The 112952-nt window shown below is 71.3% G+C and carries 103 protein-coding genes and 1 pseudogene (1 of these 104 running past the window's edge); 45 read left to right on the forward strand and 59 right to left on the reverse strand.

Features of this window, described 5'->3' with window-relative positions; translation table 11 throughout:
* Positions 1 to 73: 73 nt before the first annotated feature.
* Positions 74 to 706 (reverse strand): AAA family ATPase, encoded by a 633-nt coding sequence (locus ACFVHO_RS26455; RefSeq protein ID WP_385719422.1) that lies wholly within the window; start codon positions 704 to 706, stop codon positions 74 to 76.
* Between the two features lie 190 nt (positions 707 to 896).
* Between ACFVHO_RS26455 and ACFVHO_RS26460 the strand changes: the two genes are divergently transcribed.
* A complete protein-coding gene (locus ACFVHO_RS26460) occupies positions 897 to 1364 on the forward strand; it encodes a hypothetical protein (RefSeq protein WP_385719425.1) in 468 nt (155 codons plus the stop codon).
* 171 nt (positions 1365 to 1535) lie between these two features.
* Positions 1536 to 1865, forward strand: coding sequence for a hypothetical protein (locus ACFVHO_RS26465; RefSeq protein ID WP_385719427.1), 330 nt, complete (start codon positions 1536 to 1538; stop codon positions 1863 to 1865).
* Positions 1866 to 1929: 64 nt separating this feature from the next.
* Here ACFVHO_RS26465 and ACFVHO_RS26470 read toward each other — a convergent pair whose 3' ends face one another.
* From ACFVHO_RS26470 to ACFVHO_RS26495, 6 genes are all read right to left on the reverse strand, one after another.
* Positions 1930 to 2538, reverse strand: coding sequence for a hypothetical protein (locus ACFVHO_RS26470; RefSeq protein WP_385719430.1), 609 nt, complete (start codon positions 2536 to 2538; stop codon positions 1930 to 1932).
* A 72-nt stretch (positions 2539 to 2610) separates the two neighbouring features.
* On the reverse strand, positions 2611 to 3906 hold the full coding sequence (locus ACFVHO_RS26475; RefSeq protein WP_385719433.1) for a PE-PGRS family protein: 1296 nt from the start codon (positions 3904 to 3906) through the stop codon (positions 2611 to 2613).
* A 36-nt stretch (positions 3907 to 3942) separates the two neighbouring features.
* Positions 3943 to 4791, reverse strand: coding sequence for a hypothetical protein (locus tag ACFVHO_RS26480; RefSeq protein WP_385719435.1), 849 nt, complete (start codon positions 4789 to 4791; stop codon positions 3943 to 3945).
* Positions 4792 to 4914: 123 nt separating this feature from the next.
* Positions 4915 to 5511, reverse strand: a complete 597-nt coding sequence (locus ACFVHO_RS26485) for a hypothetical protein (RefSeq protein WP_385719438.1) — start codon at positions 5509 to 5511, stop codon at positions 4915 to 4917.
* Positions 5512 to 5588: 77 nt separating this feature from the next.
* A complete protein-coding gene (locus ACFVHO_RS26490) occupies positions 5589 to 6809 on the reverse strand; it encodes a mucin-2 (protein WP_385719440.1) in 1221 nt (406 codons plus the stop codon).
* Between the two features lie 109 nt (positions 6810 to 6918).
* Positions 6919 to 7731, reverse strand: coding sequence for a hypothetical protein (locus tag ACFVHO_RS26495; protein WP_385719442.1), 813 nt, complete (start codon positions 7729 to 7731; stop codon positions 6919 to 6921).
* 899 nt (positions 7732 to 8630) lie between these two features.
* Between ACFVHO_RS26495 and ACFVHO_RS26500 the strand changes: the two genes are divergently transcribed.
* Positions 8631 to 8897, forward strand: a complete 267-nt coding sequence (locus tag ACFVHO_RS26500; protein ID WP_030363296.1) for a hypothetical protein — start codon at positions 8631 to 8633, stop codon at positions 8895 to 8897.
* A 136-nt stretch (positions 8898 to 9033) separates the two neighbouring features.
* Positions 9034 to 13485 carry an FtsK/SpoIIIE domain-containing protein gene (locus tag ACFVHO_RS26505; protein ID WP_385719446.1) on the forward strand — a complete coding sequence of 1484 codons (4452 nt, stop codon included), beginning with the start codon at positions 9034 to 9036 and terminating at the stop codon, positions 13483 to 13485.
* 130 nt (positions 13486 to 13615) lie between these two features.
* Here ACFVHO_RS26505 and ACFVHO_RS26510 read toward each other — a convergent pair whose 3' ends face one another.
* Both ACFVHO_RS26510 and ACFVHO_RS26515 read right to left on the reverse strand, forming a co-directional pair.
* Positions 13616 to 13894: a WXG100 family type VII secretion target gene (locus tag ACFVHO_RS26510; RefSeq protein ID WP_051811534.1), complete on the reverse strand. Its 279-nt coding sequence runs from the start codon at positions 13892 to 13894 to the stop codon at positions 13616 to 13618.
* A gap of 159 nt (positions 13895 to 14053) precedes the next feature.
* Complete coding sequence (locus ACFVHO_RS26515; protein ID WP_385719679.1) at positions 14054 to 15952, reverse strand: serine/threonine-protein kinase; 1899 nt, start codon at positions 15950 to 15952, stop codon at positions 14054 to 14056.
* Between the two features lie 247 nt (positions 15953 to 16199).
* Here ACFVHO_RS26515 and ACFVHO_RS26520 point away from each other — a divergent pair, with 247 nt between their 5' ends.
* Positions 16200 to 17216: an alpha/beta hydrolase gene (locus ACFVHO_RS26520; protein WP_385719449.1), complete on the forward strand. Its 1017-nt coding sequence runs from the start codon at positions 16200 to 16202 to the stop codon at positions 17214 to 17216.
* A 92-nt stretch (positions 17217 to 17308) separates the two neighbouring features.
* Here the strand turns inward: ACFVHO_RS26520 and ACFVHO_RS26525 are convergent, their stop codons facing one another.
* Positions 17309 to 18121 carry a menaquinone biosynthetic enzyme MqnA/MqnD family protein gene (locus ACFVHO_RS26525; RefSeq protein ID WP_385719682.1) on the reverse strand — a complete coding sequence of 271 codons (813 nt, stop codon included), beginning with the start codon at positions 18119 to 18121 and terminating at the stop codon, positions 17309 to 17311.
* Between the two features lie 376 nt (positions 18122 to 18497).
* Between ACFVHO_RS26525 and ACFVHO_RS26530 the strand changes: the two genes are divergently transcribed.
* The gene (locus tag ACFVHO_RS26530; RefSeq protein WP_016645643.1) at positions 18498 to 18701 is read left to right on the forward strand and encodes a cold-shock protein; all 204 of its coding nucleotides are present in this window, start codon (positions 18498 to 18500) and stop codon (positions 18699 to 18701) included.
* A 441-nt stretch (positions 18702 to 19142) separates the two neighbouring features.
* Here the strand turns inward: ACFVHO_RS26530 and ACFVHO_RS26535 are convergent, their stop codons facing one another.
* The 6 genes from ACFVHO_RS26535 to ACFVHO_RS26560 form a co-directional block, all read right to left on the reverse strand.
* Complete coding sequence (locus tag ACFVHO_RS26535) at positions 19143 to 19958, reverse strand: ABC transporter ATP-binding protein (protein WP_385719452.1); 816 nt, start codon at positions 19956 to 19958, stop codon at positions 19143 to 19145.
* Complete coding sequence (locus tag ACFVHO_RS26540; RefSeq protein WP_385719685.1) at positions 19955 to 20959, reverse strand: ABC transporter ATP-binding protein; 1005 nt, start codon at positions 20957 to 20959, stop codon at positions 19955 to 19957. Before ACFVHO_RS26540 ends, ACFVHO_RS26535 begins: the two co-directional genes overlap by 4 nt.
* 278 nt (positions 20960 to 21237) lie before the next feature.
* Positions 21238 to 22134, reverse strand: coding sequence for an ABC transporter permease (locus ACFVHO_RS26545; protein ID WP_385719455.1), 897 nt, complete (start codon positions 22132 to 22134; stop codon positions 21238 to 21240).
* On the reverse strand, positions 22131 to 23090 hold the full coding sequence (locus ACFVHO_RS26550; RefSeq protein ID WP_385719458.1) for an ABC transporter permease: 960 nt from the start codon (positions 23088 to 23090) through the stop codon (positions 22131 to 22133). The genes ACFVHO_RS26545 and ACFVHO_RS26550 overlap by 4 nt, the downstream gene beginning before the upstream one ends.
* Before the next feature lie 5 nt (positions 23091 to 23095).
* Positions 23096 to 24781 (reverse strand): ABC transporter substrate-binding protein, encoded by a 1686-nt coding sequence (locus ACFVHO_RS26555; RefSeq protein WP_385719461.1) that lies wholly within the window; start codon positions 24779 to 24781, stop codon positions 23096 to 23098.
* Positions 24778 to 26025, reverse strand: a complete 1248-nt coding sequence (locus ACFVHO_RS26560; RefSeq protein WP_385719464.1) for a C45 family autoproteolytic acyltransferase/hydolase — start codon at positions 26023 to 26025, stop codon at positions 24778 to 24780. Before ACFVHO_RS26560 ends, ACFVHO_RS26555 begins: the two co-directional genes overlap by 4 nt.
* A 139-nt stretch (positions 26026 to 26164) precedes the next feature.
* Between ACFVHO_RS26560 and ACFVHO_RS26565 the strand changes: the two genes are divergently transcribed.
* Positions 26165 to 27088 carry a MurR/RpiR family transcriptional regulator gene (locus tag ACFVHO_RS26565; RefSeq protein WP_385719467.1) on the forward strand — a complete coding sequence of 308 codons (924 nt, stop codon included), beginning with the start codon at positions 26165 to 26167 and terminating at the stop codon, positions 27086 to 27088.
* Between the two features lie 20 nt (positions 27089 to 27108).
* Here ACFVHO_RS26565 and ACFVHO_RS26570 read toward each other — a convergent pair whose 3' ends face one another.
* A complete protein-coding gene (locus tag ACFVHO_RS26570; RefSeq protein WP_385719470.1) occupies positions 27109 to 27321 on the reverse strand; it encodes a hypothetical protein in 213 nt (70 codons plus the stop codon).
* Complete coding sequence (locus ACFVHO_RS26575) at positions 27318 to 27839, reverse strand: hypothetical protein (RefSeq protein ID WP_385719473.1); 522 nt, start codon at positions 27837 to 27839, stop codon at positions 27318 to 27320. Before ACFVHO_RS26575 ends, ACFVHO_RS26570 begins: the two co-directional genes overlap by 4 nt.
* 227 nt (positions 27840 to 28066) lie before the next feature.
* Here ACFVHO_RS26575 and ACFVHO_RS26580 point away from each other — a divergent pair, with 227 nt between their 5' ends.
* The 4 genes from ACFVHO_RS26580 (at position 28067) to ACFVHO_RS26595 (ending at position 31757) form a co-directional block, all read left to right on the forward strand.
* Positions 28067 to 28324, forward strand: a complete 258-nt coding sequence (locus ACFVHO_RS26580) for a hypothetical protein (protein WP_385719476.1) — start codon at positions 28067 to 28069, stop codon at positions 28322 to 28324.
* On the forward strand, positions 28299 to 28832 hold the full coding sequence (locus tag ACFVHO_RS26585; RefSeq protein ID WP_385719478.1) for a DUF6879 family protein: 534 nt from the start codon (positions 28299 to 28301) through the stop codon (positions 28830 to 28832). The genes ACFVHO_RS26580 and ACFVHO_RS26585 overlap by 26 nt, the downstream gene beginning before the upstream one ends.
* Positions 28833 to 28856: 24 nt before the next feature.
* Positions 28857 to 29708, forward strand: a complete 852-nt coding sequence (locus tag ACFVHO_RS26590) for a helix-turn-helix domain-containing protein (RefSeq protein ID WP_385719480.1) — start codon at positions 28857 to 28859, stop codon at positions 29706 to 29708.
* A 108-nt stretch (positions 29709 to 29816) separates the two neighbouring features.
* Positions 29817 to 31757, forward strand: a complete 1941-nt coding sequence (locus ACFVHO_RS26595; protein WP_385719483.1) for an AMP-dependent synthetase/ligase — start codon at positions 29817 to 29819, stop codon at positions 31755 to 31757.
* A 45-nt stretch (positions 31758 to 31802) separates the two neighbouring features.
* Here the strand turns inward: ACFVHO_RS26595 and ACFVHO_RS26600 are convergent, their stop codons facing one another.
* A complete protein-coding gene (locus tag ACFVHO_RS26600; protein WP_385719486.1) occupies positions 31803 to 32117 on the reverse strand; it encodes an AzlD domain-containing protein in 315 nt (104 codons plus the stop codon).
* Between the two features lie 173 nt (positions 32118 to 32290).
* Positions 32291 to 33013: pseudogene (locus ACFVHO_RS26605) on the reverse strand (AzlC family ABC transporter permease); the annotation flags it as partial.
* Between the two features lie 164 nt (positions 33014 to 33177).
* Between ACFVHO_RS26605 and ACFVHO_RS26610 the strand changes: the two are divergent.
* From ACFVHO_RS26610 to ACFVHO_RS26620, 3 genes are all read left to right on the forward strand, one after another.
* Entirely contained in the window at positions 33178 to 33759 is a 582-nt protein-coding gene (locus ACFVHO_RS26610) for a helix-turn-helix domain-containing protein (protein WP_385719489.1), read from the forward strand.
* Positions 33760 to 33920: 161 nt separating this feature from the next.
* Positions 33921 to 35027, forward strand: coding sequence for an AraC family transcriptional regulator ligand-binding domain-containing protein (locus ACFVHO_RS26615; protein ID WP_385719492.1), 1107 nt, complete (start codon positions 33921 to 33923; stop codon positions 35025 to 35027).
* Positions 35028 to 35144: 117 nt separating this feature from the next.
* Entirely contained in the window at positions 35145 to 36329 is a 1185-nt protein-coding gene (locus tag ACFVHO_RS26620; RefSeq protein ID WP_385719494.1) for a lipase family protein, read from the forward strand.
* On the opposite strand, the gene ACFVHO_RS26625 is transcribed toward ACFVHO_RS26620, so the two are convergent.
* Positions 36326 to 37915, reverse strand: a complete 1590-nt coding sequence (locus tag ACFVHO_RS26625) for an MFS transporter (RefSeq protein WP_385719496.1) — start codon at positions 37913 to 37915, stop codon at positions 36326 to 36328. The genes ACFVHO_RS26620 and ACFVHO_RS26625 overlap by 4 nt on opposite strands.
* 187 nt (positions 37916 to 38102) lie before the next feature.
* Here ACFVHO_RS26625 and ACFVHO_RS26630 point away from each other — a divergent pair, with 187 nt between their 5' ends.
* Entirely contained in the window at positions 38103 to 38984 is an 882-nt protein-coding gene (locus ACFVHO_RS26630; protein WP_385719499.1) for a helix-turn-helix domain-containing protein, read from the forward strand.
* A 33-nt stretch (positions 38985 to 39017) separates the two neighbouring features.
* Here the strand turns inward: ACFVHO_RS26630 and ACFVHO_RS26635 are convergent, their stop codons facing one another.
* Positions 39018 to 40553, reverse strand: coding sequence for an alpha/beta hydrolase (locus tag ACFVHO_RS26635; RefSeq protein WP_385719502.1), 1536 nt, complete (start codon positions 40551 to 40553; stop codon positions 39018 to 39020).
* A gap of 248 nt (positions 40554 to 40801) precedes the next feature.
* Between ACFVHO_RS26635 and ACFVHO_RS26640 the strand changes: the two genes are divergently transcribed.
* Entirely contained in the window at positions 40802 to 42235 is a 1434-nt protein-coding gene (locus ACFVHO_RS26640) for a 3-oxoacyl-ACP reductase (protein WP_385719505.1), read from the forward strand.
* 92 nt (positions 42236 to 42327) lie between these two features.
* A complete protein-coding gene (locus tag ACFVHO_RS26645) occupies positions 42328 to 43353 on the forward strand; it encodes a MaoC family dehydratase (RefSeq protein ID WP_385719508.1) in 1026 nt (341 codons plus the stop codon).
* On the opposite strand, the gene ACFVHO_RS26650 is transcribed toward ACFVHO_RS26645, so the two are convergent.
* The 5 genes from ACFVHO_RS26650 to ACFVHO_RS26670 all read right to left on the reverse strand — a co-directional run bounded on the left by ACFVHO_RS26650 (position 43244) and on the right by ACFVHO_RS26670 (position 47923).
* Entirely contained in the window at positions 43244 to 43861 is a 618-nt protein-coding gene (locus ACFVHO_RS26650; RefSeq protein ID WP_385719688.1) for a TetR/AcrR family transcriptional regulator, read from the reverse strand. The genes ACFVHO_RS26645 and ACFVHO_RS26650 overlap by 110 nt on opposite strands.
* A gap of 265 nt (positions 43862 to 44126) precedes the next feature.
* Positions 44127 to 45461, reverse strand: a complete 1335-nt coding sequence (locus ACFVHO_RS26655; protein WP_385719510.1) for a dicarboxylate/amino acid:cation symporter — start codon at positions 45459 to 45461, stop codon at positions 44127 to 44129.
* A 373-nt stretch (positions 45462 to 45834) separates the two neighbouring features.
* On the reverse strand, positions 45835 to 46128 hold the full coding sequence (locus ACFVHO_RS26660; protein ID WP_289947256.1) for a DUF4229 domain-containing protein: 294 nt from the start codon (positions 46126 to 46128) through the stop codon (positions 45835 to 45837).
* A 113-nt stretch (positions 46129 to 46241) separates the two neighbouring features.
* A complete protein-coding gene (gene mqnE, locus ACFVHO_RS26665; protein ID WP_385719513.1) occupies positions 46242 to 47405 on the reverse strand; it encodes an aminofutalosine synthase MqnE in 1164 nt (387 codons plus the stop codon).
* 62 nt (positions 47406 to 47467) lie between these two features.
* Positions 47468 to 47923: an Lrp/AsnC family transcriptional regulator gene (locus ACFVHO_RS26670; protein WP_031192748.1), complete on the reverse strand. Its 456-nt coding sequence runs from the start codon at positions 47921 to 47923 to the stop codon at positions 47468 to 47470.
* Between the two features lie 140 nt (positions 47924 to 48063).
* On the opposite strand from ACFVHO_RS26670, the gene ACFVHO_RS26675 reads away from it, so the two are divergent.
* A complete protein-coding gene (locus ACFVHO_RS26675) occupies positions 48064 to 48195 on the forward strand; it encodes a hypothetical protein (RefSeq protein WP_267885485.1) in 132 nt (43 codons plus the stop codon).
* Here ACFVHO_RS26675 and ACFVHO_RS26680 read toward each other — a convergent pair.
* From ACFVHO_RS26680 to ACFVHO_RS26690, 3 genes are read right to left on the reverse strand one after another with little or no spacing between them, the layout of a single operon-like run.
* Positions 48192 to 48920 carry a UbiX family flavin prenyltransferase gene (locus ACFVHO_RS26680; RefSeq protein WP_385719516.1) on the reverse strand — a complete coding sequence of 243 codons (729 nt, stop codon included), beginning with the start codon at positions 48918 to 48920 and terminating at the stop codon, positions 48192 to 48194. The two genes, ACFVHO_RS26675 and ACFVHO_RS26680, sit on opposite strands and share 4 nt — an antisense overlap.
* Positions 48921 to 48946: 26 nt before the next feature.
* On the reverse strand, positions 48947 to 49852 hold the full coding sequence (gene mqnP / locus ACFVHO_RS26685) for a menaquinone biosynthesis prenyltransferase MqnP (RefSeq protein ID WP_385719519.1): 906 nt from the start codon (positions 49850 to 49852) through the stop codon (positions 48947 to 48949).
* Positions 49849 to 51300, reverse strand: coding sequence for a menaquinone biosynthesis decarboxylase (locus ACFVHO_RS26690; RefSeq protein WP_385719521.1), 1452 nt, complete (start codon positions 51298 to 51300; stop codon positions 49849 to 49851). The genes mqnP and ACFVHO_RS26690 overlap by 4 nt, the downstream gene beginning before the upstream one ends.
* A gap of 88 nt (positions 51301 to 51388) precedes the next feature.
* Between ACFVHO_RS26690 and ACFVHO_RS26695 the strand changes: the two genes are divergently transcribed.
* Complete coding sequence (locus tag ACFVHO_RS26695) at positions 51389 to 51694, forward strand: PLDc N-terminal domain-containing protein (RefSeq protein ID WP_385719524.1); 306 nt, start codon at positions 51389 to 51391, stop codon at positions 51692 to 51694.
* 258 nt (positions 51695 to 51952) lie between these two features.
* Entirely contained in the window at positions 51953 to 52885 is a 933-nt protein-coding gene (locus tag ACFVHO_RS26700; protein WP_385719527.1) for an isopenicillin N synthase family dioxygenase, read from the forward strand.
* A 46-nt stretch (positions 52886 to 52931) separates the two neighbouring features.
* Here the strand turns inward: ACFVHO_RS26700 and ACFVHO_RS26705 are convergent, their stop codons facing one another.
* Positions 52932 to 53291, reverse strand: coding sequence for an ArsR/SmtB family transcription factor (locus ACFVHO_RS26705; RefSeq protein ID WP_385719691.1), 360 nt, complete (start codon positions 53289 to 53291; stop codon positions 52932 to 52934).
* 144 nt (positions 53292 to 53435) lie between these two features.
* On the opposite strand from ACFVHO_RS26705, the gene ACFVHO_RS26710 reads away from it, so the two are divergent.
* Entirely contained in the window at positions 53436 to 54485 is a 1050-nt protein-coding gene (locus ACFVHO_RS26710; protein WP_385719530.1) for a zinc-binding alcohol dehydrogenase family protein, read from the forward strand.
* Here the strand turns inward: ACFVHO_RS26710 and ACFVHO_RS26715 are convergent.
* From ACFVHO_RS26715 to hemL, 10 genes are all read right to left on the reverse strand, one after another.
* The gene (locus ACFVHO_RS26715) at positions 54482 to 55036 is read right to left on the reverse strand and encodes an SRPBCC domain-containing protein (RefSeq protein WP_385719533.1); all 555 of its coding nucleotides are present in this window, start codon (positions 55034 to 55036) and stop codon (positions 54482 to 54484) included. The two genes, ACFVHO_RS26710 and ACFVHO_RS26715, sit on opposite strands and share 4 nt — an antisense overlap.
* Positions 55037 to 55089: 53 nt before the next feature.
* Positions 55090 to 56043: a CU044_5270 family protein gene (locus ACFVHO_RS26720; protein ID WP_385719536.1), complete on the reverse strand. Its 954-nt coding sequence runs from the start codon at positions 56041 to 56043 to the stop codon at positions 55090 to 55092.
* Positions 56040 to 56675, reverse strand: coding sequence for an RNA polymerase sigma factor (locus tag ACFVHO_RS26725; protein WP_385719539.1), 636 nt, complete (start codon positions 56673 to 56675; stop codon positions 56040 to 56042). Before ACFVHO_RS26725 ends, ACFVHO_RS26720 begins: the two co-directional genes overlap by 4 nt.
* A gap of 78 nt (positions 56676 to 56753) precedes the next feature.
* Positions 56754 to 57890: a c-type cytochrome biogenesis protein CcsB gene (ccsB, locus tag ACFVHO_RS26730; protein WP_385719542.1), complete on the reverse strand. Its 1137-nt coding sequence runs from the start codon at positions 57888 to 57890 to the stop codon at positions 56754 to 56756.
* Positions 57887 to 59680: a cytochrome c biogenesis protein ResB gene (locus ACFVHO_RS26735; RefSeq protein ID WP_385719545.1), complete on the reverse strand. Its 1794-nt coding sequence runs from the start codon at positions 59678 to 59680 to the stop codon at positions 57887 to 57889. The genes ccsB and ACFVHO_RS26735 overlap by 4 nt, the downstream gene beginning before the upstream one ends.
* Before the next feature lie 3 nt (positions 59681 to 59683).
* Entirely contained in the window at positions 59684 to 60421 is a 738-nt protein-coding gene (locus tag ACFVHO_RS26740) for a cytochrome c biogenesis CcdA family protein (protein WP_385719693.1), read from the reverse strand.
* A 53-nt stretch (positions 60422 to 60474) separates the two neighbouring features.
* Entirely contained in the window at positions 60475 to 61119 is a 645-nt protein-coding gene (locus ACFVHO_RS26745) for a TlpA family protein disulfide reductase (RefSeq protein WP_385719548.1), read from the reverse strand.
* 66 nt (positions 61120 to 61185) lie between these two features.
* Positions 61186 to 62472, reverse strand: a complete 1287-nt coding sequence (locus tag ACFVHO_RS26750; protein WP_385719551.1) for a hypothetical protein — start codon at positions 62470 to 62472, stop codon at positions 61186 to 61188.
* A 390-nt stretch (positions 62473 to 62862) separates the two neighbouring features.
* On the reverse strand, positions 62863 to 63561 hold the full coding sequence (locus ACFVHO_RS26755; protein WP_385719554.1) for a histidine phosphatase family protein: 699 nt from the start codon (positions 63559 to 63561) through the stop codon (positions 62863 to 62865).
* On the reverse strand, positions 63558 to 64892 hold the full coding sequence (gene hemL, locus ACFVHO_RS26760; RefSeq protein WP_385719557.1) for a glutamate-1-semialdehyde 2,1-aminomutase: 1335 nt from the start codon (positions 64890 to 64892) through the stop codon (positions 63558 to 63560). The genes ACFVHO_RS26755 and hemL overlap by 4 nt, the downstream gene beginning before the upstream one ends.
* Before the next feature lie 208 nt (positions 64893 to 65100).
* Between hemL and ACFVHO_RS26765 the strand changes: the two genes are divergently transcribed.
* Positions 65101 to 65697, forward strand: a complete 597-nt coding sequence (locus ACFVHO_RS26765; protein ID WP_385719560.1) for a hypothetical protein — start codon at positions 65101 to 65103, stop codon at positions 65695 to 65697.
* Here ACFVHO_RS26765 and ACFVHO_RS26770 read toward each other — a convergent pair.
* Positions 65606 to 66859, reverse strand: coding sequence for a LuxR C-terminal-related transcriptional regulator (locus tag ACFVHO_RS26770; protein WP_385719563.1), 1254 nt, complete (start codon positions 66857 to 66859; stop codon positions 65606 to 65608). The genes ACFVHO_RS26765 and ACFVHO_RS26770 overlap by 92 nt on opposite strands.
* A 191-nt stretch (positions 66860 to 67050) precedes the next feature.
* Between ACFVHO_RS26770 and ACFVHO_RS26775 the strand changes: the two genes are divergently transcribed.
* On the forward strand, positions 67051 to 68529 hold the full coding sequence (locus ACFVHO_RS26775) for an FAD/NAD(P)-binding protein (RefSeq protein ID WP_385719566.1): 1479 nt from the start codon (positions 67051 to 67053) through the stop codon (positions 68527 to 68529).
* A 15-nt stretch (positions 68530 to 68544) separates the two neighbouring features.
* On the opposite strand, the gene ACFVHO_RS26780 is transcribed toward ACFVHO_RS26775, so the two are convergent.
* Positions 68545 to 70020 (reverse strand): peptidoglycan D,D-transpeptidase FtsI family protein, encoded by a 1476-nt coding sequence (locus ACFVHO_RS26780; RefSeq protein ID WP_385719569.1) that lies wholly within the window; start codon positions 70018 to 70020, stop codon positions 68545 to 68547.
* A gap of 47 nt (positions 70021 to 70067) precedes the next feature.
* Complete coding sequence (locus tag ACFVHO_RS26785) at positions 70068 to 71117, reverse strand: alpha/beta hydrolase family esterase (RefSeq protein WP_385719571.1); 1050 nt, start codon at positions 71115 to 71117, stop codon at positions 70068 to 70070.
* Between the two features lie 85 nt (positions 71118 to 71202).
* On the opposite strand from ACFVHO_RS26785, the gene ACFVHO_RS26790 reads away from it, so the two are divergent.
* Together ACFVHO_RS26790 and ACFVHO_RS26795 are read left to right on the forward strand one after the other, a co-directional pair.
* The gene (locus tag ACFVHO_RS26790; RefSeq protein ID WP_385719574.1) at positions 71203 to 72171 is read left to right on the forward strand and encodes a LysR family transcriptional regulator; all 969 of its coding nucleotides are present in this window, start codon (positions 71203 to 71205) and stop codon (positions 72169 to 72171) included.
* A complete protein-coding gene (locus ACFVHO_RS26795) occupies positions 72168 to 73049 on the forward strand; it encodes a serine hydrolase (RefSeq protein WP_385719577.1) in 882 nt (293 codons plus the stop codon). Before ACFVHO_RS26790 ends, ACFVHO_RS26795 begins: the two co-directional genes overlap by 4 nt.
* Before the next feature lie 19 nt (positions 73050 to 73068).
* Here ACFVHO_RS26795 and ACFVHO_RS26800 read toward each other — a convergent pair whose 3' ends face one another.
* Entirely contained in the window at positions 73069 to 73668 is a 600-nt protein-coding gene (locus tag ACFVHO_RS26800) for a TIGR03086 family metal-binding protein (protein ID WP_385719580.1), read from the reverse strand.
* 104 nt (positions 73669 to 73772) lie between these two features.
* On the opposite strand from ACFVHO_RS26800, the gene ACFVHO_RS26805 reads away from it, so the two are divergent.
* On the forward strand, positions 73773 to 74684 hold the full coding sequence (locus ACFVHO_RS26805; RefSeq protein ID WP_385719583.1) for a DUF6597 domain-containing transcriptional factor: 912 nt from the start codon (positions 73773 to 73775) through the stop codon (positions 74682 to 74684).
* 84 nt (positions 74685 to 74768) lie between these two features.
* A complete protein-coding gene (locus tag ACFVHO_RS26810) occupies positions 74769 to 75317 on the forward strand; it encodes a GNAT family N-acetyltransferase (RefSeq protein ID WP_385719586.1) in 549 nt (182 codons plus the stop codon).
* Here the strand turns inward: ACFVHO_RS26810 and ACFVHO_RS26815 are convergent.
* A complete protein-coding gene (locus tag ACFVHO_RS26815) occupies positions 75308 to 75787 on the reverse strand; it encodes a hypothetical protein (RefSeq protein ID WP_385719589.1) in 480 nt (159 codons plus the stop codon). The genes ACFVHO_RS26810 and ACFVHO_RS26815 overlap by 10 nt on opposite strands.
* Positions 75788 to 76091: 304 nt before the next feature.
* On the opposite strand from ACFVHO_RS26815, the gene ACFVHO_RS26820 reads away from it, so the two are divergent.
* The 3 genes from ACFVHO_RS26820 to ACFVHO_RS26830 all read left to right on the forward strand — a co-directional run bounded on the left by ACFVHO_RS26820 (position 76092) and on the right by ACFVHO_RS26830 (position 78094).
* Positions 76092 to 76868, forward strand: a complete 777-nt coding sequence (locus tag ACFVHO_RS26820) for an SDR family NAD(P)-dependent oxidoreductase (RefSeq protein ID WP_385719591.1) — start codon at positions 76092 to 76094, stop codon at positions 76866 to 76868.
* The gene (locus ACFVHO_RS26825) at positions 76868 to 77077 is read left to right on the forward strand and encodes a hypothetical protein (protein WP_385719594.1); all 210 of its coding nucleotides are present in this window, start codon (positions 76868 to 76870) and stop codon (positions 77075 to 77077) included. The genes ACFVHO_RS26820 and ACFVHO_RS26825 overlap by 1 nt, the downstream gene beginning before the upstream one ends.
* Positions 77078 to 77395: 318 nt before the next feature.
* Positions 77396 to 78094 (forward strand): LAGLIDADG family homing endonuclease, encoded by a 699-nt coding sequence (locus tag ACFVHO_RS26830; RefSeq protein WP_385719597.1) that lies wholly within the window; start codon positions 77396 to 77398, stop codon positions 78092 to 78094.
* A 46-nt stretch (positions 78095 to 78140) separates the two neighbouring features.
* Here the strand turns inward: ACFVHO_RS26830 and ACFVHO_RS26835 are convergent, their stop codons facing one another.
* On the reverse strand, positions 78141 to 79334 hold the full coding sequence (locus ACFVHO_RS26835; RefSeq protein WP_385719696.1) for an RtcB family protein: 1194 nt from the start codon (positions 79332 to 79334) through the stop codon (positions 78141 to 78143).
* 223 nt (positions 79335 to 79557) lie between these two features.
* Between ACFVHO_RS26835 and ACFVHO_RS26840 the strand changes: the two genes are divergently transcribed.
* From ACFVHO_RS26840 to ACFVHO_RS26870, 7 genes are all read left to right on the forward strand, one after another.
* Positions 79558 to 80517 carry a DUF3558 domain-containing protein gene (locus ACFVHO_RS26840; RefSeq protein WP_385719600.1) on the forward strand — a complete coding sequence of 320 codons (960 nt, stop codon included), beginning with the start codon at positions 79558 to 79560 and terminating at the stop codon, positions 80515 to 80517.
* A 124-nt stretch (positions 80518 to 80641) separates the two neighbouring features.
* Positions 80642 to 81511, forward strand: a complete 870-nt coding sequence (locus ACFVHO_RS26845) for a DUF3558 domain-containing protein (RefSeq protein WP_385719603.1) — start codon at positions 80642 to 80644, stop codon at positions 81509 to 81511.
* 475 nt (positions 81512 to 81986) lie between these two features.
* The gene (locus tag ACFVHO_RS26850) at positions 81987 to 82481 is read left to right on the forward strand and encodes a hypothetical protein (RefSeq protein ID WP_385719606.1); all 495 of its coding nucleotides are present in this window, start codon (positions 81987 to 81989) and stop codon (positions 82479 to 82481) included.
* On the forward strand, positions 82478 to 83395 hold the full coding sequence (locus ACFVHO_RS26855; protein WP_385719609.1) for a hypothetical protein: 918 nt from the start codon (positions 82478 to 82480) through the stop codon (positions 83393 to 83395). The genes ACFVHO_RS26850 and ACFVHO_RS26855 overlap by 4 nt, the downstream gene beginning before the upstream one ends.
* A 54-nt stretch (positions 83396 to 83449) precedes the next feature.
* Complete coding sequence (locus ACFVHO_RS26860; protein WP_385719612.1) at positions 83450 to 87469, forward strand: SGNH/GDSL hydrolase family protein; 4020 nt, start codon at positions 83450 to 83452, stop codon at positions 87467 to 87469.
* Between the two features lie 77 nt (positions 87470 to 87546).
* Positions 87547 to 87858, forward strand: a complete 312-nt coding sequence (locus tag ACFVHO_RS26865) for a hypothetical protein (RefSeq protein WP_385719615.1) — start codon at positions 87547 to 87549, stop codon at positions 87856 to 87858.
* Positions 87859 to 87981: 123 nt separating this feature from the next.
* On the forward strand, positions 87982 to 89589 hold the full coding sequence (locus tag ACFVHO_RS26870) for a DUF2637 domain-containing protein (RefSeq protein ID WP_385719617.1): 1608 nt from the start codon (positions 87982 to 87984) through the stop codon (positions 89587 to 89589).
* A gap of 10 nt (positions 89590 to 89599) precedes the next feature.
* Here the strand turns inward: ACFVHO_RS26870 and ACFVHO_RS26875 are convergent, their stop codons facing one another.
* The gene (locus tag ACFVHO_RS26875) at positions 89600 to 91435 is read right to left on the reverse strand and encodes a trypsin-like serine peptidase (RefSeq protein ID WP_385719620.1); all 1836 of its coding nucleotides are present in this window, start codon (positions 91433 to 91435) and stop codon (positions 89600 to 89602) included.
* Positions 91436 to 91612: 177 nt separating this feature from the next.
* Here ACFVHO_RS26875 and ACFVHO_RS26880 point away from each other — a divergent pair, with 177 nt between their 5' ends.
* Complete coding sequence (locus ACFVHO_RS26880; RefSeq protein WP_385719623.1) at positions 91613 to 92122, forward strand: hypothetical protein; 510 nt, start codon at positions 91613 to 91615, stop codon at positions 92120 to 92122.
* Between the two features lie 335 nt (positions 92123 to 92457).
* The gene (locus tag ACFVHO_RS26885; protein WP_385719626.1) at positions 92458 to 93426 is read left to right on the forward strand and encodes a hypothetical protein; all 969 of its coding nucleotides are present in this window, start codon (positions 92458 to 92460) and stop codon (positions 93424 to 93426) included.
* A gap of 53 nt (positions 93427 to 93479) precedes the next feature.
* Here the strand turns inward: ACFVHO_RS26885 and ACFVHO_RS26890 are convergent, their stop codons facing one another.
* Together ACFVHO_RS26890 and lysS are read right to left on the reverse strand one after the other, a co-directional pair.
* Positions 93480 to 93683 (reverse strand): hypothetical protein, encoded by a 204-nt coding sequence (locus ACFVHO_RS26890; protein ID WP_385719629.1) that lies wholly within the window; start codon positions 93681 to 93683, stop codon positions 93480 to 93482.
* 157 nt (positions 93684 to 93840) lie between these two features.
* Positions 93841 to 95589 (reverse strand): lysine--tRNA ligase, encoded by a 1749-nt coding sequence (lysS, locus tag ACFVHO_RS26895; protein ID WP_385719632.1) that lies wholly within the window; start codon positions 95587 to 95589, stop codon positions 93841 to 93843.
* A 205-nt stretch (positions 95590 to 95794) separates the two neighbouring features.
* Between lysS and argS the strand changes: the two genes are divergently transcribed.
* Positions 95795 to 97558 (forward strand): arginine--tRNA ligase, encoded by a 1764-nt coding sequence (argS, locus tag ACFVHO_RS26900; RefSeq protein ID WP_385719635.1) that lies wholly within the window; start codon positions 95795 to 95797, stop codon positions 97556 to 97558.
* Between the two features lie 98 nt (positions 97559 to 97656).
* Here argS and ACFVHO_RS26905 read toward each other — a convergent pair whose 3' ends face one another.
* Positions 97657 to 98859: a PLP-dependent aminotransferase family protein gene (locus ACFVHO_RS26905; RefSeq protein WP_385719637.1), complete on the reverse strand. Its 1203-nt coding sequence runs from the start codon at positions 98857 to 98859 to the stop codon at positions 97657 to 97659.
* 149 nt (positions 98860 to 99008) lie between these two features.
* A complete protein-coding gene (locus ACFVHO_RS26910; RefSeq protein WP_385719640.1) occupies positions 99009 to 100484 on the reverse strand; it encodes a helix-turn-helix domain-containing protein in 1476 nt (491 codons plus the stop codon).
* A 223-nt stretch (positions 100485 to 100707) separates the two neighbouring features.
* On the opposite strand from ACFVHO_RS26910, the gene ACFVHO_RS26915 reads away from it, so the two are divergent.
* The 3 genes from ACFVHO_RS26915 to ACFVHO_RS26925 all read left to right on the forward strand — a co-directional run bounded on the left by ACFVHO_RS26915 (position 100708) and on the right by ACFVHO_RS26925 (position 103144).
* Positions 100708 to 101433, forward strand: a complete 726-nt coding sequence (locus tag ACFVHO_RS26915) for a DUF4232 domain-containing protein (RefSeq protein ID WP_385719643.1) — start codon at positions 100708 to 100710, stop codon at positions 101431 to 101433.
* 85 nt (positions 101434 to 101518) lie between these two features.
* On the forward strand, positions 101519 to 102055 hold the full coding sequence (locus tag ACFVHO_RS26920) for a DUF4232 domain-containing protein (RefSeq protein ID WP_385719646.1): 537 nt from the start codon (positions 101519 to 101521) through the stop codon (positions 102053 to 102055).
* A gap of 180 nt (positions 102056 to 102235) precedes the next feature.
* Positions 102236 to 103144 carry an NAD(P)-dependent oxidoreductase gene (locus ACFVHO_RS26925; protein WP_385719649.1) on the forward strand — a complete coding sequence of 303 codons (909 nt, stop codon included), beginning with the start codon at positions 102236 to 102238 and terminating at the stop codon, positions 103142 to 103144.
* A gap of 28 nt (positions 103145 to 103172) precedes the next feature.
* Here ACFVHO_RS26925 and ACFVHO_RS26930 read toward each other — a convergent pair whose 3' ends face one another.
* The 7 genes from ACFVHO_RS26930 to ACFVHO_RS26960 form a co-directional block, all read right to left on the reverse strand.
* On the reverse strand, positions 103173 to 104165 hold the full coding sequence (locus tag ACFVHO_RS26930; protein WP_385719651.1) for a zinc-binding dehydrogenase: 993 nt from the start codon (positions 104163 to 104165) through the stop codon (positions 103173 to 103175).
* Between the two features lie 103 nt (positions 104166 to 104268).
* Complete coding sequence (gene hemB / locus ACFVHO_RS26935; protein ID WP_385719654.1) at positions 104269 to 105258, reverse strand: porphobilinogen synthase; 990 nt, start codon at positions 105256 to 105258, stop codon at positions 104269 to 104271.
* Between the two features lie 163 nt (positions 105259 to 105421).
* The gene (locus ACFVHO_RS26940; RefSeq protein ID WP_385719656.1) at positions 105422 to 107083 is read right to left on the reverse strand and encodes a uroporphyrinogen-III synthase; all 1662 of its coding nucleotides are present in this window, start codon (positions 107081 to 107083) and stop codon (positions 105422 to 105424) included.
* A complete protein-coding gene (hemC, locus tag ACFVHO_RS26945) occupies positions 107080 to 108054 on the reverse strand; it encodes a hydroxymethylbilane synthase (RefSeq protein WP_385719659.1) in 975 nt (324 codons plus the stop codon). The genes ACFVHO_RS26940 and hemC overlap by 4 nt, the downstream gene beginning before the upstream one ends.
* On the reverse strand, positions 108051 to 109694 hold the full coding sequence (locus ACFVHO_RS26950) for a glutamyl-tRNA reductase (protein ID WP_385719662.1): 1644 nt from the start codon (positions 109692 to 109694) through the stop codon (positions 108051 to 108053). Before ACFVHO_RS26950 ends, hemC begins: the two co-directional genes overlap by 4 nt.
* Positions 109691 to 110458, reverse strand: coding sequence for a redox-sensing transcriptional repressor Rex (locus ACFVHO_RS26955; RefSeq protein WP_385719665.1), 768 nt, complete (start codon positions 110456 to 110458; stop codon positions 109691 to 109693). The genes ACFVHO_RS26950 and ACFVHO_RS26955 overlap by 4 nt, the downstream gene beginning before the upstream one ends.
* 332 nt (positions 110459 to 110790) lie before the next feature.
* Positions 110791 to 111078, reverse strand: coding sequence for a glutaredoxin family protein (locus tag ACFVHO_RS26960; protein WP_385719668.1), 288 nt, complete (start codon positions 111076 to 111078; stop codon positions 110791 to 110793).
* Between the two features lie 142 nt (positions 111079 to 111220).
* Here ACFVHO_RS26960 and ACFVHO_RS26965 point away from each other — a divergent pair, with 142 nt between their 5' ends.
* On the forward strand, positions 111221 to 112186 hold the full coding sequence (locus ACFVHO_RS26965) for an HAD family hydrolase (protein ID WP_385719671.1): 966 nt from the start codon (positions 111221 to 111223) through the stop codon (positions 112184 to 112186).
* Positions 112187 to 112582: 396 nt separating this feature from the next.
* Positions 112583 to 112952, forward strand: the 5' end (the start) of a protein-coding gene (locus ACFVHO_RS26970; protein WP_385719674.1) for an ECF subfamily RNA polymerase sigma factor, BldN family. Its footprint extends 407 nt past the window's final position; 370 of the gene's 777 nt are visible here — the first part of the coding sequence; it begins with the start codon at positions 112583 to 112585; its stop codon lies off the right edge, out of view.

Consider the following 112952-nt stretch of genomic DNA (forward strand, 5'->3'; position numbering starts at 1 on the left):
GGCTCGTCCTGCCTGAGCCGGGCGGGCCGGGTCCGGGCACTTCGAGGCGAGAGTGTCGTACTGGAACCGCCGCTCAGTCGAACCGCATGTGCTTGACCCCGGTCCACACCCGCCGGATCCGCCCCCGCGCAGCGCTGTCCGTGTTCGGCGCGAGGGTGAGCCCCGCGGACGCGGCGATCCGGTCGGCGCTCCGTGCGACGGAGACATGGTCCGTCCACATCTGCTCGGCGAACTCCGGCTCCCGCAGCCGCTCCAGGCACAGGTCGAGCTTCGAGACGGCGAAGCTCTCGCGCCGCAGCGGGGCGTCACGGCCGCCGACGACCCGCACGACGTGCCCGAGCCCGCGCTCGCGCAGCCTCTTCAGGACGGTGCGCCGATCCGCGAGCAGCGCGAAGTGCCTGACGTCATGCCCGCGTTCACGCAGCCGCCCGACGGTCTCCTGGAAGTACGCGGGCTCGACGACCGTCATCGGAACGATCACGGTCCCCTCGTGCTTGGCCAGCGCCAGATCCAGCACGTCGTACACCGCCTGCCGCCACACCGGCAGATCCTGGAAGTCACCGCGCAACGCGGACGGCATCATCCGGTGCAGCCCGAACCCGACGTGCTCCGGGTCGCACACCACACTCCCGGGCAGCCGCCGCTGGATCTCGAACGCGGTCTGCGTCTTGCCGCCACCGAAGGGGCCGTTGAGCCAGAGAAGCATGGGGGTGACGGTACGCCCACGTCGGCGTCCGGGGTTGGTGCCCAGGGTCGGCGTCGGGCCGACCGTCGCCTCGCGTTCACGCCGTTCACGCCGTTCACGCCGTTCGCTCTGGCGAAACCGCAGGCCGTTTGAGTAGCGTCGGATCGCCGTGGCGCATTATCTCCAAGCCGGACCCGACAAGGAATGAAACGTGACGTACGTCGAGAAATCCCCCAAGACCTGGTCCGGTGTGTGCATCGGTGTGTATCTGGCTGGAATTGGCTACATGGGGGTGCAAACTCTTCCCGATGACTTCGGTGTCTGGCTCGGCGTTTCCGGGCTGTTCCTCCTGTTGCTGCTGCCGTGCCTCGCCGTACCGATATCGAAGCGGATCTACCACCGCATCGAGATCGACGCCGCCACCCTGCGCGTCGGCCGCGAGCGGCTGCCGCTGACGGACATCGACCCCGCGTCGGTCCGCGCCGCAGCCCAGGGCCAGCTCCCCAGCGCCAACCCCCGGCTCATGGGCGGCGCCTGGGGCGTGCCGATGGGCATGGACACCGTGGTCATCGCCACCCGGCGCGGGGAATTCCTCACCGTCGCCACCCGCGACCGCGCCGCATTCCTGCACGCCCTGTCCGCACCGCTGCACCCGGTCACTCTGCCCCCGCAGTACTGATATCACCGGCAGTCGAGAACCAGCCCGGAGAGCGATTCAGGGAAGGACTCGGGGAGCGGCCCAAGCGTGGCGGAAACCGGCCAGTAGAGTCGGGCGGTGCCAAGTCCGGTGCGCTGCCGTGGATGCCCCTTCCCTGGAAGGGGCGGGCGGCGGCCCGGGACCCGTTCATTGATGGGAGACATCGAGTTGCGCACGCTTTCGCTCGCAAAGCGGTCCATAGCCGTCGGGGCCACCAGCCTCGCCGTGCTCGCCATGACCGGCACGGCCCACGCCGCACCGGCCCAGGCGCGCGCCGCCGCCCCCTCGTGCGTCAAGGTCAAGGTCGACAAGGGGATCATCTCGCAGACCGCGTACGTCACGAACAAGTGCTCGTCGACGAAGCGGGTCAAGGTCCGCTGGTCCTTCGCCCCCGACTCCGGCTGCAACACCCTCAAGCCCGGGCAGAAGTTCAAGACCAAGCGGGGGCTGGCGGCGCAGTTCGACGGGCTGCCGTTGTGCTGAGGCCGCCGGGGTGAGGCCACGAGTCCAGCTGCCGGCCGGTTCCGGCTCCCGGGCCGGGCACCGGCTAGTGGCTGGACTCCTCGGGTCGCGGGTCGAGCACCTTGCCGACCAGCCCGAACACCCGGTCCGACGCCGTGAGTTCACGCGTCTCGATGTGCTCGAAGACGATCGCGAGCGCCAGGTCCAGCGCGTCCGCGTCCGCCTCGCCCGTCACGGTGCCGAAGCTGCCGTGTCCCTTGCCCCGCGGGTTCTTGCCGCGGGTCATGGTGATCTCCACCCCGGGGCGGCTCAGCACCGCCCCACGCTCGAAGCCCGTCACCACGTACGCGTACGACCGCCCCTGGCACGTCATCCGCAGCGCCCGCGCCTTGTTCCGGAGCGCCTTCGCGTTGAATTCGAGCGGTACGCGCTCACCCGCCACGTCGAACCGGGCGTTCCGCAGGTTCGGCCTGGCGGGGCCCACGGTCCGGAACACCACGTCGGGCATCCGCTCCCCGTGCAGCCGCGTCTCGTACTGCCGGTGACCGCCCTTGAGGCCGGGCTTGCGCCATTCGACCTCCACGGTGACGTCCCCGAAGGAGCCCACCGTCCCGGTCAGCCCGTGCACCTTCGCGGCGTGGCCGGGCAGCTTCTTGCCCCGGTACCACTCCAGCTCAAATTGAAATTCCGACATGATTCCTCATTGTGAAGCACTGAGTGGAGCACGTGCTCGCCGCCGCTCGCGCGGTCCGGTTCACTCTCGCGGCTACCAGTTCATGGGATTCAACTTCGACTTCGCCACGCTCTTCCCGAAGTCCTTCGCCTTGTCCCCGACCCAGTCCTTGGCCTTGCCCGCACCTTCCTTGATGTCGTCCCAGTGCTCGACGACCTTCGCCCCGCCGTAGACAACGCCGGTGACCACCGTGGCCCCGATGGTGAACGGGTTGGGCGCGACCATCGCCGCCGTCAGGGACGCGTTGAAGCCGACCTCCGCCACATCCGCGACATATCCGGCACCCTTCTTCTTGAACGCCTCGACGGGATTCCCCTGCGCCCAGACGTTGGCCGCGCTGACGCCGGTGGATATGGCGCTGGCACCGACCCCGGCGACGCGCAGGAAGCCGCCCGCCTTGCTCGCCGTGCTGAGGCCCTTGAGGAACGGGGAGGCCGTCTTGCCCGCCGCGATGATCGAAGGGCGGGCGTTGTTGAGCCGCTGGAAGTACGCGGCTGAGCGCCCGATGCGCAGCAGGCTGGCCTGACCGGAGCGCGCCACCAACGCCCCGGAGTGCGTCGCGCCGCCGTACCGGGCCGCAAGCGCGTCGGAGCCGACCAGGAAGTTGATGCCCCGGGTGACGAGCGGTGAGCGCACCCCCGGCAGGGCGCGGAACGCGTCCCAGCCCCGCCCAAGGAGGTCCGCCCGCAGCCCCGCCGTGAACGGGACCCGGCTGGCCTGCTGATAGAGCCTGCTGCGCGTGAAGAAGTTGCCCAGCTGCCCCGGCAGCCAGCTGCCCGGGGCGGCGAGGGATCGCAGCTCGCCGGCGGGGATGCGGAGCAGACCGCGCTGCATCATGGCGCGGAAGGTCCCGGGGCGGCTCATCCAGGAGGACTCGACGGCCGCCCGCAGCAGGCCCTGCTTCCAGGAGTTCTTGAGGAAGACGTTCGCCATGCCGAGGCTCGCGGCCAGCGTCAGGCCGCCGATCTTGACGGCCCCGGTGACCTCCATGGTCGTCTTGATGAACTTCTCGATGTCCTTCTCGCCGAGGTCCTTCAGACCGGGCACCTTGGCGAGGTAGTACGCCTCGATCCGCGCCAGCCAGTCGCTGTACGTCTCCCGGTGGCCGCGTTCGAAGAGCTGCTCGCCGCGGACGAGCGTCGCGCGCTTGCGCAGGTCGGGCGGGGTCGTGGTGACCCAGGTCCGCATCGGCTTGATGGGGCCCAGCTTGTCGGTGACACCGAGCGTCGAGGCGCGCGTGAAGGCCTCGTCCAGTTTGTCCGCCAGACCGCCCTTGCCGTCCATGAGCTTGGCGAGCTGGTCCAGGTCGTCCGGATTGACGTTTCGCATTTCTCATCCCCCTGAGTGCGAGCGCGACTACGAGTACTAGGCCGACGCCCCGGCCCCGACCAGCTCCGCCTTGTCCGGCAGCAGGTCGGCGAGCTTGTCCCAGACCTCACCGGCGCTGGAGCGGACGAGCCGCAGCGTGCTCTCGGGGCCCACCTGCCCCTCCTGGACGGGCTCCGCCGGCTCCACCCGCAGCCAGTGCCCGTGCGCGCCGCAGTCCCACACGGCGATGCTGCGCACCGACTCGCCAGCCGCCTGCGTGCGCTCGTCGCCCCAGGCCGTGGTCACGCGCCACGTCGCGTCCAGGGAGAGGGTGAGCTCGACGAGGGCGGTCAGCTCGGGGTCGGTGAGGTCGCTCGCCGCGGCAAGGGCGGAGACGGCCGTGGCCTTCGCCGCGTCCACGTCGTCGCTCCCGCCGCTCTCCAGCGCGGCGAACACCGCGTCGAGCGCGCCCATCGTCGTGGTGATCTCGGTGACGCCCGCGAACTCCGACTCGTCCTGCTCTCCCCGGCGCAGCTTCACCTTCCGGGCCAGCTCCCACACCAGGGTCTTCGGCTCGATCGGTACGTACTCCGACTCCTCCTCGCCGGGCCACGCGTCGTGGGAGTACACGGCGTCCTGCCCCACGACCAGACCGTGCACGAGGGTGCCGTGCTGACCGGTCACCTCGGCCTGGATCATCACAAGGGGCCGGGCGAGGGTGGTGAGGAACTCCAGGAGCAGCGGGGAGAGTTCGCCCTCTGCGCCCACAAGACCGATTTGCTGAAGCTCACCGAGGGAGTGGCGCAGCTCGGCGGGCGGGGTCTCCTTCTCCAGGAGGTGGGCGAAGACGGCGATGTGGCGGTCGGCGAACTTGAAGCGGCCGCGGGAGCTGTCGAGTGAAGGCATGCCCCTCAGTCTCGCTTGCGCGGGTCCCGTCCCTGATGGCGGGGTGGGTGCGGCGTCCGGGGGCGAGACGGAGCATGGGCCGACCGGGGTGCGGGCGGCCCTTGTCAGGCCGGGCGGGCGCGCTCAGGAACCGACGCGGGAGAAGATCCTTCCGGGAGCGGAGATCATCGCTCCGCCCAGTGACAAGTTGCGGGTGTAGACGCCCTCGAGGAGGATCGCCAGGCTCAGGTCCACCGAGTCCGTCGCCCCGGCGGTGGTGCCGGAGATGGTCTTCGGGTTCTTCCAGCCGGAGCGCGTCATCGCAACGGAGGCACCGGCGCGCTCCAGCGTGTGATGCCTCTTGTCGCTCTCCTCGCGGTACGTGTACTCCCGCCCGAGCGCCGCGATCCGCAGGGCCCGGCCCCGTCTGTCGGTGCTCCACGCGCTGCGCGAGTACGTCGCGGTCTGGCCCGCGACGGTCAGCACACCGCGGGCCAGGCGTGGCTGCACGGTGTAGCCGAGGCCCTGGAAGGTGGACGGCGGAATGCTGTCGCCGCGTACGGCCGTGCCGACGTACTGCCCCTGGTCGGCCACGGGCACCACCTCGCGGGCCGGGTAGGCCAGCTCGACGCCTCCCAGGTTGCCGACCTCGCCGGTCCACCAGTAGACCCGGTCGCGGAGCCTGACCTGGCCCGTCGGCTCACCGCGCCGCAGCTCGAAGGAGAACCCGCCACTCACCATTCCGACCTTCCCCACTTCCCTGTGCCGCGGCCGCTCGACACCGGGCCACGTCATCGCACCGCGGCCGGGTGACCGCGTTAACCGAACGGATTGAGCGACTTCAAAAGTTTCTTGCCGCCCTCCTTGACCTTGTTCACCCCTTCGCCGACCTTGTTCTTCGCCCACGTCCCGGCCTCGGCGACCTTGCCCGGGAACTGTTTGACCTTGTCCCAGTTGTCGATCACGGACGAGACGCCGTACACGACGCCCGTGACCGCGGCGGCGCCGATGGTCACCGGGTTGGGCGCGATCATGGCGGCGGTGAGGGAGGCGTTGAAGGCCACGCCGGAGACGTCCGATATGTATCCGGCCTTGTCCCTCTTGAAGGCCTCGATGGGGTTGCCCTGCTGGACGAGGTCGAAGGCGCCGATACCGGTGGCGGCGATGCTGCCGGCGATGCCGGTGGCGCGCCACCAGCCGGAGGTCTTCGCCGCCGCGCTCGCACCGGACGCGAAGGCCGCGAGGCGGCTGCCACCCGTGGCCGTCTTCAGAGCTGCCGCGTTCTTGCCGACCTTGAGGAGGCTGGCTTCCCATGCCCACTGCTTGCCGGCGAGGGCGGCGTAGTTGTCCGCTCCCGTCAGGACGTTGAGGATGGCCGACGGTGTCCTGGCGCCGATCGCGGCGCCCTGCCGGGCGATGCCGGACGGAATGTAGCTCGGCGCCTTGCCCTTCAGGATCTGCGCCAGCGTCGTTCCGGGCGCCTTCAGGAACTCGCCCTTCTTGAAGTACTTGTAGAGGCCCAGCGTGCCGGCGGCCGCCACCTTGAAGGCCCCGGGGACCGTGGAGGCGAACGCCGTCAACTCGATGTAGTCGCTGACGACTTCACCCAGGTTCTCGTTGCCCGTGACCTTCGCGACGGCCTCGCCCTTGATGCGGGTGACCCAGTCACTGAGGGTCTCGTGCTCGCCCTTCTTCAGCCAACTGGGGTCGAACTTCCCGCCGTTGGCCACCGAGGCGTTCGCGATGAGCATGATGTCCGGCGGCAGGTTCGCGTCCTTCAGCTGCTCCGGCGTGAAGCCCGCGTACAGGGCGGCGGCGAGCGGGTCGCCGTCCCCCGCCCGGATGATGGCCGCGCGCCTGCGCAGGTCGGGGGCCGTCTTCGTCACCCAGGACGTCATCGGGTTGATCGGGGCGAGCTTGTCCCGTACGCCGAGCGTCGAGGCGCGCGTGAAGGCCTCGTCCAGGCGGTCCTGCAAGTTGCCCTTGCCGTCGATCAGCTTCGCCAGCTGTTCGAGATCCGCCGGCTTGGCCAAGCGCATGGAGCTGTCCGTCACTTGTCCCCCTGAGTCCAACCTGACTGCATCGCGTTTGCTGGTGCGGCTTCCCTACGGGTGACCGCTTCGGCTTGCATTCGGACGACCGCCGGGCCTACGCGGCCGGGTCGACGAGGAGCTGGTCCTGATCGGGCAGGAGGTCCGTGATCCGCTCCCAGATCTCCTTCGCGGTGACGCGGCGCACCTTCAGCTCGCTGCTCTCGTCCACCTGCCCCTCGCGGACCGGCTCGGCCGGTGCCTCCCGGACCCAGTAGCCCTCCAGGCCGCAGTCCCACACGGCGAGCGCGGAGACGCCGAGGCCGTCGGGGACGTCCTCGCCGCCGGGCCAGGCCACGGTCATCCGCCACATGCAGTTCAGATGCGACAGGACCTCGGCCAGGCGGGCCGGGGCACCCACCGCCTCGGCGATGGCCTCGTGCTCCTCGTGCCCCTCGGACTCCATCCGGTCGAGTACGGCGTCGAGGACGCCCATCGTCGAGACGATCTCTTCGCCGCCCTCGGCGTCGTCCGTGATGTCGGCGGGTCCCTTGTGCAGATCGACCATCCGCGACAGCGCGAAGACGAGCATCTCCGGCTCCACCGGTACGTACTCCGACTCCTCCTCGCCCGGCCAGCCCTCGTGCGCGAAGACGAAGTCGTTGCCGACCACCGCGCCGCTGGTCGACACGCCCTGCGGTCCCGTCATCTCCACCCGGGCGATGACGTGCGGCTCCATCAGCGTCGACACCAGCGGATACAGCTCCGCCGAGATCTTCTCGTCCGCGTCCAGGATCCCCGCGTCCCGCAACTCCGCCCGCGCCTGCGCCAGCTCGTCCGGAACCTCACCCTCCTCCACCAGGAGTCCCAGCACACTGATGTGCGCGTCCGCGAGACGCAGTCGCCGTCGGGCCGGATCCATCGCAGGCATTCTCTACTCCTCTGAACCTCGGTACTGCTGAACCTCAGGCATACGGTTTTCGGACTCGTCCGACGGATTGACGCTATCCACAGGGGTCACAGTTCCGCCAACGGCGATATCAGGTCAAGCCCACCAAAGCAGGCAACACATCGGTATCGGTTCAGCCCAGAAGGCGGTCCGTGACCCTGCCCGGACCAGAAATCAATGCTCCGCCCAGCGAGAGATTTCGCGTATAGACACCTTCGAGAAGAATGGCAAGACTCAGGTCAATGGAGTCCGACGCTCCATATGTCGCCCCGCAGATGCTCTGCGGCTTCGCCCAACCGGACCGCGAGCACGGCCATGCCTGCTTCGCGCCCACGGGTTCCTGGAGAAGTCCGCCACCTGCCCGGCGACGGTCAACGTTCCCCTCGCCAAGCGCGGCCGCCCAATGGCCCCGTACGCCATGCCTTTGTAACTGGACGGGGGGATGCTGTCACCGCGGACCGCCGCCCCCCATCAGGCCCTGGCAATCGTCCCGTGTCAGGACTTCCCTCGCCGGATGGGCAAGTTCCACGGCACCCAGCCCGCCGACGTCCCCGATCCACCAGTAGACCCGGTCGCGAAATCTGAGCTCGGCCGCGGGCTCCACACGTGGAAGATCAAAAGAGAGCCCGGCATCCGTCATTCATTTCTCCCATGCGTCACAGCACCCTTGGCGGCTTCAGGTTCGACAACGCCCGGACGTAAAGCGGCAAATGCCGCAAAGAAGTCGTGCACCCACGCGTTCTGCGCGCCCGCTCTTCGACACCGTCGAGGCCCCCTGAGTACTCTCGTACCAGGTTTCACTTCGGTCCCGGGTGATCCGGGGGGTGCCCCCGCCTCGCCCGGCAGGCCGGTATCGGCAGTCCAACGGGGAGGTAGTCGCGGTGGCGGATCCAGAGCTGCAGGAACAGGCCAAAAGGGCTGGGCAGTTGCGTAGCCTCGCGGATCATATCGAGGATCTCCCGAAGGCCACGCGTGACTTCTCGACGAAGCAGATGAAGCAGTGGGCCGGGCCGCACGCGGACGATGTGCGCGGCGACTTGGGGGGCTGGAAGACCAAATGCGAGAACGTCGCCGAGGCGCTGCGTGAAGTGGCCCGGCAATGCGACCAGGCCGTCAAGGACGCCAAGGATCCCAAGAAGGACAAGTAAGGGCGAGTGCGGGCGAGCAAGGGCGAGCAGGGATAAGCAAGGGTAAGCAGGGGCGAGTCAGGGCGCGCGGGATTTCGCGCGTCGCTCTGTCGCGTTTGTGGTGAGTGTGGGCTGAGGCCGAGAGGAATTTGTCGGTATGCGGGTAATGGTGACCGTCGTGCGGGAGGGCGCGGCGGCGCAGGACGTGTTCCTGGCCGTCGAGGAGGACGCGACGGTCGCCGACGCCGCGGCCTGCCTCACGGTCGCGGCCGACTCCAGCAATGTGGTCACGGGACGCTTCCCCGGGACGCTCGGAGTCGCCCCCGGCGCGCCCAAGGCGCCGGGGGCGGGGCGCACCCCGAGCCTGTGGGTGGACGGGACACAGCACGACCCCGCGGCCCCCGCGTCCTCCGCACTGCGCGACGGCGTGCGCGTCACCACGGACGACTCCATCGGGCCGTTCCTGCGGGCGGGCGAGCCCGCGGGACGGTACGAGCTGCGGGTGTGCGGCGGCCCGGACACCGGCCGCATCACCCGCGTCCAGGCGGGCACGGTGAGCGTCGGCTCCGCCCCCACCTGCACGCTCCCCGTGGCCGACCCGTCCGTCCCCGCCCTCGCGCTGCGCCTGTCGGTGAACGTCGGCGGCGAGGTGACGCTGCATCCGCAGGACGGTGTACCCCTCGTCCTCGACGACTCACCCGTCGCCACCGACTGCCCCTGGCCCGTGGGCCAGCTCATCCGCGTCGGCGACACCCGGCTCGTCCTGGCCGAGGCCGAGGCGCCGGACGCGCACCTGGCGCCGACGGACGACGGCGGCTACGCCTACAACCGCCCGCCCCGCTTCTCGCCGCTGCGGCACCGCCCCCGGCTCGCCGTGCCCGCCGAGCCCGTCAAGGGCGAGGGTCCGCGGCTGCAGTTGATCACTTCCTTCATCCCCGCCCTGTTCGGTCTGACGATGTACTTCATGACCAGGCAGGTCTACACACTGCTCTTCTGCGCCATGAGCCCGCTGATGATGCTCGGCTACTGGTTCAGCGAGGCCCGCCACACGCGCAAGAAGTACAAGCAGGAAGTGAAGGAGTACCAGCGCGCGCTCGTCGAGTTCGACGCGCAGGTGATCGAGCTCGGCAAGGCCGACCAGCGGGCCCGCCGCGCCGCGCACCCCGACCCGGCGGAACTCCTCCTGTACGCGACCGGCCCCCGCCGCCGCCTGTGGGAGCGGCGCCTCGTCGACCCCGACGTGCTGCAGCTGCGGGTCGGCCTCGCCGAACAGCCCGCCGAGATCGAGCTGCGGGCCGCCAAGGGCAGCAGCTTCGACGACCCGCCGGAGCCGCCCCTCATCGCCGACGTCCCCGTGGTCCTGCCGCTCCCCGAGCTCGGCGTGATCGGCGTGGCCGGTGAGCGCCGCCTCGGCCTCGCCGTCGCCCGCTGGCTGCTCGCCCAGGCCACCGGCCTGCACAGCCCGCGCGACCTCTCCCTCGTCGTGCTCTCCGCCGCCCCCGATGCCAAGGACGCCTGGGACTGGGCGCACTGGCTGCCGCACACGGCGCCCCAGAGCGGCCAGGACTGTCTGTCCCTGGTCGGCGCGGAGCCCGAGCTGGTCGGCCGCCGCATCCACGAACTGCAGGCCGAGCTGGAGCGCCGCAAGGCCAGCTCGTCCGACTTCGGGGCCTCCAACCGGCTGCGCCCTGACCCGTTCACGCTGGTCGTCCTGGACGGGGCCCGGCTGCTGCGGCGGATGCCCGGTGTGCCGCAGCTGCTCCAGGAGGGCCCGCAGCACGGCATCTTCGCGATCTGCGTCGACGAGGACGACCGGCTGCTTCCGGAGGAGTGCAAGGCGGCCGTCATCGGGCTGCCGGACCGGCCGAGCCACGTACGGATCAGCGGCGGCGGCCTGGAGGACATCGGTGACGTCCTGGCCGACCAGGTGTCCGGCGCGTGGTGCGAGCTGGTGACGCGGTCCCTGGCACCGGTGCGCGACGTGAGCCAGGACGACGCCGACGCCGCCCTGCCGACGGCGGCGCGCCTGCTCTCGCTGCTCGGCATGCCGGACCCGGCGGGCGCGGACGTCGCCAAGATCTGGCGGCAGGGCGGCTCCACCACCTCGGTGCCCATCGGCATCGCCGCCGACGGCGTCTTCACCCTGGACATCCGCAAGGACGGGCCGCACGCCCTGGTCGCGGGCACCACCGGCGCGGGCAAGTCCGAACTCCTGCAGACGATCATCGCCTCGCTCGCGCTCGCCAACCGCCCCGACGCCCTGAACTTCGTCCTCATCGACTACAAGGGCGGCAGCGCCTTCCAGGACTGCGCCCAACTGCCGCACACCGTCGGCATGGTCAGCGACCTCGACGCCCACCTCACCGAGCGCGCCCTCGCCTCGCTCGCCGCCGAGCTGAAGCGGCGCGAGGAGATCCTCTTCGACACGGGCACCAAGGACCTCGAGGACTACAACGACACCCGCAAGATCCGACCCGAACTGGAGCCGATGCCCCGGCTCGTCCTGATCATCGACGAGTTCGCGTCCCTCGTCGCCGAGCTCCCCGACTTCATCGCGGGCCTCGTCGACATCGCCCGCCGCGGCCGCTCCCTCGGCGTCCACCTCATCCTGGCCACCCAGCGGCCCGCCGGTGTGGTGAGCGCCGACATCCGCGCCAACACCAACCTCCGCATCGCCCTGCGCGTGACCGACGGCGGCGAGTCCTCCGACGTGATCGACGCGCCGGACGCGGGCGCCATCGCCAAGTCCACACCAGGACGCGCCTACGTACGGTCCGGGGCGCAGTCCCTGGTGGCCGTGCAGTCGGCGCGCATCGGTGGCCGCAGGCCCAGCAACGACTCCGACCGGCCGAAGGCGACCGCGTTCCCCGTGGACTGGGCCGCGTTCGGCCGCCCGGCGCCCCGGCTCGCCACGAACGACGACGACGGCACGCTGGTCACGGACCTGAGCGTGCTGGTCGGCGCCATCCGCGAGGGCGCCGAACTCATGGGCTTCGGCGAGCAGCGCAGCCCGTGGCTGCCCCCGCTGCCCGACCTGCTGTGGCTGGGCGACCTGCCGGACGCGCCGGAAGAGCAGCCGCGCGCGGCCGACGAGGTGGCGCCCATCCGCATCGGCCTCACCGACCTGCCCTCGCAGCAGCGCCGCACGCCCCTCGCGCTCGACCTGGTGCACGGCGAGCACATCATGCTGGCCGGTGGCGCGCGCTCGGGCCGGTCCACGGCGCTGCGCAGCCTCGCCGGTTCCCTGGCCCGCGACACCTCGCCCGCCGACGTGCACATGTACGGCATCGACTGCGGCGCCAACGCCCTGCTCCCGCTGGCCAATCTGCCGCACTGCGGCGCCATCGTCACCCGCGACCAGCCCGACCGGGTGCGCCGCCTGCTCGACCGGCTCTCCGCCGAGATCTCCCGGCGCCAGCAGTTCCTCGCCTTGGAGGGCCTGTCCAGCGCGGCCGAGCAGCGGGCCACCGCCGCGCCCGCGGACCGGCTGCCGTGGATGGTGCTGCTCGTCGACAACTGGGAGGGCTATGTCGCGGCCCTGGAGAGCATCGACTACGGCCGGCTCGTCGACATGATCGTGAAGATCTTCCGGGAGGGCGCAGCAGTCGGCGTCAAGGTCGTCATGACCGCAGACCGCAGCGGCTTCAGCGGGCAGATCTCACCGTCGTTCGCCGACAAGCTGATCCTTCGGCTCACGGACGCCAACGAGTACTCCCTGGCGGGCCTTTCGGCCCGTGAGGTGCCCAAGGAGATGCCGTCCGGGCGCGCCCTCCGCCTGACCGACCACGGCGTCCAGGAGAGCCAGATCGCCCTCCTGGCCCCGGACCCGTCCGGCCAGGCCCAGGTCGCCGCGCTGCGCGAGATCGCCCAGGAGGCGCAGCGCAGGCACCCGACGCCCTCGCGCGACCGCCGCCCGCTGCGCGTGGACGAGCTGCCCATGCGCATCACGCTGGAGCAGACCCGCTCCCTCGACCCGGCGTTCGTGCCGCCGTCGCCGCTGTGGGCGCTGTTCTGCGTCGGCGGCGACGAACTGGAGCCGATCGGCATCGACCTGGAGGAGTCGGGCCCCGGCTTCGTGATCGCCGGACCGCCCAAGTCGGGTCGCTCCACGGCGCTCCTCGTGGCCGCGCGCACCCTGCTCGCGAGCCAGGTGCCGCTGATCCTCGTCACGCCCCGCCGTTCGCCGTTGCGATCGCTGGAGGGCGAGGCCGGGGTGCTCGGCGTGCTGACCGCCGACAGCTCGGAACGCGACCTGAAGGACCTGGTCGAGCGCGCCGACGGCAAGTACGCCGTCGTGGCCGACGACGCGGACATGCTCTACGACGGCCCCCTGGACCGGCCGTTGGAGGAGGTCGCGCAGAACGGCAGGGACGGCGGCATCGCGGTCATCGCGGCGGGCGCCACGGACACCCTCAGCTCGCAGTACCGCGGCTTCGTGGTCGAGGCGCGCCGTTCCCGCCAGGGGCTGATCCTGGCCCCGCAGAGCGCGTCGGACGGCGAGCTGTTCAACGTCCGGGTGCCGACCGGCTCCGGCGGCGGGCCCACGGGCCGCGGCATCCTCGTGCGCGGCGGGCAGATGATGCCCGTACAGGCGATCCTCGACGCCTGAACGACAGGGGCCCGAACGACGGGCGCCTAATGGCGCGAGCCAGAACACACGTGAGGGGGGCCACCGTTGCCGGTGGCCCCCCTCACGCGCGTACCGCGGCGTCAGAGCGCCACTTCAGACGAGAACGACGTCAGACCGACGTCGCCTGCTCGATCCGGTCGTGGCTGTTCTTGGCCGACTTGTAGGCGTCGCCCAGCGAGTCCGCGAGGCGGTTCAACTGCGGCTTGAACTCACGCCAGTCGTCACGGAACCGGTCGGCGCCCGGACCCTTCCAGAAGCCGTGGCTGTCGTTGGCCTGGCCGTCCAGGAGGTGGATGAGGTCGCGGACCTCGCCCTCCTTCTTCTGGAACGCCTCGTACAGCTTCTGGAGCTTCTCGAGTTTTGCACCGCGGTCGATGTCGTCAGCCATCGGTACCTCCCCGTATCACGAAAGTAAAGAATCTCAACTGCCACGTGGGACGCTACCGCACCTGTCAATCCCAGGTTTACCGCCCCCGAGTTCCCCCCAATTCCCACCCAACGACTAATCCCCCATAGCCCTTCAGGTGCACATATGTCCCCCCGGCCCTCACCCGACCTTCGCAAGCCGAGCCGCCGGATCCCCCGCCTTCGGGTCCTCGGAGGTGTACTGCAGATCGGAGCCGACCGGTCGCAACCGCACCGTGTGGGCGGCCTGGGAGCACTGGTCCGGGTTGGACTTGTCGCCGACGCCGGTGGCGACGAGTTCCTTGGCCGAGGCCGACTTCAGGGTCAGGTTGTCCACGCACTTGTCGCCGATGAGGTCCGTCTGCGTCACCGCGCCGATGCGGTCCCCCACCTTCGGCACCTGGCGCACGGTCACGTCGAACGTGCCGAGCGGTACGAGGCCGTCGCGCGCCGACGCCTTGCCGCGCCACTTGCCGACGTAGCGCGCGGGCACGGCACCCTCGGTCTGCGGGTCCCCCGCGCCCCCCGTCGCGCTCGGCGGCCGCCCCGCCGAGTCATTGGCGCCGCCGCCGTCGCCCCCCGGCAGCAGGTTGAACACGAACACCGACCCCACCGTGACCGCCGCGAGCGCCCCCGCCACCGCGAGCGCGACCGTGCAACTCACCCTGCGCCCCCGGCCGTCGGGCCGCGCGGGCGCCGAGGTCGCCGCCACGGAGAGCGAGAGGCCACCGGTGGGCGCCGCGTCGGACGGCCCCGCGTCGGTCGCGGCGGGCGTCTCGCCGCCGTGCGCCGCCGAGGCGCCGCTCCCCGCGTGGTTCCCCGCGTACGCGGCCGACGGCACCGAAGGGCCCGGGGGCGTCGGCGGTGCTGACGGCACTGACGGCACTGACGGCACTGACGGCACTGACGGCACTGACGGCGTCGAGGCACCTCCCTGCCCGTACAAACCCTCCGGTCCCTGCCCATACGCAGCCTCCGGCCCCTGCCCGTACGAACCCTCCGGCCCCCTCCCGTACGACGCGTCCGGCGGCCCGAACACCCCCGCCCCGGACCCCGCCCCCGTGAACGGCACCGGCCCCGACAGCGGCACCGGGGCGCCGCCCGAGCCGCCCGAGCCGGGCAAGCCCTCCGCGCCCCCTGCGTGGTCCACCTCAAGGTCGAGCAGCCGCACCGCGCTCCGGCTCACGCGTTCCACCACGGCCCCGGGCAGCCAGCCCGCGGCCACCAGCGGGGCCGCGCCCTCGGGGGCGAGGTGGCGGGCCAGGGCGGCGGGGGCGGGGCGGGCGGCGGGGTCCTTGGCGAGGCAGGCGGCCACCAGGTCGCGGAAGTCGCCGGTGAGGGAGCCGAGTTCGGGCTCCTCGTGGACGACCTTGTAGAGCAGGGCGGCGGAGGAGTCGCCGGGGAAGGGGGTGCCCGCGGTCGCCGCGTAGACGAGGACGGCGCCGAGCGAGAAGACGTCGGCGGCGCCGGTGACGCCCTTGCCGAGGATCTGCTCGGGGGACATGTAGCCGGGCGAGCCGATGGAGACGCCCGTGGAGGTGAGGGACGCGGTGCCGTCGGTGGCGCGGGCGATGCCGAAGTCGATGAGGCGGGGCCCGTCCATGGTGAGCAGGACGTTGGACGGCTTCACGTCGCGGTGGACCAGGCCGAGGCCGTGGACGTGCGCGAGGGCCTCGGCCAGGCCAGCGCCGAGGACGCGGACGGAGTGCTCGGGCAGCGCGCCGCCGTCCCGCACGGCCTCGGTCAGGGAGGGACCGGCCGCGTACGCCGTCGCCACCCAGGGCACCGAAGCCTCCGGGTCGGCCTCGATGACGGGGGCGGTCCAGTCGCCGCCGACCCGCCGCGCCGCGTCGACCTCGCGCCGGAAGCGGGCTCGGAACTCCTCGTCGAGGGCGAAGTGCGGGTGGACGACCTTCACGGCGACGGTGCGGCCGCCCGCGCTGCGGCCCAGGTAGACGCGTCCCATGCCGCCGGCGCCGAGGCGTCCCAGCAGCCGGTAGGGGCCGATGACGGCGGGTTCGTCCGCTTCGAGCGGGTGCATGGCGAAGGCCTCCCCCAGACGCGCTGATCGCATGCCCACACGGCGCCGCCGGTGTGTGCCTCCGGCGTCCGCCGGTGTCCGCCGCGTGCCCGTGTCGACGGCCAGCGTAATGCGGTGGGACACACGGGCGCGCGGACGGGAACGCCGCGCGCCCCGACGCCATCTATCCATCCGTAAATGACCGGATTGCCCGCGTACGTCTCCCTGGACGCCCTAGCTCTACAACTCCCTGACCTTCTGGAGCGCCATGAACCGCCGCCCGACCCGCATCGCCGCCCTCACGGCCGCCGCACTGGCCGCGGCCGCCCTCACCGGCTGCTCGTCCGAGAAGCCCGAGCCGGTCAGGTTCGACAACCCGAAGGCGTCGGCCTCCGGGGACACGGGCGCCACCCAGCGAGCGAAGGCCGACGGCAGCCGCATGCCGACGGGACCGCGCGCGGACTTCACCACGGAAAGCACGCTGGAGGACGGCACCAAGATCGGCGTGACGACCCTGCACGGCAAGAAGTCGGGGTTCACCGGAAAGGTATGGGTCTGGGCACCCAAGCAATACTTCGACCCGAAGTACGCGCACAGCGGCTTCCCGGTTCTCATCGCACTGCCCGGCGGCCCCGGCTACCCCAATAACTATTGGATGGGCACGGACCTGAAGTTGGAGAGCTCCATCGCCAAGTGGTCGCGACAGGGAAAGAGCCTGCCGTTCGTCGTCGTGATGCCCGTCCTCAATCCCGATGACAAGTTCTATTACGACGGAAGTGACATACCGGGCCAGCCGCGAATGGGCACCTGGATGACGGACGACGTACCGGATTTCGTGAAGGCGAATTTCCGCACCTTCGACTCGCGCGACGGCTGGGCCTTCATGGGTTCGTCGTCGGGCGGATTCGTGGGCCTGAAGTCGGTCCTCAAGCGCCCGGACCGGTTCCGGGCGGTCATCGCGAGCGGCCCCGACACGGTGCCCGACTCACCCCTGTGGCGGGGCCACGAGGCCGAGCGGCTCGCCAACGACCCGGGACGGCTCGCCCGGCGCCTGACCGCGCGCGGCGGCCCCGAGGTCGACATCGCCTTCCAGGTCGGAACGGCGGAATCCGGCCAGGCGAACCTGCGCGCGTTCATGAAGGAGTACGGGAAGGGCCCGGTCAAGACGCGCCTGAACGTCATCCAGGGCGGCGGCCACAACGCCCGCTCGTACGTGCCCGCGATGGCGGACGGGCCGATCCAGTGGATCAGCGAGCACATGAAGGCACCCGTGCCGAGCGCGTGACCCGCCGGAGCCCCGGGGGGCGGGTCACGCGCCGGGCCCGGGGCCCGGCCGCGGCCTGATACGGCTACGGACCGATACGGCTACGGCTACCCCTACGACCCGAGCAGCTCCACCCGCACGTCCGCCGGAAAGCCCGTCGAGGGACCGACGCGCCGCGCGAACTCCTCCACACCCGCGAGCTGCGCCGCGCCGAAGCGGAAGTCCAGCGTCGTGAAGTACCGCTCGAGCACGCCCGCGTCGAACGCCTCCCAGCGCGCCGCCTGCTCGGACACCTTCGCGACCTCGTCCAGGGACAGGTCCCGCGAGGACAGGAACGCCTGATGCACCTCTCGTACGACCTCCGGCTCGCGCGCCAGGTAGTCGCGTCGCGCCGCCCACACCGCGAAGACGAACGGCAGGCCCGTCCAGTCCTTCCACATCCGGCCCAGGTCATGGACCTCCAGGCCGAGCCGCGGGCCGTCGATGAGGTTCGCGCGCAGCGCCGCGTCACCGATGAGGACGGCGGCGTCCGCCTCCTGCATCATCAGGCCGAGGTCGGGCGGGCACGAGTAGTAGTCGGGACGTACGCCGACCTTCTCCGCGAGCAGCAGCTGCGCGAGGCGCACGGACGTCCGCGAGGTCGAGCCCAGGGCCACCCGCGCCCCGTCCAGGCGGTCCAGCGGCACCTGCGACACGATCACGCAGGACATCACCGGGCCGTCGCATCCCACGGCCAGATCCGGGAAGGCGACGAGGTCGTCGGCGTTCTTCAGGAACTCGACGAGGGTCACCGGGGCGACGTCCAGCTCCCCGCGCACCAGCTGCTCGCTGAGCTTCTCCGGGGTGTCCTTGGTGAGCTCGAAGTCGAGCAGGGTGCCGGTCCTGGCCAGGCCCCAGTACAGGGGCAGGCAGTTCAGGAACTGGATGTGGCCGACGCGCGGCCTCGCGGTGCGGGCTGAGGGTGCCCCGTCCGAGGCCCCCTCGTCCGAGGTGTCAGCGGGAGAATTGTCCACATCGGTGAGGCTAGCCCCGTCCCGGCGCGACGCTGTCGCCGGGGGCCCGGAGCACCCTTCGTCAACCCCGCCGAAGATCCCGTCAAACCTCCGGGTGACGTGATCTTGATCCCTATTGCTTCCGGGTGCCTGCGTGCTAAGCTCACCGCAAGTTGCAGTTTGGTTTCCCTTGCAGTACAGAGCCTGCGGAGCATGTGACCCGCGGGCTCTCGTCGTTTTCAGACTTTTGCAGTTGTTTCAACAATCGCAGGTTCTGGAGCAGGGCAACCCTTTGGCCCAAGGAGGGCTTATGGCTACCGGAACCGTGAAGTGGTTCAACGCCGAAAAGGGCTTTGGTTTCATCGCCCAGGAAGGCGGAGGCCCCGACGTCTTCGTTCACTACTCCGCGATCAACGCCAGCGGTTTCCGCTCCCTCGAGGAGAACCAGGCCGTGACCTTCGACGTCACGCAGGGTCCGAAGGGCCCGCAGGCGGAGAACGTCACCCCCGCCTAATCGCGGTGGGTTGATCCGGAACGGAAGCAGTACCCAAGGAGCCCTGCGCCCCCACGTCATGTGGAGGCAGCGGGGCTCCTGCCTTTTTCTGGCGGGGGCGCCTTCTGCTGGCGGGGGCGCCGTGGTGGGCGTGGATCGGCCTGCGGCCTCGTCCTCAAGCGCCGGACGGGCTATCTCCCACCCACCCGCCCAAACTTGCACCAGCAGACCAACAGCCCGGCACCTTCAGCCCGCCCTGGTGCGCCTTCAGCCCGCCCCGGCGAAGTTGTTTTCAGCCCGTCCGGCGTTTGAGGACGAGGCGCGGAGCGCCGATTCGGCGGAGGAGCGTCCCACCCGCACGGGACACCCACCCCCTGGGGTCCAGGGGCGCAGCCCCCCGCGCGGCGGAGCCGCAAATTGACGCAGCCGGGAAAGGGGCGGGACTGGGGCGCACCGCGAGGGCTACGTCGGGTCCAGGGCCTCCCGGGCGTGGGCCGCGGCGGACGGGTCCCAGCCCTCGGTGGGTACGGAGGCCAGGAGGAGGCGGGTGTACGGGTCCTGGGGGGATGAGAGGACCCGGGGGGTCGGGCCTCGCTCCACGACCTTGCCCCCGCGCATCACCAGAACCTCGTCCGTCACGTGCCGCACCACCGCCAGGTCATGGCTCACGAACACCAGCGCCACCCCCGTCTCCGCCCTGATCTCCGCCAGGAGCTGGAGGATCTGGGCCTGGATCGACACGTCCAGCGCCGCCACCGCCTCGTCCAGGACCAGGATCCTGGGGTCCACCGCCAGGGCCCGCGCGATGGCCAGGCGCTGGCGCTGTCCGCCCGACAGGTCCCTCGGGCGGGCGTTCGCCTCCCTCGGGCCGAGGCCCACCCGGTCCAGGAGCTCCGCGGCAGCCGCCTCGCTCCGGTCGTGCAGGCGCAGTGCCGTGCGGAGGCACTGCGTTGCCGTCAGGCGGGGGTCCAGGGAGACGTAGGGGTCCTGGAAGACCATCTGGATCTCCCTCGCCCTGGCCAGGCGGGCCGCCCTGCCCCTCGGGGGGCGGTCGGCCCTCGCTCTGCCCGCCACCGTGATCGTGCCGTGGTCCGGGCGGACCAGGCCGACCAGCATTCTGGCGACGGTCGTCTTGCCGGAGCCGGATTCGCCGACGATGCCGAGGGCTCCGCCCGGGGGGACGGTGAAGGTCACGTCGGCCGCGGCCTGGTGGGAGCCGCCGCCGGGCAGGGGGTAGGTCTTGCTGAGGCTGTCTGCTGCCAGCAGGTGGGGTTTCATGCGTGGTTCACCTTGTCCATGTCGGCACCGTCGGCCTGTGGCTGTGCCCACCCGTCCCGCCCTGCGGGACGATTGCCCACAGCGCTGGAGGCAGCGCTCACCAGGGCGCATGCCGCCGTGCCGCCGGCCGGTAGAGGCACCGGTTCCGGGGCCCAGGTCTCGCAGGTCGGCTGCGCGTCCGGGCAGCGCTGGGCGAAGGGGCAGCCCGGGAAGGTGTCCGAGAGGGACGGGGGGCGGCCCGGGATGGGGCGGAGAGGGGTGGGGGTGTCGGCCAGGGTCGGGGAGCAGGTGAGGAGGCCCTGGGTGTAGGGGTGCGCGGGGGTGGTGAAGAGGGCCGATGCCGTACGGGACTCGACGACGCGGCCCGCGTACATGACGTACACGCGGTCGCTGTACGCGGCAGCGAGGTGCAGGTCGTGGGTGATGAAGAGCAGGCCGAGTCCGTGTTCGGCGCGCAGGGTGCGCAGGAGGGCGAGGATGTCGGCCTGAGTGGTGACGTCGAGCGCGCTGGTCGCCTCGTCGGCGAGGAGCAGCCGCGGGCGGGCCGCGAGGGCACCCGCGATGGCGACGCGCTGCAGCATCCCGCCGGACATCTCGTGCGGCCGCTGCCGCACCCGGCGTTCGGGGTCCGGAAGGCCCACGGAGGCGAGCAGTTCGACCGCCTCCGACCTGCTGGCGCCGCGCTCGACCAGGAAGTCGCCGACGCGGCGCACCGGGTTGAGGGCGGCCCGCGGGTCCTGGTGGACCAGGGCGACGCCGTCGGCGCGGTGGGCGCGCAGCCGTTCGCCGGTGAGGCCGAGGACCTCGGTGCCGTCGAAGCGTACGGAACCGGAGGCCACCGCCCCGGCCGGGAAGAGCCCGAGGGCGGCCTTCGCCGTGGTCGACTTGCCCGACCCCGACTCCCCCACCAGGGCCACGACTTCGCCGGGCGCGACGGTGAGGGACACCGAGTCGAGGACCGGGCGGGCGGCGCCGGGCAGCCGCAGCGTCAGGTCCACGATCTCGAGGAGGGGGCCGGGCTCCGGCGCGGCGTCGGGCCCCGCTGCGGGCTCGGGCGCCGCTGCGGCCTCGGGCGCCGCCGTGGCCTGGGGCGCCGCCGTGGCCTGGGGCGCCGCCGCAGGCTCAGGCTCCGCCGCTGCCTCGGGCGCCGCAGGCTCGGGCACCGCCGCTGCCTCGGGCGCCACCGCCTCAGGCGCCACCGCCTCGGGCACCGCAGCCTCGGGCTCCACCACCTCCTCAGTCACCGAAGCGGACGCACCCCGGGAACGGTTCTCGCTCATCACTGCCTCCCCAGACGGTCGGCGGCCCAGACGCCGACGACGTTGAAGCACACGACCACCAGGGCGATGGCCGTGCCGGGCACGAGTGCGGGCAGCATCGCGCCCTGGACGATCGCGGCCTGCCCCTCCTGGACCATCAGGCCCCAGTCCGAGGACGGGGGTTGGGCGCCGAAGCCCAGGTAGGAGAGGGTCGCCAGGGACATCAGGGCCTCGCCGAAGAGGACGACCAGGTAGCCGAGGACGGCGCGGGCGAGGTTCGGGACGACGTGGGCGGCGCAGATGCGCGGGCCGCCCATGCCCTGGACGCGGTAGGCGTCGACGTACGGCTTGCGGGCCTCCGAAAGGGCCAGGGAGCGCGTGTACTTGGCGACGGTCGGCGTGAAGGCGAGGCCGAGGGCGAGGACGGAGGTCGTCATGCCGGCGCCGAAGACCGCGATGATCAGGACGGTGAACAGCAGGCCGGGGAAGGCGTACATCACGTCCGTGAGACGGGAGACGAGGACGTCGACCCAGCCGCCGCGCCACGCGGCGAGCACGCCGAGGGTGACGCCGAGGACTCCGGCGACGGCGAGCAGGGCCAGCGGGGCGATGAGGCTGCTGCGGGCTCCGTACAGCGCGCGGGAGAGCAGGTCCTGGCCGGAGGAGTCGGTGCCGAGGAGGTGGTCGCGGCCGGTGCCGACGAGGGAGGAGGAGAGGTCGATGGTGTCGGGGGCGTACGGCGCGAGCAGGGGGGCGCACGCGGCCGCGATGACGACCAGGGCGAGGAGGGTGCCCGCGACGAGGACGCCGACGGGGCGGCGGGCGCGGACGGCCGCGAGGGCCGGGACCGGGGCGGAGGCCGGGCCGGGGGAAGGGGGAGGGGAAGGGGCCGGGGATTCGTTGAGGATCGCGGTCATCGGGCCGCTCCTTGGACGCGGGGGTCGAGCAGCGGATGGACGGCGTCCACGAGCGTCGTGACCACGATGTATCCGGTGACCATGAGCAGCAGGACGGCCTGGGCGACGGGGAAGTCATGGGTGTTGATGGCGCCGACGAGTAGCGAGCCGATGCCGCTGAGGCCGAACGCGGTCTCCACGACGACGGTCCCGGCGAGCATGCCCGCCATGACCAGACCGCACATGGTCACGATGGGGCCGAGCGCGTTGCGCAGGACGTGCCGGCGGACGATGTCCCGCTCGGGGACGCCGGAGGCGCGGGCCGCCTCCACGTGGTCGGAGGCCGCCGCGTCCACCATCGCCTGCCGGGTGACCCGGCTGACGAGGGCGAGCGCGCCGAGCGCCAACGACAGGGCGGGCAGCGTGAGATGGCGGACCGTGTCCAGGAAGCCGGACCCGCTCCCGGTCACCGGGAACCAGCCGAGCCGCACCCCGAAGAACGACACGAGCGCGATGGCCGCGACGAACGACGGCACGGACGCGGCCAGCGTGGTGGCGCCGACCACCGCCGAGTCCACCCACGTGGACCGCTTCACGGCGGCGAGGACGCCCGCGCCCACGCCGAGGACGACGAACAGGACCGTGGCGTACAGCACGAGTTGGAGGGTGGTGGGGAAGCGGGCGGCCACCAGGTCGGCGACCTGGTCGCTGTACTTGAAGGAACGGCCGAGGTCCAGGTGGACGCAGTCCCACAGCCAGCGGCCGTACTGGACGAAGAGGGGCTCGTCCAGGTGGTACTCGGCGCGCACCTGCGCGAGCCGTTCCGGTGTCAGCTTGTCGCGGCCGCCCGCGAGGAACACCGCGGGGTCGCCCGGCGCCGCGTACACGGCGGCGAAGATGACGAACGAGGCGGCGAGGAGCGTCGCGAGCACACCAGTGAGACGGCGGCCGACGCGGAGTGCGAGACGAAGGGCCATGGGGCTCACCCGGCCTTTCGCGGGCCGAGCTCGGCGGCCCACGGGTAGTAGAGGTACGCCTGGGACGCGGGCGGTCCGGTCAGCCTGTCGCTGAGGACGAGCGCGGTCGGCACCTGCGCCACGGGGATCCAGACGGCGGCGTCCACGAACCGCCGCTGGATGTCGGTGGTGAGCCGGGCCCGGCGCTCGTCGTCGAGCGTGGCGAGGGCGCGGTGCGTCAGTCGGTCGTACGTGGCGTCCTTGAAGCCGACCCAGTTGTTGGAGGAGTCGGACAGGCCGTTGTCGTAGAAGCCCATGGGGTCGGACTTGGAGATGTACCAGTCGCCGACGAGGGCGTCGATGTCGGCGCGGGCGCCGGGGTCGCTGTAGAACTCCTCGAACTGGGCGGGCGGCACCGTCTTGATCTGCGCCTTCAGACCGATGCGCTGGAGGGCGGCGCGGGTGGCGTTGGCGACGACCGTGCGGCCCTGGCTGCTGTCGGTGCCGATCACGATCGGGTCGTCGGGCGCGCCCGCCTCCTTCACGAGCCGTTTGGCCTCGGCGAGGTCGTCGGCGGTGGGCGTGACCGGCGCCACGGCCGCCAGCTTCCGCTGGGCGGCGGCGAAGTGCCGCTTCTCGTACCCCCAGGCGCCCGCCCCGACCGGTGACGCCCACGGCTGCACGAGCCCGCCGTAACCGGAGTTGGCGATGCCCTCGCGGTCCAGGGCGAGGGACAGGGCGCGCCGGACCGCCGGGTCCTTCAGGCCGCCGCGGGCCGTCGGGATGAGGACGAGGGAGGCGGTGGAGGGGCCGTAGTACTGCTTGAGGCCCTTGGTGGCGCGCAGGGCGGCGGCGGTGTTGGGCGACTCGGCGTACGCGCCGTCGGCCGCGCCCGTCTTCAGGGCGTTCACGAGGGCGCTGTCGGACGCCCAGCGGAATTCGACGCGGCGGGTCAGCGGCCGCTTGCCCCAATACCCCTCGTACGCCTCGATGGTGAGGGAGTCGCCGGACTTCCAGCCCTTCAGGCGGTACGGACCCGAGCAGGCGTCACCGTGCCCCGGGGTGCCGAACTCCTTCCCGGCCGCCCGCACTTGACGCGGATTCCAGACGATGCCCGCGTCCCCGGCGAGCGCCTTGGTGAACAGGGCGTCGGGCTCCTTGAAACGAACGGTGATCTCGCGCGGCCCCGTCCGCTCCATGCTCTTCACATTGCCGAACTCGTCGGCCTGCTCCATGTCCGGGTCGGCGTGCCGCTGCAGGCTCCACAGCACGTCGGCGGCGGTGAGCTTCGAGCCGTCGTGGAAGGTGACGCCGTCGCGGACGGTCAGGACGAGGGTGCGGTCGTCGGGCGTACGGACCTTCTCGGCGAGGAACGGCTTGACGCTCATGTCCGGCTGGAGCTGGTAGAGCCGCTCGCAGACGTTGGTGAGGACGACGCGGCCCGCGCTGGTGCCCTGGGTGTCGAGGTCGAGGGAGTCGGGCTCGTCCTCCAGGAGCCAGTCGGCGCGGTCGAGTCGGCCCTGGGCGGGCGGGGTGGTCGGGGAGAGCTTGAGCCTGGCGGCGTCGGCGGGCTTGCCGCCGAGGGCGGAGGTGTCGGCTCCGGCGCAGCCCGCGGCGGCGAGCAGGGCGAGGGCGGCGAGCCCGGCCCCGACGGCGCGCGGGCGCGGGGCCCGCATCGGGGACGGCGGCCGCGTCGGGCGCTTCGTGGTCATCTGGCTTCTCCGTACGGGCCGTCGTAGAGGTTCCACGGAAGGTGCTGGTAGTCGCGGTCGCAGGGGGTGCCCGCGGTGACGCGGTAGTCGCCGGTCGTCAGGTCCACGCAGGAGGAGACGAGGGTGGCCCAGTGCTTGAGGGGCGGGCGGCGCGGGTCGGGGTGGGTGCACAGCGACTCGGGGTGGCCCAGGTGGTCGGAGAGGGCCTGCTTGATGATCTTCAGGGACTCGTCGGGTCCGGTGGCGCCGCGCAGGGCGCGCAGGCCCTGCTCCGCGCGCGGGACGCGGATCAGCGAGTCCGGGGACATCGGGCGGTACTCGGCGGCGAGGGCGGCGGGGACTCCGGCCTGGTAGTGGTTGCCGTGCACGAGGAGTCCGTCGGTCGGATACATCCAGCCGTGCCCCGCGGGTGTCGTCTCCAGGTCGAGGGCGAAGCCTTCGCGGCAGGTCAGCAGGGCGTTCGAGGCGATGTGGGCGCGGGTGCGGCAGAGCACGTCGACGGCGTCGGTGATGACGTGCCGGTCCAGGACGTCACGGCGTACGACGGTCTGCGGCAGGCCGACCGCGTCGTCGAAGCGGCCGCCGAGGCCGTTGGCGTTCAGCGCGATCCCGGCGGAGTTGGCGCCCTGGCGGCCGATCTGGCCCGCCTCGACCTGCATGATCAGCGTGGGCTTCGGGGGCTGGACGACGCGCAGCATCACGACGGTGTCGGCGACTCCGGCGCGCCAGTCCCAGTTCTGCCCGGCGTAGACGTGGCCGTCGCCGCTGGCCTCGCCGTAAGCGGCGAAGGAGGTGCAGCCGTCGGGGGGCTCCTCCTCCGTGCCGGAGGACACCCCTCCCGCCCCCGGGGTGGCCATGTCCCTGAACGACCGGTCGTAGATCACCTCACCGCGGGCGTTCAGGGCGAGGACGTCCAGGAGGCCGACGCCCGCGCCCTCGGCGATGCCTGCCATCTCCTCGACGAGGTGCGGCGCGTGGTCCTCGACCGGCTTGAGCCAGCGGGCGGCCCGGTCCGTCACCTGGCCCCAGGTCAGCCCGGCCGACTGGCCGAACGCGGCCTCGTAGTACGCGAGCGCCGCGTGCAGCTGCGGGCGGACCGCCTCGCCGTACTGGCGGCCGCGGGCGGTGGGGGCGCCGGAGATCTCGACGACCGGGAGCGTTCTGGACGGGTCGGCCGGAAGGAGGGCGGCCGGGTCGGGGGCAGCCGGGTCGGTCGGGCCTGCGGGGGCGGTGCGCGGTGCCATGCTTCTCCTCGCGACGGAGAGGTCCCCGGGACCGCCGTCCTGTAACGTCGGTTACGGAACTCTCTCTCCTTGGAATGCGTTGTCCAGGAGAGTAACGGGCATCACACGGGAGTCAATAGCTGTAATGGAAATTTCAGGGATGCCTGAGGGCGAGGACGGCGGCGCGGGGGCGGTCGGAGGTGGCGCGGCCGGGGGCCTGGCCCGGCTGCGGGCCGCCGTGCGGGACCAGTGGGAGACGCTGTCCGCGTCGGAGCGCGCGGTGGCGCAGTATCTGGCGGGGGCGCCCGCCGAATCGCTGCTCTTCGCGTCCGCGCAGGAGCTGGGGTCGGCGAGCGGGACCAGCAACGCCACGGTCGTCAGGGCCCTCCAGCGCCTGGGGTACGCGGGCCTGCCCGCGCTCAAGCGCGACCTCACGGCGGACTTCACCTCCAGCGTCGCGCCCGAGGTGCGGCTCGCCCAGCGCATCGCGCACGTGGGGCGGGACCTCGGCGGCATCTGGGACGAGGTCTTCGACGAGGCACAGGACCGCATCGGGCACGCCCGCCGCCTCACCTCGGACGAGGCGCTGCGCACGGCGGTGGGCGCGCTCGCCGACGCGGGCGAGATCCACTGCTTCGGGGTGGCCGCGTCCGAGCTGGCCGCCCGGCACCTGGCGCTGGCGCTCGGCCGCATCGGGCGACGGGCCCGGCACGTGGGGTCGACCGGGTTCACGCTCGCCGACGACCTGCTCGCGCTGCGGCGGGGCGACGCCGTCGTCATCTTCCAGCCCGGACGGGCCCTGCCGGAGCTGGCGGTGCTCATCGACCGGGCGCGGGCCGTGGGGGCGCGGGTCGTCCTCGTGACGGACGAGCTGGCGGAGACCTACGGCAGCAGGGTGGACGCCGTGCTCACGGCACCGCACACGCCCACCGGGATAACCACCGAGGCCCTGACGGCCCTCGTCGTCGCGGACGTGCTGCTGCTCGCACTGACCACGCTGGACGAGGCGCGGGCCGTCGACACGTCACATCAACTCACCGCGCTGCGGGACCAGTTGCTGGAGCCGAGGCGGCGGAGGGGCTGAACGCGCGCGCCCGCCCTCTCCTACCTCCGGTGGGCGCGGGCGGCGGCGCCCTGGGCCGCCTTCCACGCCCGGCGCATGCGGTCGCCGACCGCGCAGTAGTCCGTCCGCCGGCAGGACGGACAACCCGACAGATGACCCAAGTAGTCGCCGTAGGCCCGGGTCGCCCACTCGTCGAAGCCGAGGCCGGAGTCGGGACCGGAGTCGGGGCCGGGGTCGGACGTCGTGGGGTTCACGGCGCCACCGTCCGCACGGGGAGCGGTTCGGCGGTCATCAGGAGTGCGGCCAGGTGCCCGGGGTCGCACAGGTCGCCGGGCGCCGACGGCGGGACCACCCATCGCGTCAGCGTCGTGAGGGGGTGGCCGAGGCGGGGCACACCGAGGAGCGTGATCGTGCTGAGCCGCTCCTCGGCTCCGCGCCAGGCGGCGTCCGTGGCGATGAGGACGTAGTACGGGCCGTAGGCGCTGCGGACATCGCGGATGACGGGGCCGTCGAGCCAGTCGGCCAGGAACGCCGCGACCGCCTGCGGCTCGCCGCCGCCCACGGCCGCGTGGACGCGCTCGGCGGGAACGCGGATCGCGTCGAAGCGGCGGCCGAGGGGGAGCAGGGCGAGGCCTTGCCGGGCCCAGGCGAGGTGGACGGATTCCGGGTGGGGGTCGGCTGCGGCCAGCCAGGCGGCGATGACCCCTCGGCCCGGGCCTCGCCCCCGGTCAGGGCTTTTCGGAACGGGCCCGGATGTCACGGCCTCACCCATGTCGACTCCTTCGCGGTCGGCCATGCTCCGGAGCCGTTCGCACGGTCGCCGGGGCGTGTCGTGACTGCCGACGCTAGGGGCGCGGTATCGAGGACATCCAGCGATGTGCAGCGATGTGCGCATGAATCTCTGACGGTCTGCAGTACTGATGTGCGCTCTTGACGCCATGCGGACCGAGCGGGAAGTTGATGCACATCAGCGCACGACCATGAACGCTGGAGGCGGCCGTGGACTTACAGTTCGTCGGGATCGACCCCGACACCGGGAAGAACGGGTCACCCACAGCCTGGGTGGACCAGGAGAACGCGGACATCGTGATCCAGGGCTACGCCGCCGACCAGCAGACGCGAGACCAGTGCGTCGCCCGGACAGCCCCGGGGCACGCGTCGGGCATCCCCGACCACGAGACCGTGATCCGCGTTCCCGCCCGTCTGGTCCCGGTCCGGAGGGAGGCCTGCGATGCCGCAGAACGCGCCCAGTTTTGACGACCTCCTCAAGGCCGCGCGACACTCGGCGGTGCACCTCGAGATGCGTGACCAGTACGCCGTCGGTGACGAGGCCGACGACTTCAACTCCTGGGCACGGACCGGCCGTCGGGACATCGACCCCGGCTCGGAGTACTGGGCGCCCTGGGTCGACGTGATCTCCGGGGCAGTCGCCCGTGGCGTGGTCGTGCGCCGTGCACGGATCGTGTCCGAGCCGGTCACCGACTACATCCGGTACGAGCACGCCGGTGCTGTCGTCAACATCGCAGCCGGGGAACAGGTCAGATGGCTGCCCCGGCCGCATGCGGTCGACTTGATGCTGCCGGGCGCCGACCTGTGGATCTTCGACGGGGCGCGCGTGCTGTTCAACCACTTCACCGGAGACGGCAACTGGGCCGACCCGGACATGGAGTTGCGTTCCGAGCCCGGCATCGTCAAACAATGTGTCGACGCGTTCGAAGCAGTCTGGGACCGCGCCGTCCCGCACGAGCAGTACGAGATCCACTGACACCGAAGGCACCACGGCCAGCTCATGCCCGTCTCACCGTCGTCCTCAGCCCACGCCGCCCGCGAGAACGTGGCGCGGCGACTTCGAGGCCTGCGGAGGAACGCCGGTCTGACGGTCACCGAACTGGCCACCCAGTGCGGCTGGCACCACGCCAAGACCAGCCGGATCGAGAACGCGCACACCCCGCCCTCACCCACGGACATCCGCCTCTGGTGCCGCGCGACCGGCGCCGTGGATCAGGTCCCGGACCTGATCGCCTCCTCCCAGCACGCCGAGTCGCTCTACCGCGAGTGGCGTCGCCGCGTCCGGACGGGCCTGGCCAGGTTGCAGAGCAGCTACACCGAGCTGTACCGGTCGACCGAGCTGCTCCGCGTGTACTCCCCGGTGCTCGTTCCTGGTCTGCTTCAGACGGAGGGTTACGCGACAGCCCTGTTGAGCCGAAACGCCCAGCTCCTGGACGTCCCCGACGACGGGGCGGACGCGGCAGCCGCACGCGTGCAGCGCTCGCAGGTCATCCACGAGCCGGGCCACCGCTTTGTGTTCGTGATCGAGGAAGCGGTGCTGCACTACCAACTCGGCGACGCGGACGCGATGGCGGCACAGTTGGGATACCTCCTGACCGCAGGTGCGCTCCCGCAGGTGTCGTTCGGGCTCATCCCGACGGCGACGCGCGAGCGGGTGCTGTCGCCGCAGGAGACGTTCGACGTGCACGACGACACGCTGGTGTCGGTCGAGCTGCTGTCCGCCGAGGTGAACGTCACCCAGCCGTCCGAGATCGCCTTGTATGTGAAGGCATTCGAGCAGTTGCGGAGCATGGCGGTGTACGGCGCCGACGCGCGCGCGTTGATCGTGAAGGCCATCGACGCGCTGCGCTGATCCCAGGCCGGGCACGCCTGGGCGCGCTGACGCCGATGAGCGCCCCGGCCAACACCGCTGACGTTTCCCGTCATCCCGCGGGCCCCGCCCCCTCCCTAGCGTCGAGCCATGACTCCCCCTCCCGCGTCGCCGCAGGCCGAACGCCCCCGGACCCTGTCCGTCCTCGCGGAGTGGGCGGCCGACCGCCACGGCGGGCTGCCCGCGCTGCGGTTCAAGCGTGACGGCGGCTGGCGGGAGGTCACCTACGAGGAGCTGCGCACCGCCGTGCGGGACGTGGGCCGCGCCCTCATCGGGCTCGGCGTCGAACCGGGCGACCGCGTGGCGATCCTCGCCGAGACCCGCGTGGAGTGGACGTACGCGCACTTCGGGACGATGGCCGCGGGCGCCGTCGTCGTGCCCGTGTACCCGACGGCGGGCGACGACGAGGTGACCTGGGTCCTCGGTGACTCCGGCGCCTCGGTGGTGCTCTGCGAGGACGCGGCCCAGGCGGCGAAGGTGGAGAGGCTGCGGGGGAAGCTGCCGGGGGTGCGGCGGGTGGTGGTGATGACGGGGGCGGAGGCGTACGCGGGGGCGGCTGCGCCCGGTGCCACCGACGCGTGGGCGGCTGCGCCCGGCACCACCGACGCGCTGCCGGAACAGGCCACCGACGTACTGCCGGAACGGGCCGACGACGTCCTGCCGGAACGGGCCGACGACGTCCTGCCGGAACGGGCCGACGACGCGCTGCCGGAACGGGCCGACGCCCCGGCCGACGACCTCCTCGCCCGCGCCCACGCCCGCACCCCCGCCGACCCCGCCACCATCATCTACACCTCCGGCACCACCGGCCCGCCCAAGGGCTGCGTCCTCACCCACGGCAACATCGGCGCCGTCCAGGACGCCTCGCTGCCCCTGATCGAGGGCGGCCCGGGCGACGCCACGTACCTCTACCTCCCCCTCGCCCATCTCCTCGCGCAGCTCATCGAGTTCACCACCCTCATCGAGGGCGGCACGCTGGTGTACTTCGGCGGCCGGATCGAGGACGTCGTCGGCGAGCTGGCCGAGGCTCGGCCCACGCATCTGCCGTCCGTACCGCGCCTGTTCGAGAAGATCCACTCGGTGGTGCTCTCGCTCGCGGAGTCGCAGGACGGCGGGCGCGAGCGGTTCGAGGAGGCGGTACGGATCGGGGTGCTCGCGGCCGACGGGGTGCTGCCCGACGAGCTGCGGGACGCGTACGAGGCCGCCGACAAGACGCTGTACGGGCCGGTCCGGCAGGCGCTCGGCGGGCGCGTGCGGTGGGCCCTCACCGGTGGCGCGCCGATCGCCCCGCACGTCCTGGACTTCCTGCGGGCCTGCGGCATCCGGGTCTTCGAGGGGTACGGAATGACCGAGTCCGGCGGCGTCATCAGCCTCAACCACCCGGCCGCCGTGCGGTACGGCACCGTGGGGCGGCCCATCGCGGGCTGCGAGGTGCGCATCGCGGACGACGGCGAAGTGCTCGCCCGCGGCGCCAACGTCTTCCCCGGCTACCACGCCGACGAGCCCGCCACCCACGCCGCCCTCGACGACGACGGCTGGCTGCACACCGGTGACCTGGGCGCCCTCGACGAGGACGGCTATCTGCGCATCACCGGCCGCAAGAAGGACCTCATCATCACCTCGGCGGGCAAGAACCTCACCCCGTCCCTGTCCGAACTCGCCATCCAGGCATCCCGGTTCGTCTCCCGCGCGGTCATGGTGGGCGACCGGCGGCCCCACCCCGTCGCCCTGATCACCCTCGACGCGGAGGAGGTCGCGGGCTGGGCCTCCCGGTCGGGCCTGACCCTCACCGAACCGGCGTCGGCCGACCCGAGGGTCCGCGCCCTCGTCCAGGAGGCGGTCGACGCGGCGAACGCACAGGTCTCGCGTCCGGCGATGATCCGGACATTCGCTGTCCTGGATGAGGACTTCTCGGTCGCGGACGGGCTCCTGACGCCGAGCCTGAAGGTGCGGCGGCGGGCGGTGGTGGAGCGGTACGCGGAGGTGGTGGAGAGCTTGTACGCCGGGGAAGCGGGAGCTGCTGGCGGTTAGGGGATGCGGGAGCTACTGCCGGTCAGGGGAAGCGGGAGCTGCCGGTCAGGAGACGCCCACGAGCCGCAGCAACGCCGTCGCCCCCGCCGCCCCCATCACGACCAGCGCGAACGGTGCGCGCCGCCACGCGAGTACACCCCCGACCAGCACCCCCAGCGGCCGTGACCAGCCCGCGAACCCCTGCCCCTCGGTGAGCGCCCCGGTGGCGAGCAGCGCGACGAGCAGCACGGTCGCGCCGACGGTCAGCAACTCCTGTACGCGGACGGGCAGTTCGACGCGCCCGTGGAGGAGAGGTCCGGCCAGGCGGAAGGCGTAGGTGCCTGCGGCGAGGACGAGGACGCAGAGGAGGTAGGCGTTCATGAGGGGGCTCCCGGGGAGGCGGGGGCGGGCTCCGTGGTGGGCTCGGGGGCGGGATCTTCGTGGGCCTTGGTTCGGGGGGAGGTCGGGGCCTGCCCCTGGGCCGGGGCCGCGCCCGTCCCCTGGGCCGCGTCCGCCCCCTGGGCCGCGTCCGTCCCCGAGGCCGCGACGGCCACCCCCTTGCCCGGCCGCCTCCGCATCGCCACGAGCCCGAGCAGCGCGAGCAGCACCGGCGCCCCGGCGGGCAGGACCGGCGTGGCCGCGACGGCGATCACCGCGCCGAGGGCCCCGGCCCGGCGCGCGTTGCCGCTGTCCCGCAGCGCGGGCATCACCAGCGCGAGCAGCACCGCGGGGAACGCGGCGTCCAGCCCGAACCGTCCGGTGTCGCCGAGCGCGGACCCGGCGAGCGCGCCCGCGAGCACGCTCACGTTCCACACGGCGAAGAGGCCGAGCCCCGATATCCAGAAGGCGGCCTTCCGGCTCCTCCGGTCCGGCTGGGCGAGCACGAACGCCGCCGTCTCGTCGGTGATCAGGTGCGCGCCCACGAGGCGGGCCGCCCAGGACCGGCCCAAGCTGTCGGAGACGGCCAGACTGAAGGCCGCCGTACGGGAGTTGAGCAGCAGCCCGGTGGCCGCGGCGGCCGCGGCGCCACCGCCGCCCGCCAGTACGGCGACGGCACTGAACTGGGCGGAGCCCGCGTACACGAGCAAGGACATGGTGACCGGGACCCAGAGCGGCAGGCCGTCCGCGACGGCGATCGCGCCGAAGGAGACGCCGACGACGAGGTCGGCGGCCCAGACGAGCGCGATGTCGCGCAGGACGCCCGGGGGCAGGTCGGAGAGGCGGACGAACCCAGTCGTTCGTTCTGCAGGGCCGTCCGTTCGGTGTGGCGAACGCATGCACGTAGCATGGGCAGACGGGTCCGCGTTCGTCAAGCCGAACGATTGGTACCCTGTACCGAACGAAATGGCTCGCGAGTGAGCGCGGGAAGATCCCAGGAACGAGACGTCCGGGAACCGGAAAGTCCGGGAACGGGAAGAGCGCAGGAAGCGGAGCGCACCGCATGACCGAAGACGACAAGGCCGCCGCCACGCCTCCGAGGCTGCCCCGCGACTGGATCGCCGCCGCCCTGCGCCGGGAGCGCACCCGGGCCGGCCTCTCCCTCTCCGAGCTGGCCAAACGCGCCGGAATCGCCAAGTCCACGCTGTCCCAGCTGGAGGCGGCCACGGGCAACCCGGGCATCGAGACGCTCTGGGCACTCGCGGTGGCCCTCGGCGTGCCGTTCAGCGTGCTCGTCGAGTCGCCGGGCCCCGCCGTGACGGTGATCCGCGCGGGCGAGGGTCCGACGATGCGCGCCGAGCAGGCCTCGTACGCGGGCACGCTGCTCTCGGCGGGCCCGTCCGGCGTGCGCCGCGACATCTACCACGGCGCCATGGAGCCGGGCTCCGTGCGCGAGTCCGAGCCGCACATCCCGGGCTCGGTGGAGCACCTGGTCGTCAGCACGGGCCGACTGTCCGCGGGCCCGGACGGCGAGAGGGTGGAGCTGGGCCCCGGCGACTACATGTCGTACCGGGGCGATGTCCCGCACGCGTACGAGGCGCTGGCGCCGGGCACGACGTTCGTCCTGGTGATGCAGCACGTGTAGCCCGCCGGGGCGCCACCGCCCGCGCGCTGGAGACGACGTCGCCGACGAGCGGGACGCCGCCACCCCTGTCATGCACGCCGATCCGGCCAACCCCGGGGCTCCCCCGCCGCACTCCCGCCGCACCCTTCTTGCGCACGCCCCCGGCAGCTAACGTCATGACCATGGCCAGGCGGACGATCACCGTGCACCATGTGCGGGCCGTGCTGCGCGGGGCCGAGCGCGCGGGTGTCGACACCGTGCCGCTGCTGCAGGCCGCGCAGATACCGCCGCTGCTGCTCGGGGACGACCGGGCGCGGGTGACGGCCCCTCAGTTCGCGCGGCTCTTCCGGGAGTTGTACCGGGCGACGGAGGACGAGTTCCTGGGGCTCGGCTCGTCGCCGAGCAGGCCGGGGACGTTCGCGATGATGTGTTACGCCACGCTCGGCTGCCACGACCTGGGGGCGGCGATGGAGCGCGGGGTGACGTTCTACGGCCTGTTTCCCGGCGGTCCGGACCTCGCCCTGACGCGCACGGACGACGGCGTCGTCTTCACCGTACGCAACGACCTCGACCAGGACTTCTTCCTCGCCGAGTGCCTGGTCATCATCTGGCACCGGCTGTGCAGCTGGCTGATCGGCCGCCGCATCGAGCTGCGCTGGGCCGACTTCGGGCATCCGCCGCCCCCGCACAAGGACGAGTACGAGGAGCTGTTCGGCTGCCCCGTCCGGTTCGGCGCGGAGCGCACCGGCGCCGGGCTCGCCCCGCACTGGCTGGCGGCGCCGCTGGTGCGGGACGAGGACGCGCTGGCGGCGATGTTGCGCCGGGCGCCGTTCGACCTGCTTTCGCGGCGGGAGTACGGGACGACGGTCGCCGAGCAGGTGCGGCGGGCGCTCGCCGTGGCGCTGCGGGACTCGCCGCGCCTTCCTTCGCTCGGCGAGATCGCGGCGCGGCTCGCGGTCAGCCCGGCGACGCTGCGCCGCCGGCTCACACAGGAGTCGACGTCGTACCAGCGGCTGAAGGACGCGGTGCGGCGGGACGCGGCGATCGCGGGGCTCGCGGAGGGGCGCGAGCCGATCGCGCGGATCGCGGCGCGGCTCGGGTTCTCCGAGGACACGGCGTTCCACCGGGCGTTCCGCAGGTGGACGGGGACGACGCCGGGGGCGTACCGGGCACAGGCGCCGGGCGGACGGGAGCGTACGGGGGCGGACGGGGCCGACGCGCCGGACGCCGCCGGGGCCGGTTCACCGCCGCGTGCGGCCGGGGCTGATACACCAGGTCAACGAAGCTGAGCGTTCCCGTCAGCCCGGAACTTACTCGGGAGTCACTACGGTCGACGCCTGTACCCGACGCATTCCCCCTCGTCCCGCTCGACCTTTCTTTCCCCCACGAACAGTTGGGAGAGCCGCATGCACCTACCCACCAGCTTCAGAGCCGTCGCCCTGGCGGCCGCCGCGGGCCTGGCCGCCGCGACCCTCACGACCACCGCGCACGCGGAGGACACGAAGAGCACCGCCGGGGACCGGGCCCCGGCCGCCGCCCCCGGCGACATCGTCAGCTCCGAGCCGAGCGCCTTCCACCCGCTGCCCGGCCAGCCCACGAACACCAAGGCGTGGAAGATCCACTACCGCTCGACCACGGCGAAGGGCACCCCGAACACCGTCTCCGGCACGGTCATCGTGCCGCAGGACGGCCGCACCGGCCCACGCCCGCTCATCACCTACGCCGTCGGCACGGTCGGCGTCGGCGACCACTGCGCGCCGAGCGCCGGGTTCCCCCGCGGCACCACGATGGAGGCGAACCTCATCCAGCAGCTCACCCTGCGCGGCTGGGCGGTCGCCGTGACCGACTACGAGGGCCTCGGGACGCCCGGCGACCACACGTACACGGTCGGCAGGGCGGAGGGCCAGGCGGTCCTGGACGCCGCGCGGGCCGCGATCCGGCTGCCCGAGGCGGGCCTGTCGAAGGACTCGCCGGTCGGCATCATGGGCTACTCGCAGGGCGGCCAGGCCTCCTCGTGGGCGGCCGAGCTGCACGGCTCGTACGCTCCCGACCTCAAGGTCAAGGGCACGGCGACCGGCGGTGTGCCCGGGGACCTGCAGAAGGTGGCCGCCTTCAACGACGGCTCGTACGGCTCGGGCCTGATCTTCATGGCGGCGATCGGCCAGGACGCGGCGTTCCCCGAGCTGAAGCTGGAGTCGTACCTGAACCCGGCGGGCAAGGCGCTGATCGGCGCGCTGCGCAACTCCTGCGTGGCGGACGGGGCGGTCCTCGGCTCGTTCAAGCGGATCAAGGACATGACGGTCAAGAACCCCCTGGAGCAGCCGGACTGGCAGCAGCGCCTGCGCGAGTCCCAGGTCGGCACCCGCGCCCCCGACGCGCCGGTGTACCTCTACCACGCCCTCGCCGACGAGCTGATCCCGTACGGCGTCGGCAGCCAGGTCCGCAAGGACTGGTGCGCGCGCAAGGCGAACGTGGAGTGGCACACCGTCCCGCTCGGTGAGCACGTCACCGGCGTCATCACCCAGTCGCCGCTGGCGGCGCAGTGGCTGGCGGAACGGTTCGCGGGGAAGCCGGCGAAGGGCAACTGCTAGCGGGGACCGGTCCCACCCCCGGGCGAAGCCGTCCGCCTCCGGGCAGACGGCTTCGCCGTTTCGGTGCGCGGCAGCAGCCACCCCGACAGCCCCGCCGTCACGAGCAGCGTCACGCCGACCACCACGAGCCCCTGCCGCATCCCGGCCACCGCGAAGCCGGACCCGCCGTCCGCGCCGCCGATGAGGGCGCCGAACAGGGCCACCGACAGGGCTCCGCCGGTCTGGCGCAGGGAGTTGAGGAGGCCGGACGCCGTGCCCGCGCGGTGGCCGGGGACGGTGTCGAGGAGCAGGGCCGTGAGCGCGGGGACGGCGAGAGCACCGCCGATGCCGGTCGGGGCGAGGAGCAGCAGGACCAGCCAGAGGGGGGTGTCCACGGCCAGGGGGAGCAGCGCGAACATCGCGACGGCCAGGATGAGTTGGCCGGTCACGATGACCGGGCGGCGGCCGACGCGCTCTGCGAGGCGCGGTGAGACGAGGTTCGTCGAGGTGATGAGGACGGCGAGCGGCACGAACATCAGGCCCGTCGTGATGCCCGACATGCCGAGCAGTTCCTGGCAGTACAGGCCGAGGACGAACACCACTCCGTAGAAGCCCGCGTTCACGGCGAAGCCGACCGCGAGGGAGACGCCGACCTCGCGCCGCCGCAGCAGGGGCAGCGGCACCATGGGGGCGCGATGGCGCTTCTCGGCGGTGTGGAAGGCGAGCCCTGCGGCGACCGTGACCGCCACGGCCACGAGGACCGCCGGGTGCGTCCAGCCCGCGTGGCCACCCTCGATCACGGCGTACGCGAGTCCGGCGAGGGCGAGGACGGCGGTGAGCTGGCCGGGCACGTCGAGGGGGGCCGGGCGGCGCGGGGACGGGGCCGTGCGGCTCAGGAGGGCCAGGATCAGGGCGCCGACGGGCAGGTTGAGGAGGAACACCGCGCGCCAGCCCACCGTCTCGGACAGCACCCCGCCGAGGACGGGGCCCGCGGCCATCGCGACCGAGCCGCCGACCGTCCACAGCGCGATGGCGCGGGCCCGGCGCCCCGGGTCGTCGTACGCCTGTCGGATCAGGGCGAGCGAGGCGGGCATGACGACTGCCGCGGCCGCGCCCTGCGCCACCCTGGCCGCGATCAGCCATCCGATGCCGGGCGCGAGCGCGCAGGCCAGCGAGGCGAGCGCGAACAGGGCCGTCCCCCAGGCGTACGCGCGCCGCGCCCCCGCCCGGTCCGAGAGCGCCCCCGCGGAGATCATCAGCGCCGCGAACATCAGCGTGTACGCGTCCACGACCCACTGCAGCCCGGTCATCCCGCCGTGCAGGTCGGCCCGGATGCCGGGCAGCGCGATGTTCACGGCGGACACGTCGACCGTGATGACGGTGAAGCCGAGCAGGGCGGCGACGAGGGCGAGGGCGGGGCGCTCGGGTCGGGTGGGCGCGGCGGGTTCGGCGGGTTCGGGTTTCACAGGGGGCGCAGGCTCCGCGGAGGGTGCGGGTTCCACGGCGGGCGCGGGCTCCACAGGGGGCGCGGGCTCCGCAGAGGGCGTGTGCGGCGCCGGATCCGTGGGTGCGGCGGCCCGCTCCGCGCAGGGGACGGTGGACGACATGCGGAATCTCCTGGGTACGAGGGGGTACGAGCGGGGCCGCGGGGCCCGCGCAGGGCCCAGGGGCGAAGAGGTGCGGCCGGGTGGGCCGCCTCCACCCTCCGCCGCCCGCGCGCCCCCCGGCAGACCGCGGTGTTCCTGGCCCTGACACGGCCCCCCACATTCGCGCCGGGTCACGGACACTGGACCCATGACGCACGGCACCTCCGAGAGAAACGGCACCGAGCTGGGCCGCTACCTGCGCGCCCGCCGCGCCCAGGTCAGCCCCGCGGAGGCGGGCCTCCCGGCCGGGACGGGCCTGCGCCGCACGCCGGGCCTGCGCCGGGAGGAGCTGGCGACGCTCGCCGGGGTCAGCGTCGACTACTACACGCGCCTGGAGCGGGGCCGCGAGAGCAACCCCTCACCGGCCGTGATCGACTCCCTGGCCCGCGCCCTGCGGCTGTGCGGCGACGCCCACGAGCGCCTGCACGACCTCGCCGAGCTGGCCTCGGGCCGCCTCAGCGAACCGCCGCCCACCACCGAGTTCGCGGTGCGCGACACCGTCGTACGGATGCTGGACGCCCTGCGCCCGCTGCCCGCGTACGTGGTGAGCCCGCACAACTACCTGCTCGCCGCGAACACCCCGGGCCGCCGTCTGATGCCCGGCCTGTTCGACTGGCCCGCCGAGCAGCGCAACATCACCCGCTACATGTTCCTGCACCCCGTGGGGCGGGAGCTGTACGTGCCGTGGGAGGAGACCGTCGCCAAGTCGGTGGCGCATCTGCGCGCCGTCGGCGGCCGGGACCCGGACTCGCCGCAGCTGGCCGCCCTGGTCGGTGAACTCTGCCTGAAGTCGGCGGAGTTCGCGCGCATGTGGGACCGGTACGAGGTGCGGGAGCGCGGCGGCGGCGTGAAGTCGTTCGCGCACCCCAAGGCGGGGGCGATGTCCCTCACGTACGAGGTGATGCGCCTGGCCAGGACGGGCGGCCAGCGCCTGGTCACCTACCAGGCGGAGCCGGGCAGCGCGGACGAGGCGGCGATGCTGAGCCTGGACCCGGCGGCCCGCACGGCGCCACCGCCCCCTCAGCCATAGCCATAGGCGCGCCCGTGGCCGTGCCTGCCCCGGTCACTCCGCCGCGCACGAACTCCCGTTCTTCGGCATCTGCTTGTACAGCAGGAACGCGTCCACCTTGTCCTTCACGCACTTCGAGCCGAAGTAACCGGTGTGCCCGTCACCCCTGTTGTCGAGGACGACGGCGGAGGAGCCGAGCCGCTCGGCGGTCTCCACCGTCCAGCGGTACGGCGTGGCGGGGTCGCCACGGGTGCCGACGAGCAGGAACTTCGGGGTGTCGACGTCGCGTACGTCCTTGCGGATGTAGTCCGTGCCCGCGGGCCGCCCGAAGCAGAGGAGCACGGGCAGCAGCATCGACCTGCCGAAGACGGGCGAGGCCTGCTCGAACTCCTCCTGGAGACGGCCGACTTCCCGCTCCACGCGCTTGGCGCCCGGCCGGTCGGGGTCGTCCGCGCAGTTCACGGCCATGAGCGCGGCGGACGAATTGTCGGCGGGTACCTTCGTACGCCCGCCAAACGCCCGCTGCTCCCCCATCGAGCCGCCCATCCGGAGCAGCGCCCTCGGGTCGCCGTCCGCGAGCAGCGCACCGAGCGCCTGGGACAGGGCGGGCCAGGCCTGCCTGCTGTAGAGCGCGCTGCCGAGCACGCTCACCACGTCCTGGCCGGTGAACTCCTGGCCGTCCATGGACCGCAGCGGATACGCGTCGAGGTCGTCGATGAGCTTGGTCATGGCGTGCCGGGCGTTGCGCGAGTCCTCGCCGAACACACAGCCCGCGTTCTTCGTGCACCACAGCAGGAAGTTGTCCAGGGCGGTCTGCCGCCCCTCCGCGCCGACCAGGCCCTGCTCGGCCACGTCCTCCGTCAGCGTGTCCACGCCGTCGAGCACCATCCGGCCGACCTTCTTCGGGAACTGCGCCGTGTACACCGCGCCGAGCCGCGTCCCGTAGGAGAAGCCCAGGTAGTTGAGCTTCTTGTCGCCGAGGGCCTCGCGCATGACGTCGAGGTCGCGGGAGACGTTCACGGTGCCGATGTGCGGAAGGACGGGGCCGGACTCCTTCGCGCACTTCGCGGCCGTCGCGCGCAGCTCCTTCAGGACCGCGGCGGCGTCGCCGGGGTCCTCCACGTCGTCGCCGGGCTCGGGGTCCCCGCCGCAGCTCACGGGCTCGCTCAGGCCCACACCGCGCGGGTCGAAGCCGACGACGTCATAGCCCTTGCCGACGTAGCCGAAGTCCTTCTTGGCGCCCGCGAGCCCCGCCACGCCCGCGCCGCCGGGGCCGCCGAAGTTCACCAGGAGCGAGCCGCGCTTGTCGCCGCTGGACTTGATCTTCAGGAGCGCGAGGCGGATGGTGCCGCGGCCGGGGTGGGCGTAGTCCAGCGGGACCTCGACCTTGCCGCAGGTGACGTCCTTGTCCTTGGTCACGTCCTCCGACAGGTTCTGCACGTCGGGCTTGCAGGCCGCCCACTTGATCTTCTGCGCGTAGAAGCGCTTGAGGTCCGCCTTCGCGGGCCCGGACGGGTCGGCCGCCGCGGGCAGGCCGGCGACGGCCAGAGCCAGGGCTGCGACGGCGGTGAGCGCGGGTGTGCTGCGCACGGCGACCTCCAAGAGGTGCGGTTCCCCTCCGGTCACCCTAGGCGCCCCCGGCCCGCCCCGCCCGTTCAGCCCAGTCACGCTCCGTGTTCACCGACGGCTCGTCCGGACCCGGCGCCCGCCCCGGGAACGCGCCGGTACGAGCCTTCTCACCACCTCGATCATTCACCGGCCGCCCCCTCGACCGGCCCCCTGACCCCCAAGTAACCTTACTCGGAAGTAAATTCAGCACCGAGCCGGGAGTCCGCCCCATGGCCGACCGCTACGCGACCTTCACCCACACCGCCCCCGGCCGCTTCCTGACCCGCAGACTCGGTCTGCCGCAGCCGGTCCCGCTGCGCCGCTGGTCGCCCCGGCACCCGGCGCTCGAAGGCCCGGTGCTGCTCCTGACGGCGGGCGACATCCCGCTCCCCGGCCTGCACGAGAGCCTCACCCGCACCGGCCTGCCCCCGCACAACGGCCCGCTCGGCAGCCGCCGCCCCGCCGCTGTCGTACTGGACGCGACGGGCGTCAGCACGGTTGCCGCGCTCATGGACGTGCACGCCACGCTGCATCCCGTCGTCCGCTCCATAGCCCCCTGCGGGCGCGTGCTGATCCTGGGCGCGCCCCTCTCCCCCGCCGACCACCACCAGGCGGCGGCGCAGCAGGCCCTCGAGGGCTTCGTCCGCTCCCTCGGCAAGGAGCTGGGCGGGGGCAGGACGGCCCAGCTCGTCCGCACCCCGTCGGCGCCCGCCGCCGAGGCGACGCTGCGCTTCCTGCTCTCGCCGAAGTCGGCGTACGTGAGCGGGCAGGTGGTGGAGGTCGAGGAGATGTCGGGGTACCTGGAGGAAGCTGCCGAGGCCGCCGAAGCCGCCGCCGAGGCCGCCACGGGCGCGGGGCACATGGCGCCCGCCCAGGACGCCGGAGCCCGGACCGACATCACCGCACCGCCCGGCGCGGTAGTCCAACTTCCGCACCCGGCCCGCCCGTTGGCGGGCCGTACCGCCCTCGTGACCGGCGCCGCCCGCGGCATAGGGACGGCCGTGGCGGAGGTCCTGGCCCGCGACGGCGCCCACGTCGTCGTGCTCGACGTACCGGCCGCCGAACCGGACCTGTTCCGCGTCGCCGAGCGCGTCGGCGGCACCGCGCTGCCCCTCGACATCACCGCGGACGACGCGGGCGAGCGGATCGCCGCCGCGCTGCCGGACGGCCTCGGCGTCCTCGTGCACAACGCGGGCGTCACCCGGGACCGCAGGCTCGCCAACATGGCGGCGGACCGCTGGAGTTCGGTCCTCGACGTGAACCTCACGAGCGTGCTGCGCACGACGGACTTCCTGCTGAAGTCCGGCACGGTCCGGCGCGGGGGCCGGATCGTGGCCACGGCGTCCATAGCGGGCCTCGCGGGCAACGCGGGACAGACCAACTACGCGGCGAGCAAGGCGGGCATCGTCGGCCTCGTCCGCTCCCTGGCGCCCCGGGCACTCGCGGAGTACGGCGTGACGGTGAACGCGGTCGCGCCCGGCTTCATCGAGACCCGCATGACCGCGGCCGTCCCGCTGCTCATCCGCCAGGCGGGCCGCCGCATGAACTCCCTGGGCCAGGGCGGGCTCCCCGTCGACGTCGCGGAGACGACGGCGTGGCTGGCGACCGGCGCGGTGAACGGTCAGGTGATCCGGGTCTGCGGGCAGAGCCTGCTCGGCGCGTAGGCCTCGGGGCGCCCGGCCCCAGCCCCGGCCCCAGCCCCAGCCCCAGCCCCAGCCCCAGCGTCCGGCTCCCCGGCGAACAGAAGGGTTCCGTCATGGCCTCGCTCGCGCTCACCCTGCTCCGGGGAGCAGCCCGGTCCCCGTTCAAGCGGCCCCGCCCGGACGGGCCGCTGCCGGGCCCCGTCACGGCCCGCGTCCGGACCGACGTCGACCGCCTCGTGGCGTACGAACGCCTCTGCGGCTTCGCCGCCGGGCAGAGCGCGAGTTCGGGCACGGGCACGGGCCGGAGCACGAACGGCGAAAGGCCGACCGGCGCCGACCCCTTACCCCCCACCTATCCGCACGTCCTCGCCTTCCCCCAGACCATGCGCCTGATGGCGGCCCGCGACTTCCCCCTGCCGCTGCTCGGCCTCGTCCACACGTCCGTGGAGATCGTCCAGCACCGCGCCCCGCTGCCCGAGGAGGACCTGGAACTCACCACGTACGCACGGAGTCTGGCACCCCACCGACGGGGCACCGAGGCGACGATCACCACCAGCGCGACGGTGAACGGCGAGACGGTGTGGGAGTCCCACAGCACGTATCTGTCCCGCCACCGCACGACAGCCGAAAACCCGGAAGCCGACCACCCGGACGCCGACGCCCCAGAAGCCAACCCCCCGGACCGCGCCCCCGCGAAGGCTCCCGGCACCCCCCTCCCCGCCCGCGCCGACTGGCACCTCCCCGCCGACCTGGGCCGCCGCTACGCCGCCGTCTCCGGCGACCGCAACCCCATCCACCTGCACCCGGCGACGGCCCGGCTCTTCGGCTTCCCGCGCGCCATCGCGCACGGCATGTGGACGTTCGCGCGCTGCGTGGCGGAGCACAGCGGCATCGGCACCGGCGACGAACCCCTCTACCTGTCCGCCGAGTTCAGGGCGCCGGTGCTGCTGCCGGGCACGGTGACGTACGCGGCCGAGGGTGCCGCGTTCGAGCTGCGCGGGGCAGCGGCGTCGGGGGGTCGGGTCCACGTCACCGGCTCGGTGACCAGAACCGCCCCTCCATCAGATCGCCGAGACCCGCCCAGGCGAAGTTCATCAGGGTCGCGGCGGCCTGGTTCGCCGACACGGACGGCTCGGTGATGGCCCAGCCCGCGAGTGACTCGGCGGCGCCGACGAGGGCCTGGGCGAGGCCCGCGACCTCGCGGTCGGGCAGGGAGGGGTCCTGACGGGCGGCGCGGGCGGCCTCCGCGATGAGCAGCGTCACGAAGGCCAGGATCTCCTCGCGCATGACGTTGACCTCGGCGGCGAACGGCTCGCCGACCGTGCGGGCCTGGCTGTGCAGGACGGCCCAGGCGTCGGGGTGTTCGGCGGTGTGGGTGAAGAACGCGCGCAGCCCGTCCCAGAGTTGGCGGTCGGCGGGGTCGCCGGGGGTGACCCCGTGCCGGACGGCCTCGATGAGGGCGGCGGCCTCCCGCCGGATGCAGGCGGTGAACAGCTCTTCCTTGGAGTTCAGATACAGGTACACCAGCGGCTTGGAGACCCCGGCCAGCTCGGCGATCTCGTCCATGGAGGCGGCCCGGTAGCCCCGCTGCCCGAACGTGTGCACGGCCGCGTCGAGCATCTGCCGCTCCCGCACGGCCCGCGGCATCCGCTTCTGCCGCACCGGCTTGCCCCCGTTCTTCGCAGCCTGCACGGCCTTCACAGCCCTCACGACCTTCACATCCGACACCCCGGCCCCCGCCTCCCGCACCATCCGTCCACGGATCAGCGTACGGCGGTCCTTCCTGTCGCACGGAGGTCACCCGGAGGCCACCGCACCGCACCGCCCCCAGCCCTACCCGGAACGACCGTGCCCCGCACCGGATTTCCGGTGCGGGGCACGGTTTCGGCCCGATGCCGCTAGGGGGCCGCGCTCACGCGGTGGCGGGCAGCGGCTCGTCCAGCGAGTCCAGCGGGGAGGCCGACGCGTTGTCGTACGCCTCCTTGTCGAGGATGTTCTCGCGGGCGGCGACGACGACCGGGACGAGCGCCTGCCCGGCGACGTTCGTGGCCGTGCGCATCATGTCCAGGACCGGGTCGATGGCGAGGAGCAGACCGACGCCCTCCATCGGGAGGCCGAGGGTGGACAGGGTCAGGGTCAGCATGACCGTGGCGCCCGTCAGACCGGCCGTGGCGGCGGAGCCGACCACCGACACGAACGCGATGAGCAGGTACTCCTTGACGCCCATGTTCACGTCGAAGATCTGCGCGACGAAGATCGCGGCGATCGCCGGGTAGATCGCGGCGCAGCCGTCCATCTTGGTGGTGGCGCCGAAGGGCACCGCGAAGGACGTGTACTCCTTCGGTACGCCGAGACGCTCGGTGACCTTCTGGGTGACCGGCATGGTGCCGACCGAGGAGCGCGAGACGAAGGCCAGCTGGATGGCGGGCCAGGCGCCCTTGAAGAACTGCAGCGGGTTGACCTTGGCGACGAACGCGAGCAGCAGCGGGTACACGCCGAAGAGCACCAGGGCGCAGCCGATGTAGATGTCGGCGGTGAACGTCGCGTACTTGCTGATGAGGTTCCAGCCGTAGTCGGCGATGGCGAAGCCGATGAGGCCGACGGTGCCGATCGGCGACAGCTTGATGACCCACCACAGGGCCGTCTGCAGCAGGGCGAGCACGGCCTCGCTGAGGTCGAGGATCGGCTTGGCCTTCGCGTCGCCGATCTTGAGGACGGCGATGCCCGCGACGGCGGCCATGAAGACGATCTGCAGGACGTTCAGCTCGGTGAACGGCGTGACGACGTCGGTCGGGATGATCCCGGTGAGGAAGTCGATCCAGGAGCCCTCGTTCTCGGGCTTGGCGCCGTCCTTCGGGGTCAGGCCGGTGCCGGCGCCCGGGTTGGTGACGAGGCCGATGACGAGGCCGATCGCGACCGCGATCAGCGACGTGATCATGAACCAGAGGAGCGTGCGGGTCGCGAGCCGGGCGGCGTTGTTGACCTTACGCAGATTGGTGATCGAGATCAGGATGGCGAAGAACACCAGCGGGGCGACGGCCAGCTTCAGCAGGCCGATGAAGGTGTCGCCGACCTTCGAGAGGGTGGTGACCAGCCAGCCGATGTCCTGGCTGCGGGCCAGCCAGCCGAGCAGCACGCCGAGGACCAGACCGCCGAGGATCTGGGCCCAGAAGGGCAGCTTCAGGAACTTGGGTATCCGGAAGCCGGGCTTCGGATCATCGGTGGGGGACGCGGAATTCGCGGACACGGACACACTCCGGGTAATGGCGGGGGACGTGAGGAGCGGCGACCGCGAAGGGTCACGGGCGCCGCTGCAGTGCAGATGTCGAAGTCGTTCAGATGACGCGACAGGCGGCAGAGATGCAGCGGCAGAGATCGACATGCAGGCGCGCCACGAGCGGGACGCTCATGGCATTGCGGTGCGCGGCTGCTGTCTTCATGTCGAACACGTTAACACTTGAACTTTGAGTTCATCAAAGGACTTGTTTGAGGTAGGGGGGACCCCAAGAGTCCCAGAAACAGCGAAACCCCGGTACTGGAGCGGCATGCTCCGGTACCGGGGATTTCTGCGTACGAGACGCGTGTGACGAACCTTACGGCTGCCTTACGACTGGGCTGCCTTACGACTGGGCGGTGCGCGCCGCGTCGTCGGCGGTGTCCTCCTGCGTGCGGTTCCGCTCCAGGCCCGCCTTGACGTTCTCGACCTTGGCCACGACCTTCTCCGAGGCGCGGTCGCGCTCCTTGCGCAGCAGGACGAAGCTGATCGGCGCGGAGACCACCAGGGCGAGCAGCGCCACCCACAGGAGGTTGGAGCCACCGAGGCCGCGCGGTACGACGCCGGTGTAGACGAGGCCCCAGACGACCAAGAAGCAGCCCGCGAAGACCCCGAGGCGCATCAGCGTGTAGCGGAGCATGTCAATCCACTCTTCCGTTCCGAAATAGCCCGAGAGTGCCCGAGCGGGACGAGCCCTTCCAGTGAAGCACGGAACCCTGTCCGGCCCGGAGGGGGGTACGCCCACTGTCCCAGTCAGAGGCGCATCGGCTGGGGGGACTCACGCAGTGCCGGGTCCGGGCCGGCGTACTCGCGGATCGTCTCGTAGCGGGTGTTGCGCTCGACCGGTCGGAACCCGGCCTCGCGGATGAGGTCGAGGAGGTCGTCACGGGTCAGCTTGTTCGGCGTACCGAAGTTGTCCGCGTCGTGGGTGATCTTGTACTCGACGACGGAGCCGTCCATGTCGTCCGCGCCGTGCTGCAGGGCGAGCTGGGCGGTCGCGACGCCGTGCATGACCCAGAAGACCTTGACGTGCGGCACGTTGTCGAAGAGCAGCCGGGAGACGGCGAAGGTCTTGAGGGCCTCGGCCCCGGAGGCCATCTTCGTCCGGGCCTGCAGCTTGTTGCGGACCTTGCCGTCCTTCATGTCGACGAAGTCGTGCTGGTAGCGCAGCGGGATGAAGACCTGGAAGCCCCCGGTCTCGTCCTGGAGCTCGCGCAGCCGAAGGACGTGGTCGACCCGGTGCCGGGGCTCCTCGATGTGCCCGTACAGCATGGTGGAGGGGGTCTTGAGCCCCTTCTCGTGGGCGAGCCGGTGGATCCGGGACCAGTCCTCCCAGTGGGTGCGGTGGTCCACGATGTGCTGCCGGACCTCCCAGTCGAAGATCTCCGCGCCACCGCCGGTGAGCGATTCGAGCCCGGCGTCGATCAGCTCGTCGAGGATCTCCGACGCGCCGAGCCCGGAGATGGTCTCGAAGTGGTGGATCTCGGTGGCCGTGAAGGCCTTGAGGGAGACGTCCGGCAGGGCGGCCTTCAGCTCGCGCAGGGAGCGCGGGTAGTAGCGCCACGGCAGGTTCGGGTGCAGCCCGTTGACGATGTGCAGCTCGGTGAGGTTCTCGCCCTCCATCGCCTTGGCGAGCCTCACCGCCTCCTCGATGCGCATCGTGTACGCGTCCTTCTCGCCCGGCTTGCGCTGGAAGGAGCAGTAGGCGCAGGAGGCGGTGCACACGTTCGTCATGTTGAGGTGACGGTTGACGTTGAAGTGCACGACGTCGCCGTTCTTGCGGGTGCGCACCTCGTGGGCGAGCCCGCCGAGCCAGGCCAGGTCGTCGGACTCGTACAGGGCGATGCCGTCCTCGCGGGACAGCCGCTCACCGGAGCGGACCTTCTCCTCAAGGTCGCGCTTGAGCCCTGCGTCCATTGCCGTACCTCTTGTTTCTCCGACGACCTGCGACAGACCCGACCAACCGTACCCCCCGGTGGTCAGACCTCCTCGGGGAGCTCCCCGACCCGGTTCTCCCACTTCGTGGAGAGCACGATCGTGGTCCGCGTCCGCGAGACGCCCTTGGTGCCGCTGAGGCGGCGGATGGTCTTCTCGAGGCCGTCCACGTCGGAGGCCCGCACCTTGAGCATGTACGAGTCGTCGCCCGCGATGAACCAGCAGTCCTCGATCTCGTGCAGGTCCCGAAGGCGTCGCGCCACGTCCTCGTGGTCGGCGGCGTCGGACAGCGAGATGCCGATCAGCGCGATGACGCCGAGGCCGAGGGACGCGGAGTCGACCGTCGCGCGGTAGCCGGTGATGACGCCGGCCGCCTCCAGGCGGTTGATGCGGTCGGTGACGCTGGGGCCGGAGAGGCCGACGAGGCGCCCGAGCTCGGCGTAGGAGGCGCGGCCGTTCTCGCGCAGAGCCTGGATGAGCTGCCTGTCCACGGCGTCCATAGGTCGAAGCCTTTCATTATTTAGCGTTTTCTCGAGTCTACGTGTAGAATCTAAGGCGTAACAGGGTCCAGCCCCTGTGAATCTTTCGGAAACTCAGCAGATCAACGACGATCCTTCGAACTTCAGGAGAGTGTTTCCCCGTGTACACGATCGAGATGGCCTACGCCCGTATGCGCGAGCTGCAGGATCTGGCCAACCGCTCGCGTGCCCACCAGTCCCCGACCGCCGCGCGCAAGGCGGGCAAGAAGCCGCGCGCCGCGAAGAAGCGCTAAGCGCCACCGGGGCCGTCCTCGGCCGGCCGGGAGCCACCCGCTCCCGACGCACCGCCGAGTTCGCCCTCCCACCGGCGGTACAGCTGGTGCGGCACCCCCGCCGCGTCGAGCACCCGCCCGGCGACGAAGTCCACCAGATCCTGGATGTGCGTCGCCCCCGCGTAGAACGCCGGAGAGGCGGGCAGCACGACCGCGCCCGCCTCGTCCAGGCCCACCAAGTGCTTCAGCGTCTGCCCGTTCAGCGGGGTCTCCCGCACGCAGACGACGAGCCGCCGCCGCTCCTTGAGCGTCACGCTCGCCGAGCGCTGCAGCAGATCCTTCGAGAGCCCGAGCGCCACCCCGGCCACGCACGCCGTGGACGCCGGGACGATCAGCATCCCCTTCGTCGCGTACGACCCGGATGACGGCCCCGCCGCGAGATCACCCGCGGCCCAGTACCGCACGTCGTCCGTGCGCACCCGGAACGTCCCTGGCTTGCCGTCGGCGCCGCGCGCCAGCCACTCGCCGAGGTCGCCCTGCCAGTGCGCGTCCCGGAACGAGATGCCCGTCTCGTCGAGCAGCGTGAGCCGCGAGGCCCGCGACACCACGAGGTCCACGCTCTCCCCCGCGGCGAGCAATCCCCGCAGGACCGAAGCGGCGTACGGCGTACCGGACGCACCGGACACCCCCACGATCCAAGGCCTACGCTGCGTATCTCCTGCATTCACACTGTGAAGCCTATCCATGGGCGCCCGCGCCCGCCCACGGCCCGTCAGACAGTCAGGCCGCGGACGAGCAGGTCGAGCAGGGCGCAGGCGAACAGGGCGATCCCGATGAAGCCGTTGACCTGGAAGAAGGCGCGGTTGAGGCGGGAGAGGTCGTGCGGCCGCACGATGTTGTGTTCGTAGACGAAAGCACCCGCGACGACGACCAGACCGAGCCAGAAGAACGCGCCCGCGCCGGTCTCCAGGGCGTACCAGACGAACAGCGCCGTGGTGACGAAGTGGCAGCCGCGCGCGCCCCAGATGGCCGCCGGGATGCCGAAGCGCGCGGGCACGGACATGACGCCGACCTCGCGGTCGGTGTCCACGTCCTGGCAGGCGTAGATCAGGTCGAAGCCGCCGATCCACACGCCCACCGCGAGCCCCAGGATGACGGCCGTCCACGACCACTCGCCGGTGATCGCGAGCCAGGCGCCGATCGGGCCCATGGCCTGCGCGATGCCGAGGATGGCCTGCGGGAAGTTCGTGAACCGCTTGCCGTACGGATAGACGACCATCGGGATCACCGCGATCGGCGCGAGCGCCAGGCACAGCGGGTTGAGCAGCGCGGCGGAGCCGAGGAACACGACGACCGCGATCAGCGCGCCGGTCCAGGCGGACTTCACGGTGACGGCGCCGGTGACCAGCTCGCGGTGCGCGGTGCGCGGATTGCGGGCGTCGATCTCACGGTCGATGATCCGGTTCGCGGCCATGGCGAACGTACGCAGCCCGACCATGCAGATCGTCACGAGCAGCAGCCGCCCCCAGTGGATGTTCTTGTCCCACTGGAACATCGCGGTCAGGGCGGCGATGTAGGCGAAGGGCAGCGCGAAGACCGAGTGTTCGATCATGACGAGGCGCAGGAACGCCTTGGTGCGGCCGGGCTGCTGCGGCAGTGCGGCGGAAGCGGAACTCACAGGCCGTACTCCCTCCAGCGGCGGTCGACTTTCGCCGCCGTCTCCGGGTCGGACTCGACCATGTCGGGCCAGCCTCCGTCCCGGGTGTAGCCCTCCTCGGGCCACTTCTTCGTCGCGTCGATGCCCGCCTTGCCGCCCCAGAACTGCTGGTACGAGGCGTGGTCGAGGTGGTCGACGGGGCCTTCGACGACGCTCAGGTCACGGGCGTAGTCCGTGTTGCCCAGCGCCCGCCACGCCACCTCGTGCAGATCGTGCACGTCGCAGTCGGAGTCCACGACCACGATCAGCTTGGTCAAGGACATCATGTGCGCGCCCCAGATCGCGTGCATGACCTTCTGGGCGTGCTTCGGGTACTTCTTGTCGATCGCGACGATCGCGCAGTTGTGGAAGCCGCCCGCCTCCGGCAGGTGGTAGTCCACGATGTCCGGCACGATGATCTTGAGGAGGGGGAGGAAGAACCTCTCCGTCGCCCGGCCGAGGGGGCCATCCTCCGTCGGCGGGCGGCCGACCACGATCGACTGGAGCAGCGGCCGCTTGCGCATCGTCACGCAGTCGATGGTCAGCGCCGGGAACGGCTCCTGCGGCGTGTAGAAGCCGGTGTGGTCGCCGAAAGGACCCTCGGGCAGCATCTCGCCGGGCTCCAGCCAGCCCTCGATGACGACCTCCGCCTGCGCGGGCACCTGCAACGGCACCGTCTTGCAGTCGACCATCTCGATGCGCTTGCCCTGGAGGAAGCCCGCGAACAGGTACTCGTCGATGTCGCCGGGCAGCGGGGCGGTGGACGCGTACGTCACGGCGGGCGGGCAGCCGAAGGCGATCGCGACGGGCAGTCGCTCGCCCCTCCTCGCCGCCACCTGGTAGTGGTTCCGGCTGTCCTTGTGGATCTGCCAGTGCATGCCGATGGTGCGCTTGTCGTGACGCTGGAGGCGGTAGAGCCCGAGGTTGCGGACGCCGCTCTCGGGGTCCTTGGTGTGGGTGAGCCCCAGATTGAAGAAGGAGCCACCGTCCTTCGGCCAGGTGAAGAGGGCCGGGAGCCGGTCCAGGTCCACGTCGTCGCCGGTGAGCACGACCTCGTGCACCGGCGCGTCCTTCACCTTCTTCGGCGGTACGTGCGCCATCGCGCCGAGCTTGCCGAAGGCCTCGCGCACGCCGACGAAGCCGTGCGGCAGCTCCGGCTTGAGCAGGCCGCCGATCTTCTCGCCGATCTCGCCGTACGACTTCAGGCCGAGGGCCTTGAGCAGCCGACGGTCCGTGCCGAACACGTTCATCGCAAGGGGCATCGCGCTGCCCTTGACGTTCTCGAACAGCAGCGCCGGGCCGCCCGCCTTCTGCACCCGGTCGACGATCTCGCCGACCTCCAGATACGGGTCGACCTCGGCCTTGATGCGCTTGAGATCGCCCTCGCGCTCCAGGGCCCGGAGCAGAGAGCGGAGATCGTCATAAGCCATGCGGTCAAGTATCGGTCACCGGCTACCCTGGCCAGGTCACCGGGTGCGCCCGGCGCCCGCGCTCCGCTTCCTGGAGGATCTCCCGCGCATGCTCAGGTATCTGCCGTTCCTGCTGGTCCTGGCCGTGTGGATCTACGCCTTCATCGACGTCCTGAACACACCCGAGAAGGAAGTCCGGCATCTGCCGAAGGTGGTGTGGGTCATCATCGTGCTCCTCTTCGGCGAGGTGCTGCTGGGGCCCATCGCCTGGTTCGTCACCGGCAAGAAGCGGGCTTCGGCCGGGCGGGGGGACGGGGGTGGGCGTGGCCGTCGGGGTGACTGGGTCGCCCCCGACGACAACCCCGAGTTCCTCCGCGGCCTGGAGAAGGACCGCGACCCACGCGACGACGCCTGACCGGCGTTCCCCATGGGGGCTCCGCCCCCGCTCCCCCCTTGTCGGCGCTCCGCGCCTCGTCCTCAATCGCCGGACGGGCTGAGATCTAGCCGAGGTCGGCCTGAAGGTGCCGGGCTGTTGGGCTGGTGGTGCCAGTTTGGGCGGGTGGGTGGGGGAGAGCCCGTCCGGCGTTTGAGGACGAGGCGCGAAGCGCCGATTCGGCGGGGGACCGTCCCACCTGAACGGGACACCCACCCCCCACGCGGGCAGCATGAGGGCATGACGATCCCCACGATCGACCTGAGGGCCTGGCTCTCCGGTGACCCGGACGCGCGGACGCGGACGGCCGCCGAGGTCAGGGAAACGGTCGACGAAGCACTCCGCACGGCAGGCTTCCTGCTGGTCAAGGGCCACGGCGTGGACCCCGGCCTACGGACAGCCATCCGCCAGGAAGCCCGCACCTTCTTCCACCTCCCACCCACCACCAAAGAGCGCTACGCGGTGAAGGTCGGCAGCCGCGGCTGGCTGGGCCCGGGCGCGGAGGCCAACAGCTACGCGGAGGGCGCCGCCTCCCCACCCGACCTCAAGGAGTCCTTCTCCTTCGCCGCGGACACCCCCACCGGCGACCCGGAGGTCGACGCGGAGTGGTTCGCCCCCAACACCTGGCCCCGGGAAACCCCGGGCCTGCGCGCCGACGTGGAGACGTACCTCGCCCGCATGCGCGCCCTCTCCGACGCGCTCCTCGAACTCCTCGCCGTCGTCCTCGGCGAACCGGAGGACTTCTTCACCCGGCACACGAACAACCCCACCTGGGGCTTCAACATCAACTGGTACCCCGGCAGGGACGTACTCGGCGAACCGGAGCCGGGCCAGTTCCGCATCGGCCCGCACACGGACTTCGGCACGGTCACGGTCCTCGACCGGCAGGCGGGCCGCGGCGGTCTGCAGGTGTTCACGGACGCCGACGGCTGGCAGGACGCGCCGCACGACCCGGAGGCGTTCACCATCAACGTCGGTGACCTGATGGCGCGTTGGACGTCGGGCCGCTGGCGCTCGGGCCGACACCGTGTGCTCCCGCCCCCGGCGGACGCCCCGGCGGAGGAGCTGATGTCGCTGGTGTACTTCTACGAGTGCGACCCGGGCACGGATGTGCGCGGCACGGACTCGCACGTGTATCTGCGGGCGCAGTTGGACGCGATCACGATGGACTAGCGGGGACGGGCCGAGCGTCCCCCTCGGCCCGCCGGTCCACCACCGGTCAGTCCCCGCGCAGCACCAGTTCGAGCAACCCTGGGAACCGCGCGTCGAACTCCTCCCGCCGCAGCCGGTTGACCCGCCGCGCCCCCTCGTCCCGCTGCTCGACGAGCCCCGCCGCGCGCAGCGCGGCGAAGTGGTGGCTGAGCGCGGCCTTCCCGACGGGCACGTCGAAGCTGCCGCAGGCCCGCGTCCAGTCCCGCGAGGCCGCCAACTCCCGTACGAGATACATCCGTACGGGATCGGCGAGGGCGGCGAGCGCCTCCTGCACGGTGACGTCCGCGAGCCGCGCGTGCACCGGCGCCGCACGATGACCCGCGCCCGACGCCCTCGACGCCCTCGACGCGTCCGGCGCCCCCGTCACGCCCGACGCCCTCTTCGCGCCCGTCGCACCCTTCGCGCTCGCCACGCCGCACCGCCTCCCCGCTCGCCCCCACTTGCCGAGTGTTCGATCCAAACCATACAGTCCCGAGTGTTCAATGCGGATCGAACACCCGGAGGCACCCCCATGCGCGCAGTCCAGCTCCACGAATTCGGCGGCCCCGACGTCCTGCGGGCCGTCACGGCGGACGTCCCCGAGCCGGGCCACGGCCAGGTCACCATCGACGTCGCGTACACCGGCGTGAACTTCGCCGACCTCAAGGCCCGCGCCGAGGGCTACCGCGTGCCGCGGCTGCCGTTCGTGCCGGGCCTGGAGGTGTCAGGGCGGGTCCGGGCGGTGGGCGCGGGCGTCGCGGGCCTCGCCGTGGGACAGCAGGTGGCCGCACTGACGGCGGGCGGCGCCTACGCCGAGGTCGCGCTCGCCGAGGCCACGACCACCTTCCCGCTGCCGCCCGGCGTGGGCCTCCGCACCGCCGCCACCCTGCCCACGGTGCTGCCCACGGCCCACGCCCTGCTGCACGAGGTGGGCAGGGTGCGCGCGGGCGAGACGGTCCTGGTGCAGGGCGCGGCGGGCGGTGTCGGCACCGTGGCCGGGCAGTTGGCGAAGGCGGCGGGGGCCAGGGTGTTCGGGGTGGTGTCGGGCGCGGCGAAGGCCGCGTACGCGCGCGAGCACGGCTACGACGAGGTGTTCGTCGGCGACGGCTTCGCCGAGGCGGCCCGCGCGGCCACCGGCGGCCGGGGCGTGGACCTCGTCCTCGACCCGGTCGGCGGCGACACGTTCCGCGCGGGCCTGGCGGCGCTCGCGGTCTTCGGCCGCCTCGTCTCCTTCGGCAACGCCAGCTCCGCCGAGCCGTGGCGGCTGGGGCAGGCCGAGCTGTACCCGGGGGCGCGGTCGGTGGCCGGTTTCTCGATCCTGACGCTGGCCCAGACGGCGCCCGAGGTCCTGCGGGAGCTCGCCGGGCGCGCCTTCCGCACCGTCGCCGACGGCACCGTGGCGCTGCCGGTCACCGCCGAGTTCCCGCTGGCGGAGGCCGCGCGGGCGCACGAGCTGATGGGCGGCCGCACGACTACGGGCAAGCTGCTGCTGCGCGTCGGCGAGGCGATCGGGGCCGACCGGGTCCACGACGGCCGGGCCCACGGCGACCAGCGGCAGCCGACGACCACCGGCGGCAACTAGTCGTAGCTGCGCCGCAGTTCCTGGAACCGCTCCGAACTCCACGTCGACCAGTCCATCGGCCGCCCGGCCAGCGCCTGCGCCAGGTACTCGAAGTGCTGGTGCCACCCGGCGAGGCAGTCCCGCCGCAGCGAGTCGTCGCCGACCATCTCGTTGGTGAACCGCAGCGCCGTCCGCCCGGTGCCCGCGGGCTCCAGGTGGAACCGGCACCGCCCGTGCAGGTCGACCGTGTACTCGGCGACGACGTCCGGGTCCCACGCGGTGACGTGCCCCGAGTGCGTGGCCGCCGCCGGATCGGGGCCCGGGGACGGAGTCCCCTGATCGGACACAGTGAGCCAGCGCAGCGTCACGGCCCCGCCGAGCCTCGGCTCGAACACGTCGGCGGCGGCGAGCCACCCCGGCAGTCCCTCCGGGGTGGCCACCGCCGCCCACACCTCCTCGACCGGGTGGGGCAGGGTCAGCGTCCAGTGGAGCGTGTGCGTGTCCCCGCGTGTCCGGCTCGTCCCGTGTTCGATGACTTCGCCGCTTCCGGCAGCTTCGTTGCTTTCGGTCATGGGCCAAGACTCACGCACACGCCCCCCGGGGTCACGCACCCGGCGGCGTCCCGCTACGGGCGTTCGCCCGCCTTGTCGACGACCTTCCGCTCCAGGACGGCGGTGTCGGCCAACAGGTCGCCCTTCTTGCCGAACGGCTTGTCCTCCGTCAGGACCTCCCGCTCGCCGAGGTACTGCTTGGTCTTCTCGTCGAAGATCAGCTCCTCGCGCACCCCGTCGTCCTCACGGGCGATGGCGACCCCGTGCCGCCCCTCGGCGTCCACCGCGTCCTCGATCAGCTCGACTCCGGGGATCTTCGACGCGGCGAGATAGAGGGCGGCGGCCTGCTTCGGCGGGATGAGCGATTCGCGGGAGAGATCACCGACGAGCGTGAAGGCCTGCTGGTCCGCGCTCTTCTCGCCGCTGCTCTCCCTGCGCAGCCAGTCGAGCATGTTGACCGGATCGGTCGGCAGCTTCTGGAGGTTGCGGTAGTTGGTGTCGGTCGCGACGAGGGGCAGCTCCGGCTCCATCCGCATGTTCTTGTGGTCGTTCACGGGCTCGTGCAGCAGCCCCGTGTGCCTGCCGTCCACGGACATCCAGATCTCCCGCCGGTGCAGCGGGTCGAGACCCTCGTCGGAGCTGAAGGCGACCTTGCTCTTGATGTAGACGAACTGGTCGTCCCGGACGTTCTTCGGCGCGGGCGAGCGCCGCGCGGCGTCCGCGATGTCCTCCAGCATCTTCACGGTCTCCTTCGACGGCGGTCCGGCCTGGGCCGGTCCGCCGCCGAACGGCGACGCGACGAGGACGCCCGCCGCGACGGCGGCGGCCACCGCGCCCGCGACGAGCGCGGGCCGCAGCCACGGCCTCCGCCGCCGGGGGGCGGGCCCGGGGGCCCCGGAGGTCTCGGTCTCGGTCTGCCGGATCTCGGTCATCAGGTGCTCCTTGAGCAGAAGGTGACGGCCCGGCGGGAGGTCCCGCTCGCTCGGAGACGGGAAGGTCGGGAAGTCGGGTTCGGCTTCGGACTTCATCGGTTTCCCTCCTGGATGGGCCTGACCGCGGTCGCGCGGTCATCTCTCACCTGTCCGCGCCCTTTAGGCGTTTCCATCGCTTTCGCGAGTTTTGTACGGGCCCGGGAGAGCCGCGAACGTACCGTCCCCACCGGAATGCCGAGCGCCACGGCCGCCGCCTCGTACCCGAGCCCCGACCACACGCACAGCGCGAGGACCTCCCGCTCGGCCCGGCGCAGCTTCGCGAGGGCCGTCCGCACGAGGGCGAGTTGCTCGGTGTCGTCGATGCGCCCCGCGACCTCGTCGGCGAAGTCGGCGACGGACTCGTCGCGCGGGAGCCGGGCCATCGCGGCCGTGTGGCGGCGGGCGGCGCGCCGCTGGTTGCGGGTCACGTTCGTGGCGATGCCGAGCAGCCACGGACGCAGTGAGCCGCCGTCGACGTCCACTTTCTCCCGCAGCCGCCACGCCTCCAGGAACGTCAGCGACACGATGTCCTCGGCCGCCGACCAGTCGCCCGTCAGGCGGTAGGCGTGGTTGTAGACGGAGCGGGCATAGGTGTCGAAGAGCTCACCGAAGGCGTCGGGGTCCGAGCCCCGGATCCGTACGCGCGTCTGCCGCCGTTGTGCCGCGAGTTCCCCCTGATTCGTCTCCACGCCCTCTCATCTGTCCATACGGAAGGGGCCGGTTCCCGTGACCCACGTCACGGAAACCGGCCCCTGTCGGCCGCCGGATCAGACCCCGGCGTACGAGTGCTTGCCGCTCACGAAGATGTTGACGCCGTAGTAGTTGAACAGCCAGCAGCCGAAGGCGATCAGGGCCAGGTAGGCGGCCTTGCGGCCCTTCCAGCCGGCCGTGGCGCGGGCGTGCAGGTAGCAGGCGTACGCCACCCACGTGATGAACGACCAGACCTCCTTGGGGTCCCAGCCCCAGTAGCGGCCCCAGGCGTCGCCCGCCCAGATGGCGCCCGCGATGATCGTGAACGTCCACAGCGGGAAGATCGCCGCGTTCATGCGGTACGTGAACTTGTCGAGCGAGGCCGCCGCGGGCAGTCGCTCCATCACGGAGGTCGCGAAGCGGCCGGGCTTCCCGCCGGCCTGCAGCTTGGCCTCGTAGCTGTCCTTGAAGAGGTACGCGCCGGTGGAGACCGCGCCGACGTAGAACGCGGCGCCGCAGAAGATCGCCGTGGACACGTGGATCCACAGCCAGTACGAGTGCAGCGCCGGGACCAGCTGGTCGGACTCGGTGTACAGGACGGTGACCGCGAGGCCGAGGTCGAGGAGGACCGAGGTGATCAGCGGCAGGCCGATCCAGCGGACGTTCTTCTTCAGCGCGAGCAGCGTCAGGAAGACGCCGACGGCCACCGAGGAGAAGGTGATGTTGAACTCGTACATGTTGCCCCACGGGGCACGCTGCACCGACAGGGCGCGGGTGACGACACCGCCCACCTCGATGAGGAAGCCGAGGGCGATGAAGGAGACCGCGATCCGGCCGTAGAGGTCGCCCTGTTCGTCACCGGCGGCGGCACCGGGGCCGTCCGGCACGTCGCGGCTGCCCGCGGCGGCGCGGGTGACGACCTTCGGGGCCTCCTTGGCGGCGGCCTTCGGGCGCTCAAGGGTGGCCGTGCCGCCCTTGGCCCGCACGGTGACGGCAGGAGCCGACGCCTTGGCGGCGGACTCGTCGGCCTGCTCCGACTGCTCGGTGAGCGCGGCGGCCGTACGGGCGACCTTGCTGCGGCTGCCGAACAGCCACTCCGCCATGAGCGCGAAGAAGGCCAGCAGATAGACGCCCATCGCGGAGTAGATCAGCACGTTGCTGATGTGCGCGAGGTTCTCGTTCGGCTCGGCGGCGAGGGTGGTGGCGAGAGTCACTTCTCAGCCCCTTCGGCAGGAACAACATCGGGGGTGGGGTCGGGGTCGGACGGAGTGTCGGCCTCGGGGTCGGTCTTGGCTTCGGCGGGCTCGGGGTCCGCGTCGGGTGCGCTCGGCGCCTGTTCGTGCAGCTGCGCGGCCAGCGCGCCCAGCTCCTCGGGCACCTTGGCGGACTCGCTGCGGCCGAGGCCCGCCATCTCCACGACGGTGACGCCGTCGGCACCCGTCGTGGCCCGCACCCACACGCGGCGGCGCTGGATGAACAGGGATCCGGCGAGGCCCGCGATGGCGGCGATGGCGCCGCCGAGCGCCCAGCTGCTGCCGGGCTCCTGCGAGATCTGGAAGGTCGCCCACTGCTTGAGCTCCTTCTCGAAGGTGATCGACCCGGCGCCGTTCGGCAGCTTCATGGTCTCGCCGATCTTGAGCCGCTTCTTCAGCAGCTCGCCCTTCGCGTCCTTGAACTTCTTCATCTTCCGCGTGTCCAGCTGGTACACGTTCTGCGGAACACCGGAGTCCACACCGAGGCTGCCGTGGTACGCCGACAGCGCGAGCCGCGGATTGAAGGGCGCGGGGAACTGGGAGAACATCTGGCCGTTGCCCTCACCGGCGAAGGTCGGCACGAAGAAGGCGTTGAAGCCCAGCTGTTCCTTCTTGCCGTCCTTGTTGCGGTAGCCGTCGAGGATCTTGATGGCGCCGGTGGCCGTGCCCATCGAGTCGATGGGAAGCAGCGGCACGGAGACCCGCTGGACGACCTTGCCCTTGCCGTCGCGGACGGTGACGGTGGGCGCGTAGCCGTGGCCGATGAGGTAGACCTTCGAGCCGTCGACCTCGAGCGGCTCGTTGACCTCGATGGCCTTCTTCTTCTCCGGCCCGTGGGCGCCCTCGCTGTAGGTGACGTGCGCCTTGTACGTGCGGGCCGTGCCGCGCTCGGGGCCCGACATCTCGTACGAGCCCTCGAAGCGGTCCAGCTTGAAGCTGAAGGGCGCGAGGTCGTCGGTGTCGAAGAGGCTGCCCGACTTGAAGTCGTCGTACTGCGTGAGGGTGTTGGAGAAGCCGTCGCCCTCCATGATCAGCTTGCCGCCCTCGGACTTGAAGAGCTGTCCGGCGGCGAAGGCGAGCAGGAGCACGATGAGCGCGATGTGGAAGGACAGGTTCCCGGCCTCGCGGAGGTAGCCCTTCTCGGCGGCGACGGAGCCGCCGACCTGGTGCGAGCGGAAGCGCCGCTGCTTCAGGAGCCGCTGCGCCGCCTCGTGCACCTCGTCGGGCGTGGCCTCGGTGCGCCACGTCGTGTACGCGGGCAGCCGGGTGAGCCGCTTGGGCGCCGCCGGGGGGCGGCCGCGGAGCTGGCCGACGAACTGCCAGGTGCGCGGCACGATGCAGCCGATGAGCGAGACGAACAGCAGGATGTAGATCGCGGAGAACCACACCGAGCTGTAGACGTGGAACAGGCCCAGCTTGTCGTAGAGCGGCCCGAGCGTGGTGTGGGCCGCCTTGAAGTCCTCGACCTTCAGCGCGTCGGGGTTCTCCTGCGGGATCAGCGAGCCCGGGATCGAGCCGAGGGACAGCAGCAGGAGCAGGAGCAGCGCGACCCGCATGGAGGTCAGCTGCCGCCAGAACCAGCGGATCCAGCCGATGACGCCCAGCGCGGGCATGCCGGGACCGGGCGCGGAGCCCGCGGCGTCGTCGAGGGGGGCGGTGGAGAGCTGGGCGCTCGCGGCGCCGAGTTCGTCCTGGGCGCCGGGCGCGTCCTGCGCGGCGCCGTTCTTGGTGTCGGTCTCGGTCTTGCTCATGGATCAGATCCCCACCGTGAAGCCCCTGGACCAGACTTGCATCTCCTGCACGAGGCCCTCCCAGACACCGGTCAGCATCAGCAGTCCGGTCGCGATCATCATGATGCCGCCGACGCGCATCACCCAGACGTAGTGGCGCTTGACCCAGCCGAAGGCACCGAGCGCCTTGCGGAAGGCGATGGCGGCGAAGATGAAGGGCAGCCCGAGTCCCAGACAGTACGCGACGTTCAGTATGGCGCCGCGGCCGGCGGTCGCCTGGTCGATGGCGAGCGCGTTCACGGACGCGAGCGTCGGGCCCACGCACGGCGCCCAGCCGACGGCGAACAGCGCGCCGATCAGCGGCGCCCCGGCGAGTCCGGTGGCGGGCTTCTTGTGGAAGCGGAACTCGCGCTGCGAGAGCCACGGCATCAGGCCCATGAAGAACAGCCCGAGGGCGATCATCAGGACGCCGAGCACCCTGTTGATGACGCTCTGGTAGTCCTGCAGGTTCTGTCCGAAGTAGCCGAAGAGCGCGCCGGTGGAGACGAAGACGGCGGTGAAGCCGAGTACGAAGAGACCGGCGCCCGCGGCCATCCGTCCGCGCCGGGCGTCGGCGAGGTCGGTGCCGCTGACGCCGGTGACGTAGCTGAGGTAGCCGGGCACGAGCGGCAGCACACAGGGCGAGAAGAACGAGATGAGGCCGCCGAGCAGCGCGATCGGCAGGGCGAGCGCGAGGGTGCCGCTGTAGACCGTCTGGTTCATCTCGCCCGGCTGGGCGGCAAGGGTCAGGAGGGACGCGGAGGTGGACACGGCGCTCACTTCTCCGCGACCAGGGGCTCGACCATCTTGCGCAGCTTCTCCTCGTTGAGGGGCTGCTGGGAGCGCGCCGCGATCTTCCCGTCCCGGTCGATGACGATCGTGGAGGGGATGAACTGCGGGTTCAGCGTGCCCTTGGGGAAGCGCAGCATCAGCTTGCCCATCGGGTCGTACAGGCTCGGGTAGGTGACCTTGTAGTCCTTCTCGAAGGAGATCGCCGGGCCCTTCTCGGGGTCACGGGCGTTGATGCCGACGAACTGGACGTCGTCCTTGGTGTCGGCGGCGACCTTCACGAAGTTCGGTGCCTCGGCGCGGCAGGGCGGGCACCAGGAGCCCCAGACGTTCAGGACGACGACCTTGCCCTTGTAGTCGTCGATGCTGAGCTGCTTGCCGTCGAGGGTCTTGCCGTCGATGGCCGGGGCGTCGTGCCGGTCACCCTGCTTGACGGTGGCGATGCCGTCCTTGCCGGTGACGAAGTTCGTCTTGCCCGAGCCGCCGGAGGTGCCGCCCGAGCCACACGCCGACAGCGTCAGCGCGGCCGCCGCGGCGCCCGCCGCCAGCAGCGTCGCACGACTGCGACGGCTGCGGACGCTTCGGCGGAGGCTGCGGTTCTGGCTGCGGGGGGCGCGGCGGGCGGCACTCATGTGAAAAGTTTCGCATGCCCGTTCCGGGGATCTTCGACGCCCCCCGCAGTAGCGGAAAGTCCCATTTCAGGCCGCGTTGCCGGTGTCCTCGCCCGCGTCGCCCTGACCGGCCGAGGAGCCGCCCGACAGGTAGCTCTTCCAGCCACCGGCCGGCTTCTGGCCGACCTCCAGGCCGCGCAGCTTGGCGAGGACATCCGGCTTCTGCACGTCCAGCCAGTCCACGAACTGCTTGAAGGACACCAGGCGTACGTCCTTCTTCCCGGCCATGCCCTTGAGGGCCTCCTCGACGGCGTCCATGTAGATGCCGCCGTTCCACTCCTCGAAGTGGTTGCCGATGAAGAAGGGCGCCCGGTTGGACTCGTAGGCGCGCTGGAAGCCCTTGAGGTAGGCCTGGGTGGCCTGCTTGCGCCAGCCCGGGTAGTTGGACGGCGGGGCCTTCGTGGAGTTCTTCGACTGGTTGGCGAGGATGTTGTAGTCCATCGAGAGGACCTCGAAGGTGTGGCCGGGGAACGGCACGGCCTGCAGGGGCAGGTCCCAGATGCCCATCTTCTTGTCCGGCCACTTCTGGCGGCCGCCCGGCGAGGAGGCGTCGTAGCGCCAGCCGAGCTTCTTGGCGGTCGGCAGCAGGTTGTCCTGGCCGAGCAGGCAGGGGGTGCGGCCGCCGACGAGTTCCTTCTCGTAGTCGAAGGGCAGCGGCTCCAGGTCCTTCCAGCCGGTGTTGGTGCGCCACTTCGTCACGAACGACTTCGCCTGGTCGATCTCGGACTGCCACTGGGCGGGCGTCCAGTTGGCCACGGAGCCGGTGCCCGCGCAGAAGTGCCCGTTGAAGTGCGTGCCTATCTCATGGCCCTCCAGCCAGGCCTGGCGCACGTACTTCAGGGTGTCCTTGATGTGGCCGTCGGTGAGGTAGCCGATGTCGGAGGCGCCGACGCCGTTGTTCGGCGGCCGGTAGAGCCGCTTCTTGGACTCGGGGAGCAGGTAGAGCCCGGAGAGGAAGAACGTCATCCCCGCGTCGTGCTCCTTCGCCAGCTTCAGGAAGCGCGGGAACAGACCGTTGCCGACCTCACCGGCACCGTCCCAGGAGAAGACGACGAACTGCGGCGGGGTCTCGCCGGGCTCCAGCGGGCGCGGCTTCTCGGGCTGGTTCGGCTGCTTGCCCGTGAAGGCGGTGGAGCCGTCACCGATGGGCTTGGCCGGGCGGCTCGGCGTACCCGGCTTCCCGGCGCCCTTGGCGTTGTCCGCGCCCGATCCCGAGTCGCCGGAACCGGAGCCGCAGGCCGAAAGGCCGATGGCCGCCGCCGCGCCGGCACCCAGGCCGAGCGCGCCCCGGCGACTCAGGGAGGTCCGGCGCATCGCCGGTACTCCGCGTCCCCGGTCCGTGCGGCTGTCGTCGCGCATTCCAACCCCATTCGTCGCGCTTTTGGTCCTCCTGGCTGAAGGACAACCCCTTAGAGGGTGCGACGAAGACCCGGGTTCCGAACAGGAGGGTCAATATGGGGTCTATTACAGAGAAGAGACATTCGGCATCATAGGGTGTTCGCCCAATTACCCGCCGCACACAGCGAACACACAGCCAACGGATAGCGAACACCCGGCGTGACAGAGGCGCCCCGAAAGGGGTGCGGCGATCCGCGGCCCTGAAAGGGGCGCGGGGAACTGCGCGACCAGCCACAACCGGCCCGCAGATTCCCCGCGAATACAAGCCCCCACACCGAGCCCCGTCCTACAGGCACAGCGCCGGCGTCACGCGCCGAATGCCTTGCTCTTCCCCTTCACCGGCTTAGCGCCGGCGAGAAGGTGCTTAGGGACAAGATCCCGGGCAGGTTCCGAGTAACCAACGGACACGATCTTGTCGCCGCGATAGGTGAACGTCGTCAAAGAGGCGAGCGTGCACTGCCGCTTGCGCGGGTCGTGCCAAAGGCGCCTCTTCTCCACGAAGCTGCGCACGATCCAGATCGGCAGCTGATGGCTCACGCACACGGCCTCGTGCCCGCGCGCCGTGTCCTTGGCCGCGTCGAGGGCGCCCATCATCCGCACGACCTGCTCGACGTACGGCTCGCCCCAGGACGGCTTGAACGGGTTGACCAGGTGCTTCCAGTTCTCCGGGTTCTTCAGGGCGCCGTCGCCGACGCCGAAGGTCTTGCCCTCGAAGACGTTGTCGGCCTCGATGAGCCGCCCGTCGGACGCCAGGTCGAGGCCGTGCGCCTTGGCGATGGGGGTCGCGGTCTCCTGCGCCCGGTCCAGGGGGGAGGCCACGACGTGTGTGATGTCCCTGGTGGACAGGTGCTCGGCGACGCGGTCGGCCATCTGCCGGCCGAGGTCGGAGAGGTGGTAGTCGGGAAGGCGGCCGTAGAGGATCCCGTCGGGGTTGTGCACCTCGCCGTGGCGCATCAGGTGGACGACGGTGATCTCACTGCCCGCACTGGTGTTGCCCGCGGTCATGCGGTGGCCTCCGGGGAGTTCGTGGCTTCGGCCGCCGCGCGCGCGGCGGCCGGCAGGGCGGCGGCGACGCGCTCGACGGCACGCTCGTCATGGGCGGTGGAAACGAACCAGGACTCGAAGGCCGACGGCGGCAGATAGACGCCCTGCGACAGCATCGAGTGGAAGAACGCGGTGAAGCGGAACGACTCCTGGGTCTTGGCGTCGTCGTAATTCCGCACCTCACGGTCGGTGAAGAACACGGAGAACATATTGGTGGCGTTCTGCACGCGGTGCGCGACGCCTTCCTTGTTCAGCGCCTCGCTCACCAGGCCGCGCAGTTCGGCGGAGACGGCGTCCACCTTCTCGTACGCCGCGTCGTCAAGGAGGCGCAACTGCGCGAGACCCGCGGCCGTGGCGATGGGATTCCCGGACAGCGTGCCCGCCTGATAAACGGGCCCGACCGGCGCGAGATGCCCCATGACATCGGCGCGGCCACCGAAAGCGGCCGCCGGGAATCCGCCGCCCATGACCTTTCCGAAGGTCATGAGATCGGGCGCCACCCCGTCAACTCCGAACCATCCGGCTTTACTTGTCCGGAATCCGGTCATGACCTCGTCGGAGATGTACAGCGCGCCGTTCTTCGCGCACGCGGACTTCAGGCCCTCGTTGAAGCCGGGGCGCGGCGGCACCACGCCCATGTTCCCGGGCGAGGCCTCCGTGATCACACAGGCGATCTCGCCGGGGTGGGTGTGGAAGGCCTCGTGCACGGCCTCCAGGTCGTTGTACGGCAGGACGATGGTGTCGCCCGCCTGGGCGCCGGTGACGCCCGGCGTGTCCGGCAGGCCGAGGGTCGCGACGCCCGACCCGGCCGCGGCGAGGAGCGCGTCCACGTGCCCGTGATAGCACCCGGCGAACTTGATCACCTTGGCGCGCCCGGTGAAGCCCCGGGCCAGGCGGATGGCGGACATCGTCGCCTCGGTGCCGCTGGAGACGAGGCGGACCTGCTCGACCGGGGCGATCCGGTCGACGATCTCCTCGGCGAGGGCGACCTCGCCCTCGCCCGGCGTGCCGAAGGAGGTGCCGCGGGCGACGGCCTCCTGGACGGCCGCGGTGACCTCGGGACGGGAGTGGCCGAGGATCATGGGTCCCCATGAACACACGAGGTCCACGTACTCGCGGCCATCGGCATCCGTCAGGTACGGACCGGTACCGGACACCATGAAACGGGGCGTACCGCCCACGGCGCGGAAGGCGCGTACGGGCGAGTTCACACCGCCGGGCGTCACGGCCGCCGCACGGTCGAAAAGAGTCTGCGAAACTGGGGCGCTATACGGGAAGCTCACATGAACCATGGTGTCAGAGGGTCCGGACATCGTGGCCGGGCCTCCTGTGCGGCGGTTTTCCACGCTGTCGGCCTCGCCGTGGGGCCGTTGTGCGGAAATCCTGTGGACTGGTGTTTCACCCCACGTTTCGGCGGGTGACCGTGGGGGAGGTCACTGACACGATGATCGGGTTGCGCGGCGGGGTCCGCGCGCTCTAGAAAAGCAGTCGGGTGGAGATATGCAGCGCGGTGGCGGACTGGGCGAGGGGACCGACGGCCTGGGTCCCCGGCGTGCCCGGCGGGGCAAGCACCGGCGAGAGGCAGAGGCGGTCCCGGCACCCGAGCAGCGGACGCCGGACAAGGTGCAGCGTGAGCGGGCGGGAAACAGGAGCGGCGGGGTGGGGGTGACCTACAAATACTTCGGCGCCCCCGACGGCGCCACGGCGGCCCGGGTCCCCATCTCGATGCGCCCCGAGGAACTCGGCGGCGACGAGCTCGGCATGGGCGGCATGTTCACCAAGATCAAGCCGGAGACGATGGCCGCGATGGTCCTCACCGGCATCGAGGGCATACCCCTGCACAAGGTCCCCCCGCTGGAACTGGTCGTGCTCCACCCCGACTACGCCGTCGTCAAGCTCCCCATGACGGTCGTCGACCCGCTGCGCGGCATCGGCGAGGAGTCGGTCGGCGCGGCGGCCTTCATCTGGTCCACGGTCCCCGACCGCGGCGGCCCCAGGGACGCCTTCAACGTGTATCAACTCCTGCACGAGTGGCAGGACTTCTCCCACCGGCTGCATGAGGCCGGGCATCAGCCCTACTGCTTGGTGTGGCCCTGACCTGATCGCTCGGTGTGGCCCTGACCTGCCCCTGTGAGGGCTGACGCCGGGGCTCTCCCCCGGCGCGGTAGTGCTCGGCGAACAGCCGCGCGACGAGTTCACCCCGGCTGGAGACCTCCGCCTTGCCGAAGACGGCCTTCAGGTGGTCGCGCACGGTGTGCGGGGAGATGAACAGCGTCGCCGCGATCTCGGCGGTGGGCAGCCCCCGCGTGACGAGCTGGGTGATCTGCAGCTCGCGCGGCGTCAGACCGTACGCCTCGGCGACGAGGACCGCCCGGTCGGCGGCGGCCGCCGGTTCGATGACGACCGCCACGGGGCCGGGCTGCCCGCCCGGACCGCTGAGGCAGGAGGCGTGGCAGGTCAGCCAGCGGCCGTCGACGGTCCGGATGCGGGTCCTCGCGCCGCCCGTCCGCTCCCGGCCCCGGGCGATCGCGCGGGCCTGCAGAGCGGTGGCGACCAGCCAGATCGGCACCCTCAGACCCAACTGCGAGGGGACGGAGGGGCCTTCGGGGAGCCGTGCGAGGTGCTGCCGTGCCTCCTCGTTGACCGAGGCCGGTTCACCGGAGGGATCGAAGAGCACCAGTCCGGGCGCGGGCGCGTCGGTCCGGCCGTCGGACGCGGACGGGCGGGCGAACCGGCGCAGCCGCGAGGCCAGCGGAGCGGACAGGCCGGCGAGCAAGGTGATCTCGTCCTGGCCGAACGGGGCGCCGTCGCCCATGCGGAACAGGCTGATCACGGCCCAGGGCCGGTCGCCGACCCGCAGGACGGCCCGCAGTTCGTCCCCCACGCCCTGGCTGCCGAGCAGTCGGCGAAAGCGCGCGCTCCGTGCGGGCAGGTCACCGGTGGCCGCGCGCAGGCCGGCCGTCGGCACGGCGGCACGGGCGAGGTCCCGGAACGGCAGGACGTCCTCCTCCAGGAGTTCGCTCTCCCAGTACGCGGCGCAGCCCTCACCGGAGCCGAGGTTCTCCACCAGCATCGGCGCGGTGATGAGACCGGTCTCCGGGTCGGTGGCCGCCCACACCGCCGAGTCGAACGGTACGAGCCGTCGCAACTCGGCGGACGCCCGGCTGAAGAGGTCGTGCGTTCCGGTGGCCCGGTCGGCGCCCGACAGCACCTTGGTGTGAGCGGACAGCACCTCGTCGTGGCGACGCGCAGCGGACATGGAGACACCCCCGTGGTCTGGACGCGGACAAGCGTGCCCGTCCTCCCGTCCCGCACCAACCCCCCGTTCGAGGGGGTCGTTCCCGGGCCGGTCACCGCTCGCGGGGGATGGGGCCCCGCACCGGGACCGGCAAGGCTCGAAGAGGCCGCGGCTTCCATCCGACCGCGGCCCACGACGGGAAGGGGAAGAGCGTGGACATCGCCATCGTCGGAGCGGGTGCCGCCGCGGTCGGCCTGCTGGACACACTGGCAGCCACCGCCGACAGACCGGGGACCATCACGGTGTTCGAGCCGTCCCCGCACCTCTGGCGGGGCCGCCCCTACGGCCCGGACCTGGACACGGTGCTGGTCAACTCGCCACCGGCCCTCATGTCGATCCGCCACTCGGACTTCGGGCACTACGCGGCCTGGCTGGGCCCGCGCGGCACCGCCCACCTCGATGAACGGCTGGGCCAACCGCTGGTCCCGCGCGCGCTCTACGGCGCGTACCTCGCGCACACCGCGGAGACGGCGTCGGCGGCCCTGCGCGCGAACGGCTGGCAGGTCCGCACCGTCACCGGCCGCGTCACCGGCGCCACCCGGCCCGGGGCCCACTGGTCGCTGCGCACCGAGGACGGGCACACGCACGAGGCCGACCACGTGGCCCTGTGCGTGGGCGGGGGAACGCCGCAGGACCACTACGGCCTCGACGGCGCCCCGGGGTACGTGAACGACCCGTATCCGCTGGCCCGCACACTCGAACGGGTCCCGCACAGGAGCGGCGTCACGGTCATCGGGACCGGCCTCACCGCGGTCGACATCGTCGTGTCACTCGCCGCACGCGGCCACACCGGGCCGATCACGCTGCTGTCCCGCAGCGGTGTGCTGCCCCACGTGTGGCAGCGTCCGGTCGGCCACCGGCCGCGACAGATGACCGTCGAGCGGGTGGCGGCGCTGCACCGGGACCACGGCTCCGTCACCCTCGACGACCTCGTCGGGCTGCTGCGCGCCGAACTGGCCGAGGCGGGAGAGGACTTCGACGACCTCGTGGCCGAGCTGCTCGCGACCGGGACCGAGGACCCGGTCCGGCGCCTGCGGAAGCAACTGGCCGCCGTCGACGACCCCAGGCGCGGCCGCCGACTCCTCCAGGAGACGGCGCACAGCGTGGGCCCCTACGCATGGCGACTGCTGTCCGAGCCCGACCGCACACGGCTGCTCCGGCACTTCCGCACGGCGACGAGCGTGGCCTCGCCGATGGTGCCGGTGAACGCCGCCACCCTGATGCGGCTGGCGGACGCCGGGCAGCTCACCGTCGTCGCGGGCGTCCGCAAGATCGAGGCGTCGGACGGCGGGTTCCGGGTGCACGGCAACCACGGGGAAAGCACCTCTGACGTCGTCGTCAACGCCGTGAACCCGCCGCCGCAGGCGATCCCCCGGGCCGCCGGACCGCTGGTCACCGCCCTGCTGGCCGACGGCTCCGCGAAGCTGCACCCGGCCGGCGGACTGGTCCCGGCCGACCCGCGCCTGCACGTGGTGGGGGACCTCGCCGGGGGCGGTTCGTTCCTCACGTCCAGCATCCCGGGCCTGGCGGCCCAGGCCGCCCGGGCCGCGCACGCGATCGTCGCCCCGCATCCCGGTCAGCAACGGCCCCGGTCAGCAACGGTCCCGGTCAGTGACAATCCCGGTCAGTAACAGTCCTGGTCCCGGTCAGGACTTCTTCAGGACCGCCTGCATCACCGCCTTGGCGATCGGCGCGCCCAGCTTGCCGCCCGCGATCTCGGAGCGGGTGATGTCCATGTCCTCGGGGTCGACGAGCACCGCGACCGCCACCGGCGAGGTGCCGTCGGACTGCTTGGCGTAGGACACGAACCACGCGTACGGCCGCTGGTCGCGCACGTTCGAGCCGTGCTGCGCGGTGCCGGGCTTGCCGCCGACGGTGACGCCGTCGATGGCCACCTTGTCGCCGGTGCCGTCGGTGACCGTGTACTCCATCATCTCCTGCACCTTGCGCGCGGTCTCCGGCGAGACGGCCTGCTCCAGCTCCTCGGGCTCGGTCTTCTCGACCGTCGAGAGGTCGGCGCCGCGCAACTCCTCGACCAGGTACGGCTTCATGACCTTGCCGTCGTTGGCGAGGCCCGCGGTGACCATGGCCATCTGGAACGGCGTCGTGGTGACGCTGCCCTGGCCCATGCCGGTCAGCGCCGTCCCGGGCTTGTCCAGCTTCTCCGGATAGCCGCTCGCGGACGTCCGTACGGGCATGAACTGCTCCTCGTTGAAGCCGAACCGCTCCGCCGTCTCCCGCATCTTGTCCTTGCCCGTCCGCAACGCGGCGTCGAGGAAGACGTTGTTGCACGACCACTGCATCGCGGTCTTCATCGACACCTTGTCGCACATGTCGTTCGGCACGACGTTGCCGATCTCCGTCGAGCTCTGCGGCAGCCGGTAGGGGGCCCGCGCACGGGACCGCTCGTTGATGTCGCCGACCGTGCCGTGCTCCAGGGCGGCGGCCGCGGTGAGGATCTTGAAGGTCGAGCCCGGCGGGTACGCCTCGCGGAACGCCCGGTTGTTGAGCGGCTTGGCCTTGTCCTTCCTCAGCTTCTCGAAGGCCTTGCCGTCCTTGCCGGAGATCCCGGAGAACACCGACGGGTCGTACGAGGGCGTGCTCGCGAGCGCCAGGATCTTGCCGGAGCGCGGGTCGATGGCGACCACCGCGCCCTTGGCGTCCAGGTCGGTCAGGCCCTTGTACGCGGCCTTCTGCGCCTTCGGGTCGATGGTCGTGACCACGTCGCCGCCCTTGGGCCGCTCGCCGGTCAGGGTGTCGAGGGGCGAGCCGAGCAGTCTGCTGTCCCTGCCGGTGAGCAGGTCGTTGTGCACGCCCTCCAGGAACGTCTGCCCCTGGGACTGCGAGAAGAAGCCGGTGACCGGCGCGTACATCGGGCCGTCCTTGAAGACCCGCTTGTACTTGAAGTCCGATCCCGGCGTGGTCACGGAACCCGTGACGGCCTCGCCGCCGACGATGATGTCGCCGCGCGGCTGGCCGAAGTCGGCTATCTTCACGCGCCGGTTCTGATCGTGCTCGGCGAGGGTCTCGGCGCTCACGAACTGCACCCAGGTCGCGCGCACGAGGAGGGCGAGGACGAGCAGCCCGCAGAAGACGGCTGCGCGGCGGACGGTCTTGTTCATCGGTCGCTCACGTTCATCGGTCGCTCACGTTCATCGGTCGCTCTCGTTCATCGGTCGCTGCGCTCCTGGTTCTTGGCCGCCCCGTGCGGGGGTCGCGGGCTCTGGTCGGTGAGGAAGCCGAGGACGGTGCCGGTGGTGTCCAGCGCCGTGCTGGCGGGGCCGAAGCCCTTGGGCGGGGTGACGCGCGTTCCGGGCCAGGTGTGACCCGCGTCGCGCACGACGAGGAGTTCGACGGGGACCGTGCCGGGGCCGGGACGCCACACGGTGCGGTCGTAGCCCTTCCGGGACTGCTCGACCGGAGGCTTCGTACGACCGGCCGTGGCAAAGGCCTTGACGCTCGAGCGGGCCGACTTGGTTGCCATGATGGGCTCCTGGCCCTTGGGGGCGGGCCCGGGACGGGCCAGGCCCGTGACCGGACGCACCGGGTCCTTGGCCCCGTAGACGACCATCACCGGCACCGGCCCCGTCGGCCGCACCTCGTCCCGCCCCGTGGGCAACTGCCCCGCGACGGCCACGGCCCCCGCCACCAGCTTCGGCCGGTCCGCCGCCACCCGCAGCGCCATCGAGCCGCCGTTGGAGAACCCCACGACGTACACCCGCCGGGGGTCGGCCCGCTCCGTGCGGACCAGCTTGTCGACCAGGGCCTGCGTGAAGCGCACGTCGGCGTCGGGGTCCGGGCGCTTCCGGGACGGCGCCGCGCCCGCGCCCCACGTCTTGCGCAGGGCCTCCGGGTAGGCGACGAGCATCCCGCGCGCCTTGGCCGCCTCGTTCAGGCCGGACAGTTCGCGCATCTCGGCGGGGTCGGCGCCACGGCCGTGGAAGGCGACGACCAGCGGGCGCGGTCCCGTGCCGGACTTGGCGGGCTTGTGCAGCAGGTAGTCGCGGGTGGTGCCGTCCACGCGCAGCCGCTCGCGGGTGTCGGCGGCGGCCGATGGCTTCGGGGAGTTCGAGGACGTACCGGAGCCGGAGTCGGTGGAGCAGCCCGTGACGAGGGCGAGGCCCACGACGAGGACGCCGGACCAACGGCGCACGGCGCGTCGACGACGTACGCGAGCGGGGGCGGGCCGTACCCAAGAGAGCGAGGTCAGCGAGGTCATGGAGGGAGCAGATCAGCGCCGCACCCCCTATGTCCAAGTTCGATATCACTTACTTATTCATTAATCTGCGATATCGTCGCTGCTCGTGGACCTGATGCGGCACCTGGAGTGCTTTGTGGCTGTTGCGGAAGAGTCACATTTCGGTCGGGCCGCCGAACGCCTCGGCATGGCCCAGCCACCCCTGTCGCAACGCGTCCAGCGCCTGGAGCGCCACCTCGGCGTGCGCCTCTTCGAACGCACCAGCAGACAGGTCACCATCACCAAGGCCGGGACGCTGCTCCTCGACGAGGCCCGCGAACTGCTCGCCCGGTCCGAGGCCCTGCTCGCCACCGCCCGCCGCATCCGCGACGGCGAGAGCGGACTGCTGCGGGCCGCCCTCCCGCCCGACATCGCGGGCGAGACCGTCGCCGCGCTCCTCGCCGACTTCCGCAGCCACCACGCGGGCGTCGAACTGGAACTGCGCGAGCTGACCACCACCCAGCAGCTCGCCCAGCTCACCGCGCACGACCTGGACGTCGGCCTCATCCACCACCCCTGCGACGTCACCGGCCTCGAACTCGGCCCGGTGCTGCGCCGCGAGGTCGGCGTGCTGCTGCCCCGCGGCGCCCCCGCCGCCGCCCTCACCGAGGTCCCCCTCACCGCCCTCACCGGCTACGACCTGGTCCTCTTCCACCGCAGCGCCGCCCCCGCCCTGCACGACGACCTCCTCACCACCTGCGCCCGCGACGGCTACACCCCGACCGCCGTCCGGCACGGCCAGGGCGCCAGCTTCGTGCGCGGCCTGATCCTGTCCTCGCACGCCGTCGCCTTCAGCCCCAAGGACGCCCACCCCGTCCCCCCTGCGGGCACGGAGCCCGACATCGTCTGGCGGCCTCTGGCCGGCGCCCCGCTGGCCTGGCGGCACTCGGTGGCCTGGCCCAAGGGGCGCGGCGACACCGCGGTGGTGGCGTTCGCCGAAGCGGTCACGCGCGCCCTGCACGACACCGCCGCCCTGACCGCCGACGCGCCCCCGCGTCCGCTCCATCTGCGTCCGACCGCGGAGTACTGGCTGTGACCACGACCCCCATCCGTCTCCAGGACGCGTTCACCGAGGCCGGCGTCACGGGCCGACTGCACGCCGTCGACATCGACTCCGGCGCGGAGGTCGGCGTCGGCGCGGACCAGCCCGTCGTCACCGCGAGCGTCCACAAGCTGTGCGTCCTCGTCACGCTGCACGAGCAGGCCGCGGCGGGCCGCCTCGACCTCACCGAGCAGATCGAGTGCCCGCCCACCGACCGCACGTCCGGCCCGACCGGGCTCGCCGCGATGCTCGACCCCGTACGGATGTCCCTGCGCGACGCCGCGTACCTGATGATGGCCGTCAGCGACAACACCGCCGCCGAACTCCTCCTCGGCCGCGTCGGCCTGGACGCCGTCAACGCCACCACGGCCCGCCTCGGCCTCGCCCGCACCCGCGCCGTGCACAGCTTCCGCGAGATGTTCGCCTCCATGCGCGAGGACGCGGGCCCCGGCGGCGCGCAGGCCCTGACCGACCCCTACGTCATCGCCCGCCTGCGCGCCCTCGACCCCGCCCGCACCAACCACAGCACCCCGCGCGACATGACCCGCCTGCTCGGCGCGGTGTGGCGGGACGAGGCCTGCACCCCCGAGCACGGCGCGGCCATGCGCCGCGTCCTCGGCCTCCAGGTCTGGCCGCACCGCCTCGCCGCGGGATTCCCCTTCGACGACGTCCACGTCGCGGGCAAGACCGGCAGCCTGCCGACCGTGCGCAACGAGGTCGGCGTCGTCGAGTACCCCGACGGCGGCCGCTACGCCGTCGCCGTCTTCACCCGCGCCGCCCGCACGGCGGCCACGCTGCCCTCGGCGGACGCGGTCATCGGGACGGCGGCGCGGATCGCGGTGGAGGCGCTGCGGACGCCGTCGCCGTCGTGAGGCGGGCCGGTGGCCGGGTTCAGCTCCAGTGCGGGTCCCGCCCCGTCGCCGCGAGCAGCCGGTCGAAGTCCGAGGCATCCTCGGACACCGCCACCGGCTCGTCGAGGACGCCCATCGCACGGGCCGTGGGGCCCAGCTCGGCGACGGCCGCGCGCAGGGTGTCCACGACGTCCGGTACGCCGCTCGCGGCCTCCTCGTCCGTCCCGTACTCCTGCCCCGTCGCGCGGGCCAGGTCCCAGGCGTGCACCGTCAGATCGAGCAGGACCATCGAACCGACCGTCCGCGCGGGCATGTTCATCGCACCGGTGGTGCCCTCGTCGGCCCCGGGCGCGGACCAGGCGGCGACCACCTTCTCCGTCTGCTCCGCGAACCGCTCCCGCCAGTCGTCGCCCTCGGCCACGTAGTCGGGCGTATCACCGCCGAAGTCGGCGTTCCGCTTGGCGGCCAGCTCCTGGAACTGCACGACGACGTGGAAGAGGTGGTTCACCAGGGCACGCACGTCGTACTCGGCACAGGGCGTGGCCGCGTCGAGGCGGTCGTCGGGCAGGTTCCGCACCACGGGCAGGGCATGCGCGGCGGCGACGGCCAGGAGGTCTCCGGTCTTGTGAGTGGTGTTCATGGGACGACCGTAGACAGCCGGGGCCCGGCCCGTCTTGAACAAACGCGACAGCCCCGCAGAGCGCGTCCGGGGCCGCTGTCGGTACCCCGCCCTACGATCACGCCATGCCCGGCCCCTCCGCCTCTCCCCCTCCGTCCCCCGGCACCCCCCGCCGCGACACCCGGGGCATCGTCGACGCCTCCGGCCTGCTGACCCGCGTACGCTTCCGACGCCACGCGCCCGCCGAGCCGCTCCGCCCCTACCTGGAGCACTACTGGCTGATCGACTGGGACCTCACCGAGCCGTACATGACGCACGTGGTGCCGCACCCGTCGGTGAACGTCGTCTTCCAGGACCTGCCGGGCCGCGCGCCCTTCGGGGAGGTCGCGGGCATCGGCCTCGGCCTGTTCAGCAAGGAGCTGACCGGGCGCGGGCGGGTGTGCGGGGTGCAGTTCCGGCCGGGCGGCTTCCGGCCGTTCGCACCCGGGCTGGCGGTGGCGGAGCTGACGGGGCGGGAGGTGCCCCTGGAGGACGTCTTCGAAGACGTGCGTCCGGACGCGGGTGCGGTGGCCGGGCCGACCGGCGTGGCCGATATGGCCGACGCGGCCGACATGGTCGGCATCTCTGACGCGGCCGACGCGATCCTCGCCCCTGACGACGAGCACGCGCGCGTGGCCGCCCTCGACGCCTTCCTGCTGCGCCACGGCCCCGCCCCCGACCCGCAGGCCGACCTCGCCATGGCCCTCGCCGACCGCATCCGCGCCGACCGCGCGATCCGGCGCGTCGGCGACCTCGCGCGCGAGGCGGGCCTGTCGGTGCGGGCGCTGCAACGACTGTTCTCCGCGTACGTGGGGGTCGGCCCGAAGTGGGTGATCCTGCGCTACCGCATCCACGAGGCCCTGGAGCGCGCGGAGTCTGCGGCGACGGTGGACTGGGCGGACCTCGCGGCGGGGCTCGGGTACGCGGACCAGGCACATCTCGTACGGGACTTCACGGCGACCGTGGGGGTGCCGCCGACGGCGTACGCGGCGGGCTGAGGCGGGGCGGCCCTCAGGACGGCGGGGGGTGCGGCGGCCGTCGACGCGCCGGGCATTGTCAGACCCTCCGCCTACCGTGAGGCCATGGAGAGAACACAGGCTCAGGATGTCCGGCTCGCGCCCTGGTCGGAGGGCGACTTCGAGCTGCTCGTACGGCACAACTCACCCGAGATGACGGCGCACTTGGGCGGCCCCGAGACCCACGAGAAGCTGCTCGACCGCCACCGTCGGTATCTGGGCCTGGACGACGGCCGCGGAGGCCGGATGTTCCGGATCGCGGCGGGCCCCGAGGGGGCGTCGGCGGGCATCGTCGGCTTCTGGGAGACCCACCACAAGGGCGAGGACGTGTGGGAGGCCGGCTGGGGCGTGGTCCCCGAGTTCCAGGGCCACGGCATCGCGGGCACGGCGGTCCGCCTGGTCGTGGCCGAGGCCCGCCGCGAGGCCCGCCACCACCACCTGCACGCGTTCCCCTCCGTGACCAACCCCGCGTCCAACGGCGTGTGCCGCAAGGCGGGCTTCACGCTGCTCGGGGAGGAGGACATGGAGTACCCGAAGGGGCACTGGATGCGGTGCAACGACTGGCGCCTCGACCTGCGCGACCTGACGGACACGGGCGGGCCGGTTCAGAAGTAGTACGAGTCCCCGGTGTCGAGGACAAGCACCGCATGCTCGTTGTTGCGGGGATTGTGGTCGACGGCGCCGCCGTTCCAGACGGTGCCCACCGTCACCGTCACCTCGCGGGGCGCCCCGCGGAGCCGCACCGCGAGGTGCAGCCGCTCACCGCGCGCGCCCGCGGGCAGCGCACCCGTGCGGCACAGCACCCCGCGCTCACCGGACCGCACACAGGTGTCCGGCAGCCGCGTGCCGTCCTCCAGGGGCACCGACCAGACAAGACGGACCGTGGCACCCGGGACGTCGTCCGGGCCGTGGTTCTCCGGCGTCAGGGAGACCGCCGCGAGCCCCCGGGTCATGGCCACCTGCCCGTGGTACGCGACATCCGCCTCCGGCACCGCGTCCACGTCCGCCACGGCGCCCCCGCTCCCCCACAGCACCGCCCCCGCGACCACGGCCCCCACACAGAGCACCCGCACGACTACCTCCACGCCACCGACGCCGATCCCGACGTCCGTCCCGGATCCACGGCGCCGCCGACATCCACACCACCGGCGCCCACACCACCGCCATACATGCCACCCCCCACGGCCCCGGACCCCCCAACCCCCCACATGCCACCCTGTTGACCACACCCGCCCCCACTCCGCCACCGCGTCGCCCCCCCCCCACTCCGCCCCCGCTCCCAAGGCCAACACCGCCCCTCCACCCCGGGCAGGCCGCGCCTATGCTGACCGAGGCAGTACGGAACGCACGTACGGAACGCACGTACGAAACGAACCCCAGGGAGCCCGCATGTCCGCCGCCGCAACGCCCCGCAAGCCCGGCATCGCCATCGTCACGGGCGCCAGCGGCGGCATCGGCGCGGCCACGGCCCGCGGCCTCGCGGCGGCCGGGTACCGGGTCGTCCTGACGGCCCGCCGCAAGGACCGCATCGAGACCCTCGCGGCCGAGCTGACCGACGCCGGGCACAGCGCCACGGCGTACGAGCTCGATGTCACCGACCGCGCGGCCGTCGACACCTTCGCGACCGCCTTCCGCGAGATCGCGGTCCTGGTGAACAACGCGGGCGGCGCGCTCGGCGCCGACCCCGTCTCGACCGGCGACCCGGCGGACTGGCGCCAGATGTACGAGACGAACGTCATCGGCACCCTGAACGTCACCCAGGCCCTGCTCCCGGCCCTCACCGCGAGCGGCGACGGCACCGTGGTCGTCGTCTCCTCCACGGCGGGCCACGGCACGTACGAGGGCGGCGGGGGCTACGTCGCCGCCAAGCACGCCGAGCACGTCCTCGCCGAGACCCTGCGCCTGGAGATCGTCGGCACCCCGGTCCGCGTGATCGAGGTCGCCCCCGGCATGGTCAAGACCGAGGGCTTCGCGCTCACCCGCTTCGGCGGCGACGCGGACAAGGCCGCGAAGGTCTACGCGGGCGTGGCCGAGCCCCTCACCGCCGACGACGTGGCGGACACGATCACCTGGGCGGTCACCCGCCCGCCCCACGTCAACATCGACCTCCTCGTGGTCCGCCCCCGCGCCCAGGCGTCCAACACGAAGGTCCACCGGGAGCAGTGATGACCTACGCCGCCGACGACCCCGGCACCCCCGGCGGCTCGCCCGACTCCCCGGACCCCCTGGACCGCCTCATCCACGAACAGGAGTCCCGCCAACTCGCCCAGGAGAAGAAGAACGAACGCCTGGTGTGGTGGTACCTGGCGTACTTCCTCTTCGGCATCCACATCGTGGCGTTCATCATGATCTACGCGGTCATGCACGCGGAGTAGACGTCCCGCCTTCACCAGCACCCCGCCCCGGCCCGAACGCGAGTCACCCACACCGGTGAACGCGTCCTATCGCCATGCGAGTTGATGTCCGGCCTGCCTAGGCTCAAGCCGACAACATCAAACAGACGGCCCCCAGCCGGGCGGCATCCCGGACCGAGGGCCTGACCAAACAGGAAGGCTCACTTCCTCATGGCTGAACACGAGCCTAGCGGTCACCGGTTCATGGACCTCGAAGTCCCCGAGTACGCGTACATGTTCGGGTTCTTGCAGATGGATGGGCATCTCTCTGCGACGACACGGGACAGAGGGAGGCTGGCCTTGGAGATCAGCGCCTGTGACTCCGCGATTCTGTACGAGTTCCAGCGCTTGACGCCCTATAACAGCACCATCAGCGAACGGACCCGCTCCACCAACTTCGCCGAGACCCATACTTCGGCCATCTGGAACCTGCACTCCCTCGAGGCCAGGACAACGGTCAACCGACTCGGCCTGCCCTACGGCCGCAAGTCCAAAGTGGTAGGTCCACCAAGTGTCGCGTTCTCCCAACGCGACTACGTCCGCGGAATCGTCGACGCTGACGGCTCGATCGGCTATACGGGCCAGGGCCTACCGTTCGTCTCACTCACGACAGCCAGTACCGCCGTAGCCCGCTACTTCAGCCAACACGCCCATGCACTCACGGGTGCTGAGCGCACTTTGACCCGTAACGCGCGCGACGGCGTCTACAACGTCCTCTACGTCACAGAAACGGCACAGGCACTGGCGGCGGATCTCTACTACCCGGATTGTTTGGCACTCGAGCGCAAACAGTCCTCAGCCACGTCCGTCCTGAGCTGGACCCGCCCCGCAGGCTCGAAAGTGAAGCCACCGCGTATCCGCTGGACACCCGAAATGGACAGGAGGCTGCTGGCAGCGCCAACGATCAAGCACGCCGCATCAGAGTTGGGCTATTCCTTAAGCGCGTGCCAAGTGCGCCGCTGGAAGCTTCGCAACGGACTGGTTCAGCAACCCGACTGACATGGGTGGGTGAGGGCACCGGTTTCGGCTGCCCTCACCCAGGCGGTCAGCCCTTGACGCAGATGACCTGCTTCAGCTTGGCCACGGCCTCGACGAGGTCGCGCTGGCTCTCCATAACCCGCTCGATCGACTTGTACGCAGCCGGAATCTCATCCAGGACGCCCGAGTCCTTGCGGCACTCCACGCCTCGGGTCTGCTCTTCCAGATCCTGCACCGTGAAGCGGCGCTTCGCGGCATTGCGGCTCATCCGCCGCCCCGCACCATGCGACGCGGAGTTGAAGGCCGCCTCATTGCCGAGACCTTTCACGATGTACGAGCTGGTGCCCATCGAGCCGGGGATGATGCCGTAGTCACCGGAGCCCGCGCGGATCGCCCCCTTACGGGTGACCAGCAGGTCCATGCCGTCGTACCGCTCCTCCGCCACGTAGTTGTGGTGGCAGGAGATCTCTTGCTCGAAGCTCGGCGCGGCCTTCTTGAACTCTTTGCGAACCACGTCCTTGAAGAGCGCCATCATAAGCGCGCGGTTGTGCTTCGCGTACTCCTGCGCCCAGTACAAGTCGTTCCGGTAGGCCGCCATCTGCGGGGTGTCCGCAACGAACACCGCCAGGTCACGGTCCACCAGGCCCTGGTTGTGCGGCAGGTCGCGGGCCACACCGATGTGATGCTCCGCCAGCTCCTTACCGATGTTCCGCGATCCGGAGTGCAGCATCAGCCAGACCGAACCAGACTCATCGAGACAAAACTCGATCATATGATTTCCGGACCCAAGCGTTCCCATCTGCTTGACGGCCCGCTCCTGACGGAACTTGACCGAATCCGCCACCCCGTCGAACCGCCCCCAGAAGTCGTCCCACCCTCCGGTCGGCACCCCGTGGAACTTCCCCGGCTCGACGGGGTCCTCATGCATCCCCCGCCCCACCGGAATGGCCTGCTCGATCTTCGACCGCAGTCGCGACAGGTCGTCCGGCAGATCGGCGGCCGTCAACGACGTCTTCACCGCCGACATCCCGCAGCCGATGTCGACGCCGACCGCCGCCGGGCACACCGCACCCTGCATGGCGATCACGGAGCCGACCGTCGCGCCCTTGCCGAAGTGGACGTCCGGCATGACGGCCAGGCCCTTGATCCACGGCAGCGTGGCGACGTTGCGCAGCTGCTGCATCGCGGCGCCCTCGACCGTCTTGGGGTCCGCCCACATCCGGATGGGAACGTTCGCCCCGGGCATCTCTACGTACGACATAGCTTCCTCTTTCCCCCGTACAACAACAAAAGACTTGAAGCGCAAATACCGGTGCCAAGGTCGACGTATGGGATAACGGACCGGCATCCACAGCGGCGCGTGCGATACACATTGTGTCCACCGGCCGTCCGTCGGCGGCAACCGAATAACCAGGCCGGACAGGCCCGGTGGCGCGGCCCGCACGGGTCGGCCGGACCCGTCCACGTCGAGAGGAGCCAGCACGGTGCAGCGGAGGGTCTACGTACCGGGCACGGCCGCGCTCCTCGTGGCGCTGCTCGCCGGCTGCACCGGCAGCTCGGGGACCGGCGCGGGTGACGACGGCAAGTCGGGCGACTCCGGCAGTTCCACGGCGGCGGCCGAGCCCGGGAAGTACCGCACGCTGCCCGAGCCCTGCGGTGCGGTCGACAACTCGACGCTCGACGCGATGCTGCCGGGCATTCAGGACATCGAGGACACCAAGCAGCGAGAGAGGGCGTACGCAGGCTCCGCGACGGTGACGTATGACACCGACCGGCGTGTGGGTTGCCGCTGGAAGGTCGAGTCGGCGGACGCGACCCATCATCTGCTCGTCGACTTCGAGCGGGTGGTGTCGTACGACGGGACGGTCAGCGACGAGACCCGGGCGCAGGAGCTGTACCGGTCGAAGCTCCGGGAGGCGGGGATTCCGGAGCCGCCGTCCTCGGGGTCGGGCGAGGACGACGACACGGAGGAGCCGGAGGGGTCGGGGGGTTCCGGGGAGTCCGGGGATTCCGATGCCCCCAAGGGGACCGGCAAGCCGGGCGGCTCGGACAAATCAGATGGACCGGATGACTCAGACGGCTCCCCGCGTGCCCAGGGCGCCCCGGCCGCCGCCCACGCCTCCGCCAAGAAGGGCGACGGCGCCGCGGCGGACGACGAGCCCGACGGCGGTGGGGCCGTGGCGGAGGAGAACACCCCCGCCGGGTACGAGCCGCGCACCCTGGACGACCTCGGCGACGAGGCGTTCCTGAACGACGTGCTGACCACCGCCGCGTCGGCGACGCGGCAGCGCACCGTGACTGTGGTGTTCCGCACGTCGAATGTGATCGTGACGGTGGAGTACGACGAGCAGCCGGCCCGTAGGACCGAGGTCCCGGACTCCAAGGAAATGCAGGACAACGCGCGCGAACTGGCGGAAAACCTGGTGGACAGGTTCGACGGCTGAGGGCCGTTTCGGGGGTGTGCGGGCTCGCCGGAAGCCGGGTCACCCGCGTCGCACACCGCGTACGGTGGCTCAACGACCCCATGGAACGGCACGGCCGCCGAGAGCGAACACGAGTGAAGGAACCATGCACCGACCCGCACAGCGACAGCGTCAGCGACTCACCCGCGTTCTGGTGGGCGCGGCAGCCGTACCGGTGATCCTTTTCGCCTCCGCCTGCAGCGGCGACTCCGGTTCGGACGGGGACAAGAAGGACTCGGGCGCCGAGTCGTCGGCGTCTGCGTCCGGTGGCGCGGACGGTGCCGCCGACAAGCCCGCGACGGTGGAGAAGGCCGCGTTCGCCAAGCTGCCCGAGCCTTGCGCCACGCTCTCCAAGAAGACTCTCGGGGATCTTGTCCCGGCCACGAAGAACAAGGCGGGCAAGACGGGCACGTCGGACGATGTGTCCACGCGCGGCAACTGCACGTGGGACAGCCTGGACAACAACGGCGTCGACGGCTCCCAGTTCCGTTGGCTGCGTGTCTCGCTGAACCGCTTCGAGTCCGACCAGTCGCTCGGCAGCGGCGCCAAGCGTGCCCAGGGCAACTTCACCAAGCAGGTCACCGACGCCCAGGCGGCCAAGGACGCCAAGGGCGTCAAGACCACTCCGGTGCCGGGCGTGGGTGACCAGGCGACGCTGGTCAGCTATGACGTCAAGAAGGAGAAGGACACCTTCAAGCAGCAGACGCTCGTGGCCCGCGTGGAGAACGCCGTCGTCACGGTCGACTACAACGGCGCGGGCCTCGCCGGCGACAAGTCCCCCGACGAGGCGGCCCTCGCCAAGGACACCCAGAAGGCCGCCAAGGAGGCGGTCGCGGCGGTGGCGGCGGCGAACAAGGCGGGCGGCGCGGGCGGCACGGACAAGTCCTCCGGCACCCCCAAGGGCGACAAGGACGACAATTCCAAGGACGGCTCCGGCGCGAAGCCGAAGTCCGACGCGAAGCCCAAGAGCGAGTAGTCCGACTCTTCGCATACGCGCGCGGGGTCACCTCAACTCGCCCCGCGCGCGCAGGAGTTACCGGAGCCCGGCCGCCCAGGCGGCCGGGCTCCTGCTGTGTCCGCCCACACGCCGGCTGCCGTACCGGCACACGGGGGCACTCGTGCGGGTGACTGCGGCCTCTCGGCGCCAGCCAGCCACTTGCGCCACGGACGCATACCTGACGTCACGTCAGGCATCTGTCGACCTAAACGCCCTGATTGCTTTCGATTTGATCACTTGAAGTGCAAAACATGATCAAATAAGGCGCCGAAATCTCACTCGATGTCGCGTATGCCCCATAGCCACCACTCGGTAACCGTGTGGTGGCTACATACAGTTCCCTCCTGGTTCCGTCTTCAGGGAACTCTCATATGCGCGTCGGGAGGGGGGCTGCGCGGTGGCGCCCTTCCCTCGCGGCGACGCGTCAACGAGCGAGGAAAGCAAGGAGATTCCGTTGCCCACCGACACCCGTTCGCGGAGGGTCCGCCGAGGCATCGCGGCGATGACCGGGCTTGCGGCGGCCGTACTGATCGCTACTCCAGCGGCAGCCGATGAGACCGACAACCTGTACAGCCCACAGGCGTGCAAGAGCCCGCACGTCTCGAAGTTCAAGTTCCACATCTTCTACAACTCCGGGCAGAACGGCTCGTACCGCAACATCGGTTACAGCATCTTCGACTTCAACAACGCGCCGGACGGAGTGGTGGGCGCGCAGTCGGCGCTCACCTTCTGCGTCAAGAACGGTGCGAGCGCCCCTTGGCCGGGATCCGGGCTGAAGGTCAAGAACCACGCCGCGTCGGGCGAGAACGAGCACCACAAGTACAAGGCCCGGGTGTACGTCAACAGCGGCTACAAGGGCGCGCAGGACGTGATGGCCCCATATCAGCACATCGACCAATTCCGGCACGTCCACAACAACAACGCCTCGTTCAGGTGGACCAGCAAGTGACCGAGCAGCAGAGGGGAACAACGAGGATGCGGCTGACGGCGAAGGCAGCGGCTCCGGTAACGGCTCTCGTGCTGGCAGCCGGGGCGGGCACCGCCTACTACTTCTCCGGTGGTCCGGAGAGCGCTGCGGGCAACGACTCCGACATGTACCAGACCGCCACGCCGGGCAAGGTCGCGCAAGCCTACGTGGGCTCCCCGGACAACCCAGCGACCTGGCGCCTGCCCGTCGAGGCGTACATGCCCACCTCGACCCAGGCGCGCGTGGTGTCCCAGTCCCGGGACCAGCTGCTCGACCAGTGCATGAGCGCCGCGGGCTACGACTCCTGGAAGCCGGCCCCCGACCTGCCGGAGCTCGGCGGCAAGACGCTCACCGACTGGCGCTACGGCGTCCACGACGCGCGGCTCTCCGCCGAGCGCGGCTACCACCCCGCCGCGGGCGAGCAGGAGGCGTACGACAAGGCGATGGAAGCCGGAGCGGTCGACGAGTCCGGTGCCGACGACGCCACGCTGCGGCGCTGTGTGGAGAACGTGGACGGAAAGGTCCCCGACACGCAGCCTCCGGCCATCGTCCAGGAGATCAGCGGCAAGTCGTTCCAGAGGTCCCAGAAGGCGCCCGAGGTCGTCGATGTCTTCGCCAAGTGGTCGTCCTGCATGAAGGACAAGGGCCATGGCGGGTACAAGCGACCGCTCGACGCCAGTGACGACCCTCGCTTCACCGACCCCGACAAGGTGACGGACCGGGAGATCGCGACGGCCAAGGCCGACATCGCCTGCCGCGACACGTACGACGTGGCCCGGACGTGGTTCGACACCGAATCGAAGATCCAGCGGGACGAGATCGCCAAGCACTTGAAGGACTTCGACAAGGCCGCCGAGGCGACCAGGGATGCGGTCGCCAAGGCGAAGGAAGCCTGACCGGGTCCCGCTCACATCACCATCGCAAGGAACGTTTTGATACGTCGTCACCGCGTGTCGAGGCGTCTGCGCACACCTCTGCTCATCACCACGGCCATGCTGGTCGCGAGCGGACCCCTGGTGTCGCAGGCCCTCGCCGTAGAACCCCAACTCCCCACCCCCGCACCGAGGAAGGGGTCGGAGCCTGAAGCACAGTCCCCGGACAAGCCCGGCTCGGGCCGGGTCCCGAGCCCGGACGCCAACCTCGGCAAGGACTGGAAGAAGAGCCAGGACCGGGCCGTCACCGCCGCCGCCGACGCGGACGGTCTGCGTATCCTCACCGCCGAGTCGAGCAAGGCGTACAGCTGGAAGACGGCCGCCGTCCTCAGTGAGCCGGGCATCCCGGCCGACTCGTGGATCGGCAACCAGTGCGCCATGGACGACTCCCATGTCGCCGCCGTGTACGCCCCGCGTGCCTTCACGAACAAGCCCAACCTGATGCAGGGCGGCGCGTTCACGGCGATCGTGAACACCAGGACGGGCGCGGTGACGAAGCTGCCGTTCACCGCCACGCTCGCCTACTTCGACCCCACCTGCAACACCATCACGCACACCGCCGCCTTCACCCAGTACCGCGACATGAACGACGTGTCGCAGGTGAAGACGCGAGTCATGACGGTGGACACGTCCGGAAAGACGGTCGCGACGACAGGCGAGCTGCGCGGGCAGGTGTCGTCGGCAGCCCCGGTCAAGGACGGTGTCGTCGCCGGTCTCGGCCGCGATCTCGTGCACGTCAGCGACGAGGGAAAAGTGCGCAGGCTCGCTCAGGGCGACAGCGTCCCCTTCGACATCCGCCCCCTGGCGGGCGGCCGGGTCGGCTTCGTGGACCGCAAGGGCACGAAGACGGCGCAGGCGAAGGTGTACGGCGGTGAAGGCAAGCCGCGCACCATCGCCACCGGGCGCCTCGGCGACCTTGACCTCGCGCCCGGCGCACAGGGCCGTACTTTCCTCACCGGTGACGCCAAGGACGTCAAGGTGGCGGAGAGCGGCATCACGAAGATCGACGCTCCTGCCGACACCAGCGTCTCCTCCCACGGCCGCTTGGCCGTCGAGCCCGTCCTCACCCCCGGAGTCCGTGCCGGTCTGACGCGTATCAGGGCTGCAGGGAAGGGCTTCGACAAGGCCGAGGAGCCGCAGGCCGGAGTGCGGGCCCGCACCGGCAAGGCTCCCGGGACGGCCGACGACGCGGCGATCAAGGTGACGTCCACTGCCACCACGACAGGCAAGAAGGTCGAACAGTACGTCGCCTCGGCGCAGCCGGGCACAGGCGACGGCTCCTCCCCCGCTCTGACCGGCAGCGCCAAGCCGCGCACACTGACCCGCGCGGCCGCGGCCACCCCCTCACCCGTCTCCCACGACCCCCGTGACACCGACCGGTGGTGCGCGGTCTCTCGCAACGACATGAAGGCACAGGCGCTCCAGCCGACGCCGAACCAGGTCGAGTGGGCCGTGGACATGGCCGTACGCGGGGAACTGCGCGCCAAGTGGCTGCGCCAGGGCGGCTACCGCAGCCAGGCCGGGCTCGGCACGATCGACCCGCAGGGCCTCTTCCCGCGGCCGAAGCTGAACGGCGGCGGCCACATCCCTGCCAATGTCCTGCTCGGCGTCATGGCGCAGGAGTCCAACCTGTGGCAGGCCGAGAACGGCGCGGTGCCCGGGCAGATGGGCAACCCGCTGGCAGCCGTGGACGGTTACTACGGCCACAACGCCAAGGACACCGTCTTCGGCTACTGGCGCATCAACTGGAAGAAGTCCGACTGCGGTTACGGCGTCGGTCAGGTCACCGACGGCATGCGCCTGTCCGGACACGAGAAGAAGGGCGAGACGAGCAGCACCGACCCGAAGGCGCAGAAGCTCCTCGCGATCGACTACGCCTCCAACGTCGCTGCCTCGATGAAGATCCTGGCCGACAAGTGGAACGAGGTCCACACCAAGGGGCAGAAGATCACGGTGAACAATGACGACCCGTCCCGGGTGGAGAACTGGTTCACCGCGGCCTGGAACTACAACCTCGGTTTCAATCCGAAGTCGGAGGCCAAGAAGCACGGCGGGCACTGGGGCCTCGGCTGGTACAACAACCCGGCGAACCCCATGTACAAGAAGGGCGCCTGGGACCACCCGTTCATGGATGTCAGCGTCAATCCGAACAACATCCGGGACGCGGCGAATCCGCAGAACTGGCCGTATGAGGAGAAGGTGATGGGCTGGGCCGCCTGGTCCATGGACACCGGCCTGTCGTATTCCACGGACGGCCGTCAGGACTGGCCGGGCGAGTCCGGGTTCGCCTCGGCCGGTTTCCGTCCCGCCTGGTGGGACACGTCCGCTGCTCGTTCCCGGGTAAGCCCGCCGCTGGATGCCTTCTGCAACAAGAAGAACGGCTGCGACACGTCGAGCCCGCCGGACTGCCCGGACGCGAAGTGCTACGAGAAGTACTGGTGGAACCAGGAGAACGTCACGTGGAAGTCCGACTGCGACCAGACGTGCGGGAACGAGGACATCAAGTACAAGACCCTGATCTCCGAGCCCGGACGCGGACACCGGCTGAAGTACGGGGAGCCGGTGTGCGGCAACGCCCCGAAGAACGCCGACGTCGTGGCGTCCGTCCCTGACGGCACGGAGTCCTGGTCGTCGTGCGGGAAGGTGTCATCGAAGGGGAAGTTCCAGTTCACCTTCTACCCCGACGGGGACAAGCACTACGAAGCGAAGGCCGATCTGCATTCGATCGGCGGCGGCCATGGCGGCCACTTCTGGTACACCCACACCCGCGATGAGGAGTCCCACCTCGGCGGCCCCGGCAACCGGATGACGATCAAAGGCAAGTGGACGCTCGGGCACGAGCTCAACTGGGCGCGCGTGCTGGTGCACCTGCCCGACACCGGCGCACAGACCCGGCAGGCCGCCTACGTCGTCCGCAACTCCGACTCCAAGAGCCCGAAGCGCCATGTGCTCCAGCGCGCCGGCGGCTGGGTGAGTCTCGGCACGTTCCACTTCACGGGAACGCCGGAGGTCGAGCTGTCCAACACCACCAAGGACGGGACAGCGGACGAGGACATCGCCTGGGGCTCGATCGCCTTCCAGTCGCTGCCGGGCAAGCCGAAGGACTCCGTCGTCGCCATGGGCGACTCGTACTCCTCGGGTGAGGGCGCGACGGAATCCGGTGGAAAGGACTACTTCTCCGAGACGGACTACAAGAACAAGCTGACCGACAAGACCACGGACAAGTGCCACCGTTCGAAGCTTGCCTGGTCCCGGCAGGCGTCCCTGCCCGGGGCCTCGAAGTCCATCGGCAAACTGGCCGACAGCTTCGACCCGCAGCTGGACTACCACTTCGTGGCCTGTTCCGGAGCACGCACCTACGACATGCTCCAGGACGGCCAGTCCAGCGAGGTGCCACAGGTCGATGCCGGGTACCTGGACCAGAACACCAGCCTGGTCACACTCAGCATCGGCGGCAATGACGCACGCTTCGCGGACGTCATCACGAAGTGCATCGACCTTCCCCTGCCGTCCCTGAAGAATTGTCAGGCGGCCACGATCGGGAACGTCGATCCGGCCACCGGCGACGATCTGCCCGGGAATACTGACCGGCTGGACAAGTGGGCACCGAAGTGGCTGCACGACTCGGTGCGGCCACAGATCGTCAAGGTGCTCAACAAGGTCCATTCCAAGGCTCCGAACGCGAAGGTCGTCCTGATGGGCTACCCGCGGCTCCTGGAGCACGACGGGTCCTGCATCCCGTCCATGGAAAACACCGAGGGCCAGTTCGTGAACACGGTGGCCGACACGCTCGCCGATGAGATGAAGGGCGCCACTTCCGACGCGGGATCGTGGGCGGTCTTCTCCGACCCGCGCGACGAGTTCGCCGGGAAGGCCATCTGCGGCGACCCGGAAACTGTCCACGGCATCGTCATGTTTGGCCGGTCGCAGGCGGACAACGATCCGCTTGCCCCGTCGATGCAGTCCTTCCACCCCAAGCCCGCCGGAGCTCGCCTGTACGCGGACTCTCTGGAGCACACGCTCCAGGGCAAGGGCTGACCGCATTTCTGGCCGGGGGTCTGAGCACGTACATCCGCTCAGGCCCCCGGTTTCCGCACAGAGGGAAAATCACCGGTATGAAGTTCGCTCCACGTCGAAATGACGGGAAGCTGGCCGTCGTCGTGGCCGTCGTCGACATCGTGATCGTGCTCTACGCGGGCTCCGGCTACGTCCTGTCCGGGTTGTCCTTCGGGGCTCCGAGCCCGCGGGAGGTGCAGGACGCGGCGGCCGAGCGCGAGAGCATTCTGTGGTTCCTGGCTTGGCTGACGGGCGGGGGAATCTGCCTTGCCTCGGTGTTCCGGTGCTGGCGGACGGCCGTGACCCACCTGGTCCTCGTCGGGCTGCCGTTGCTGGTGGGCCTGGGGTTCGAAGTGGCGAACCCGCGCTAGACCGGCGGCACCGGCCGGGTCGACTTGCCCGGTGACGACGTACCGGGACACACGCTCCCGCACGCGTGTGCCAGGCTATCGGTCGCAACACACCGAACAGGGAGGGGTTCGCGGGTGGCCGCGATGCAGCTGACACGTACGCACCGGATACTCATCGGGGTCGTCGTCTTCGGTGCGGTGGTCATCGCCGGGATCGGTTTCGCGGGGTCGTACGCGGCCGTGCGGGAGCTGGCCGAGAAGAAGGGCTTCGGCACCTTCTCGATGGTCTTCCCCATCGGCATCGACGCGGGCATCTGCGTCCTGCTGGCGCTCGACCTCCTGCTGACCTGGATCCGGATCCCCTTCCCGCTGCTCCGTCAGACGGCGTGGCTGCTGACGGCGGCCACCATCGCCTTCAACGGCGCGGCGGCCTGGCCCGACCCGCTGGGCGTGGGCATGCACGCGGTCATCCCGGTGCTCTTCGTGGTCGCGGTCGAGGCGGCCCGGCACGCGATCGGGCGGATCGCCGACATCACGGCCGACAAGCACATGGAGGGCGTGCGCATGACGCGCTGGCTGCTCTCCCCCGTGCCGACGTTCCTGCTGTGGCGCCGCATGAAGCTGTGGGAGCTGCGCTCCTACGACCAGGTGATCAAGCTGGAGCAGGAGCGCCTGGTCTACCAGGCCCGCCTGCGCTCCCGCTTCGGCCGCGGCTGGCGCCGCAAGGCCCCGGTGGAGTCCCTGATGCCGCTGCGCCTGGCCCGCTACGGCGTCCCGCTCGCGGAGACGGCCCCCGCGGGCCTCGCGGCGGCCGGCATCGAACCGCCCGTCCTGCCGCCCGTCCAGGCCGCCCAGCAGCCGGAGCTGACGAAGGCCGAGCCGGTCGCGGCCGGGCTGCCCCAGCCGGAGTCCGCGCAGCGGGAGTTGCCCCAGGCTCAGCTCGCCGCCTCGGCCGCCCCCGTCGCCCTCGTCAAGGACCCGGCGGCCGGGCCCACCCCGGAAGCCGCACCGGAAGCCGCCCCGGAAGCCACCCCCGAGCCCGCCCCGCAGCCCCCGGCCAACCACGCCAGCCCCTGGTTCGCCGCCCAGCACCCGCCGCAGTCCCACCCCGGTGAGGGCCCAGTGTCGTACGACCCGGAGGCCCCGTACGACGAGTGGTACGAGGAGCAGGCCCAGCGGCAGGGCCACGGGCAGCAGGGCTACGACGAGCAACTGGCGTACGAGCAGCAGCAGTACGCCGACCAGCAGGCCTATGACCAGCAGGTCTACGAGCAGCAGCTCTACGAACAGCAGCTCTACGAACAGCAGGCACACGCTCAGCAGGCGCAGCAGCCTCACGACCAGCGGGCCGACGTGATCGACGACGGCTCCGGCTTCCGCGTCCCTGCGGGCCCCGGCCGCACCCGCCCCCTCGCGGGCGGCGCCCATCTGATCCCCGGCCCGCGCGAGGAGCAGGCCCCCGAGCCCGCGCCCGAGCCGGAGCCCCTGCCCGAGCCCGCCGCGGCGGAGAGCGCCGGCCTGCCGGACGACATGACCCGCGAGGAGGCGTACTTCAACGCCTTCCGCAAGTACGTGAGCGAGATGGGCGACTACCCCAACGCCCGCCAGTTCAGCCTGTACCTGGAGGACCTCTACGGCGTGAAGGGCCAGTCCGGCGGCCCCCTCACCGAGAGCACCCTGCGCCCGTACCTGCGCGGCTTCCGTGACCGCTACCAGCGCTCGCTCGACGAGGACGCCGAGCACATCGCGTAGCGGTCGGCGGTCAGGACGCCTTGGGCGGCACGACGTTGCGCTCGGTGCCGAGCCTGGTGCTGGTGTCGGCGTAGAGGGTGACCTCGCCGTCGCTCCAGCGGACGATCAGGTCGTCGGGGTGGCCGTTGGCGTTGTAGTTGCCCGCGGTCATCGCCTCGGCGTGCTTCCAGAGGGCGTTGGGTGCCTGCATCTGGGTCTCCTTGCCGAGGCCGGTGGTGTTCACGTCCTGGTAGAGGGTGCGTTCGCCGTCGGTCCAGCGGACGATGATGTCCCAGTTGTCGTTTCCGGTGAAGTCGCCGCTGGTGAGGAGGGTGGCGTGCTTCCAGGTGCCGTTGGGCTTCTGGAGCTTGTTCTCCTTCTTGAAGCCGCCGCCGTCCACGTCGCCGTAGAGGGTGACTTCGCCGTCGCTCCAGCGCACGACGAGGTCGTCGGTCCACTTGTTGGCGGTGAAGCGGCCCGCGGTGATCTGGTCGGCGTGCTTCCAGATGGACTTGGCGTCGGCGAGCTTGATCTCGCGGCCGAATCCGGCGGGGCTCACGTCCGGGTAGAGGGTGACTTCGCCGTCGGACCAGCGGACCATGAGGTCGGCGGTGTTGTTGCCGGTGAAGTCGCCGCCGGTGATGGTCGTGGCGTGCTTCCAGGTGCTGTTGGCGGCCTTGAGCCTGCGCTCGCCGGAGAAGCCGCCGTTGCCGTTGCCGGTGTAGAGGGTGACTTCGCCGTCGGTCCAGACGACGAGCAGGTCGGCCTTGCCGTCGCCGGTGTAGTCGCCGGAGGCAAGCTGCTTGGCGTGCTGCCAGGTCTCGCCGGTGCCGGGGGTGTAGGGCAGCGGGGGCCGCTTCACCGTGGCGACGTTGTTGACGGCGTCCTGGTAGAGCTTGAACACCTCGTTGTCGTAGTACGGGCTGTACGAGACGTCGGAGGTGGCTCCGCCGCCGCCCACTCCGCCGAGGTTGCCGACGACCTGGCCGGTCTTGGTCTTCTCGTCGTAGTTCATCAGCCAGGGGCTGCCGGAGGTGCCGCCGTGGAACCCGCCGCACTCCATGCGCAGTTGCTTGTACCCGGTGAGGCGCGTCGTCTTGATCCGGCACTTGATCGCCTGGTCCTTGGGGTCGTGCTTGACCCTCGGGTAGCCGATGACGTCGACCCACACGTTGTACGCGGGCGTCCGCGTGAGGGTGTTGGCGCCGGTGATCTGCTCGACCTGGCGGCCGAGCTTGTCGGGCTTGACGGTCGCGAAGGCGAAGTCCAGGTTCGATCCGGGGCCGGTGTCGGCGTGCCGCGGGTCCTTGAAGACCCGGTCGATCGCCCATATGCCGTTGGGCTGTTGGGAGGCGGGCTTGCCGGTGCGGTACTGCGGGACGAAGGCGTACTTGCTGCCGTTGCCGCAGTGCCCGGCGGTGAGGATCACATTGCCCTTGGGGCTGTGCACGACGCTGGCCGTGCAGTGGTGCGAGGCCATGCCGTTGTCGACGTAGTAGAGCACGCCGATGGTCTTGGAGCCTTCGTAGTACGTCTCGGAACTCGCCGAGTACAGCGCGGGACCGGAGGCACGGGCGCCTCGCTTCGCGGGGCGGGAGGAGGGGGCGGCGCCGTCCTTCGCGGGGCCGGTGCCGGTGCCGGTGGCAGCGCCGGTTCCGGTGCCCTCCGGCGTCTCGCCCTCCGCGGCCGGCGGCGGTGTCGCCGACCGCATGCGCGCGGACGTCCAGAACTCCTCCGCGTCCTCAACTGTCCATGGGTCCTTGCTCCGGTCCTTGCTCTCCACCGCGGACGCGGTGGTCGCCAGGGTGGCGAGCAATACGCCACCCACCCCCACGGCGACCGTACGGAGCCGACGAGAAATACGCACGACAAACCTTCTGTTAGTGGGTTTTTGACAACTCCCCGGCACGGACTCGATCACGTTCCGGATAACTGAGCAGTCGTGGTCAAAGGGCTGCTCAGAGACCCCCCTGGGTAGGATCGCGGCGAACGGATCCTGCGACCGGAATGAACTCCGGCCGTCCGAACCTGAGGACTGCATCCTATGCCACGCATAAACGCCGCCACCGTCGGAGCTTTCACGCTCACGCTTTCCCTCGCGGCTATTCCGAGCGCTGTCGCGGATTCGGACGGCAATGGCCGACTGACCGTCGCGCCGGGTTCGGTACCGCCGGGCGCCCGGGTCAAGTTGTCCACGGTGAACCCGGAACTCGACGACGGCGCGTCGGTCCGGTCCGAGGCGTTCGTGGGGGCGGTGGAGCTGAAGTCCACGGGCAAGGTCTCGCTGGAGGCGCACGCCCGGATCCGCTGCGACGCCGAACCCGGCACCTACACCGTCCGTTTCGCCGAGCCGGTGCACCCCGGCGAGGACACGGCGGCAGGCAAGGTGACCGTCGAGGCGGGCGGTCCCGCCGACGGATCCAAGTGTGTCGACGCGGCCCAGGACGACGACGAGGAGTCGAACACGACGACCGTCGTCGCCGTCGGGGCGGGCGCCGTCGCGGTGGCCGCCGCGGGCGCCTTCCTCGTCGTACGACGCAGGCGGCGCTCCTAGCCGACGGGCCCCGGGACCAAGGGCCGCGGAGCCAGGGACCGTAGAGCCAAGGCCCCGGAACTACGGGCTCCGGCCCCATGACGGCCCCTCAGGCCCACCCGGGCGAAGCCCGAATCATAGGCCACTCCCCCATCCCGCCTGAGATCCCATGGCGGTTGAGGCACGAGACCTAACCTTGATCGAAATCCGTTGCGGAATTATGGCTTCCGTCACAGCGCATCCGTTGTGATCATGATGGTGTCGGTCTCGACCACAAAGGCAGCCAAGTTCCCTTTGCCCCAACAGGGCAGGGGTGCTTGCTATGCCTGAAATGCACGTTCAAAGGAGTACGGCGCGTGCACATCAGCACTCACCGCCGCCAGGGCAAGCTCGCCATCGCCGCAGTCGCCGCCACCGCCGGCGCCGCCCTGTTCGCCACCGCGATCCCCGCCAACGCCGACACCGGCAACACCCGCGCGGGGGACGCGGGCAACGCCGCCGCCGTGGTGGAGAAGGCCACCGGCACCGGCGACATCGCCCCGTCCGCGGCGGCCCCGGGCACGCCCGCCAAGGCCGTCACCGCCACCGAGGGCGGCGACGTCACCATCACCGCCCCCGACAAGGCGAACGGCACCCTCAACGGCGCCGCCGACAACGGCTCCTTCGGCCTCTCCCTGCCGGACGCCAAGGGCGTGGCGGGCGTCAAGGCCGGTGCGGGCACCGTCGTCTACCGCGACGCCGCGGCCGCCACCGACATCGCCGTGCAGCCGACCACCGACGGCGGCGCCCGCACGCTGGTCACCCTCAAGGACGGCAAGGCCCCCGAGAGCCACCGCTTCCGGCTCGACCTGCCGCAGGGAACCGACATCTCCGCGGACGGCCGGGGCGGCTTCGCGCTGCACCGCGAGAGCGCCGACGGCGTGCACGTCCCGGTCGGCACCATCGACGCGCCGTGGGCCAAGGACGCCAACGGCGACGCGGTGCCCACCAGTTACAAGCTGGACGGCAAGGACCTCGTCCAGACGATCGAGACGAACGACAAGACCGCGTTCCCCGTCGTCGCCGACCCCAAGCTGACGTGGGGCATCGTGACCGGCACCGCGTACTTCAACAAGAGCGAAACCCGGAAGATCGCCGACAACGGCGCCCTGTCCGGCGTTGTCTCGGGATTCCTGCCGCCCGGCCTGAACATCTACTGGGGCGCGCACGCCGCGGTTATCACCACCACCGCGATGAAGGCGAAGAACGCGAAGAAGTGCATCAAGGTGAAGTTCGCCGCGGGCATTTTCGTTCCCGGCCAGTACTCCGGCGGATACTGCAAGTAGAGCGGCATTCCCACGAGTGAGTGGAAAAGCGGCCTTATCGAGGCCGACTTTCCCTACCGCCGGGCCCGCGCCCTGCCCTGCTCCCCGTAGAACGCGAGGACGGCGCCGACGGCGAGCAGCACGGCGTACCCGGCGGTGGGGATGTCCCACCACTTGTGCACCAGGCCCCAGGGGCCGTCCCCGAAGACGCGTCCCGCGAGGCCGAGTGCCCCCTGGACGCCGACGATCCAACCGATGATGGCGATGATTTCCTTCATGGATCAAGGATCTCCGGCCGGGCCTTCCGGTACGTCGTGCCGGGGGCCGAAACCGGGGTAGTCCGAAGGATGCACAGGGCGGCAGCGCGCGAAGGGGGGCGGGTCCGAAGTGGACCCGCCCCCCTTTTGGCGTGCCTGGGCGCTCCCAGGCGTACCGCTACGCGCCGAGCAGCTTCCGCACCCGCTCCGCACCCACCGCGAGCAGCAGCGTGGGCAGGCGCGGCCCGGTGTCCCGGCTCACGAGCAGGTGGTACAGGAGCGCGAAGAACGTCCGCTGGGCCGTCTTGATCTCCGGCGGCAGCTCCTTGGGCCCGGCGTCGGCGGCGAAGCCCGCGCGGACCTTGGGGACGCCGTAGACGAGGTGGGTCAGGCCGTCCAGGGACCAGTGCGAATCCAGGCCGTCCAGGAGCAGCCGCAGGGACTCGCGGCCCTCCTCGTCGAGGGAGCCGAGCAGCTCCTTGTCGGGCTCGTCCCGCACGACCGTGCGCTGGTCGGCCGGGACCTGCGTGTTGATCCACGCCTCGGCCTTGTCGAGCCGGGGCCGCGCCTCGTCGAGGGAGGCCAGCGGGTCGGCCGGGTCGAGCTCGGACAGGATGCGCAGCGTCTGGTCCTCGGCACCGGCGGTGATGTCGGCGACGGAGGCGAGCGTGCGGTACGGCAGCGGGTGCGCCGTCGTCGGCAGGGGTCCGGCGGCGGTGCCCACGGCGCGCGTGTACGCGGCGGCGTCGGCGGGCAGCACGGAGCCGTCGGCGACCTTCGCGGCGAGCTTGTCCCACTCGTCGTAGAGCCGCTGGATCTCCTGGTCGAAGGCGATCTTGAAGGACTGGTTGGGCCTGCGGCGGGCGTACAGCCAGCGCAGGAGCGGTGCCTCCATGATCTTCAGGGCGTCGGCCGGGGTGGGCACGCCGCCGCGGGACGACGACATCTTGGCCATGCCGCTGATGCCCACGAAGGCGTACATCGGACCGATCGGCTGCACCCCGTCGAAGATCTGGCGCACGATCTGCCCGCCGACGACGAACGACGAGCCGGGCGAGGAGTGGTCCACGCCGCTGGGCTCGAAGATCACGCCTTCGTAGGCCCAGCGCATCGGCCAGTCGACCTTCCAGACCAGCTTGCCGCGGTTGAACTCGCTCAGCCGCACGGTCTCCTCGAAGCCGCACGCCGTGCAGACGTAGGCGAGCTCCGTGGAGTCGTCGTCGTAGGAGGTGACGGTGGTCAGGTCCTTGCCGCAGCCGCCGCAGTAGGGCTTGTACGGGAAGTACCCGCCGGCGCCGCCGCTGCCGTCGTCCTCGGCGGCCGCGCCGGAGCCCTCCGCGGCCTCCAGCTCGGCCTCGTCGGCGGGCTTCTGCTGCTTCTTGCCCTTGGCCGGGTCCTTCTTGGTGCGGTACTGGTCGAGGATCGCGTCGATGTCGGCGCGGTGCCGCATCGCGTGCAGGATCTGCTCGCGGTACGCCCCCGAGGTGTACTGCTCGGTCTGGCTGATCCCGTCGAACTCGACGCCGAGGTCGGCGAGGGACGCGGCCATCGCGGCCTTGAAGTGCTCGGCCCAGTTCGGGTACGCCGAACCGGCGGGCGCGGGCACCGACGTCAGGGGCCTGCCGATGTGCTCGGCCCAGGACTCGTCGACGCCGGGGACACCGGCCGGGACCTTGCGGTACCGGTCGTAGTCGTCCCAGGAGATCAGGTGCCGGACCTGGTGGCCGCGGCGGCGGATCTCGTCGGCGACCAGGTGCGGGGTCATGACCTCGCGCAGGTTGCCCAGGTGGATGGGGCCGGAAGGGGAGAGACCGGAGGCAACAGTGACCGGTTTGCCCGGGGCACGACGCTCCGACTCGGCGATGACCTCGTCCGCGTAGCGGGAGACCCAGTCGGTGGTATCGGTGCTCTGAGCCACGATCGGCACGTCCTCTTGTTCCTCGGGATTCAGGGAATCTGGCGTAAGCCATTGTCCCAGACGGAAGGACTCGGTCCGGGGTTGCTCCGGCCGCGGCGGCCAGGTCGCGTCCGCCCCGGCGGCCGGGCCGCGTTTTATGAGGCGAACCGGCGTCCCTCCCCATGGGACACTTGACGCTCACCCTGATGCACGCCATTTACCAGAACGGAAGCCCATGGCCCCGGTCACGTCCCTCGCCGCATCCGTCCACCAGCGTCTCGCGGACGCCCTCTCGGCAGCCCTGCCGGAGTCCGGCGCCGCGGATCCGCTGCTGCGACGAAGCGACCGGGCGGACTTCCAGGCCAACGGCATCCTCGCGCTCGCGAAGAAGGCGAAGGCCAACCCGCGGGAGCTGGCCACCCAGGTCGTCGAGAAGATCACCAACGGTGATCTGCTGGCCGACGTGGAGGTCTCCGGTCCCGGCTTCCTGAACGTCACGGTCACCGACCGGGCGATCACCGAGACCCTCGCCGCCCGCGCCGCCGACGGCGACCGCCTCGGCGTCCCGCTCAAGGACGAGCCGGGCACGACGATCATCGACTACGCCCAGCCGAACGTGGCCAAGGAGATGCACGTCGGCCACCTGCGCTCCGCGGTGATCGGCGACGCCCTGCGGCAGATGCTGGACTTCACCGGCGAGAAGACGATCGGCCGCCACCACATCGGCGACTGGGGCACGCAGTTCGGCATGCTCATCCAGTACCTGATCGAGCACCCCGGCGAGCTGTCCCCCGAGACGGACACCGACGGCGACCAGGCCATGTCGAACCTGAACCGGGTCTACAAGGCCTCGCGCGCGGTCTTCGACGCCGACGAGGCGTTCAAGGAGCGGGCCCGCAAGCGGGTCGTCGCCCTGCAGTCCGGCGACAAGGAGACCCTCGACCTGTGGCAGCGGTTCGTCGACGAGTCGAAGGTCTACTTCTACTCGGTCTTCGAGAAGCTGGACATGGAGGTCCGCGACGAGGAGATCGTCGGCGAGTCCGCGTACAACGACATGATGCCGGAGACGGCCCGCCTCCTGGAGGAGTCCGGTGTCGCCGTCCGCTCCGACGGCGCGCTCGTCGTCTTCTTCGACGAGATCCGCGGCAAGGACGACCAGCCGGTGCCGCTGATCGTGCAGAAGGCCGACGGCGGCTTCGGCTACGCGGCCTCCGACCTGTCCGCGATCCGCGACCGCGTCGTCGGGCTGCACGCGACGTCCCTGCTGTACGTCGTGGACGTACGCCAGTCGCTGCACTTCCGCATGGTCTTCGAGGCGGCCCGCCGGATGGGCTGGCTGAACGACGACGTCACCGCGCACAACATGGGCTACGGCACGGTGCTCGGCGCGGACGGCAAGCCGTTCAAGACGCGTGAGGGCAAGACGGTGCGCCTGGAGGACCTCCTCGACGAGGCCGTCGAGCGGGCCACGGCGGTCGTGCGCGAGAAGGCCGAGAAGGTGGGCCTGACCGAGCAGGAGATCATCGAGAACGGCCGGTACGTCGGCATCGGCGCCGTGAAGTACGCGGACCTCTCCACCTCGGCGAACCGCGACTACAAGTTCGACCTGGACCAGATGGTCTCCCTCAACGGCGACACGTCGGTCTACCTCCAGTACGCCTACGCCCGCATCAAGTCGATCCTGCGCAGGGCCGAGGGCACGGGCCCGGTCGCCCACGCCGAGGTCGAACTCGCCCCGGCGGAGCGGGCCCTCGGCCTGCACCTGGACGCTTTCGGCGAGGTGCTCGCGGACGCGACGGCGGAGTACGCCCCGCACAAGCTCGCCGCGTACCTGTACCAACTGGCGTCGCTGTACACGACGTTCTACGACCAGTGCCCCGTCCTCAAGGCGGACACCCCGGCCCAGGTCGAGAACCGCCTGTTCCTCTGCGACCTCACGGCCCGCACCCTCCACCAGGGCATGTCCCTCCTGGGCATCCGCACCCCGGAGCGCCTGTAACCAGACCGGGCCCCGGCCCCACCCACCCGTTCCGCCCTGTGGGCAGCTGGTCCGCCAGGGGCGGAACGGGTGGGCACAGCCCCGGTGCCGGGCAACTCCTAGGCGAGCCCCAGCCGAAGCCGCCGCAGGCCCTCGGCAATCTCCTCGGGCGTCTGGGTGACAAAGCACAGCCGCAGGGTCCGCGCGTCCGGGGCTCCGCCATAGAACGGCGCCCCCGGCACGTAAGCCACGTTGTGCCCCACAACCCCCGGCAACCGCTCCCCCGCGTCGTACCCCTCGGGCAGCCGCACCCACAGGAACATCCCGCCCTCGGGCCGGTTCCACTCCGCCCCGGCGGGCAGCGCGTCCCCGAGCCCCGCGAGCATCGCGTCCCGCCGCTCCCGGTACACCCCGGCGACCCGCCCCACATGAGCGTCCAGGTCGTACCGTTCCAAGTACCAGGCGGCGGCGAGCTGGTTGACGGTCGGCGTGTGCAAATCGGCGGCCTGCTTGGCGATGGCACAGGCCCGCCGCAGCGCGGCCGGCGCCCGCAGCCACCCGAGCCGCAGCCCCGGCGCCATGACCTTGGAGAAGCTCCCGAGGACCACGGTCCGGTCCTCGGCCCCCGGCTGGGACGCGATCCACGGCACCCGCTCCCCCTCGAACCGCAGCTCCCCGTACGGATCGTCCTCGATGATCCACAGCCCGCGCCGGGCGGCGACCTCGGCGACGGCGGCCCGCCGCCCGAGGGGCAGGGTCCGCCCGGTCGGGTTCTGGAAGGTGGGCACGGTGTAGAGCAGCTTGGCCCGGTGCCGGGCGACGAGCGCGTCGAGGGCGTCCGGGTCGAGGCCGTCGGCGTCCCCGGGCACGGGCACGACGTGCGCCCCGGCGAAGGCGAAGACCTGGAGGGCCGCCAGGTAGCAGGGGTTCTCGACGAGGACGGTGTCGCCGGGTTCGACGAGGGCGGTGGCGAGCAGCGAGAGGGCCTGCTGCGATCCGGTGGTGACGAGGATGTCGTCGGCGCCGGTGGCGAGGCCCCGGGCCGTGTACCGCTCGGCGACGGCCCCGCGCAGCGCGGGCTCGCCCTCGGTCGTGGAGTACTGCAGGGCCCGCCCGGGCGCGTCCGCGAGGACGGCCTGGTACGCGGCGGCGACGCCCTTCGCGTCGAAGAACTCGGGCGCGGGCAGACCGCCCGCGAAGTTGATGACCTCGGGCCGTGCGGTGACCGCGAGGATGTCCCGTACCGGCGAGCCCCCGATCGCGGCGGCACGCGCGGCGAGCGGCGGCGTGGGGGCGGCGGTGGCACTGCTGGTGACGGTCATCGTGGGTCCCTCCCGGAACGTGGGTCCCGGGCAGGGTAGACATGGGAGCGCCGCCCGCAACACCCTTTTCGGAATGCGGACGGCGGGGCTCCAGCACCGCCCCGGTCTCCCCGGGGCCACGGCCGCCCCCGGGCCCCGGCGGCGCGCCCTCAGCCCTGATCGGCCGACTGCGGCTCCTCCCTGCTCCACTTCGTGGCGCCGTTCGGCCACTTGTACTCCGGGCGCCCGGCGCCCGAGCTCGTGCGGAACGGCTTGCCCGCGTCGTCGATCCGCAGCACCCCGGTGCGCCCGCCACTGGACCACTGCAGGTTCAGGGACCACAGCGCGTCGTAGTTCTTGGTGTCGACCTCGATGTAGAAGACCTCGGGGTCGGACTCGCTCACCTTGTAGGGGAAGTCGCGCTGCCCGGACTTGGGGACGGCGGTGGGCTGGTCCGCGTCGAGGTCGACGTCGAAGGACTTGGTGCCCACGGGGCCGCCGCAGCCGTTGCCCGACTGGTAGCTGTTCCACTTCAGCGGCTCGCTCTTGCGCCGCACGTCGACGTCGAGGCGCTCCAGTACGACGGTGTCCTCGCCGGTGCCCTGGAGGGTGACCTCGACGAACCCGCCGGCGGCCTGGACCCCGCCCATGGCCCGCACCCAGGTCGGCGCCTCCCGCTCGGAGGGCGGCTGAAGGACCTCGCCCGGCTCCCGGTCGATGAGGAAATTCTGGGCGCACGGGTTCGGGTAGTAGGGGAAGGGGCGTACGCGAGCGGTGACGGGCGTGCCCTTCGCGGCGTTCGACGAGCCGGTGCTGCCAGGGCCGCCGCCGGAGGACGAGCCGCCCTTGCCCTGTTCGCCCTTCCCTTCGCCGCCCTCGCCCTTCCCTTTCTCCTTGTCCTTCTTGCCCTTGTTGCCCTTGTCGTCCTGGTCCTTCTTGGCGGAAGGTGTGGCGGAGGGGTTCTTGTCCGGGTTCCGCCCCGTACCGGACGGAGCCTGATCCGCCGAGGGCACGGCCCGGTCGACCGCCTTGTCCCGGCCGTCGTCCGAGCCGCCCGACGCGTTCTGCAGCGCGAGGGCGGTGCCGCCGAGGGCCAGGACGACGCCGACGGCACCGACGACGGCGAGCTGCCGTCGGCGCAGGCGGGACAGTCGGCCGCCCCGGCGTGCCCGGACGGCGGTGGGGCCGGGGGCGGGGGTGCTGGAGACCGGGGAGAGTTCGGGCTCCGGTCGGGGGGCGGCTTCCGGGTGGGGGTCGGGGTCCGGCTGGAACGGGGGGACGGCCTCGGTGGGCGCGGTGGCGTCGACGGGCTCGACCGGCTGGGTCGCCGCGACGGGCTCGGCGGGCTCGGGGGCCTCGCCCGACTCACCGGTCCCTGAAGTCTCCGCCGCCGCCTCCGCCTTCCGCCCCCGCGACACATCCGCCACGATCCACCGCCGGTGCAGCTCCACCAGCTCGTCCGGGCTCGCCTTGCAGAGTCTGCCGAGACGCTCCACCGGTGCGAACTCCGTAGGCACGGCAGTGCCGTTCACGTAGCGGTGCAGCGTCGACGTACTCACATGCAGCCGCTTGGCGAGGACTCCGTAACTGAGCCCCGAACGCTCCTTCAATTCCCGCAGCAACGCCGCGAGATCACCCGACCCCACGCTTCCTCCACCCCTGTCCGCCATTCCAGCCGACCATTCCAAGGAACCCCAGTTCCTGCAGGTCAGAGCCGGTGCGAGCGTTCCAGTGTCCCTCGTTGTCCGGCCGCTCTGGCCACCGGGACGGTACGCCGCACAAGCTTGGGTCATCCAAGCACGCCGCCCCCGTCAAGTCCTCGGCGCGGCGCACGTAGCTCCCGTCACATTCCTGAGGAAGAGATCACTCATGCCTGCCTCCGCCCGCCGCCCCCGTACCCGCCTGTTCGCCGCAGCGACGCTCGCACTCGCCGCGCTCTCGCTCACCGCCTGCGGCAACGACGACACGTCCGGAACGCGGGACGAAGGCGCCGCGAACTCCTCGTCGACCGCCCCGAAGTCCCCCGAGGGCGAGGGGAAGAACGAGTCGGGGGAGGCGGCCGGCGGCACCGACGGTGCGAGCGGCGAGGGCACGGGCGGCAGCTCCGGCAGCGACGGCTCCGGCTCGTCCGGCTCCGCGGCGGACTCGGGCGGCGGCACGGGCTCGGACCCGCAGGACCCCGCGAACCGGGTCCCCTGCACAGCGGACAACACCTCGGTCGCCGCCGCGCCGGTGTCCCGCCCCCTCAACTACATGCTGATCACGATCACCAACACCGGCGACAAGATGTGCGACCTGGCGGGCTACCCGATCCTCAAGTTCGACGAGGCCCAGTCGGTCCCGCCGGTCATCGAGGACAGCAAGCCGCAGGCGGTCACCTCGCTCAAGCCCGGCGCCAAGGGCTACGCGGCGGCGATCCTCTCGGCGGGCGACGGCAGCGGCGGCGAGGGCCGCACCGCGCAGAGCCTCCAGGTCGGCTTCCAGGGAAGCGACAAGTTCACCGACGCGGCGCTCCAGGCCAAGGGCGTGCACATCGACGACAAGCTGCGCGTCACGTACTGGCTGAGCAGCTCGGCGGACGCGCTCACGTCCTGACACCCGCAGCGCCACAGCCCAACCGGCCCACCGATCGGCCCAACCGGCCCACCAACCCACCACCACCCAAGAGAAGAAGGCACCCATGCGCACCACGCTCCGCACCCGCACCGCCGCCACCGCGCTGGCCCTGTCCGCGGCCCTCTCCCTCCCGGCCTTCGCGGGCAGCGCCGCCGCGAGCGGCACCGGCGCCGAGGCGGCCCCGGTCACCTGCACGGCCGCCAACACCAAGGTGACGGTGAAGAAGGTCGACCGCCCCGTCAACCACCTGCTCCTGCGGGCCAAGAACACCGGCACGAAGACCTGTTACGCCTACCACGCCCCGTACCTGCGCTTCGGCCAGTCGCAGGCCGCCACCGCCGTCCTCCGCGAGAGCGTGCCGCAGGCCGTGATCACCCTGGAGCCCGGCAAGTCGGCGTACGCGGGCATCCGCACGGAGTCCCCCGAGGGCACCAACGGCTTCAAGACCAAGAAGCTCGGGGTCCTCTTCTCCAACCGCGCGCACAACGGCGGCGCCGGCACCTCGGCCAAGCCGAAGCTGCCCACCGGTGGCGTGTACGTGGACGACTCGGCGTTCGTCACGTACTGGCAGTCCAGGGCGTCCGACGCGCTGGCCTGGTAGGTCCCGGCCACCGAACGGCCGCTCCATACTTACCCTTTGGTGAGTACCTAACAAAATAGTCGGTACTTGTCGGTCGGTGCGGGCACGGCGAGGATCGAGGTGTTCCGAGGAACACCTCGACGAGAACAGCGAGACCGGCGCGCTCGGCGCCCTCTCCGTACCACCCTCGAAGGAGCCCCCGTGCCCGCCACCGACCACACCCCGACCGACCACCCCGTCTCCGTCCTCGGCCTCGGCCTGATGGGCTCCGCGCTCGCCTCCGCCCTGCTGAAGGCGGGCCACCCCACCACGGTCTGGAACCGCACGGCGGCCAAGACGGGACCACTCGTCGCACAGGGCGCGACCCCGGCCGACACCCCTGCGGCCGGGGTCACCGCGAGCCCGCTCGTCATCGCCTGCCTGACGACGAACGACAACGTGCGCGAGCTGTTCGAGCCGCTCACCGAGGAACTGCGCGGCCGCACCCTGGTGAACCTCACCAACGGAACGCCGTCCCAGGCACGGGAGTTGGCGGACTGGGCGCGGGAGCACGGGATCGCCTACGTCGACGGCGGCATCATGGCCGTACCGCAGATGATCGCGGGCCCCGGCGCGTACATCCTCTACAGCGGCGACGAGGCGGCGTACGCACGCCACCGCGACACGCTCGCCGCCCTCGCCGACACCAAGTGGGTCGGCACCGATGCGGGCCTCGCCGCCCTGTGGGACCTGTCGCTGCTCACCGGCATGTACGGCATGGGCCTCGGCGTCGCCCAGGCCTACGCGCTGGTCGGCAGCGCGGGCGTGCCCGCGAAGGACTTCGCGCCGCTCCTGTTGGACTGGGTCGTCGCGATGACCCAGGGGATCGTGCCCGGCACCGCCGAGGCCATCGACTCCGGGCAGCACCTCACGGACGTGTCCAACCTGGAGATGAACCTGGCGGTGCTGCCCAACTTCACCGACACGCTCGCCGAACACGGCGTCAGCGACCAGTTGTTCACGCCGCTGCGGGCGCTCCTGGAGCGCGCGGTCGCGGAGGGGTACGGCGCCGACGGCCTGTCCCGGATGGTCGACCTGCTCAGGACCCCCGAGCCGCTCACGACCCCGTAGGGCGCGAAGGCCCCCAGCCGCCACGGCATCACGGGACCAGCACCACCTTGCCGGTCGTCTCCCGCCGCTCCAACGCCGCGTGCACCTCGGCGGCGTGGGCCAGCGGGAACGACTGGACGGCGGGGGTAAGCCGCCCCGCGGCGGCGGCAGCCAGGGCGCGCCGCTCCTGCTCGGGCCGCTCCTCGGGCCGCCCGAGAAGCTCCAGCAGCGCGTTCCGGTACGTGATGCCGCGCTCGGCGAGCACCCCGCCCCCCGGCACGAACTCCACCTGCGACGCGGACCCGATGGACACGAACCGCCCCCCGTCGGCAAGGAGTTCGAACGCGGTGGCGGCCTTCTCCCCGCCCACCCCGTCGAGGACGACACTGACGCGCCGCCCGCCGATCCGCGCGCGCACCTCGTCGCCCCAGCCCTCCTCGTCGTAGTCGACACCGATCACCTCGGCACCGCCCCCGCCCCCGAGCTTGCGCACGGCGGCGACCTTGCCGGGCCCGCCCGCGACACCCACCACGGTGGCCCCCATCTCGTGCGCGTACTGCACCACGAGCCGGCCCACACCCCCGGCGGCCGACGTCACCAACACCACGTCATCGGGGCGCAGTTCGGCGACGTCGAGCAGCCCCATGGTGGTCGCCCCGGTGACCACCATGGCGACGGCGGCCTCGAACCCGAGCCCCTCGGGCACCGCGTGCACATCCCCCACCTCGGCGACGGCCAGCTCCGCGTACCCGCCAGGACCGCCCCGCGCCGTCACGACGCTCCTCCCCAGCCACTCCTGCCCCACCCCGGACCCCACCGAGTCGACCACCCCGGCGACCTCCCCGCCGAAGATCGACGGCAGCTCCGGCAGCGGCGGCGCGAGATCGCTTGCGGCCCCCGCCCGCATCACGGTCTCGATGAAGTGCACCCCCGCGGCCCGCACCGCGACCCGCACCTGCCCGGGCCCGGGCACCGGGTCGGGCACGCTCTCGTACGAGAGGTTCGCGGCGGGCCCGAACTCATGAAGAACAACGGCGTGCATCTGGTCCTCCCGGACGTGGGATCGATTCGATGCCCCTACCCTCGAACCTCAACAGCGGTTGAAGTCAAGGGACTCCAACCGCTGTTCGGACCGCCGGGCGCCGCTAGAGCTGCCGCGCCACCTCGGTGGCCCAATACGTGAGGATCATCTGCGCCCCGGCCCGCTTGATCCCGGTCAGCGACTCCATGATCGCCTTGTCCCGGTCGATCCAGCCGCGCTCCGCCGCCGCCTCGATCATCGCGTACTCGCCACTGATCTGGTACGCGGCCACGGGCACGTCCGCCACCTCCGCGACCTTCGCCAGGATGTCGAGGTAGGGCCCCGCGGGCTTGACCATCACCATGTCGGCGCCCTCTTCGAGGTCGAGCGCCAACTCACGCAGGGACTCACGGCTGTTGGCCGGGTCCTGCTGGTAGGTCTTGCGGTCGCCCTTCAGGGAGGACCCCACGGCCTCGCGGAAGGGGCCGAAGAACGCCGACGAGTACTTCACCGTGTAGGCGAGGATCGACACGTCCTCGTGCTCGGTCTGGTCGAGCGCGTCCCGGATGACGCCGATCTGGCCGTCCATCATGCCGCTCGGGCCCACCACGTGGGCGCCCGCGTCGGCCTGGACCTGCGCCATCTCGGCGTACCGCTCCAGGGTCGCGTCGTTGTCCACGCGGCCCTGCTCGTCCAGGACACCGCAGTGGCCGTGGTCGGTGAACTCGTCCAGGCACAGGTCGGACATGACGATCAGGTCGTCCCCGACCTCGGCCCGCACATCACGGAGCGCGACCTGCAGGATCCCGTCCGGGTCGGTGCCCGCGCTGCCGAGCGCGTCCTTCTTGGACTCCTCCGGCACACCGAAGAGCATGATCCCGGAGACCCCCGCCTCGACCGCCTCCACGGCGGCCTTCTTCAGGGTGTCGCGGGTGTGCTGGAACACCCCCGGCATCGACCCGATCGCGATGGGCTCCCCGATGCCTTCACGCACGAAGGCCGGCAGCACCAGATCCGCCGGGTGCAACCGCGTCTCGGCGACCATGCGACGCATGACGGGGGTCGTACGCAGCCGCCGGGGCCGCGAACCGGGGAAGGAACCGTACGTACTCATTGCCTGAAATCCACCTCACCGTGAATCGCGCTGCGCGCTCGTCCAAGTACCAGCAAGTGATTCAGCCCGTCCGGCGTTTGAGGACGAGGCCGAAGGCCGATCGGGGGCGGACCGTCCCACGGCAACGGGACACCCACCCCGGGGCCCGAGGCCGCAGGGCACCCTACGGCGCCGCAGCCCGCCTGCGCCGCGCCCCCGGCCGCCGCTCACTCGGCCGAGTAACAGCGTCCCCGGCCTCAATCGCCGCAGCCCGCCGCCGCGCCCCGAACTCCGCAAGCGCCGCGGCCAACTTGTGCACGGACGGCTCAGGAGCCATCACGTCCACCCGAAGCCCGTGCTCCTCCGCAGTCTTCGCGGTGGCGGGCCCGATACAGGCGATCACGGTCACGTTGTGCGGCTTGCCGGCGATCCCGACGAGATTCCGCACGGTCGAGGACGAGGTGAAGAGAACGGCGTCGAACCCACCGCCCTTGATGGCCTCACGGGTCTCCGCAGGCGGCGGCGACGCACGCACCGTCCGGTAGGCGGTGACGTCGTCGACCTCCCACCCGAGGTCGATGAGCCCGGCGACGAGCGTCTCGGTGGCGATGTCGGCACGCGGCAGGAACACCCGGTCGATCGGGTCGAAGACGGGGTCGTACGGAGGCCAGTCCTCCAGGAGACCGGCCGCGGACTGCTCCCCGCTGGGCACCAGATCCGGCTTCACGCCGAAGGCGACGAGCGCCGCGGCGGTCTGCTCGCCCACGGCGGCGACCTTGATCCCGGCGAAGGCACGGGCGTCGAGCCCGTACTCCTCGAACTTCTCCCGCACGGCCTTGACCGCGTTCACCGAGGTGAAGGCGATCCACTCGTAGCGCCCGGTGACCAGGCCCTTGACCGCGCGCTCCATCTGCTGCGGCGTCCGCGGCGGCTCGACGGCGATCGTCGGCACCTCGTGCGGCACCGCGCCGTAGGACCGGAGCTGGTCGGAGAGCGAGGCCGCCTGCTCCTTCGTGCGCGGTACGAGGACCCGCCATCCGAAGAGCGGCTTCGACTCGAACCACGACAGCTGCTCGCGCTGCGCTGCGGCCGAGCGCTCACCGACCACGGCTATGACGGCCTGCCCGCCGTCGGGCGAGGGCAGCACCTTGGCCTGCTTGAGGACCTGCGCGATGGTGCCGAGCGTCGCGGTCCAGGTGCGCTGGCGCGTCGTCGTACCGGCGACGGTCACCGTCATCGGGGTGTCGGGCTTGCGCCCGGCGGACACCAGCTCACCGGCGGCGGCCGCGACCGAGTCCAGGGACGTCGACACCACGACGGTCCCGTCGGACGCGCCGACCTCCCCCCAGCAGCGCTCGGAGGCCGTACGGGCGTCGACGAACCGGACGTCCGTGCCCTGCGCGTCCCGCAGCGGCACCCCCGCGTACGCGGGCACACCGACCGCGGCCGCGATGCCCGGCACCACCTCGAAGGGGATGCCCTCGGCCGCGCAGGCCAGCATCTCCCCGGCCGCGTAGGCATCGAGGCCCGGATCACCGCTCACCGCGCGCACGACCCGCCTGCCGCCGCGCGCGCCCTCCATGACAAGATTGGCCGCGGCTGAGGCCGAAGGCCCGTCGCCGCCCACTGACGTGCCGTCAGCGGCCTGCGGGAGAGGTGTGTCCACACCCCCTCGGGCATGCACACGTACGACATCGAGAACATCCGGCTCGGCGATCAGCACATCCGCTCGGGCCAGCGCCTCGACGGCGCGCAGAGTCAGCAGTCCCGGATCTCCGGGTCCGGCACCGAGAAAGGTGACGTGCCCGTGTGCGGGAAGGCCGGGAAGGTTCGAGGTGGGGCTCAAAGTGCTCGCTCCCCCATCAGACCGGCCGCGCCCTTGGCGAGCATCTCGGCGGCGAGTTCCCGCCCGAGTGCCAGCGCCTGGTCGTGTGTCCCGGGCACGGGACCGGTGGTGGACAGCTGCACCAGCGTCGAGCCGTCGGTGGCACCGACGACGCCGCGCAGGCGCATTTCCTTGACAACCTGCCCGTCGGCCAGAAGGTCGGCCAACGCACCCACAGGTGCGCTGCAACCGGCCTCCAGGGCGGCGAGCAGGGATCGCTCGGCGGTCACGGCGGCCCGGGTGTACGGGTCGTCGAGCTCGGCGAGCGCGGCGGCGAGTGACGCGTGGGTCGCGGCGCACTCGATCGCCAGTGCCCCCTGGCCGGGGGCGGGCAGAACGGTGTCGACCGACAGGAAGTCGGTCACCTCGTCGATCCGGCCGACGCGGTTCAGGCCCGCGGCGGCGAGCACCACGGCGTCCAGCTTCCCGTCGTGCACGAATCCGATGCGGGTGTCGATGTTCCCGCGGATCGCCACGGCCTCTATGGAGCTGCCGTGGTTGCGGGCGTAGGCGTTGAGCTGCGCCATGCGGCGCGGCGAACCGGTGCCGATGCGCGCGGCCCCCTGCGGGGAGTCGGCCACCAGCTCCGCGAACGTCAGACCGTCACGTGCGATCAGTACGTCCCGCGGGTCCTCCCGCTCCGGCACGGCGGCGAGCGTCAGCTCGTCGGGCTGCGCGGTCGGCAGGTCCTTCAGCGAGTGCACGGCGAAGTCGACCTCACCGGCGAGCAGCGCGTCGCGCAGCGCGGTGACGAACACACCGGTGCCGCCGATCTGGGCGAGGTGCTCGCGGGAGGTGTCGCCGAACGTGGTGATCTCGACGAGCTCGACGGGCCGTCCCGTCAGCTCGGTGACCTTCCTCGCCACCTGCCCGGACTGGGCCATGGCCAGCTTGCTGCGCCTGGTCCCGAGTCTGAGTGCCTTCTCGGTCATGCGCGGCCTCGCTTGGGTTCGTCGTTCTCGTGGAGCTGGTTCTGCTGGCCGCCCGCGTTGCTCAGCAGGTCGGCACGGGAGACGGCAGCCACCGTCTCGGGGTCGAGGTCGAAGAGGGTGCGCAGGGCGTCGGCGTACCCGGCGCCGCCGGGCTCGCTGGCGAGCTGCTTCACCCGCACCGTCGGCGCGTGCAGCAGCTTGTCGACGACGCGGCGCACGGTCTGCGTGATCTCCGCGCGCTCCTTGTCGCCGAGGCCGGGCAGCCGCCCGTCGAGCCGCGCGATCTCACCGCTGACGACGTCGGCGGCCATGGTGCGCAGCGCGACGACGGTCGGCGTGATGTGCGCGGCCCGCTGCGCGGCGCCGAACGCGGCGACCTCGTCGGACACGATGGTGCGCACGGCGTCCACGTCGGCGGCCATCGGCGCGTCGGCGGAGGCGTCCGCCAGGGACTCGATGTCGACGAGGCGGGCGCCGGCGAGGCGGTGCGCGGCGGCGTCGATGTCGCGGGGCATGGCCAGGTCGAGCAGGTACAGCGCGGCCGCGCGGGCGACGGGCACCACGGCGGCGGGGGCCGTGCGGCCCACCCGCACCGGGCCGCCGCCCACGGCGGGGCTGTTGTCCACGAGCGCGGCGTGCTGCTCGTACGCGGTCTCGTCGCCGACCCGCGGGCCGACGGGGCAGCCGCCCGCGTCCGGGGCGGGCGCGGCGGTGTCCGGAGCGGCGGTTGCGGTGTGCGGCGCGATCACGCAGTCGTCGTCATCGCAGGCCGAACCGTCATGACCGTCACGTACGTCGCTCACACGCCCGGCGAGCGCCGCCTCGACGTCCGCGGCGGTGAGGACGAGCCCCGTCGCGCCGGTGCAGGACACGGCCACGTCGGCACGTGTCAGCTCCCCGGCCACCTGGGCCATCGGCACGGCTCGCGCGACGACTCCCGTGCCGCCCTCGGTGAGGATCTCGGCCAGGCGCTCGGCCCGGTCCAGGGTGCGGTTGGCGACGACGACCTCGTCCACGCCGGAGCGCGCGAGCGTCGCCGCGGCCAGCGAGGACATCGAGCCCGCGCCGATCACCAGGGCGCGCTTGCCCTTGGCCCAGGCGTGCACGGGCTCGCGCCCGGCCAGCTGCTCCAGGCCGAAGGTGACGAGCGACTGCCCGGCCCGGTCGATGCCGGTCTCCGAGTGCGCCCGCTTGCCCACGCGCAGGGCCTGCTGGAAGAGGTCGTTGAGGAGGCGGCCCGCGGTGTGCAGCTCCTGCGCCCGCGCCAGGGCGTCCTTGATCTGGCCGAGGATCTGCCCCTCGCCGACGACCATGGAGTCGAGCCCGCACGCCACCGAGAACAGATGGTGGACGGCCCGGTCCTCGTAGTGCACGTACAGATAAGGGGTGAGCTCCTCCAGGCCGACCTCGCTGTGCAGCGCGAGCAGCGTCGACAGCTCGGCGACGCCCGCGTGGAACTTGTCCACGTCCGCGTACAGCTCGATGCGGTTGCAGGTGGCGAGCACGGCGGCCTCGGCCGCGGGCTCGGCGGCCACCGTGTCGTGCAGCAGCCTGGCCTGCGCGTCGACGGTGAGCGCGGCCCGCTCCAGCACGCTCACGGGAGCGCTGCGGTGACTGAGGCCCACGACGAGGAGACTCATGCCGGCATCACGGCGGGAACGTCCCCGTCGGGTCCCTTGCGGTGCTTGTCCTTGCTGACGGCGGGCTCGGCCGAGGCGTCGGCGCCGTCCGCGGCGGACTCCTCGCCGGCCTTGCGCTGCTCGTGGAAGGCGAGGATCTGCAGCTCGATGGAGAGGTCGACCTTGCGCACGTCGACGCCGTCGGGGACGGTCAGGACGGTCGGCGCGAAGTTCAGGATGGACGTGACGCCCGCGGCCACGAGCCGGTCGCAGACCTGCTGGGCGGCGCCCGCCGGGGTCGCGATGACACCGATCGAGACGCCGTTGTCGCTGATGATCTTCTCGAGGTCGTCCGTGTGCTGCACCGGCATCCCCGCGACGGGCTTGCCCGCCATCGCCGGATCGGCGTCTATGAGAGCGGCCACGCGGAAACCACGCGAGGCGAACCCGCCGTAATTGGCCAGCGCGGCGCCGAGGTTACCGATACCGACGATGACAACCGGCCAGTCCTGGGTCAGGCCCAGCTCACGGGAGATCTGGTACACGAGGTACTCGACGTCGTAGCCGACGCCCCGCGTCCCGTAGGACCCGAGGTACGAGAAATCCTTGCGCAGCTTCGCGGAGTTGACCCCCGCGGCGGCCGCGAGCTCCTCGGAGGAGACCGTGGGCACCGAGCGCTCCGACAGCGCGGTCAGAGCCCTCAGGTACAGCGGAAGCCTGGCGACGGTGGCCTCGGGAATCCCTCGGCTGCGGGTCGCCGGTCGGTGAGTTCGGCCAGTTGCCACGGTGCTCCTGCGGGTAGAGCGGGGCTGAAGGCGGGCTGGCACCCGAAGTCGTGTCCCAAGACCGCCCCGTCGACAGCAGGCTATGTCTTTGTGAACGCGTGCACAAAGATGGTGTCCGATTTGCCCGCCCAACGTGACCGGGGTCACGCGCCCCCGGCGCACTTTCCTGGAACCGGCGCACGGCCAGCAACGACACTCAACCGACGGGGGCAAAACCGCACACACTCCTCACGATCCTCGCCCCCGAGACCTCAAAACCGACCCCCGATGCTAAACGACTTTCCGGACAGCTCCGGACGTCATAACCAGCCATCGGCGCCGACGACCCCGCACTACCCCAGCAACTCCCGCCGCAGCCGCCCCTCGTCCACCCGCCAGAACGTGTGCTGCTCCCCGTCCACGAGCACCACCGGAATCTGCTCCCAGTACTCCTTGTGCAGCGCCTCGTCCACGGTGATGTCCTTCGTCTCCCAGGCGACCCCGAGCTCCCCGCAGACCTTCCGGATCACGGCCTCCGCGTCTTCGCACAAGTGACACCCGGGCTTGCCGATCAAGGTCACCAGGCGGTCGCCGGGCACCTTCTTCGCTGCGCCGCCGCCACGGCGGAAAAGAGGACTCATGCCCCCAAGCTTGCTACGCGCCGCCGCCCGCCCGGCACCGGCCCGCGCCGCACCCCAGTGTGACCAGCGCGACACGGATCGTTGACGGGTTCGAATCCCTCCATTCACAGGGGGACCGAACAGAGTGGCTATGCTCGACGGCATGGCCGCTCTGGGTTGGCTCCACCCCCGCAGGCGCTCCGCCACCGCGCGCAGCGTGCTGGCAGGCGAGGCCTCGGCGGAGGCAGCGCGCAAGTCGTCGCAGGAGCTGGAAGAGCTCCACGGCCGGGCAGAGGACGTCCCGCCCGACGAGACGGCACCCGCCGAGCCCGAGGCCCCGGAGTTCCCGGTCGCCGGCGACGAGAAGGCCGCCGCGTTCTTCGACCTCGACAACACCGTGATGCAGGGCGCCGCCCTCTTCCACTTCGGCCGCGGCCTGTACAAGCGGAAGTTCTTCCAGCGCCGCGAGCTCGCCCGATTCGCCTGGCAGCAGGCGTGGTTCAGGATGGCGGGCATCGAGGACCCCGAGCACATGCAGGACGCCCGCGACAGCGCCCTGTCCATCGTCAAGGGCCACCGCGTCGCCGAGCTGATGTCCATCGGCGAGGAGATCTACGACGAGTACATGGCCGAGCGCATCTGGCCCGGCACCCGCGCCCTGGCCCAGGCCCACCTCGACGCGGGACAGAAGGTCTGGCTGGTCACGGCCGCGCCCGTGGAGACGGCCACGATCATCGCCCGCCGCCTGGGCCTGACCGGCGCCCTCGGCACCGTCGCGGAGTCCGTGCACGGCGTGTACACGGGCAAGCTCGTCGGCGAGCCGCTGCACGGCCCCGCGAAGGCCGAGGCCGTCCGCGCCCTGGCCGCCGCCGAGGGCCTGGACCTCGCCCGCTGCGCCGCGTACAGCGACTCCCACAACGACATCCCGATGCTGTCGCTGGTCGGACATCCGTACGCGATCAACCCCGACACCAAGCTGCGCAAGCACGCCCGCGCCCGCGAATGGCGACTGCGGGACTACCGCACGGGCCGCAAGGCCGCCAAGGTCGGCATCCCGGCCGCCGCGGGCGTCGGCGCCCTCGCCGGCGGCACGGCGGCCGCGATCGCCCTGCACCGCCGCCGCCACTGACGGCACGCCGCCCCCAGGGCGGCCACTCACGGTGACCATCCGCCGCGGAGGCCCCGGAATCCGGGCCTCCGCGGCTCGCCGCGCGCGGAAACGACGGCAATCGTTCTGTCTTACCCGCCATGCCCCCCGCCAGTCCCGTTCGTTCAACTCGGCCACAACACGCCTCGCGCCCACCTCGAATGCGCGCTAATCCGATCAACAACCGTTCAATAACCGGTGCTTGATCGACCGCCGATCGGTAACAGAAGCGACGTAATCGATGATTTGAGCAACTGGGTGTAGCGCTGCCTGTACGAAGCGTTATTCTCCTCAGACGCATAACGGACCGTGCACATCGCTACGACGGGTGAACGGTTCGGTACTGCAAGTGATGGAAGCTCTGCCTCTGGGAGTCCCGTGTACCCACACGTCGGGGTTGACGCCTCGGGCCTGGCTACGCTGCGCGCGACGGTCGTGGACCGCCTGCGCGGCTTCGTCCCCACCGCGTACGCCGTCCCCGCCTTCGCCGTCCCGGCACCCGCCGGGCCGTGCTACGCCCTGGCGGACGGCGGTGCGGCTGTGAGCAGACGGACGCGCTCCTCCGCCGCCGCCACGACCACCCACCGCCGTCCCGCGGCGGACAGTGACAGCGCCCGCATGATGGAACTCGTCGAGCGCGCCCAAGCAGGCGAGTCGGACGCCTTCGGCCGCCTCTACGACCAGTACAGCGACACCGTCTACCGCTACATCTACTACCGCGTCGGCGGCAAGGCGACCGCCGAGGACC

The organism is Streptomyces sp. NPDC127108, assembly GCF_042677545.1.
Taxonomy (GTDB): domain Bacteria; phylum Actinomycetota; class Actinomycetes; order Streptomycetales; family Streptomycetaceae; genus Streptomyces.

What these genes read in the sequence shown, in the direction of transcription:
- ACFVHO_RS26455 (WP_385719422.1), bottom strand. Translation starts at nt 706, where the DNA reads ATGCTTCTCTGGCTCAACGGCCCCTTCGGTGGCGGCAAGACGCAGACC.
- ACFVHO_RS26465 (WP_385719427.1), top strand. Translation starts at nt 1,536, where the DNA reads ATGGGAGACATCGAGTTGCGCACGCTTTCGCTCGCAAAGCGGTCCATA.
- ACFVHO_RS26470 (WP_385719430.1), bottom strand. Translation starts at nt 2,538, where the DNA reads ATGTCGGAATTTCAATTTGAGCTGGAGTGGTACCGGGGCAAGAAGCTG.
- ACFVHO_RS26475 (WP_385719433.1), bottom strand. Translation starts at nt 3,906, where the DNA reads ATGCGAAACGTCAATCCGGACGACCTGGACCAGCTCGCCAAGCTCATG.
- ACFVHO_RS26480 (WP_385719435.1), bottom strand. Translation starts at nt 4,791, where the DNA reads ATGCCTTCACTCGACAGCTCCCGCGGCCGCTTCAAGTTCGCCGACCGC.
- ACFVHO_RS26485 (WP_385719438.1), bottom strand. Translation starts at nt 5,511, where the DNA reads ATGGTGAGTGGCGGGTTCTCCTTCGAGCTGCGGCGCGGTGAGCCGACG.
- ACFVHO_RS26490 (WP_385719440.1), bottom strand. Translation starts at nt 6,809, where the DNA reads ATGCGCTTGGCCAAGCCGGCGGATCTCGAACAGCTGGCGAAGCTGATC.
- ACFVHO_RS26495 (WP_385719442.1), bottom strand. Translation starts at nt 7,731, where the DNA reads ATGCCTGCGATGGATCCGGCCCGACGGCGACTGCGTCTCGCGGACGCG.
- ACFVHO_RS26505 (WP_385719446.1), top strand. Translation starts at nt 9,034, where the DNA reads ATGCGGGTAATGGTGACCGTCGTGCGGGAGGGCGCGGCGGCGCAGGAC.
- ACFVHO_RS26510 (WP_051811534.1), bottom strand. Translation starts at nt 13,894, where the DNA reads ATGGCTGACGACATCGACCGCGGTGCAAAACTCGAGAAGCTCCAGAAG.
- ACFVHO_RS26515 (WP_385719679.1), bottom strand. Translation starts at nt 15,952, where the DNA reads ATGCACCCGCTCGAAGCGGACGAACCCGCCGTCATCGGCCCCTACCGG.
- ACFVHO_RS26520 (WP_385719449.1), top strand. Translation starts at nt 16,200, where the DNA reads ATGAACCGCCGCCCGACCCGCATCGCCGCCCTCACGGCCGCCGCACTG.
- ACFVHO_RS26530 (WP_016645643.1), top strand. Translation starts at nt 18,498, where the DNA reads ATGGCTACCGGAACCGTGAAGTGGTTCAACGCCGAAAAGGGCTTTGGT.
- ACFVHO_RS26535 (WP_385719452.1), bottom strand. Translation starts at nt 19,958, where the DNA reads ATGAAACCCCACCTGCTGGCAGCAGACAGCCTCAGCAAGACCTACCCC.
- ACFVHO_RS26545 (WP_385719455.1), bottom strand. Translation starts at nt 22,134, where the DNA reads ATGACCGCGATCCTCAACGAATCCCCGGCCCCTTCCCCTCCCCCTTCC.
- ACFVHO_RS26550 (WP_385719458.1), bottom strand. Translation starts at nt 23,090, where the DNA reads ATGGCCCTTCGTCTCGCACTCCGCGTCGGCCGCCGTCTCACTGGTGTG.
- ACFVHO_RS26555 (WP_385719461.1), bottom strand. Translation starts at nt 24,781, where the DNA reads ATGACCACGAAGCGCCCGACGCGGCCGCCGTCCCCGATGCGGGCCCCG.
- ACFVHO_RS26560 (WP_385719464.1), bottom strand. Translation starts at nt 26,025, where the DNA reads ATGGCACCGCGCACCGCCCCCGCAGGCCCGACCGACCCGGCTGCCCCC.
- ACFVHO_RS26565 (WP_385719467.1), top strand. Translation starts at nt 26,165, where the DNA reads ATGCCTGAGGGCGAGGACGGCGGCGCGGGGGCGGTCGGAGGTGGCGCG.
- ACFVHO_RS26575 (WP_385719473.1), bottom strand. Translation starts at nt 27,839, where the DNA reads ATGGGTGAGGCCGTGACATCCGGGCCCGTTCCGAAAAGCCCTGACCGG.
- ACFVHO_RS26585 (WP_385719478.1), top strand. Translation starts at nt 28,299, where the DNA reads ATGCCGCAGAACGCGCCCAGTTTTGACGACCTCCTCAAGGCCGCGCGA.
- ACFVHO_RS26590 (WP_385719480.1), top strand. Translation starts at nt 28,857, where the DNA reads ATGCCCGTCTCACCGTCGTCCTCAGCCCACGCCGCCCGCGAGAACGTG.
- ACFVHO_RS26595 (WP_385719483.1), top strand. Translation starts at nt 29,817, where the DNA reads ATGACTCCCCCTCCCGCGTCGCCGCAGGCCGAACGCCCCCGGACCCTG.
- ACFVHO_RS26600 (WP_385719486.1), bottom strand. Translation starts at nt 32,117, where the DNA reads ATGAACGCCTACCTCCTCTGCGTCCTCGTCCTCGCCGCAGGCACCTAC.
- ACFVHO_RS26610 (WP_385719489.1), top strand. Translation starts at nt 33,178, where the DNA reads ATGACCGAAGACGACAAGGCCGCCGCCACGCCTCCGAGGCTGCCCCGC.
- ACFVHO_RS26615 (WP_385719492.1), top strand. Translation starts at nt 33,921, where the DNA reads ATGGCCAGGCGGACGATCACCGTGCACCATGTGCGGGCCGTGCTGCGC.
- ACFVHO_RS26620 (WP_385719494.1), top strand. Translation starts at nt 35,145, where the DNA reads ATGCACCTACCCACCAGCTTCAGAGCCGTCGCCCTGGCGGCCGCCGCG.
- ACFVHO_RS26625 (WP_385719496.1), bottom strand. Translation starts at nt 37,915, where the DNA reads ATGTCGTCCACCGTCCCCTGCGCGGAGCGGGCCGCCGCACCCACGGAT.
- ACFVHO_RS26630 (WP_385719499.1), top strand. Translation starts at nt 38,103, where the DNA reads ATGACGCACGGCACCTCCGAGAGAAACGGCACCGAGCTGGGCCGCTAC.
- ACFVHO_RS26640 (WP_385719505.1), top strand. Translation starts at nt 40,802, where the DNA reads ATGGCCGACCGCTACGCGACCTTCACCCACACCGCCCCCGGCCGCTTC.
- ACFVHO_RS26645 (WP_385719508.1), top strand. Translation starts at nt 42,328, where the DNA reads ATGGCCTCGCTCGCGCTCACCCTGCTCCGGGGAGCAGCCCGGTCCCCG.
- ACFVHO_RS26650 (WP_385719688.1), bottom strand. Translation starts at nt 43,861, where the DNA reads ATGCCGCGGGCCGTGCGGGAGCGGCAGATGCTCGACGCGGCCGTGCAC.
- ACFVHO_RS26660 (WP_289947256.1), bottom strand. Translation starts at nt 46,128, where the DNA reads ATGCTCCGCTACACGCTGATGCGCCTCGGGGTCTTCGCGGGCTGCTTC.
- mqnE (WP_385719513.1), bottom strand. Translation starts at nt 47,405, where the DNA reads ATGGACGCAGGGCTCAAGCGCGACCTTGAGGAGAAGGTCCGCTCCGGT.
- ACFVHO_RS26670 (WP_031192748.1), bottom strand. Translation starts at nt 47,923, where the DNA reads ATGGACGCCGTGGACAGGCAGCTCATCCAGGCTCTGCGCGAGAACGGC.
- ACFVHO_RS26680 (WP_385719516.1), bottom strand. Translation starts at nt 48,920, where the DNA reads ATGGATAGGCTTCACAGTGTGAATGCAGGAGATACGCAGCGTAGGCCT.
- ACFVHO_RS26690 (WP_385719521.1), bottom strand. Translation starts at nt 51,300, where the DNA reads ATGGCTTATGACGATCTCCGCTCTCTGCTCCGGGCCCTGGAGCGCGAG.
- ACFVHO_RS26695 (WP_385719524.1), top strand. Translation starts at nt 51,389, where the DNA reads ATGCTCAGGTATCTGCCGTTCCTGCTGGTCCTGGCCGTGTGGATCTAC.
- ACFVHO_RS26700 (WP_385719527.1), top strand. Translation starts at nt 51,953, where the DNA reads ATGACGATCCCCACGATCGACCTGAGGGCCTGGCTCTCCGGTGACCCG.
- ACFVHO_RS26710 (WP_385719530.1), top strand. Translation starts at nt 53,436, where the DNA reads ATGCGCGCAGTCCAGCTCCACGAATTCGGCGGCCCCGACGTCCTGCGG.
- ACFVHO_RS26715 (WP_385719533.1), bottom strand. Translation starts at nt 55,036, where the DNA reads ATGACCGAAAGCAACGAAGCTGCCGGAAGCGGCGAAGTCATCGAACAC.
- ACFVHO_RS26720 (WP_385719536.1), bottom strand. Translation starts at nt 56,043, where the DNA reads ATGAAGTCCGAAGCCGAACCCGACTTCCCGACCTTCCCGTCTCCGAGC.
- ACFVHO_RS26735 (WP_385719545.1), bottom strand. Translation starts at nt 59,680, where the DNA reads ATGAGCAAGACCGAGACCGACACCAAGAACGGCGCCGCGCAGGACGCG.
- ACFVHO_RS26740 (WP_385719693.1), bottom strand. Translation starts at nt 60,421, where the DNA reads ATGAACCAGACGGTCTACAGCGGCACCCTCGCGCTCGCCCTGCCGATC.
- ACFVHO_RS26745 (WP_385719548.1), bottom strand. Translation starts at nt 61,119, where the DNA reads ATGAGTGCCGCCCGCCGCGCCCCCCGCAGCCAGAACCGCAGCCTCCGC.
- ACFVHO_RS26750 (WP_385719551.1), bottom strand. Translation starts at nt 62,472, where the DNA reads ATGCGCCGGACCTCCCTGAGTCGCCGGGGCGCGCTCGGCCTGGGTGCC.
- ACFVHO_RS26755 (WP_385719554.1), bottom strand. Translation starts at nt 63,561, where the DNA reads ATGACCGCGGGCAACACCAGTGCGGGCAGTGAGATCACCGTCGTCCAC.
- hemL (WP_385719557.1), bottom strand. Translation starts at nt 64,892, where the DNA reads ATGGTTCATGTGAGCTTCCCGTATAGCGCCCCAGTTTCGCAGACTCTT.
- ACFVHO_RS26765 (WP_385719560.1), top strand. Translation starts at nt 65,101, where the DNA reads ATGCAGCGCGGTGGCGGACTGGGCGAGGGGACCGACGGCCTGGGTCCC.
- ACFVHO_RS26770 (WP_385719563.1), bottom strand. Translation starts at nt 66,859, where the DNA reads ATGTCCGCTGCGCGTCGCCACGACGAGGTGCTGTCCGCTCACACCAAG.
- ACFVHO_RS26780 (WP_385719569.1), bottom strand. Translation starts at nt 70,020, where the DNA reads ATGAACAAGACCGTCCGCCGCGCAGCCGTCTTCTGCGGGCTGCTCGTC.
- ACFVHO_RS26785 (WP_385719571.1), bottom strand. Translation starts at nt 71,117, where the DNA reads ATGACCTCGCTGACCTCGCTCTCTTGGGTACGGCCCGCCCCCGCTCGC.
- ACFVHO_RS26800 (WP_385719580.1), bottom strand. Translation starts at nt 73,668, where the DNA reads ATGAACACCACTCACAAGACCGGAGACCTCCTGGCCGTCGCCGCCGCG.
- ACFVHO_RS26805 (WP_385719583.1), top strand. Translation starts at nt 73,773, where the DNA reads ATGCCCGGCCCCTCCGCCTCTCCCCCTCCGTCCCCCGGCACCCCCCGC.
- ACFVHO_RS26810 (WP_385719586.1), top strand. Translation starts at nt 74,769, where the DNA reads ATGGAGAGAACACAGGCTCAGGATGTCCGGCTCGCGCCCTGGTCGGAG.
- ACFVHO_RS26820 (WP_385719591.1), top strand. Translation starts at nt 76,092, where the DNA reads ATGTCCGCCGCCGCAACGCCCCGCAAGCCCGGCATCGCCATCGTCACG.
- ACFVHO_RS26825 (WP_385719594.1), top strand. Translation starts at nt 76,868, where the DNA reads ATGACCTACGCCGCCGACGACCCCGGCACCCCCGGCGGCTCGCCCGAC.
- ACFVHO_RS26835 (WP_385719696.1), bottom strand. Translation starts at nt 79,334, where the DNA reads ATGTCGTACGTAGAGATGCCCGGGGCGAACGTTCCCATCCGGATGTGG.
- ACFVHO_RS26845 (WP_385719603.1), top strand. Translation starts at nt 80,642, where the DNA reads ATGCACCGACCCGCACAGCGACAGCGTCAGCGACTCACCCGCGTTCTG.
- ACFVHO_RS26865 (WP_385719615.1), top strand. Translation starts at nt 87,547, where the DNA reads ATGAAGTTCGCTCCACGTCGAAATGACGGGAAGCTGGCCGTCGTCGTG.
- ACFVHO_RS26870 (WP_385719617.1), top strand. Translation starts at nt 87,982, where the DNA reads ATGCAGCTGACACGTACGCACCGGATACTCATCGGGGTCGTCGTCTTC.
- ACFVHO_RS26880 (WP_385719623.1), top strand. Translation starts at nt 91,613, where the DNA reads ATGCCACGCATAAACGCCGCCACCGTCGGAGCTTTCACGCTCACGCTT.
- ACFVHO_RS26890 (WP_385719629.1), bottom strand. Translation starts at nt 93,683, where the DNA reads ATGAAGGAAATCATCGCCATCATCGGTTGGATCGTCGGCGTCCAGGGG.
- argS (WP_385719635.1), top strand. Translation starts at nt 95,795, where the DNA reads ATGGCCCCGGTCACGTCCCTCGCCGCATCCGTCCACCAGCGTCTCGCG.
- ACFVHO_RS26905 (WP_385719637.1), bottom strand. Translation starts at nt 98,859, where the DNA reads ATGACCGTCACCAGCAGTGCCACCGCCGCCCCCACGCCGCCGCTCGCC.
- ACFVHO_RS26915 (WP_385719643.1), top strand. Translation starts at nt 100,708, where the DNA reads ATGCCTGCCTCCGCCCGCCGCCCCCGTACCCGCCTGTTCGCCGCAGCG.
- ACFVHO_RS26920 (WP_385719646.1), top strand. Translation starts at nt 101,519, where the DNA reads ATGCGCACCACGCTCCGCACCCGCACCGCCGCCACCGCGCTGGCCCTG.
- ACFVHO_RS26930 (WP_385719651.1), bottom strand. Translation starts at nt 104,165, where the DNA reads ATGCACGCCGTTGTTCTTCATGAGTTCGGGCCCGCCGCGAACCTCTCG.
- hemB (WP_385719654.1), bottom strand. Translation starts at nt 105,258, where the DNA reads ATGAGTACGTACGGTTCCTTCCCCGGTTCGCGGCCCCGGCGGCTGCGT.
- hemC (WP_385719659.1), bottom strand. Translation starts at nt 108,054, where the DNA reads ATGACCGAGAAGGCACTCAGACTCGGGACCAGGCGCAGCAAGCTGGCC.
- ACFVHO_RS26950 (WP_385719662.1), bottom strand. Translation starts at nt 109,694, where the DNA reads ATGAGTCTCCTCGTCGTGGGCCTCAGTCACCGCAGCGCTCCCGTGAGC.
- ACFVHO_RS26960 (WP_385719668.1), bottom strand. Translation starts at nt 111,078, where the DNA reads ATGAGTCCTCTTTTCCGCCGTGGCGGCGGCGCAGCGAAGAAGGTGCCC.
- ACFVHO_RS26965 (WP_385719671.1), top strand. Translation starts at nt 111,221, where the DNA reads ATGGCCGCTCTGGGTTGGCTCCACCCCCGCAGGCGCTCCGCCACCGCG.